Below are 106,409 nucleotides of genomic sequence, written 5' to 3'. Positions count from 1 at the left end.
CACCCGCAAGGATGACGGACACTAAACAGAAGGTGACGCGAGCCTGTGCACATGCCCCTTTCCTCGGGCATCCACGGGTCTGCCTTGCTGAAACGGCAGTGTTGTCCAAGTCAAGTACACTAACCCGCGCGGTCGCAAGACTGCGCAACAAGTTCTCAACCACCGACATGGTTGAGAGCGGGATAGTTTGCTTTTTGGTTCAGAAATAGAGGCGCCGGTTTCTTACCAGCTTCCGGTGCTGCGAGACGTAACACTCTCTCTTTCTGGATCAAATCAAGCGCGAGAAGGGCGTTTGGTGGATGCCTTGGCAGTAAGAGGCGATGAAAGACGTGATACCCTGCGATAAGCTTGGGGGAGCCGGGAATAGGCTTTGATCCCAAGATCTCTGAATGGGGGAACCCACCTGACAGATCGTTATTGTTACCTTTGGTAATCAATAATGGTTTGAACCAGGTACTTAAGGACTGAATACATAGGTCTTTAAGAGCAAACCCGGGGAACTGAAACATCTAAGTACCCGGAGGAAAGGACATCAATAGAGACTCCGTTAGTAGTGGCGAGCGAACGCGGACCAGCCGAGCCTGATGAGTGAGAAGAACATGTTGGGAAACATGGCCATAGCGGGTGACAGCCCCGTATTCTAAGCTCTGAGGGACGTATTAAGTAGGGCGGGACACGTGAAATCCTGTTCGAAGACCGGAGGACCACCTCCGAAGGCTAAGTACTCCTTACTGACCGATAGCGAACCAGTACCGTGAGGGAAAGGTGAAAAGCACCCCGGCGAGGGGAGTGAAACAGTACCTGAAACCGAACGCCTACAATCAGTTGGAGGCCCCTTGAGGGCTGACAGCGTACCTTTTGTATAATGGGTCATCGACTTGGTCTCACGAGCAAGCTTAAACCGCTAGGTGTAGGCGCAGCGAAAGCGAGTCTTAATAGGGCGCATGAGTTCGTGGGATCAGACCCGAAACCGAGTGATCTAGGCATGGCCAGGTTGAAGGTGCGGTAACACGCACTGGAGGACCGAACCCACATCCGTTGAAAAGGATCGGGATGAGCTGTGCCTAGGGGTGAAAGGCCAATCAAACTCGGAGATAGCTGGTTCTCTGCGAAATCTATTTAGGTAGAGCGTCATCCGAATACCCCGGGGGGTAGAGCACTGGATGGGTAATGGGGCCCCACAGGCTTACTGATCCTAACCAAACTCCGAATACCCGGGAGTACTAGATGGCAGACACACGGCGGATGCTAACGTCCGTCGTGGAGAGGGAAACAACCCTGACCTCCGGCTAAGGCCCCCAATTCATGGCTAAGTGGGAAAGCAGGTGAGACGTCCAAAACAACCAGGAGGTTGGCTTAGAAGCAGCCATCCTTTAAAGATAGCGTAACAGCTCACTGGTCTAATCAAGATGTCTTGCGGCGAAGATGTAACGGGGCTCAAGCCATGAGCCGAAGCCGAGGATGCACATAGTGCATGGTAGCAGAGCGTAGTGTGACATAGTCTCATTCCTCCTTAGATCCTTCGGGGTCATTGGAGGAGAGAGGCTTTCGATGAAGCCGGGGCGTGAGCCATCCGGTGGAGAGATCACTAGCGAGAATGATGACATGAGTAGCGACAAAGAGTGTGAGAGACACTCTCGCCGAAAGTCCAAGGGTTCCTGCTTAAAGCTAATCTGAGCAGGGTAAGCCGGCCCCTAAGCCGAGGCCGAAAGGCGTAGGCGATGGGAACTAGGTTAATATTCCTAGGCCAGGAGGATGTGACGGATCATGAAGGTTGTTCGCCCTTATCGGATTGGGCGGGCCGCTGATTGGTCCCTGGAAATAGCCCTCCATCAGACCGTACCCTAAACCGACACAGGTGGACTGGTAGAGAATACCAAGGCGCTTGAGAGAACGATGTTGAAGGAACTCGGCAAAATACCTCCGTAAGTTCGCGAGAAGGAGGCCCGGGTTCAAGGCAACTTGGATCCGGGGGCACAAACCAGGGGGTGGCGACTGTTTATTAAAAACACAGGGCTCTGCGAAGCCGTAAGGCGACGTATAGGGTCTGACGCCTGCCCGGTGCCTGAAGGTTAAAAGGAGGGGTGAGAGCTCCGAATTGAAGCCCAGGTAAACGGCGGCCGTAACTATAACGGTCCTAAGGTAGCGAAATTCCTTGTCGGGTAAGTTCCGACCTGCACGAATGGCGTAACGACTTCCCCGCTGTCTCCAACATCGACTCAGCGAAATTGAATTGCCTGTCAAGATGCAGGCTTCCCGCGGTTAGACGGAAAGACCCCGTGCACCTTTACTACAGCTTCGCACTGGCATCAGGATTGTGATGTGCAGGATAGGTGGTAGGCATCGAAGCCGGGACGCAAGTCCCGGTGGAGCCTCCCTTGAGATACCACCCTTCGCACTCTTGATGTCTAACCGCGGTCCGTTATCCGGATCCGGGACCCTGCGTGGCGGGTAGTTTGACTGGGGCGGTCGCCTCCTAAAGAGTAACGGAGGCGCGCGAAGGTTGGCTCAGAGCGGTCGGAAATCGCTCGTTGAGTGCAATGGCAGAAGCCAGCCTGACTGCAAGACTGACAAGTCGAGCAGAGACGAAAGTCGGCCATAGTGATCCGGTGGTCCCGCGTGGAAGGGCCATCGCTCAACGGATAAAAGGTACGCCGGGGATAACAGGCTGATACTGCCCAAGAGTCCATATCGACGGCAGTGTTTGGCACCTCGATGTCGGCTCATCTCATCCTGGGGCTGGAGCAGGTCCCAAGGGTACGGCTGTTCGCCGTTTAAAGAGGTACGTGAGCTGGGTTTAGAACGTCGTGAGACAGTTCGGTCCCTATCTGCCGTGGGTGTAGGATACTTGAGAGGAGTTGCCCCTAGTACGAGAGGACCGGGGTGAACGATCCACTGGTGGACCAGTTGTTATGCCAATAGCAGTGCTGGGTAGCTATGATCGGACAGGATAACCGCTGAAGGCATCTAAGCGGGAAGCCCCCCTCAAAACAAGGTATCCCTGAGGGCCGTGGAAGACCACCACGCCGATAGGCCGGAGGTGTAAGCGCAGCAATGCGTTCAGCTGACCGGTACTAATCGCCCGATAGGCTTGATTTGATCCAGTAACAGACAGTGTTACACGGAACCAAATAAGCAAACACATCCCAAAACGCAAAACTTGGACTGTTGATTGTAACCGACGCAGGTTGTTGTGCCTGCCGCTACCCGGCGGTGACACAGCAACCGGGCGGCAACGCGCATTTGCTGAAGCAAATACGCTGCCTGCCGCTCGCCAGCCTTGCTCCGCAAGGCCGTCGGAGTTGGATTTTTCTTGGTTTGGTGGCTACAGCACAAGTGAAACACCCGGTCCCATCCCGAACCCGGAAGTTAAGCACTGTCGCGCCGATGGTACTTGGGCTCAAGCCCTGGGAGAGTAGGTCACCGCCAAACCTAGTAAAATCCAAACATCTCTCTAAACGATACAAAAAAACCTGACGCGGGATGGAGCAGCCAGGTAGCTCGTCAGGCTCATAACCTGAAGGTCGCAGGTTCAAATCCTGCTCCCGCAACCAACACAATTTCATCAGACATATCAAAGGCTTCTGGCGCACCGCCCGAAGCCTTCTTTGTGTCCGCGCCTTCCGCACCCGCCGCAAGACGCAGAAGCCCGGCCAGATCCCCCTCCAGCGTCAGATCCAGGCCAGCGCCCGCCGCCGCAGGCGTCAGCACGATCCGCTCCACCAGAGCCCGCAGCGCCTCCTTGGCATCCTCCATGCCCTCGGCGGAACCAAGGCTCCGGATCAGCCGCGACACCCGCTCGCGGTAGGCCTCCGCCATCGACGGGTGAAACGCCACCGTGTCCGGGGCAGGGGTATGCTCCAGCTCCCGTTCCAGCTGCTGACGCCGCGTGTCGAGCTCGATCATCCGGTCCTTCACCTGATCTGCGGGAATGCCTGCGATGATCGCATCCACCAGCTTCTGATGATCCCGTTTGGCGCGGGCGAGCGCCTGTTCCTTTTCCTTGCGGTTCCCGGCGGCTGCGGCCTTCAGCCGGTTGCGCTCGGCAGTGTATTCTTCGCAGAAGGCCTGCACCGCATCCGGATCCATCAGGTGGTTCGCCAGCGCATCCAGCACCCGGGCTTCCAGGTCGGCCTGCTTGATCGTGCGCTTGTTGCTGCAGACCGCGGCCCCCTTGTTGCGGGCCGGGGAGCAGCCGAAGCTGTCCCTGGAGATCTTGGCAAGGCCGCCGCCGCAGCAGCCGCAGGCCATCAGGCCGGAAAACAGCGTCTTCGGACGGCGGCGGTCCCAGACCGGGGTCGATGTGCCTTTTGTCTTCAGCGCGCCCTGGCGGCTGCGGACTGCTTCCCAGAGTTCCGGGTTAATGATGCGCAGCTCTGGGACTTCGGTGATGGTCCATTCGCTTTCCGGGTTCAGGCGGGAAATCCGCCTGTTTGTTTGAGGGACCTTGTCGTAGCACAGCCGGTTCCAGAACTGGCGGCCGTTGTAGAGCTCATTGTTCAGAATGCCGGAGCCCCTTTGGCGGTTGCCATGGATGGTGGAGGCGCCCCAATGGCGGCCGGACGGGGAAGGCACGCCTTCAGTATTGAGCGCCTCTGCAATCTTTTTGGGGGACAGTCCCTTTGCATAATCCTGGAAGATCCTGCGCACGACCGCGGCCTCCTCCGGATTGATCTCGCGCTCCCCGCGGATCAGGTCGCCGCTGGCTGTGAGCTGCGGCTTCAGATCGTAGCCGTAAGCCTTGCCGCCAGCGGATTTGCCCGCCAGCGCACGCCCCTTCAGGCCGCGGTGGGTCTTCTTCATGGCAATGTCCTTGAGCTGAATGGCGTTCATCGTGCCTTTGAGCCCGATATGGATCTCGGAGATCAGCCCGTCCGCCACGGTCTCGATTGGAATGCGGTGGAAACAGAACTGCTGGTAGACCCGGGCAATGTCGGCCTGGTCGCGACTCAAGCGGTCGAGGGCTTCAGAGATAAGCACATCGAAGCGTCCGCATTGCGCATCGCGCAGCAGGCTCTGCATGCCGCTGCGCATAAGGCTGGCGCCGGAGATGGCGCGGTCGGAATAGGTGGCCACGACCTCCAGCCCCTGGGCCTTGGCGTAATCGGTGCAGTCGCGGATCTGGTCCTCGACAGAGGCGTCGCGTTGCAGGTCTGTCGAGTAGCGGGCGTAGATGGCTGCTCTGAGCCTGGGCTGGGACATGGCGGTGTTCTCCGGTGGTTTGATGTTAACCGGGAGAATTGCCGTCCCGGTGGTCGGTGCGGGCTGCCTCGCGGGCGAGGGCGCGCAGGAGTTCGTGAAGTGACGCGCGGGTGCTGGCGTCCTGCCGGCAGGAGCCGTTTTGCGGGCGGCCGGGTGTTTCCGGCGCCTGCTGGCATTCGGCATGTCTCTTCCGGTCCCGTGCCATTGGCCGAGGTCTCCTGTCTCCGGTGGGCGGTGGCCGCCCGCGTGTGCTGATGGAGACAGTTTACTGCGCCGGATTGGGTTGGAGCGACCCGGGTTGTAACCCTGCGGAGACGGAAATTGTGGATAAGGGCCTAGAAATACGGAACTTTCCCTCTGCAGAGGGAGCTGGGCAGGGATGCGGGGCATAGACCGCTCCGGCGGGGCTTTGGGACAAAGTATTTCCGGAAGGGAATAATCCGGATTTTGGGCCAACCGGAGCCTGCACCGCGGAAGTTTGCACATAAGAATTGTGCAAACCTCGCGGCGGTGCGGCTTGGTTGGCGGGCGCATCTACTGGTCCAGGACCGGCTCTGGACCATTTTTGCGCGGCACATCGCGCAGCCAGGACCGGACCGCCTTGGCATCGAACTCTCGTTTCTGCACCAAGTTTGCAGCCATGTCCTGCAGCAGCTGCTGATGGGGGTACAGCAGCGCGCGTGCGTGGTCCTCCGCGTAGTCGAGCTTCTCACGGAGGCGTTTGCGGTCGGGTTCTGCAAGTTGGGCTGGATCCTGCGGTCCAAACCAGCCGTTGCCGAAGGCGCCGAGTCCCAGCTCGTGGTCCACTGCCAACGCAATCCGCGCAGCCTGTGCCAAGTCGGACGTGGCGCTGCCGCCAGCGCCCGCGGACACATTCCCAAAGATGAGCCGCTCCGCCGCCCGCCCCGCGAGGTGGACGTAGAGCTGACGGTCGAAATCTGACGCCAGACCCGGATTCGGGGGAACATCCCGTTCGATTGTTCCGCCTGCGGCAGCAACCCGGACCTGCGTGATCGCCTCTCCGAAGATCCAGGCGGTGATGGCATGGCCGCATTCATGGACGCAAATGCGGTAAAGCAGGCCGTGGTTCTCCTCCAACTCCCTGACACCGAGATGGCGGCGCAGAAGCTGCAGATCGAGCGCGCAGCCGCTGTGACGGGCTTCACTGCGGGCTGAGCGCACCGCGGCGTCAACGTCGGCGGCGGTTTTGCCAATGCTGTCCCGCGCCAGCTCCAACATCGCATCCTCGGGGAATGCGTCCTGCAGCCGCTCAGCAAGGAGGTGCTGCAGCATCGCCATGCTTGGCAGCGGCATCTCGATCTTGATGTCAAACCGCCCGGCTCTCAGCACCGCGGGGTCGATGTGCTGCGGGTGGTTGCAGGCACCGACGACCATGATCCCTTCCTCCAGGCCGATGCGGTCCATCTGCTCCAGGAGACCAGCGATCACCTGCGATCCATATCTGCTGCCGTGGGTGTCGCCGCTGGTGCGCGAGCTGATCGCGTCGATCTCATCGATGAAAAGGATACAGGGCGCATTCTTCCGCGCGTCTTCGAAGCTTCTTCGCATCGCGAGCAGCAGGTTGCCCAAATGACCGGCGCTTTGCCATTCCGCGCAGCTGGTCTCGACGCAATTGACAGCGGCGCTCCGGCCCATCGCGCGGGCGAGATGGCTCTTGCCGGTGCCCGGCAGGCCAAAAAGCAGCAAGGAGTGCGGGATCTCACTCCAGGCCACTTCGCCTTCGGCCCAGAGCCGCAGGTCTGCAACCAGTTGCCGGGCGGTGTCATAGGACCGGCCAATGCCGGTGATCTCTTCCCTCGGCGCGTGGGCTTCGGGCGGTGAAGCGGCAGCGGCTGCAAGCGCCTGGGACAGGCGCTGCGCCATCTTCTTCGCTGTGGGCGCACACAGGGCGAATGAGAGTGCGGGCGTGGAGAGCTCTTGCAGCTGGCCGTTCGGAGGCAGCGCGGCGCGGGCGGCGACTTCATCAATGCGGCCCGTGCGGCTGTGAGGCTCCCCCACTGAAGTGGTCCTCCGCTATGTTTAGTAAAACGGAGGAAACGCATGGCCAACAAGCGACCGACGCCAGAAGAGATTGTCACGAAGTTGCGGCAGGTTGAGATACTGACCGCGCAAGGAATGCCGCGTCTGGATGCGATCCGGCAGATTGGCGTGACTGAACAGACCTATTACCGCTGGAAGATCGGAGCATCGCAGCGCCACTGGTTCGAGCGCGATGCGAAGGGTACGGTGGAATGAATGGGCACTGATCAATTGAGGGAACTGAAGCGGCTTCAGAAAGAGAACGAGCGGCTTCGCAAAGCGGTCTCTGATCTGACGCTGGACAAGCTGATCTTGGCGGAAGCATTGCGCGCCCGCGGCGGCATTCTGGAAAACAAGGAGACCTGAAATGGAACGCAATGTCGTCCTAGGTTCAGGACTCATTGAGTTTCAAAGCCAGTAGATAACGAGGGCTGCGAGCGCGATTGCTGACAGGAAGACTTTTGGGCATCTGTCGTATCGTGTCGGAACCCGCCGCCAGTCCTTCAGCCTGCCGAACATAATTTCAATGCGGTTCCGCCGCTTGCATCGGCGTTTGTCGTATCTGATGGCTTTTTTGCGCTGCTTTCGAGCGGGGATGCAGGCGCGTATCCCTTTGTCTTTCAACGCTTCTCTAAACCAATCGGCATCATACCCGCGATCTCCGAGAAGCCATTGGACGTCAGGTAGACCACTCAGCAGCGCCTTTGCACCGGTGTAATCACTGACCTGTCCGGCGGTCACGAACAGATTCAGTGGACGCCCCTGGCTGTCGCAGATGGCGTGCAGCTTAGTGTTCATGCCGCCCTTAGTGCGCCCGATCAGGCGCCCGCGCCCCTTTTTTAACCCCAAGACTGGAGGCCGTGCGGTGTGCTTTCAGGTAAGTTGCGTCGATCATCACGGTCATTTCCTCACCGTGTTCAGCAGCCAGACCGGTCATCATCCGGGCAAAGATGCCTTTGTCGCTCCACCGCTTCCAACGATTGTACAAGGTCTTGTGCGGGCCGTAATCTTTGGGCGCATCACGCCAGCGCAAGCCATTGCGATTGATGAAGATAATTCCGCTCAGAACACGCCGGTCATCAACACGCGGCTTACCGTGGGGCTTCGCAAAGTAAGGCTCAAGACGGGCCATCTGCGCGTCCGTCAGCCAGAAAAGATCAGACATATCACTGCTCACTTTTCGAACCGTGAATCACGCCATCCACCGGAAATCAATGGCTCCTGACTCTAGCATCACCTGAGCAATCATTTAGCGTAATGTTATAGGCCATATGGCAGGGCGCGTGGTTCAAGGCTTCGATGGCCTGCTGGGTGGTGTCGCAGGTCTGCAGGACATAGCGCAGGATGATCGGGATACCGAAGCCGACGCCGGTGGCCCGACTGCCGCCATACGCGAGGCTGACAGCCAGTCCGAATTCGTTGATCCCATCAAGACACCCCCAAAGGCTGTCTATCGTCGAGATGACGCGCGTATTGCCCCAGTTTGTCAGGGCGACGGTCCCCTCAAAAAGGCGCGGACTGTAGTCATAACTGCGAAAGAGCACGGGCTGTAGCAAAGCCAATGGCTGGACCGTGTAGGGCAAGTTCACTGAAGAGGATCATGTCCGTCCAGGGATGCACGTGAACGATCTTGTTGGCCCGTTGTAGCATCGTAGGGATGTTGTTGCCTGATACGGACACGGGCATCTGCACACCGGCCACTGAGAAATGAGTCATCCATCACACCTTCGAACATAGGTGCAAGGCTATTGAGCGCCTTGGCATGTGAACCACAAGCGCCTGTACTGCGAAGAGGGCCTGTCGATCCGGACCCGCAGCCCGAAGCGGCGCCGGGCCTGCCGGTATCGATCCGGCCGATCCGAGGCTGACGGCATGAATGAGATCTGGGCAATCCCTGCCCGGCAGGCGATGCCGTGCATCGCCGGGAGGGGACTTCATGTCGGACCGGCCGTTCGACGAAAAACCGTTTCGTATTGCGACCATTGCCGACTGCTTTACGAGAGAGGCTCTCGCGACTGCTGCGAGGACAAACTTCCGAGCCTGCCAGGTCAGTGATGAATTGGATCGGTTAGCCCGGATCCGAGGCAAGCCACGAAGCATTCGAGCCGACAAGGGGCCTGAGTTCGCCGGCCGGTTACTTGACCAGCGGGCCTACCTGAACAAGGTCGAGTTGGACTTCTCGAGGCCCGGAAAACCGAAAGATAACGCATACATCGAAGCGTTCAACAGCCGCCTTAGACAGGAATGCTTGAACGCCTCATGGTTCCTGTCGATGGACGACGCCCGAAAGCGGATCAGCGAATGGAGAGCCGATTACAATGAAGCCAGGCCGCATTCCTCGCCGGGGAACTTGACGCCGAGCGAATGTGCGGCCCAACTGAACGAAACCCGAAAGGTCGCATGAAGCCCGGGCCAAAAATGGGGTGAGCTCCAAAAGTAGCTTAAGTTACGCCAGATCCTGTCCAAAGATTGGGGAGCAGCTCAGTTCGGGTCGAACCTGAAGCGGCCGTCGCCACTTAAGTTGGTTGCTGCGTGAGCACAAGGCGGGTCACAGCCATTAGCGGCTTTGAGCTGGAGCAGAATAACCAGAGATCTCGAAAATTGCCCTTCAGAACAATCCACTAAGAAGGACGTACTCGGCAGGCCCAGCCGGCATGCCAAGCAAGTTTGCAAAAAAATCACGTGGTCTCAAAGCTAGCCTCTTGTAATCACGGATCGCATACCCCATCTCGGTTGGGCAAAGCTTCTTCCTACGACCTTCTGTTTCCTAACGGCCCCAGTTGTTCCTATGTTGACACTGGGCCGGGCTATCGCGTGTTGCGGATGGCATTTTTCAAGGAGACGACACGATGGCCAATGGCACCGTGAAATGGTTCAACTCTCAAAAAGGTTTTGGTTTTATCGCTCCCGAGCAGGGATCGAAGGACATCTTTGTCCATATTTCCGCCTTGGAACGCGCTGGCATCCAACAGCTTAACGATGGCCAAGCCGTTACTTTCGACATCGAAAGCGGCCGCGACGGGCGTGAGTCTGCCAGCAATCTCGCACTTGCCTAAGCCTCTGCAGGCTTGAAACATTCAGCGGGAGCATTCTTGCAGTGCTCTCGCTTTCCGCATTTGCTGTGACCAACAATCTGATGCGGCTTTCAACAATCACCGAAAGAACAATCTTGATAGAAATTTCCTGGGGCACCCCCATGACCATTTTTCTGCCCTCCGAGGGGCAGACACGAAAAATCTCGACAATCGAACAAGCCCAAATCTGGCTGCAGAGAGCTTGGCCTGTTTCTGATCACAATAGAGATGTTGCGCTTGAGAAAATCGACGAAGCGATGGACTGTCTCGCGCCTGTTGGGGCCGCCCGCGCAGCATTCCTCTCGGCAGTCGGCTCTGCTGGATTTCACGCGGACTTCCCCGCCGCTGCGTAGAACACTGCAACGAACTGGCGCTGCCCAGTCCTTCTGCCCCATAGCGCACCTGACAGAAGGCCCAAACTGAACTTTCACGCAAAAATAGCCCTGCCCACAATCAGCCTCGTAGGAGTTGGACGATGACCAAGTTTAATATTGAGGAATTGAAACTAGCCGGCCTGTCCCGCAAGGAAACCACGATGGAAAAGACCGCACGGGCCGCGCGGGAAATCCTGGAAGACGAAAATGAAATGCGGCGCAGTAAAAACGAGCGCCTACGGCGCTCCCGGCTACAGTACAAGCGCAGTGGCCAATGAATTGCGGTCCGCCCGGCGCCTGAACCAAACGAACTTCAGTTCATCTGGATGGGCCCTCAGAGGCAATCGCTCTCAGGGTGAGGCGGCTGGCAGAGCGGCTAATAACCGCCTCCTGGTTCAACGCAGACGCAGCGTTCCGTTTCGGGGGGGAGGATTTCCGTGTGCAAGCAAACTGGCAATTCCTCCTGAATCCAACTCAATTCTTTGCTAATCTGTTGCGCCAGATCCGGCTCAGTCCTGCCGGCCTTTGAAGCCCAATAGGCTGCCAAGGAGTAGAAGCCAGCAGGGGTTTAGCGAAGAACAGATCCGGCAAAACGAAAGTTCCTCTGCCCTGAGTGATTCAACGGCGGCCGGGCGAGCCGGATCTTACTGGAACAGCGTTTCGCCAAGCATTTGAAGACTTGCAGCGCCGGCAAACCCGTTCACCGAACCCTGCGCTCCAGAATACAGAATTGCACCGCAAGCAACGGCGCTCTCGCGGCACGTCTCCACGGGCAGGAGCCACAAAGGCATCTTGTTCGTTTCTATCAGTCATCATGTAGTTCCTTGCCGCTCGGTATGTCCGGTGCAGGACTGACAACTTTGCTGGCGCGATTGTCTGCCGGAGGTGCCAACCTTTCGTTCTCTGCAGCTTGGATTGCAAATGCGCTTGAAGGGCCCGCCTGTTCTGCACTCTGGGCAGCCTGCTCGCGATCCTGATCTGAAACGCACTCGCCAAGGTGCAAACGGCGGATTTGGGCTTCAGACACTCCGTCAGCCTGCATGACCAAGCGCACCATTGGGTCGGCAAGCATTTCTTCAAGGAAAAACTGCGACAGCTTCTTTCCGGACAACTTGTCCTTGACCTGGGCGTTCTCGAGATCTGCCAATGAAACGGTCAAGCTGCGAGCCAGCCCAGGATGTGACGCGCGCGGGTGCAAATGAATTATTACAGAAGCTTTCCAAGCCTGGGGTGTCAGGTGGCCGGGAGGTGCGGACAGTTCAGTTTCGATGTCATACTCCCCAGCTGGAAGTGTCTCGTCGAAACCAGGCAAGGTGAAAGGGCGGGAGAATATTGCGACGGCCTTGCTTGTCAGCGGATCCATTTTCCAATTCTCCTTTGCTGCGGTGCTGTTCTTGCCGCTCTGGCAAAGCGGAGTTGCCGCGGATTAACGGCGTCAAGAGTCTTTAAAGGGCAATCGGGGCTGGTCTTGCACATGAAAGCAGAACTGAACCCCGCTCTTTCTTTCTCGCATTCGCACCAGCCGAATTGTTCGAAAAAGCCGCGTCACCGGTGCCCAGACCAATGCCGGCGCTCAGGCCATTGAAAGAGATGTAGCGGTCGAGCGATTGCGAGCCTCAGTTTTCAGCCTCTTTGTGAGGCGAAGAAAGCACCAGCAGTCATATCCGATATAGGTATTCCCGGCTCAAATTACTACGGCACGCCGCAGACTTGAGGCCGCTGGAAGAGGCTTGGAGTTGCACTGCCAAGAGACCGCCGGTCTCACAAGAGTACCGGGTGCCGTCCATTGCGGCTGGCTGCACCACCGTCCGCAGCAGGTCTGCCGTTGCAAAAAACTTTTGCAACATCTGGCGCGGCCATGGCGTGGAAAAGGGCGCTGTAGTTCAAACGCAGTGTTATCTCGCTCCCGATGCGCAGCGGGCAATTGGTCGTTTCGACGACGATATGATCGCTGGTTGCTCCGATGTAGGAAACCGCTGCGGGAAAGGTCAGCCCGGCCGGATCTGTGTCTTGCAACCCAACAGCCAGGATAGACCGTGTTTTCCAATGATTGCCTGGCACCAGGCTTAGCGCTGACAATGCGGGGTCGGACAGCTTCAAAGGTGCCAGCTTTGACTTTGCCTTTGTCTCGATCACCTCGGCCTTCAGGACGAAAGCATCCGTGTGAAGCCCGCCTATCGGGTTTCCGGAAACTGGATCGGTGCCGAGCAGGATGGCCTCCCCCAGGCGCAGACTGTTCACCCTTCCCGCCGGTCCCGTATCAAGTGCCCACCGCAGATTTGCAGAACTGCCTCCGGACACCACGTCAACAAAGGGACCGCATTCCGCTTCCGTGGCGTCCGCGAGTGATGAGAGTGACGCCATATCCTCGGCAGTGGGAGCCGGGCCTGCCAGGCAAGCAAAGTTTGCACCGATACCTCTGAGGAGCACGCCTGGCGTTCTGGTGACCTGAAGCGCGATTTCGGTCAGATCCTCAGGCATTATGCCTTCGCGAAGATCCCCCATTTCCACCATCAGGATGATCTCGTGATTGGTGCCTTGGCGCAGGGCAGCGGCGGCGAGACTGGCGATGATCCCGGTTTCAGTGTTGCAACTTGTTTCACAGGACGAAACGATTTGCTCCACCTGGCTCAGCATGGGGGTTCGGATCATCAGGACCGGACATGTTATCCCTGCCTGGCGCAATCGCTCAACATTTGCCATCCGCGCATCAGCCAGCCCTATTGCACCGCCTGCAAGCATCGCTTTTGCAATATCTGGATGGCCGCACACAGCTTTGGTTACACCCGTTACCGTGATTCCGCGTGGGTTCAGGCGGTCGACAAGAACCTGCGTATTCTGACGGATTTTGCTCAGATCAATTTCCAAGCGCGGGGCAGTCATAACGCGGCCTTCCCCGGCACCGGCCGCAATTGAGGATAGGCAGACAGAACCAGTTCAGCCAGATGTGCGGGAGGGCAGACTAGAGCATCGCTGACCGGCAAGTCCAGTTTCCGCGCATGGTCCCTGATAGCGGCATTGATCCCCGCGTCCGTCAGCCCTTCATGGTTGAGGGTTACGCCGATTACCTTTGTGTCCGAAAACGCTTCGATCAAGGCAATCTCGTCACTGGGGTCCGGCATTGCCATCTCTGGAAAGTCGCAGCGGTGCGCCCGCGCTGGCGCATGCTGAAGGATTACCGCGTCGGGCTGGCTGCCGCGCAGAATGAATGCAGATGTGCAGAACGCTGGATGGCTGAGCGCGCCCTGGCCTTCGATCAGGATGACATCCGGCATTTCGCTCTCGTACGCCGCAAGCACAGCTCCTTCCAGCTCCCCGCAGCAGAATTGCGGCGGCACCGCGTCCATTGCGACGCCATATCTGGCGCCCTGCATCAAACCTGTTTGACCAGTGCCAACCAGAACCGTCTTGATGCCTTGCGCATTCAGTGCCCTGGCGAGCAGGGTTGCCGTGGTTCGTTTTCCAATTGCGCAGTCAGTTCCCAAAATGGCGATGCGGATCGCCTTTACACGCGCAATACTGCCGTCGAACAGGCGCAATTCCTTGCTGAGCCGGGGTTTGCGGATATCCCGGACAGTAACGTTCCAGGATTTTGCAGCAGCAATGATCTCCGGGTCTTCACTGAGGTATTCATGCAGGCCGGCTACGATGTTCATTCCTCGCGAAATTGCCTCCAGAACAACCTTCCGGTCCTCGCAAGAGAGTTTCCCGTTAGACGGTGCCATCCCGTAAATCAGAGTATCGGGAACTGTGCTTTGGTCGGCAACGGCTGCTTCAAGGCTGCCGAAAACCGGAATCCGGTTGAATTTGCCATCCAGAACTTGCCCGCTGTCACACCCGTGGTGCCCGCTGTCGATCACTGAGAGTATCCGGAAGGCCTTTGAGTGGCGCACCAGCCCGTTTGCAGTTTTTCCATCATTTTTGGCGAAGTTTCCTTCACAGTACACTATTGCACTGGGGACAGGGAGGAAGGGCAGTTTGCCAGTGCTCCCCGGTTCCTCAGAGTGGAATGGTGAGTGCATACGCCCACTGCTTGCATTTCGCCGTGCTGAGAGACCGGCTTTGGCTGCGGGGTCCATAATTTCTCCTTTGGATTGAAACAAGCGCTTGGCATTGACGTGCCCGCCGCGAGCTATGACGCCGCCAAGCAAGGCAGCAGGGGATGCAAAGCCTAATTACTCAGAACACAGAGGTCTCTTGTCCGCTGAAAGCTCTTGTTGCACTCCCAGCGGTTGCCTGACCTGTCGAGATGAGCGTTTTCGGGCAGGTCTATGAGAAGGCAGCGGTCGCCAGACACTTCGTAACCGCGCGCGCACTTCCACCCTGTTCTGTAGGGTGCATCGTCAAAGTAGGCATTTTCAGGTACGAACACGGCTGTGCATGTCCCATCCTGTTCAAAGAACCCGCGCTCACATGTCCAAGGCCGCCCGTAGTTTGAGCCGTTCAGGTAGGCGTGTTCCGGCACATTAATGACTAGGCATTTCTCTCCTTTGGCCTCATACCCTCGATTGCAACGCCAGGCTGGCGCGCTGGTGTCGTTTGTCAGATAGGAATTTTCCGGCAGGGCAATTTCCTGGCAGATGTCGTCGATCTTCCGGTATCCGCGCAAGCAGTTCCAACGCTTGCCTGAAGGATCGAGATACCCGCCTTCCGGGACAAGAACTTTATCACAAGATGTGCCTTCGACCTCAACATACCCATGCAGGCACTCCCATCCCGTACCGTAAGGCTTGTTCGTCGGGTACGCGTTTTGAGGCACTTCAATTGCAACACATGTATTGCCGGCGAGACGGTAGGACAGATTGCATTCCCACCCGCCGCCGTAGCTTTTGGCATGGGCGTTTTCAGGTATCGAAGATATGCCTGACTGCGAAAAAGCAGGTGCAGCGACCACCAGAGTTAATCCGAACATAGCTGCAAAATGTCTGACCAGAGTTTTCGGGAAAGCCCAAGAGACGAATTTTTTGTCCGGCAGCACTGTGCTGGATAGAGAAGACACCGGTAGTTCTGCAAAATCACGAGGCATCAAGATCCAGCCCGGCAAGGCATGCCTGTGCAAGATCACGGTTTGGCTGCTCTGAGCCAGGAACCGTTGCCCAGCCTGCCGCCATAACGGCATCCCGGCGCTTGTAGGACATTGCTTCCTGGATCGATGCCAGTTTGGCAGCCCGGTCGGAATCTGTTTGTGCCCGGTCGATGCAAACCGGCACCAAAGCCGCGATCAACTCGGAATGGGATCTGGAATTGGCCATTGCATCTGCCTGGCTTCCAGTCACCCAACCGCCCCAGGAAAATCCTGCGATGGTTATGGCGACCGCGCCAATCAAAGCGCCGTAGACACCGGGCCTGAGCCATTTGGGATAAGTCATGTCTGGTCCTCCTGCGGAAAAAGCGCCGCGTCGCTATGGTTGCTGTTTTCTGTCAAATCCGCTGGCCCGGCTTTGCGCAGTTTCCAAGTCACTCTGGGTGATCATGCGCAGTTCGGTCCGGCCGGCTTGGCCGCCCCTGCCGTGGATCAGCAGATAGATTGCTGCGGTCCGGTAGGCCACGAAGCTGAGCCCCTGAAGAAGCTCCTCTTCCACGATGATTTCATACGCTCCGGCCGGAAGTTTGTCCGGATAACCCGCCAAAGAAAACGGGTGGGAATACGTCACCATCAGTCTGGACGACCGTGTGTCCATCCTGGTTTTCCTTGATTGCCTGTGTGGCAGTTTCTTGCCTCATCCGCAGCGAGACTTTCCGGGACCTTCAGGATGTAGGCCCGGCAACGCTGACTATGTCAAAAACTCTAGGACGGGCGGGGAGAGCACGCACTAATCGATGTTAGCTATCTCGGGTTTTCCTGATCTGCATGCACTAAACGTGAATACAGTCACCCGTGAGACCTGTGCCATTCAGCTGCCGGTTTGCATCAGGCCGCTGCAGTTTCAATGCGCAGGCGGGGATGTTCAAATGGTCCGCTTCTTTTGAAGACCGGTGCAACGGGTCTTTGTAAGGAATCCAAGCTAGGGGACTGCGAGCTAACCTGTGTCAGTACGTGCAGATCCAATCCCGGATAGGAGTACTAAACCGGCGCCACATTTTGCCGGTGTTTGATTGTTTTCGAGTGTCAAAGAAGCGCGGGGTATGTGCTGGTCCAAATCGGTTCTGCACATAGTTCGCGCTTCTTATTTCTCGAAAACCTCTGAAAGGACACAGATATGACCCCCGAGACAAGAAGACTCTCCGTCACATTGGATTCCATAAGGGCGGCCTGCGAACGAGCCCCAGCCGGACCGCAGAAAGAAGCGGCTTGGAAGCATTACAGGCTTGCGGAGAAGGCGCACAGCGATGAAAATCATACCGAAATGTACAGAGAGATCGAGGCTGCAAAACAAGTCCTCGCGTAGCCAGCCAGTTTGGAACCCATTACCTGGCTGTCCGGTTTCTTTCCGAAGGACGTGCGCTTCATTTCAGAAGCGGTCCAACCTGATCCAGATACGCCGGATCGAAATCCGCCAGTTCCATGAGCCGGTAAATATCTCCGAACTTCACGTAGCCCTCCCGGAAGGTGACCAGTTCCCGTTCCCGAAGTTGACGCAAAACACGATTTACATGGACAGCGGTCAATCCCAGAGCGTCGGCAAGATGGTACTGGGTCAAAGGGCAGGCATAGCCCTCCTTGCTTCCTAGTCCGACGAACGCCAGCCTCGCACCCAGTTCCAGCAGAAAATGTGCCATTCGCGCATCTGCATCGCGGCGACCTAGCCCGACAAGATGCTCGACAACCATCGCTTCATCCCGGGACGCGGCCCAAAGTATGGCTGCCGCCAGCCTTGGGGTATCGGCAAATGCTCCCAGCAGGTCGCTTGCATTTACCTCAGCTGCTTCGATCTCCCCAACGGGCTCGATGCTATGGTCCGAAGTGCGCAGCAAAACGCTGCGCAATCCCAGGAAATCACCCGGTATTTGAAAGTCGACAATCTGTCGCGATCCCTCCGGCTGGATTTTGTAAGAGCAGGCCCAGCCTGAAGCCAGAATGTAGGCAGCTTGCCCGGGCTGACCTTGATGCACGAGGTCACAACCTGCCGCAAAGGTTTTCCGCCGCTGATGCAGCTGCGTCAGCACGGCCAGCTCATCTTTTGAAAGAACGGCAAATGCCGATAACTTCCTTGCAAGCGGGCTGTGTTTTATGGAGTTCATTACCCCTCCTGAGCTGGCGCGGCGGCATTGAACACCGCCGGTCCACGGGACTGCTTTGGATCAGTTCGGCCTGTTTCGTTTCCTGCGATGGTACTGAAGATTACCTCTCTGTCAGTTTATCATGGCACGCAATGCAAGAAAGGAAGGCCCAAAATGTCTGAGCGGACCGAATGTGCAGGAATGGCCGCGTTATCGATCTGCGAGGCATTGCTGCTGGCTATGAAAGATCTTCAGGTGCTGCCTGAACATGAAGTCATTGGCGTTCTTCGTGATGCGGCGGCATTTCATGAGAATGCGGATGGAACGGGAACTGATACCGAAAGGCACCACGCTGCTGCCGCTCTGATCCATCGGATCATTGCCAACGGAAACCCTGTTCGGCAGCCTTGATGGAAGCTGACGAGGCCAAATCCAAACTGGGTTCCTTCCTCATCAGGAAGACAGTTCTCAAAACGCATTAGCATCAGAAGCCTAGCTGAGCCAAACACCCTATCCGTGTGACGAAAGCCTAGTCCCGCTCCCTGCTTCTCGGTCCTAGTTGCAGCGAAAGGGCGGTACAAATTCCGCGCCTCAGAGTGGCATTGAATGCCTGGTCTGGTGACATAGTGTTGATTTCCGCTGAGAAGTGACCCGGTATTTTCACCGAGATTTGACCCACCCTCAGTATGGGCTCTGTTGCGCAAATCGGGTGAGGGATTCATCTCATGAATCCAGCGTGATAGCTGGAGGGCATGAGCAGACCAACACCCCCGACCTACAAGATCAAGAACTGGCGGGCCTATAACGAAGCGCTGAAGCGTCGTGGCTCTCTGACGATCTGGTTCGATCCCGAGATGACGTGGGAGGCCCGGCCGACCGGCAAGAGAGGCCGACAGCCCATCTATAGCGACGCCGCGATCAAGACCTGCCTGACGATGAAGGTGCTGTTCCGTATGGCGCTCAGGCAGACGACCGGCTTCGTGGAAAGTCTCCTGCGATTGAGTGGATTGGACTGGTCGGTACCGGATTTTAGCACGCTTTCACGCCGCCAGAAGTCTCTCGCCGTGAACATCCCGTATCGTGGTTCTGAGGGGCCGCTACACCTGCTGATCGACAGCACTGGGATAAAGGTAGAGGGCGAAGGCGAGTGGAATGCGCGCAAGCACGGTGGCTCGAAACGCCGCGTGTGGCGCAAGGTTCACCTCGGTATCGACGAAAAGACACTGGAAATCCGGGCAGTCGAGTTCACCAGTAGCAACATTGGTGATGCGCCCATGCTGCCGGAACTGCTTAATCAGATCCCGCCCGAGCAGGAGATCGGCAGTGTCACGGCAGATGGCGCCTACGATACGCGCAAGTGCCACGATGCCATCGCCAACCGAGGTGCCAATGCCGTCGTCCCGCCCCGCAAGAACGCCAAGCCCTGGAAACCCGACACCGCAGGCGCGATTGCGCGCAACGAAGCGCTGCGGGCGTCGAAATACCTTGGCCGAGCGCTTTGGCGGAAATGGAGTGGATACCACCGCCGAAGTCGTGCCGAAACCAAGATGCACTGCATGAAACTGCTGGGACAAAGACTGATGGCACGGGATCCTGGAAGTCAGGTTGCCGAGCTTCAGCTCCGTGTTGCGGTCATGAACGGATTCACCGCGCTTGGCATACCCGTCACAGAGGCAGTGGGATAAGTCCGTCTGGGGAAAGGGGAACCTTGGCCCTCAACCGATTTGCGCAACAGAGTCAGCTGCGCCGCAAAGTCTCTGGCGTCCTTGTTGAATTTCTCGGCTGGAAGGCATGCGAGCATGCTGCTGTGTTTAGGGCAGCTCCTGATAGACGAGAATTTCCACTGGAGGCGACGCGGCACACGCCAGGACTCTGCTGCTGACGGCATTTCGGTCCGTATGCACTCCGGGCAGACGCGGATGTGCGAGCGCTGAAAGCTCTGAAGAGAGGCAAATTCATCCCGAAGTCGAAAATGGCCCTTACCGAGGTGGCGGATAGAAACCCGCTCCAGTGCGGTCACGTCACACCCTGCCAGCTGAGCCAATTGCTTGATTGCTACCCTCTCTCCACGAAAGAGCGAGTCGATCGGAAAGGCAATGTCGCCGCAAAACCTCTGCATCGAAATGGCGCCGTTCCTGGCCGCAAGCCGCGACAGCAAGGAAGATGCCGGCTCGCACGCGGCATGTGACACCGTCAGCGGCAACTGCGGGAAGTTCGTTCCGGGAATGGCAGGTAAGCTTTTGACCAAGCGAGGCTTCCGAGATCAGACAAAGGCTGGATTGGCCGGATCTTACGTTCACCAACTCAACTGAGCAACGTCGCTATGATTTCAGGAAACTTCGCCGACTGGGTCAGTTATCTGTCGCAAAAGTCGTTTTTGCACGGCAACTGACATTCATGTCGGGCGACACATAGTTTTTCCTTCCAGGCTCCGCTAAGTCACTGATTTCAGGTCGGTGTAAAACTCGTGGTCGCACCAGTCTTTCCTTTTGCGACTCAAAGGTTTTCCTTCGAATCAAAGAGACATCCATGCCACGCGCGGTGGAAACGGGCTTCCTGCCCATACCAGAAGAGATGAAATTTCGCCGCCTTGCATGCAGCGCGCGGGTGCGCTGCACCGCCAAGTTCATTCCGCCGCATTGCACAAGGAAATGCAGCCATTTCTGCAACCAACTTGCCACCGGAGAACTGCGTCCACTATCCCACCAATGTCCTGACCTTCTACATAAATACCCGGTTCGGGTGAAGCTGATGCTTGACGGTAGTATACTGAACGGTCTGGTCCTCGCCCAGCACCTCAAGCACAACCTTTGCCTTATACAGATCTCAAAAATTCCGGCGCTTTGCCAGTAGATTGGTTTTCTGGAGTCACTTCACACGCTTTTCCGAACAACTTTTTCAGCCCAACCTCACGCCCCCAGGAAGTTGGCAAGTGCTATAGAACAAAAAGGGTCGGGGCCACGCCACATGTTCCACTGCTCCACTTCGATGAATGACCGCTGGGAGGCAGCGGTCATTCAAATGGTTTCTCATGCTAGGAAGCTAGAACGAAAGGAAACTCGGTTGACCTCAGAACAGGAAGTCGTCTTCGGACAGTAGCGCGGCATTAACTCCATGCAGAATTACGGTCCCATGATTAGCAACAGTTATTTGCGCATCACCCGAAGCGTCCGAGATGACAACATCGCCAAACGAAACGCCCTCAATATCGAGCTTCAGCCTGTCGGCCCCATCTTCGAAATCAGTGACTTGATCACTACCGAATTGGTTTCCGAACACAAATGTGTCGACCCCCAGTCCTCCGGTAAGCGTGTCATTGCCTGTGCCACCATCGATTTGGTTGTCGGCATTCGACCCAATCAAGGTGTTATTGCCTGAACCGCCAACAAGGTTCTCAATGTTGGTAACCTGTTCGACAAACCCATCTGAGAAGGTTGCCTTGGATTGAGACAAATCGACGGTGAAATGATTGCTGGAGTATGAGAAATCAAGTGTGTCGATACCTTCTCCGCCGTCGAAGAAGTCATCTCCAATGCTGCCGAACAATGTGTCGTTGCCTGCACCGCCTTGGTGATTGTCGTCACCGTCCCCGCCTTCAAGCTGGTCGTTCCCATTTCCGCCGGAGAGGGTGTCGTTTCCTCTTCCGCCATCAAGGAAATTGTCCGCGTCTGAACCGATGAGGGTGTTATGACCGCGGCCGGCAATCACATTCTCTATATTGAGCACTTGCTCGACGAAGCCGTCCGTAAACACGGCTGTCGATTGGCTAAGATCGATAGTGTAGCCATTGCTGGAATAAGTGAAGTCGAGAGTGTCTGCTCCCTCTCCGCCATCAAACAGATCTGCGCCTGTGTTACCAATGAGATAATCGTCACCGGCCCCGCCATTGTGGGTGTCGGCTCCACTTCCGCCATCAATCCGGTCATTCCCAGCGCCGCCATCGAGATTATCGTCGCCCGAGGTGCCGACAATCGTATCGTCTCCACTATTATCTCCAACCTGATCGCTGATGGACTTGGCAGAAATGTCCGTGAGATCCAGCACGGTGCCGTCAGCGAACTCAATCAGTTCCATGTCTTCCTGATCATTTTCAAAATGATCGGTGACGGTGACGGTCTCGCCATTGCTCAGGGTGATGACCAGGTCCTTGCCCGCATTCTGCGAGAAGGTGACGTCCTCCACATTTACATCGGTGAAGACCAGACGGTCGTCCAATTCCTGGCTGCTGCGGTCGGCAATAACGTCATTGCCATCGCCGAGGCTGTAGAGATACGTGTCTGCGCCGCTTCCGCCGTTTAGAGTGTCATTCCCTTCTCCGCCAAAGAAACGGTCATTCCCATAGCTGCCAAGAACCAGATCATCCCCGGCGCCGTTCTGATCGCTGATCGCCTTCTCTGTTATGGCGGCGAGATCCAGCACGGTGCCGTCAGCGAACTCAATCAGTTCCATGTCTTCCTGATCATTTTCAAAATGATCGGTGACGGTGACGGTCTCGCCATTGCTTAGGGTGATCACCAGATCCTTTCCCGCGTTCTGCGAGAAGGTGACATCATCCACATGCACATCGGTGAAAACCAGGCGGTCGTCCAAGTTCTGGCTGCTGCGGTCCGTGATGACGTCATCGCCGTCGCCAAGGCTGTAGAGATACGTATCTGCGCCGTTTCCGCCATTTAGGGTGTCATTCCCTTCTCCGCCGAAGAAACGATCATTCCCATTACTGCCAAGAACCAGATCATCCCCGCTACCGTTCTGATCGCTTATTGTTTTTGCAGTTATGGCAGCGAGATCCAGCACGGTGCCATCAGCAAATTCAATCAGCTCCATGTCTTCCTGATCATTCTCAAAATGATCGGTGACAGTGACGGTCTCTCCATTGCTTAGGGTGATCACCAGATCCTTTCCCGCGTTCTGCGAGAAGGTGACATCATCCACATGCACATCGGTGAAAACCAGGCGGTCGTCCAAGTTCTGGCTGCTGCGGTCCGTGATGACGTCATCGCCGTCGCCAAGGCTGTAGAGATACGTATCTGCGCCGTTTCCGCCATTTAGGGTGTCATTCCCTTCTCCGCCGAAGAAACGATCATTCCCATTACTGCCAAGAACCAGATCATCCCCGCTACCGTTCTGATCGCTTATTGTTTTTGCAGTTATGGCAGCGAGATCCAGCACGGTGCCATCAGCAAATTCAATCAGCTCCATGTCTTCCTGATCATTCTCAAAATGATCGGTGACAGTGACGGTCTCTCCATTGCTTAGGGTGATCACCAGATCCTTTCCCGCGTTCTGCGAGAAGGTGACATCATCCACATGCACATCGGTGAAAACCAGGCGGTCGTCCAAGTTCTGGCTGCTGCGGTCCGTGATGACGTCATCGCCGTCGCCGAAACGATAGATGTAAATGTTCTCGCCGTTTCCGCCATTCAGCATGTCATCACCGCCCCCCCCGTCAAAAATAACGAAGTTATCGGAACCAGATAGCGAATCGTTACCTTCATGTCCGCGGAGATAAGCTGGGCCATCCGACACGGATAAGATGTTTTCTTCATCATCCCCAGCCACAAACTCGTGGGTTCCGTAGGCGAGGCGAACATAAAATTCATCGCTGAAATCGACACCAGACTCAGGACCCGCGGATAAAACGGCTTCTGTAAATTCAGCCTGAGATGGACCGAAATCAAAGCGAAGCAGTTGCCCAATGGACACTGCTTCAGGCACCGTGATTAAATTCGAGGCTACAAGGTCTGACAGTGCCCGCAAAACTGATGGCAAATCAGTGTTCAGGCTTTGATTGGACGAATTGTAGCCGTCTACGAGAGAAGAAAAACCGCTCATCGGGTGTGAAGTAAAACTTTCTACGATTTCGTCGTATTCCGGGATGGTGTATCCGCCATCAATAACATCCAAAACTGTCGACGCCGCTGCAGACTGAGAAATAAAACGTATCGAGAACCAGTCTCTTTGGTCCTCGTAGATTTGTGTTAACTCTGGTCCGGATGCCTCATCAGGATTGTTTGATCGGAAGACCCGGTCAATTGTTAGAGTGTATTCTTGGCCAAACAGTGCCTCAAGAGCCGCTAGCTGCTGGCCGTTGACATATTCTCCGCGCCCATCTGCATCAGCAGTGTCTGCCCCGGTCCAACTCAGGAAGAAATCATCGAATGCCTCATGGTACTCAGAAATGCGGCCCTGCTCCAAGAGCTCAAGGAGATTTCTCGCCTGTTCACGCAGCCCGGAGTCCTCAGTGAGCGCCACTGCGGTATGCGCGACATTGCCTGTACCGAAAAGCTGAGGGATATGCAGAGCCTCTACATGATACTCGAAATTCGGATCAATGCTGGCAACGCTTCTGTATGGGTCAGTCTCAAAAAATACATCTACCAGAGAACGTTCAGATCCGTCAGAAAAAGTAACAGCGGAAGATTTAGTGACAAGATGCCCTTCTACGGTTTGCTGCGAATCGTTGGTATCTAAGCTAATTGATTCAATTTTCAGTTCTTCAAGAGTGAACAATTCTCCATCATCAGACTCCCCGTCTTGATCAAGGTCGCGCCAAACCTTGAGCTCTCCAAACACTCCGTCCGATGCGTCTATTTTTCCGTCTTCATTTTCATCAAGTGAAGCAAGACTGCTGAAGCCGTCTTCATGGCCATCGGTGTCTCCAAAAAGCTCCGAAACATCGACGATGGCACCATCATCATTTATATCACGAACTAGCAATCCATCGTTAGGCGAAACCCAGCCAGTGTTTTCTGCAAATCCATTGCCATCCAAATCGAAATACACATCCGAAGACCCGAGCGAGCTTAGCTCCACACCATCCCCGTCAAGGTCAATTATTAGGGGGTCTCCTCGGCTGTCATCCGGGTCCCCGTTATCTGTAGGACGCTCACCACCGTCGTCGCTCTTCTCGTCGACAGGGGCGCTGTCGCCTGGGTCCGCTTCATCCGTTTCATCATTAGGCGAGGGCCGGTAATCATCGTCCCATAAATTATGATCGTCTAGGTAGTCGCGAATGGCTTCTGCATTTTCTCGGGTAGTTTGATCGGAGCTGTCCAAATCGTCCAAGACATCGTTATGTATGTCTCTAAGAACCGAGTCCGTGAGGGATTCATGTTCGATGCCGAGATCATCGAGCCTTTCCAGCCCATCGAGTCTTCCGTCAACACTTTCTGCAAGATCCGATTGGTTCTCAATGATCTCATCAAAGCGGTTTGTGGGAGTACCCCCATCAAGGGCTCCATCAGCCACGTTTACGATCGTACCAACCGCTGCGTCCACGCTGCGTTGCAAGGGTCCTAACGGACCAGAGGGTAAATCCATTTTTCCACCTGATATTATAAGGTTAGTGATATAGCCGGAGGATGAAGGATGCATTGAGGCCTTGCAACCATAAAGGCATTGGTAAGCCGCCCAACAAGCCTTAAGGCGTAAAATTGAAGCACGCCGCGTCAACTTGAGACAGCTCTGGCCCCATGAAGTAGTTCCAGAAATCTCCTGCCGCGGGGAACTCGCAGATTTCAGCAAGTGCGGAACATGTCGGAGAAGGATCGCGCACCGACCCTTTGAAAATGGTCTTATAACTGGAATACTGCTTTTTTACGTTAGGCCAGGGTCCGGACGGTACCGCCGCAAGAGCAGTAACAGGTACTATTTCGACAACGGTAGCTAAGGCGCGCACTTGGGGCAGCAACGCATTCCGAGCGCTCACAGATGGAGACAGCGCCCGGGTTTTGCAACTGATGAATGCCTGGGACCGGTGCAACGAATTGCGAACGTCGCCGAACGGGTGTTATGTGCACACCTTTACAGTGTGTCTGAAGGCCCCGCTGCATCGTCCGGCCAGGCATCCAGCCCCTGTTTGGAGTTCGTCCCGATTTCCGGACAGTTTGATTATTGACCCTACGCTGCGCTTTTCCAAGCCATGGTTTCGTATGCTTGCGCGGGGGTTTGGTAGCCGATGGCAGAATGACGTCGCTGGCGATTGTAGAAGACCTCAATGTATTCGAAGATCGCCGCCTTTGCCTGGGCGCGCGTTTTGAAGCGCTCCCGGTGAACCAGTTCCTTTTTCAGTGATTCGAAGAAACTTTCCATTGGAGCGTTATCCAGGCATTCGCCGGTTCGGCTCATTGATTGGATGATCTTCGCGGACCCGAGCAGCGCACGGTATTCGCTGCCAGCGTATTGCACGCCGCGATCCGAATGGTGAATGAGCCCAGGCACCGGACCACGCCGCCCCAGGGCCATGTTCAAGGCATCACAGCACAGTTTGGATCGCAGATGACCGTCCATGGCCCAGCCGACGATTTCACGTGTTGCCATGTCTTTGATGGCGGCGACGTAGAGCCATCCTTCGTCCGTATCGACGTAGGTAATGTCGGCCAGCCAAACCCGGTTTGGAACGGAACAATCGAACTGCTGCTCCAGCAAATTCGGCGATGGTTTCAAAGAGTGATTGCTGTCAGTCGTGCGCGGCTTCCGGCGCTTGCGCAGACGCGGTGAGATACTGTTTTCCTTCATTATTCTGGCGACGCGACGCTCCGAGACTGCCTCGCCATCGGCTTTCAGATCCTGGTGGACCCGCTTTGACCCATATCGTTTTTTGCTTTGAGAAAACGCCGCTTTTATCTTTGGCAGCAACTCGGCGTCCCGGTCGGTACGCAGCTTTTGCCGCTGATCTCGGGTTGGTTGCGACTGAGTAAAACCATAAAACCAACTGCGGCCGATCCCCAGAATGCGACAGAGCAGGGAAATGGGATAAAGAGCCTTATGGGCAGCGACAAAGGCATGTTTCGCAGTCATGTCTTCGCTGCCCTTGAGGCGAAAAAAGCGGAAGCTTTCTCAAGGATTTCATTTTCCACCTTCAAACGTTTGTTTTCCTTCCGTAGACGATCCAGTTCCGCCGCATCCGCCTGCTGCCTGCGCAGTGCCGCCATTGATCCCGCCGCTTCGATCTCCAAGCGCCACGTCTTCAATTGCGAGCTCGTCACTCCAAGCTCCTTGGCAACACCACCTTGTGTAGCACCAGGCTTATAAAGCCGACCAACCGCTGCGGCTTTGAATTCATCTGTGAACGTCCGTCTCGTTTGTCCCATTCCATGCTCCTTTCCTGGACAGGGGTAAATTACCCTGGTGTCCGGCAACAGGGACGAAGTTCACCCCCCTGCCCCGGCATTTTCCGTTTGATTGGTCCGCCTGCCATCCGGCCGGCAATCTGAACACGGGTTCTGATGCCGCTGCGCGTCAGCCTCCACGGAGAAATCCGGTTCCTCCCGCGCCAGGCGCGGGTCCCTCCCAATTTCACCGCTCCGGCCCCGTGTGTCAGATCACCGCCCGGCCGCAGTCCGGGCTGCGCCCACCCTGCTTTGCCCTCCGGAAGACACGAGGTCTTCCGAAGTGAAAATCAGGGAAGGCTTCGCCACTGGCGGAACAGGAGGCGCGAGCGGGAATGTTGGAGACACGAAAAAGGAAAGGTTCTGTCGCAAATGGCAAAACTATGTGTCGCCCGACAATTCAGGAAGTGGCGGACCGAGGAGGATTCGAACCCCCGACCCCTTGATTCGTAGTCAAGTACTCTATCCAGCTGAGCTATCGGTCCACTGCGGCGGGGTTTAATCTTACCGCCGTAGGGCCGCAACCCCAAAAAGATGGCGCTTGCAACAAATTTGGCGTTTCTCGGCTCCCTTCACGCCTAACCTGCAAGGGGAAGCCTGAAAGCTAGTAGCCCATAGAGGGTTACTCGGTGATCCTGGAAGAGAAGTCTTTGCAAACATGCCTGCAGTGAACGTCCCAAGCACGGAAGGAATGTGGTATTGTCGGGCGGGGACTCGTCCTCAGGGTGCAAGGGGCCGTTTCGGGATCCGCAAGCAAAGAGGAGGAAAGCAAATGCTGCAGGGGCAGTCCGCAGCTTTTTGGCTCCGGCCGCTTGAGAAAGGCGACTTTGCCACGATGGCCGCCTGGTTTCATAATGTTGCCGATCTGGCCCGCTTTGACCGTTCTGCCCGGGCCCCTTTCAATTCTGAAGGCATGGATGCTTCATGGGGGCAAGCTGCAGAGGCAGCCAAGGACCCCGGCAGATACTGGTTTGCCATCACATCGGAAACCGGCGAGCTTTGCGGAATAACCGGACTGGAAAGCATCTCCTCTGTTAACCGCGATGCTGTCATCGCACTGTTCATAGAGGAAAGCCGCCGGCGGCAAGGTCTCGGTATACGTTCCATGGCGCTGGTTTTGGACTTTGCATTCCGGCAGATCGGGCTAAATCGCGTTACATCCTACTATCGGGCCGACAACCCGAGCAGCCGGCAAATGACATCACGGGCCGGGTTCGCAACTGAAGGCACCATGCGGGAGGCCTGGTATGCGGACGGCCGGTATTATGACATGATCTGCGTGGGGTTACTGCGCGGCGAATGGAACACTTGCCGCACGGCCCTCGCACGGGAGCTCGACGGCTCCTGCACAGCCCGGTTCCGCGGATCAGGAAGCTCCGGCTGGGCTTGGCCGCCAGGCCCGCAGGACCCGCCAGACAGCTAAACAGTTTCGGTCTGCCTGGCATCACACAGCACCGGATCCGGCACACAGCCGGCTTCAGCCAATCTCACGAGGGGAGGACAGCTTGTGAGCGGCCAAGACAAGGAGAACCATGTCCGGCGTCAGCTTGGGGCGGTGCTGTTTGCCGATGTAGTCGGCTATGCCCGGCTGATGGGCAATGACGAGATTGACACTTACAGCGCGCTGAAGTCCTTACTGGAGCAGCTGGAAGCCGCGTGTAAGCTTCATGACGGGCAGGTTGTTGCAGTCCGGGGCGATGGCGTCCTGGCCTTGTTCGAAACCGCTACTGACGCGGTCAAATTCGGGGTGGAGCTGCACCGGATCGCCGACCAGAACAACCGCAGCCGTGCAGAGGATCAGCAGCTGCGGTTCCGGGCAGGAGTCCACATGGGTGAAATCCTGGTCGATGATCGTGGCATTCACGGCGACAACGTCAATATTGCCGCCCGGTTGCAGGAAATAGCCGAACCGGGCCGTGTCTATGTCAGCGCCTCTGTCTATGAGCAAATCCGTAACCGGCTGCGCTTCGGTTTCGAATTCCTGGGTCCGCGGCGGCTCAAGAATATTGCGGAACCGGTCCCGGCTTATTGCGTCCGCAGCGAAATTGAGGGGGCGGCGATGGCAGCCACCTTGCGTCCGGCCAATCAGCCAGTGCCGCCGCTGCAGCCAGACATTCCCTCGGTTGCAGTGCTGCCCTTCACCAGCCTAGGCGGAGACCCCTCTGACAGCTGGTTTGCCGACGGGCTGACCGAAGACATCATCCTGAACCTGTCCAAATTCAAAAACCTTTTTGTCATAGCCCGCAACTCCGCCTTTTTCTTCAAGGCGGGAACGATGCCGCCCCAGGATGCGGCCCGTGAGCTTGGCGTTCGCTATGTCGCGCGGGGCAGCGTACGGCGGGCGGCCTCCCGGATCCGCATCGCGATTGAGCTGATTGACGCGGATTCCGGCCGCACTATCTGGGGGGAGCGTTACGACCGGGATATCGATGATATATTTGCCATACAGGACGAAGTCACCGACGCCGTTGTTGCAGCCACCGCGGTGCTGATCGAAGCACAGGAGCGCAAGCGGATGTCACAAACAGCTCCGGCCGACCTTGCCGCTTATGGTTATGTTCTGCGCGGCCAGCAGTATATTTTCCGCTATACACGGCAGGACAATCACGAAGCGCAAACGCTTTACGAGAGGGCATTGGCACGCGATCAGGACTATGCCCGGGCGTCGGCAGCCATTTCCCGCACAATGAATATCGATTGGCGGTATTCCTGGGCCAAGGATGCAGACCACGCGCTGGACACGGCCCTGAGTTTTGCACAAAGGGCGGTGGAGCTGGATCCGACTGATGCCCGCGGTTTTGGCGAATTGGGCTTTGTGCACCTGTACCGCAAGGAGCATGACGCTGCGATCGGCGCCTACCGGCGCGCGCTCGCGCTGAACCCGAATGACGCCGATCTGCTGTCCGACTACGCGGATGCGCTGGCTCACTCCGGTGACAATGAAGCTGCTATCGGCAACCTGCAGCAGGCGATGCGGCTCAACCCCTACTTCCCGGATCAATACCTGTGGCACCTGGGGGGCGCCTATTACAATCTTAAAGAATATGAAGCGGTTATCGACACGCTGACCAAGATGAACAACCCGACGGAGGGCCAGCGCATGCTGGCCGCAAGCTATGCCCAGCTGGGCAAGATTGAGCTGGCGAAAGACATGGCCGCGAAGCACCGCGAGGCCCATCCGAACTTTTCACTGGACCGCTGGGCGAAGGTGCAGCCAGACCGTCTGGAAGAAGACACCCAGCATTTTGTGGAAGGGTTGAAGAAAGCGGGGTTCTGAAACTGAAATGCGGCGCAGGCTTTTTGAGCCGCGCCGCAGGGTTTCCAACTGTTCGGTCAAGCGGTTCAGTCGCCGGAGCCGCGGGCCTTCGCCCCGCTGACCTTCGCACCGCTCACCTTGGCGCCGCTGACCTTCGCACCGCTGACTTTGGCGCCGCTCACCTTGGCCCCGCTGACCTTCGCACCGCTAATGTCAGGTCCACCACCGAAATAGACATCCAATAGTATCTGCTCCAGCATGCCCGTCATCACATCAAAGCGGATTGAGTAGTCGGCCTTGTCATAGTCCCAGACCATAATGTCGTTTGCGAACTGATACTCGGCTGAGGCAACCCCGGTAACGGAAGGGTTCAGAGGAGCACGAGACACCTGGACTTCGGTTTTATCAGGTAGTTTGCCCGTAGCGCTCTCGCCATCCCCGTGCACAAGGAAAATGGCCGGCTCCGGCAGTTCGAAATACGTGCCTTCGTACGAAAAGCCATAAATGCGCGCGAGCTTGGCATCCGGGCCGAACTGGCCTTTCAAGAAGTTGTTCTTGCCCCGTCCGCGAGGCGGTTTAAACTCCTTGAAGATTTGCTTGTTGGGTTCTTTTCTCTGAATCCAAGTTGTTCCCCCGAGCTCCTCTCCTTCCGAAACGGAAACACTTTTTCCTTTTTCAATTGTTTGACGGCTTCCGAGCTGGAAGCCCTGTCCTTGGGCCGCGGCAGCCTGATAGATTCCGTTTTCCTTTGAGCCGTTTAGGCGCACCAAAACCTTGTCGTTCAAAGCAAGATCGACCCCGTCCACTTCGCTGACGTTTTTGGTCAGGTCCAGGCTTGCGTCAGTAGCCAGGCGAACATTTTCTTCATCGTCCGCGTCCGCGGCCTTTATCTGCAGATCACTCAGGGGACGTCCAAACAGCAGCACTTCGGAAAAACTCAGCAGAGACTCGGCCACAACACATACTCCCGTGGCTATGGAAACAACATCAGAAGACCTTTCTGCAACGGGCCGGTAGCGAAACTCGCTGTACCAGCTCCCGCGACACTCTCCCTCAGGGTGAAAGTATCACAAAAAGGATAGAAATTATAGGTGATAAGCGTTCAAGGCCGAAAACCTCTAATCCTGTGCCGCTTGCTGGCGAACTGTGAAAAGGGGCAGGATTTGAACGCTGGGCCTAGCGGCGCTAGTTTCAAGCGGCCAACCGGCAGAGTTCGAGCGCAGGCTGATACAGTGGAACTTTTCTCCGACTGTCCTACCCGGGGGAACGGGGAAACGCCCTAGCCAAGGGCGCAGACGGTACATAGACTGGTTGCAACAAAGACTGTTGGAGTTCCCGCTAATATGACACCTTTCGCTATTGCTGGTGTTCAGATGCATGTCTCTGCGCTTCACTCGAATGTCGAAGCCATGCGTCACCGAATTGAGATCTTGATGGCCCGGTTTCCCTGGACGCAGATGGTTCTGTTTTCCGAACTTGCGCCCTACGGGCCGTTGGATCAATTCGCGCAACCCTTTCCCAACGATGCATTGCAGCAGTTTCAGGAAGACGCGCGCCGCTTTGGCATCTGGCTGATCCCGGGCTCCATGTTCGAAAAAACCGAAGACGGCCGGATCCTGAACACATCTGTCGTTATCAATCCGGAAGGTGAGATTGTCGCCAAGTACTCCAAGATGTTTCCGTTCCGACCGTATGAGGCCGGAATATCTGCGGGCACTGAGTTTTGCGTATTCGACGTGCCAGGGGTGGGCCGGTTCGGACTGTCGATTTGCTATGACATCTGGTTTCCGGAAACCACGCGTCAGCTGACCAGCCAGGGGGTGGAAGTGCTGCTGCACCCGGTACTGACCGGTACAACTGACCGGGAGGCGGAGATCGCCATCGCGCGAGCCACCGCAGCGCAGTTCCAATGTTATGTATTTGATGTGAACGGGCTGAGCGCCGGCGGTGTTGGGCGTTCGCTTGTGGTGGACCCGTCGGCCACCGTGCTGCACCAGTCTGCGGGGCAGGAGGATATGTTCCCGATCGAGATAGATCTGGATCAGGTTCGGCGCCAGCGCGAAACCGGGCTCAAAGGGCTGGGGCAGGTATTGAAGAGCTTCCGCGACCGGGATGCGGAGTTCACTGTTTACGACCGGACCAGCGGGGCAGATGCCTACCTGAAAACGCTGGGGCCGCTTGAGACGCCAGGTCAGGGATCGCAGCGCGGGCTGCAGGCGTCCGACCCGCGCAGCTCGATTGAGAATTTTGAGCAGACGTTACATTCGCCGCATCAATTTTCCGTTTTTCCTGGAAAAACGGGTTCTGATTAACCGGACTGGAAGGCGGCGCAGGTCCTGACGCGACAGAAAGGAGGCAGGTTTTGAACTTGCAGCCGCAAAGGAAGGCTTTGCCGTCGATCCGGGATTATTACAGTGCAACCCAGCTGCGGGCGGACAGATGGAGCTCGCTGCGTGAGACTGCCGAAGGGCTGGCCCGGAAGCGTCAGGAAGGGCGCCAGAGCGAGAAGCTGATGGCCGCGGCAGAGCATCTGTTCGATGTGCTGGCTCCGATTGAACGCTATTGGGCGTTTCCAGGCATTCATGCATTCGAGCATTTGCGCAGGCTGCTGCAGCACGGCAATTTGGAAGATCTGGCGGTTTCGGTGCGCCGTATCGCACGGGCGCTGACATCTGGCGCTTACCGGCGGCGGTCTATTCCGCTCTCTTCGGATGAGATCGACAACGAAGACTACGAGGATGAAGCGTCGCTCGCGCCTGAAGCGCGGGCGCTGGGGCGACCCTATTTCGAAGTGCTTATTGTCGACGACGTGTCGGAATCGCAGGAGCGGTTCCTGCGGCAGAACCTGCTGCGGATGCGGCGGATTGAAGACCCGTTCATTTATGAGCCGGTGATTGTGCCGTCGCTGGAGGATGCGCTGATTGGCATCCTGTTCAATCACAATGTGCAAGCCGTGGTGGTGCGCCCCGGGCTGTCTCTGAAGTCCAAGATAGAGCTGCCGATACTTAACCAGTATCTGACTCGCGTCAGCGAGGAGGAGTCTGTCGACTCGATTGACCCGCACCAATACGGTCCGGAGGCCTGCCGTCTGATCGAGAAGATCCGGCCTGAACTGGATGCCTATCTGGTCACCGACCGTTCCGCAGAGGACATCGCCGGGCTGGACCTAGGCCGCTGCCGCCGGGTGTTCTACAATCAGGAGGACTTCCAAGAGCTGCATCTGAACATCCTCCGCGGGGTGGACCGCCGCTATAAATCGCCGTTCTTCACCGCGCTCAAGGAATACTCGAAACAGCCCACTGGCGTGTTTCACGCGATGCCGATCAGCCGGGGCAAGTCGATCAGCCGCTCGCACTGGATTCAGGACATGGGCGCGTTTTACGGTTCCAACATCTTCCTGGCGGAAACATCGGCGACCTCCGGCGGGCTCGACAGCCTGCTGGAGCCGCGCGGCCCGATTAAGGAAGCCCAGGACATGGCGGCACGGGCCTTTGGCGCAAAACATACGTTCTTTGCCACCAACGGCACCTCGACCTGCAACAAGATCGTGGTGCAGTCGGTGGTCCGTCCTGGCGACATCGTGCTCGTTGATCGCGACTGCCACAAATCGCACCATTACGGGATGGTGCTGGCGGGTGCCAGCGTGGCCTATATGGACAGCTATCCTCTGCATGAGCATTCGATGTACGGTGCGGTGCCCCTGCGCGAAATCAAGCACACGCTTTTGCGGCTGAAGGCGGCGGGCAAGCTGGATCGGGTCCGGATGGTGCTGCTGACCAACTGCACTTTCGACGGCATCGTCTACAATGTGCGGCGGGTGATGGAGGAATGCCTGGCCATCAAAAAAGATCTGATTTTCCTGTGGGACGAGGCATGGTTTGCCTTTGCCCGCTTTGACCCGACCTATCGTCAGCGTACCGCCATGGGGGTCGCCAACACGCTGCGGGAGACACTGCGCACCCCGGATACAGCGCAGGCCTGGGCCGCACAGCAGGAAATGATGAAGGACGTGGATGAGGAGACATGGCTGAACACCCGGCTAGTGCCGCCGCCTGATGCGCGGGTGCGGGTCTATGCTACCCAGTCCACCCACAAGACCCTGACCTCGCTGCGGCAGGGGTCGATGATCCATGTGAATGATCAGGACTTCAAGGGCGAGGTGGAGCAGGCATTCCACGAAGCCTATATGACCCATACTTCAACCTCGCCGAACTACCAGATTATTGCCTCACTCGATGTCGGGCGGCGGCAGGTGGAGCTGGAGGGGTTCGAATTTGTCCAAAAGCAGATTGAAAGCGCGATGTCGATCCGCCGGGCGGTCTCTGAACACCCGCTGCTGAACAAGTATTTCAAGGTGCTGACTGCGGGCGACATGATCCCGGAGCAGTTCCGTGAAAGCGGGGTGGAGGCCTATTACGATCCAGATCACGGCTGGGTCGACAAGTGGTCGATGTGGAGCCAGGACGAGTTTGTGCTCGACCCGACCCGCGTTACCTTGGCAGTGGGGGGCACTGGCTGGGATGGCGACACCTTCAAAACCAAGATCCTGATGGACAAATACGGGATCCAGATCAACAAGACCTCGCGCAATACCGTGCTGTTTATGACCAATATCGGCACCACCCGGTCTTCGGTCGCCTATCTGATCGAGGTGCTGGTGGAGATCGCCAACGATCTGGACGAGCTTTTGGACGATGCCTCTAAGATGGAGCGTAGGTCCTTTGACAACCGGGTGTCTGCGCTGGTGGAGCATGTGCCGCCGCTGCCGGATTTCAGCCGGTTCCACGATGCTTTCCGGGCTGGCAAGGACACGCCGGAGGGCGATATCCGCACCGCCTTCTTTCTCGCCTACAACGAGGACAATTGCGATTACATCCCGACGGATGACAGCTTGATGAAGCGGCTGGAGGCAGGGGAGGAACTGGTCTCCTCCAGCTTCGTCATTCCTTACCCGCCCGGTTTTCCGATTCTGGTGCCAGGCCAAGTCATCAGTCCAGAGATCCTGTCCTTCATGCGTGCACTTGATGTGAGTGAAATCCACGGGTTCCGCGCCGACCTGGGCCTGCGCGTTTTCACCAAGGAGGCTCTGAAGTCCGTCAAGAAATAGACGACCTCCAAGATACAGAAATCCAACGATAAATTGAATTCACTGGGAGACGATACATGCCGAAGAAAGTTCTGAACAACATTTCGGAGATCCGCCGTTATTTCCATACCAATACGGACCCGGTCTATTTTGTGTCAGCGACCAACTTCAATCTTCTCGGGCTCGACGAGTGGGTAAAGAATTTCAAATACATCTGTTACATGGATTGTTTCGACGGCCGCCACCCGAACGTGCTGGTGCCGTCTGAGCTGCCGCACGACGAATTCCAGTCCATCGAGGACATCAACAATTATCTTCTGCAGCACAAGGAAGTCATTGATTACGTCAAGGCGCGCGGCGGCAAGCCAAAATTCGTCTTTTTGATGTTTGATGAAAAGACCGAAAAACTGGCCAAGGAGCTGGGCGGCGAAGTGTGGTTTCCCAAGGCGAAGCTGCGCACCAAGATGGATAACAAGATCGAGACCGTGCGCGTTGGCAATAAGGCCGGCGTGCCCTCTGTTCCGAATACGCTGTCCAAGGTCGACAGTTATGATCACCTGAAGAAGATCTGCAAGAAGGCGGATCTTGGCAATGATCTGGTGCTGCAAAGCGCATTTGGAGATTCCGGCCATACCACGTTCTTCATCAAGACGGAGGCGGATTTTCGCAAGCATGAGCATGAGATCGTCGGCCAGGGTGAAATCAAGATCATGAAACGGATCGATTGCCGTGGCTCGGCGATCGAGGCCTGCTGCACCTCTGAAGGCACAATTGTTGGCCCGCTAATGACTGAACTTGTCGGTTTTAACGAATTGACGCCCTACCGCGGCGGCTGGTGCGGCAACGAGATATTCTCTACCGCTTTCCCGCCCAAGACCCGCGAAAAGGCGCGCGAGCTGACCTTCAAGTTCGGAGAACAACTCCGCAAGGAAGGTTACCGCGGCTATTTTGAGCTGGATTTCCTGATCGACAAGAAAACCGGTGATATCTGGTTGGGTGAGTTGAACCCGCGGATCACCGGGGCTTCCTCGATGACCAACCACGCAGCTTTTGCTCATGCTGATGCGCCGCTGTTCCTGTTCCACTTGCTGGAGTTCTCAAAGAAACCTTTCAAGCTGGATGTGGCGGAGCTGAACGCCCGCTGGGCTGACCCGGACATGATTGATTCCTGGTCGCAGATGGTGATCAAGCACACCGAGGACACCGTGGATATCGTGACCCACGCGCCGGAATCCGGAATATACAAGATGCTGCCTGACGGAACAGTGATGTTCGACCGCTTCGACTATCACCGGCGTGCAGTCGAAAGCGAGGATGAGGCATTCTTTCTGCGGATCTCCAATGCTGGCGATTACCGCTATGAAGGCGCCGATCTGGGCATTCTCGTCACCCGGGGCCGGTCTATGACCAAGGGCTTCCAGCTGACGGAGAAGTCGAAACGCTGGATAGACGGCATCAAAAACGCTTATTCTGCGCGGCCGCTGCCGTCGGCGCAGGCCTTTGAGGATCCGGCGTTCAAGATTATGTAGGCTGAATGAGACTGACATTCCGCGCCATGCAGGAGACGGAGCCGGGGCAAGTGCTGGCTGGGCTCTTCTCCGAATACCGCACAGCCTACCTGAATTGGTGGGCAAGCGAAGGCCTCTCTGGTCGTCCGACTTATGCGGAATGCCGCCGGGCTCTGCAAACGCATATGCCCGAGATAACGGGGCTCTATGATCAGCTATGCGCGTCCGTTGGCGGTGGTGATCTGGAATCCCGGTTCCTCAGTTTCTATTGCCCGCCGCGATATCTGGCCGGCTGCAGCCAGGCGATTTGGCAGGGCAGAGAACCGCTGCTGGTGCGCAATTATGATTATAACCCTTCGGCCTTTGACGCGGTGTATCTGAAGACCGGATGGAACGCGCGGCAGGTTATGGGGACGTCGGACGGATTGTTCGGCTTGTTGGATGGGATGAACGATGCCGGGCTCAGCGTCTCGCTGACTTTCGGCGGGCGCCGGGCTGTGGGCGAAGGTTTTGGTGTGCCGCTCATCCTCAGGTACTTATTGCAGATATGCTCAACAATTGAGGAGGCTAAGGATGTGCTGCGGCGCGTTCCGTGCCACATGAGCTATAATGTGACAGTACTGGACCGCGACAGGAACTACTTCACCGCGTTTCTTGCGCCCGACCGTCCGACCCTGATCACCCATGCGGCGGTTGCAACCAATCACCAGGAACGCGTTGAATGGACCAGCCATGCACGTCTAACGGCTTCTGTCGAAAGGGAGCGGTTTTTGCTGCACCGGCTCACGCTGCATCCGGAAACGAAGGAGAAATTTGTCGGAACTTTCCTTAAGCCGCCGCTGTATTCCCTGGCTTTCGACAAGGGTTTCGGCACGCTGTACACAGCGGCCTACCACCCTGCAGATCTGTCAGTGGAGCTGCTCTGGCTTGGCCGCACCTGGCGAAAGACATTGGATCTTTTTGAGCCCGGCCAATTGGGAATTGTTTATCCTGACCATCGCACTCAGCAAGTGTTGTAAGGGCGCTTGCTCTTTGTAGAGCGCTGGTGCCAGAATCTGCGAAGGTGCAGGCCCGGTTGAACAGCTCTCATCCAGATGTAAACGTCACGACTTTTTCCGGGACCCGGTCTGCCGTTAGCGGAATCCTTGCGGAGACTCCAGGATCGGGACGAAATGTCTGTTTGCGGTCCTGAACGGGCGTGACGCCATAGAACTTGCGGTAATGCAGCGTCAGGGTAGAAGAACTGGCATAGCCTACAGAATGAGCGATGTCCGAGATGCTGTCCCACGAAAAGCGCACCATCTGCCGGGCGGTTTTGAGGCGCTGGCGGCGGTAGTATTCGCCAGGGCTAAGACCTGTGGCGGTGCGGAAACTGCGCTCCAACTGGCGCGGGGAAATTCCGGTCCGGCGGGCGACCTCGCGGATGCCGACAGGGGATTCGACATTCTCTGAAAAGATGGACATGGCCTGCTTGACCGCTGGCGGCATTTGGTCGACCGTGCGGGCACTTTGCAGAACAGGGACTTTTTGCCGGGCGCTGCCGCTGCGCAGCACGGGATGCTGAAACATGCAGGCGACCTCATTCATTGCAGCCTCGCCAAGTGCATTACCGATCAGCTCCAATGCCAGGTCAAACATCGCCGCGGCTCCGGAAATTGTATGAACCGGCCCATCGCGCACGGCGAGCCGGTCAATGGCGGTGCACTCCGGAAAAGCGGTTTCAAAGGCGCTGAGGTAGCTCCAATGGACGGCACAGCGCCGCCCTGACAGGACACCGCTGCGGGCTAGCGGGAAAACACCGCCGGCAGCCGCGCCCAGAAGGATACCGTGGCGGGCCAGGTAACGCAGCCGGCCATTTCCGGGGACCGGGTCACCAAATTCGGCTTCCGGCCCGGAAAGAAGGAACAGACAGTCGACTGCGTCTGCTTCCGCAAGGCTGCAGTCTGCCTCAAAAGGCACACCTGCGGACGCTGTTGCCCGTGCGCCGGTCTCGGTCACGAGCGACCAGCGGAAAACCTGCTGCCCAGCCAGCTCATTTGCGGTGTGCAGTGTGTCGACGGCGGCGGTCAGGCAAGCCATCGGAAAGCCGGGAAACAGCAAGAAGCCGATGTGGCGGATCGGGGCGGGGCCGAAGTCGCTGGAATGCAGTGTCATGGTTTTACTCCAGCCCCAGCGCTTCTTTCTTGGATCGCGCCCAGGTGGTCACCAGGTGGTCCACCATCAGCCCCATGAAGGCGACGGCAAGACCCAGCACCAGCCCTTTGCCTACATCAGTGGAGGACAGCGCCCGCTGCATCTCCTGGCCGAGGTCCTGGGTGCCGATGAAGGCCGCGATGATCACCATGAACAGCGAGAACATCACCGACTGGTTGACCCCGACCATGATGGTCGGCAGGGCCATCGGCAGCCGCACCTTCCACAGGGTCTGCATCCTTGTGGCGCCGGACATATCGGCAGCCTCGATCAGGGTCTCCGGCACCTGGCGCAGCCCTTCGATGGTGTAGCGCACCAGCGGTACCGCAGCGAACAGTACAACCGCGCCGACCACGGCAACGTCGTTGACGCCAAACAGCATCACGACCGGGATCAAGTAGATGAAGCTAGGGAAGGTCTGGAGCGTGTCGCAGATCAGCAGCGCAAGGCCGGCGCGCTTTTCGTTGAAGGAACCCCAGATCCCTAGCGGGAAGCCAATTACTGCGGCGATCGAGACCGCCACCACAACGGTGTATACGGTGATCATGGCGCGGTCCCACCAGCCGGACATTGCGATGAGGCCAAAGAAGCCCAGGCATACCAACGCCGAGCGCAGGCCGCCAATGGCCCAGCCAGCCGCTGCCAGTAGCGCCAGGACGGCAGCATAAGGCATCCACAGGAAGGCATCGCGGATCGGAATCAGCACCCAGGTGATCAGGAACCAGCGCAGCCATTGCGTGACCGGGTCGATCAATACAATGAACCAGTCCGCAACCGCATCAATCGGTTTAGAGATGGTGAAAGCATCGCGGCGGCCGATCTGGTCCATCAGCGGGATGAACTGCGCCAGTAGCAGGCAAGCCAGTGACAGGCCAAGGCCCAGCAGAAGGAACTTGTTGCGCACTGCGAAGGACGTGCCCTTTTCGAAATGCTCGGGCTGTTTAGTGGCCCAGGCCTTGGTACAGCGGTCCAGCATGACCGCTAGCAGTACGATGGTGATGCCGATCTCGACCGAGCGGCCAATTTTCAGCGCTTGCAGAAGCTGCAGCAGTTTCTGGCCGAGGCCCGGCATGCCGATGAAGCTGGCTAGAACCACCATTGCCAAGCATTGCATGATCACTTGGTTCACACCGACCAGAATCTCAGTTCGGGCTGTTGGGATACGCACATACCGCAGCAGCTGCCAGCGGGTGGAGCCGCACATGTGGCCGCTTTCGATCACTTCATGCGGGACCTTGCGCAGGCCCAAGAGCGACATGCGGATCATCGGTGGCACCGAGAAGATGATGGTGACGATAGCACCAGCCTTGGGACCGACGCCGATAAAGACGACGACAGGGATCATATAGGCGAAATGCGGCAGGCTCTGCGCAATGTTAAGGACCGGGTTCAGGATCCTTTCAAAGGTTTTGGAACGCCAGGCGAGAACACCCATCACAAGTCCGAACAGGATCGAGAAGGGCGCGGCAACGACGATTACCGAAAGGGTCTCCATCGCCCATTTCCATTGGCCCATGACGGCAATCCATACAAAAGTGCCGCCGGTCAGGAGCGACAGTCGCCAGCCCTGCAGGGCATAGCCTATGACAAAGCCGATACTGGCGATCACGGTCCATGGAATGGGGCCGATCTGGGGCCAGCGGTTCTTGCCGTATAGCAAGTTGGCGGTGACATCGAGAAGCCATTCGACGCCATCGGCAAAAGCGCGGGTCAAGTAGAGAAGGCCGAGATCGTCGCGGACAAACACGAAGAACGCATTGATCCAGTCAGCGAAGGGAAGGATCAGCCACTCCGGCGGCCGAACCAGCCCGGCAGGAAGAACAGAGTTGCCCAAAGCCAGAACGCAAGCCGCGGCGAAGATTACCCAGCCGGTCTTGGCTCGTGTCCAGTTTTGAGATCTTCCAGAAAATGTCATGGTCTGGTCGGTCATGACGCCTCTCCCAGAAGCACGTCGAGCGCCTCCTGTCGGCTCATGGCGCCAATCAGGCTGCCAGCGGTGTTGGCCACAGGCAGGAAGTCGCGGCTGTCATTAACCAGCAGCCGGGCGAGTTCGGCAATGGTCTGCTTGTCGCCGACAGGAGCGCCTGTCAGGCTGTGGCCGTTGACCTCACGCGCCAGCACGCCGGCGTGGACGACGCGGGATTTTTCGATTTCCTCAGTGAATTTGGCGACATATTCGGTGGCCGGGTTCAGCACGATCTGGTCCGGGGTGTCGCATTGCTCGACCACGCCGTCCTTCATGATGGCGATGCGGTCGGCGAGGCGCAGCGCTTCGTCGAAATCGTGCGTGATGAAGACAATGGTTTTACCCAGCATCTCCTGCAGGCGCAAAAATTCGTCCTGCATCTCGCGGCGGATCAGCGGGTCAAGCGCCGAAAACGGCTCATCCAGAAACCAGATATCAGGCTCGATTGCCAGGCTGCGTGCAATTCCGACCCGCTGCTGCTGGCCGCCGGAAAGCTCGCGCGGGAAATAGTCCTCACGTCCGGAAAGACCGACCAGCTCAATCACCTCCAGCGCCCTGGCACGGCGGTCGTGGCGGTCCTGTCCGCGCATTTCCAGCGGGAAGGCGACATTGTCCAGAACTGTGCGGTGCGGCAGCAGGCCAAAGCTCTGAAAGACCATGCCCATCTTGTTGCGGCGCAGATCTATCAGGTCTTTCTCGGACATATCGCCGATGTTCTGGCCTTCGACCCGGACCTCACCGCCGGTAATGTCGATCAGCCGAGAAAGACAGCGCACGAAAGTAGACTTGCCAGAGCCGGACAGGCCCATGATCACAAGCATTTCCCCCTTGGCGATGTCCAGCGACACATCCCGAACGGCGGCGATATAACCCGCCTGACGGATCTCATCAAATCCCGGATTGCCTGTCAGAGACTTCAGATACTGTTCCGGATTGGCGCCAAACAGCTTCCAGACGTTTTTGCAGGAAATGACAGGGGTGGCGGCGGTCATGGCTTAACTTTCTATAGCAAGGAAGCCGGGGCAGCAGACCGCCCCGGCTGATTGACGTTCGTGCTGGAAATCAGGAGCCGGTCCAGGGTTTCCAGAGGTCCTCATTGGCCTCCAGCCATTCGGCGGCAGCGTCCTCCGGCTCCATCTCATCGATGTCGACCAACTTGGCCATTTCGGCGATTTGCGGATTGGTAAAGCTGATCTGAGTCAGCGTTTCATAGGCTGCCGGCCATTTCTCCTTCATGCCGTCCCATGCGGCCTTTTTGAGGTAGCCGTTCGCCGGATTGCCGCAGTCGTAGGTGGCATCCGGGTTCGGCCCGACCGCAGGATCCTTGTCGCACCCCTTTTCCCAGGCCGGAAATTCAACAAATTCGCCCGGCCAGACGGCCTCGGCAAAGTTCGGTGTCCAGTTGAAGATCACCACCGGCTTCTTGGTTTTTTCTGCTGCAGCCACTTCCGCCCACAGAGCCGAAGCAGACCCTGCGTTCACCACGGTAAAGTTCATGTTCAGTGCTTCAACGCGCTCAGCATCATGCTTGAGCCAGTCGACTGGTCCGCCCAGGAAGCGGCCCTTGTCGCCGGTTTCAGGGGTTGCAAAGGCAGCGGCACAATCATTCAACGCTTCCCAGCTCGGCAAGCCGGGGCAGGCTTCCTTTGTCCAGGCCGGATACCACCAGTCTTCGCGGGTCACGGCGTTGTGGTCGCCGGCATCATGCAGGCCGCCCTTGGCCAGTGCCTCATTAAAGGACTTGCCAAAGGCGCCTTCCCAAACTTCCAGCTCGAGCGTGACGTCGCCCAAGCGGACCGATTCATAAACGGCCTGGCTATCGGTGGAAACGTATTCGACGCTGTTTCCCATGGATTCGAAAATCTGCCCGACAACGTGGCTCATGACGATCTGGCTGGACCAGTTATGAATCGGAATGATGATGGGGTCAGAGGAATCTTCTGCCATTGCCATCGGAGCTGTCATAGCCATTGCCGCGGCGCCGGCCATTAGGTGTTTCCGGACTTTCATATGTGTCTCCCTGTTGTCGCGGCCCGGGTCCTGATTGCCTGAGCCTTCTTGCTGCGTGAAAGCCATGCTTTCGGAGACGGAGGCTAGGCAGCAGATGTGAACAGGTCAGCCCGGGCAGATGAACAGGCTGGTCAGGTTTGTTAAAATTTGTTAACTGAAGGGAAAGTCGGGGGTGCTGGGTCTGTATGGCGCATATTCTGATCATTGAAGACGAACCGGTCACCCGGAGCACTCTTGCCAGCTATCTGGATGCGCAAGGCTATACCGTTTCGCAGGCCGAAACCGCCGAAGAGGCGGAACGGGTTCTGCAGACAAGCGATGTCGATCTGCTCCTGGTCGACATCAACCTGCCCGGCAAGGACGGGTTGCAGATCACCCGGGAACAAAGAGCTAAATCCGATATGGGAATCATTCTAGTGACTGGCCGGGATGATGAGGTCGACAGGATTGTCGGGCTGGAGCTTGGCGCGGATGACTATGTCTGCAAGCCATTCAACCGGCGCGAACTTCTGGCTAGGCTGAAGAACCTTTTGCGCCGCACACAAGAAGTGCGGCGCCTCGCGCGCCGGGTCTATTCGTTTGGCAATTTCCGGTTCGACGTTGCTGCACGGCATCTGCAAACCCTTGAAGGCGCCAGCATTCCGCTGACCCGGGCTGAGTTTGAAGTGCTGGATATGCTGATTAGCCGGGCGGGTGAGGTCGCGACGCGTGACGCGTTGATGAGCCGGGTCACTCACCGGCAATACGGGGCAAACCCGCGGACTGTCGATGTGCTGATCCGGCGCCTGCGCAGCAAGCTGGAAGAAGAACCTGCAAATCCCCGGATCATCACCACCGTGCACGGTGAAGGCTACGTGTTCACGGCTCCCTTGGATTGATTGCCATAGTCGCGCAGCACTCTGGACAGAGCCTCCAAAACTTGCGGCGCTAGTGTGCTCAACTCGCGCATATGCTCAGCGGCTGCGGCCCGGCTGCCGTTGGCGGCTGCTTCCTCCAGTTTTGCCAGTAGACTGGCCAAGTCCTGCTGCCCGAAACTGCTGGCGGCGCCCTTCGCTCGATGGGCTTCCTGCGCCAGCCGTGCGAGGTCGTGCGCTGATTGGCTAGCGCCCATCTTCTCAACGCTTTTAGGAAGTTCCTGCTGGAACAGCGCGGCAATTTCAATGGCCCGCTCCTCGCCCAGATCCTGAATATTCTCCTGCATCTGCCGCAGCAGGCTGGATCTCCTGTCCTGCCCGGGAGAGGCTTGGCGGGCTGACAAGTAAACCGCGCCTTCGTGGCCCTGTGTGACACCTTGCAGAGCCTTGGCAAGGCGTTCCGGTGAGACAGGCTTGGCCACGAAACCATTCATTCCGGCTTGCAAATGGGTTTCTATCTGCTCTTCCTGAACATGCGCGGAGATGCCGATGACCGGCAGTTTTGACAGCCACGGGTCTGTCATCGCGCGCAAGCGGCGGGTAGCCTCAGTGCCGCTGATCCCAGGCAGGTTCACATCCATCAGTACCAAGTCGAACCGGGCCTCCGGAAGGAGGGCCAGCGCCTCCTCTGCGCTTGCTACGCATTGGCAGCTGTGGCCCATGCGTTCCAGATAGCCCTGTGCAACCATTTGATTGATCTCATTGTCTTCCACCACGAGAACCGACAGCGGGGCTTCAGACAGTTTGACCGGAGCCGGCGGGTCTTCCGGTTTCAAACCTGCAGGATCGCCGGGTGCAAGCTCTACCGCCAGGGTGAACACAGAGCCGACGTCCTTGGTGCTTTCCAGGGACAAGCGGGCATCGATCGCTTGGGCAAAATGCCTGCTGATCGCCAGACCCAGCCCTGTACCGCCGAACTTGCGGGCGGTTTCTGTGTCTTCTTGCTCGAAAGCTTCGAAAATCCGCGCCTTGGCCTCTTGTGAGATCCCCTTGCCGGTATCGCTGACCTCGAATGCAATCCGGTGCTGCCCGGCAGTGCCGCCATTATTGCGAACCCGCAGGATGACTTCGCCTTTTTCGGTGAATTTAAGCGCGTTCGATAGCAGATTGAAAAGGATCTGCCTCAGCTTGGCTGCGTCTCCCTCAACCACGCCGGGGAGGTCTGGTGGCGCATCCAGCCAGAGTTGAACCCCTTTGCTGTCGGCACTGGGACGCAGCAGGACAATGATGTCGTCAACAAGAGCGCGCAGTGAGAACGTGACGTCTTCCCTTACCAGAGCACCGTTTTCGATTTTGGAGTAGTCTAGGATATCGTTCAGGATTTTCAGCAGATTCTGGCCTGACACCAGCGCCGCGCGCAGGCGTTCCATTTGCCTAGGCGGCAGGCCTTCGTCAGAGAGGCTGCGCAGCATGCCCAGCACGCCGTTCATCGGGGTGCGGATTTCGTGGCTCATCATTGCCAGGAATTCAGATTTCGCCTGATCGGCAGCTTCGGCCTTCTGACGGGCGTCGTCGTGCGCCTCCACTTCTTCCCGCAGCAGTTCCGTTTGTTCGTCGACAAGAGATTGCAAGTTGTTGCGATGTTCCCTGAGTTCCTGTTCGTTGCGGTCACGGACCTTTTCCAGCTCCTGTTTGTCGAGAGCTTGCTGGCGGAAAACTTCTACGGCCGCTTCCATACGGGCAATTTCATCTTGCCCGCGGGGTTGGACCGGGTGATCCAGCTCGCCGCGCATAAGCGCGGCCATGGTGGCTGCCAGCTGGTTGAGGCGGCGGGTGATGCTGCCGCGCACATAAAACCAAAGGACAGCCAGCGACAGCATGAAACCGGTGACAGCAGCAAACCCGTTGCGCAACTGTGCACGCTGAATGTCAGCTGCGGCGGCATGCCCCGAGCTGATCGCCCGCGCCTGTGCTTGATCGGCGACGGCAGAAGCTTCATCGCCGAGCCGCAGCGCTGTGTTTTGCAGTTCAAGCTTCAGTGTGTTTATCCGGGATTCGGTGGTCAGGATGCGGGTGCGCAGGCCGAACAGGCCGGCGTTGTCTTCCGTCACGGTTTGCAGTTGCGCGGCATAGCCTTCCGCCTGCTGGCGGCGGCCCGGATCGCGAATTGCCGTGATCCGGCGGGAAACAATGTCCAGGCGTCTGGTCAGTGCGCTCTCGATCTCCCGCAGTTCGGTCTCGTTGCCTGCCTCCTCGATCCGGTTGATCAGCAACCCGATCTCTGCTGTTTGCGACCTCAGTTCGAACATCAGGCCAAGCTGAAAAAGGTCAACCTCGATCAGTTTGTCCAGTAAATCGGTGCGCGCCTGCTCTTCCACTGGAGAACTGCTAGGTCCGTACAGGCTCGATATGACGGCTGATGTTCCCATCTCGGCATTGGCAACCAGAGTGTCGGCCATGCTCAGCAGGTTGTTGGCGGCGGTCAGGTTGCGGCTGGTCAGCTGTTTGAGCCTGCTGTGCAAAGCGATTCGGGTTTCCACCAGTTCATCAAGCAGAGCAAGCACCTGCGCTGCATCTGTCACCGTGTCCCGCAGACGGCTGGAGCCGCCAATACCGGAGTGTTCCAGCGCGTCCAGGCGGCCGGTCAGCGCTTCAACTTGACCAGACAGAAACTGGGCCCGGTTCATGCGTTCTGCCTGGGTTGTTACCGCGGCCAGCTCTGGGGCAATTGCAATGATCCGGGTGCTTTCCTCTGCCATGCCGCGAACCTCGGCAATGGCAGGAATTGTCTGGCTAATCACTTCTGCTTGGCGGCGTGCAAGCACACGCAATTCGACCAGTCCCAGAATGCCGGCAAGGGTCGGCAATCCCGCGATGACGATAAATGCGAGACTTAGTTTTCCGCCAAGGCCGAGCTTTCCTAACATTCAGGAACTTTCGCCTGCATTTGCTGATTTCGCAAATTTGAATTTCCCTTTCTGGCCGTGCTGCCTATCCTCCATCCCCGGAGAAGGAGATCTGATGCGCTCTGTGTGGCTATTGCTTATTATGTGTTTCAGCACAGCGGCGGCTGCAAACAACTGGCGGCTGCAGGTGCCGCGGACTGCGTTTGACTACGGCAGCGGCCTGGAGGCGGTGGACTATGCACCGCTCGAACAGGCGGCGCAGGACTGGCGCCTATGCATTGCCTATCCGCACTTGAAAGATGCCTATTGGCTAAGTGTTAACTACGGGATGGTGGCAGAAGCAACCCGGCTGGGGGTGTCTTTCAAGCTGGTCGAAGCAGGCGGTTACCCCAACCTGAGGCGGCAAATGGAGCAAGTAGAGGCTTGTGTTGCCAACGGTGCCGATGCGCTGATCCTTGGCACGGTATCTTTCGAAGGCCTTACCAGTACAGTAGAGAGGATTTCGGCTTCTGTTCCGGTGATTGCCGCTGTGAATGATATTGCCGATGCCGGGATCACGGCGAAGGTCGGGGTGTCTTGGACGGAAATGGGCGCCGAGGCTGGCAGGCTCATTGCGGCGCACCATCCTAAGGGGGGACCTGAAGTCAAGGTTGCCTGGTTTCCAGGGCCGGTGAAGGCGGGTTGGGTGGCTTTTGTCGAGGAGGGGTTTCGCGCCGCTCTTGCTGGCAGCTCAGCCAGGATCGCGGTTACAAAGTATGGCGATACCGGACGCGAAATCCAGGTTCGCTTGGTCGAGGAGGCGATCGATGCTGTTCCGGACCTAGACTACATTGCCGGTTCCGCGCCTGCTGCAGAAGCCGCAGTGTCGGTGCTGCGCGCTCGCGGCATGCAGGGGCAGGTTCAGGTTGTTTCAGACTACATGACCCATGCGGTCTACCGCGGGGTTCTTCGTGACCGCATCGTTGCTGCGCCAACGGATTTTCCTGTGCTTCAAGGACGGCTTGCGGTCGAAATGGCGGTGCGTGCTATCGAAGGCAGTTTGCGTTTCAAACACGCCGGGCCCGCCATTAGGATTTTCGACCGCAGTACTGCGTCAGAGGACTTGCTGGACCAGACGTTGGCCCCCGCAAGTTTCGTGCCTGTTTTCGATTTTCAGCCGCATCGTTAGGGGCAGGGGCCTCAGGGTTTTTCACACATGACTGCCCTGTTGTTGACCGCCAGCCTGCGGCGGGCCATCCTTTGCCTATAGCTGCCAGCCGCCGTTTTAGACAGCGGCAGGCTTTTCGCGGCTGTCAGGACAGCGAGGCCAGCCAAATGCCCAAGGCGCAGCAAAAAGGCTATCTGCACGACACCCATCGGCTGTGTGATCCTGCGCAGACATTGGAAAAGGTGCGTCCGCATCTGGCGGACATGGGGATTACCCGGATTGCCAATCTGACGGGGCTGGACAGGGTGGGATTGCCGACAGTCATGGTCACGCGGCCGAACTCCCGGTCAGTTGCTGTTTCGCTGGGCAAGGGGCTGACACTGGAGGCGGCGAAGGCCTCCGGCGTCATGGAGGCTATTGAGGCCTGGCATGCAGAACGGATTACCCTGCCGCTGCGGTCCGCCAGCTTTCATGACTTGCAGAAGGAGGCTCTGGTTGCGGATGTGGAACGGCTGCCGCGCGTAACAGGCGCGGGCTTTGACCCGCAAATGCGGATGTTGTGGATAGAAGGATCCGACCTGGCAACCGGAACCCGGTATTGGCTGCCCTATGAAATGGTGGATACTGATTATACTGCGCCTCCAACCGGCGGGCAGGGGGCGTTTCCGCGGACCACAAACGGGCTGGCGTCGGGCAACAGCCATGCGGAAGCTTCCTGCCATGCGATTTGCGAACTGGTTGAACGGGATGCGATCACCCTGTGGCACCAGGCAGCACCGGGTCCGCGTATTGATCCGGCCACGATAGATGACGCACGCTGCCAAGAGGCGCTGGACCGGTTTGCCTCGGCAGGGCTGGACGCAGGTATATGGGACATCACTTCTGACATCGGGATCCCGGCGTTTCACTGCATGATTTGCGAGGCAGGCGGCCGCGCAGGCCATATCGGCATTGGCAGCGGCTGTCATCCGGACCGGGCCATTGCTGCGCTGAGAGCGCTGACGGAAGCAGCCCAGACCCGGCTGACGTATATTTCCGGAGCGCGCGACGATCTCGATCCGGAGGAATTCAAGCCTGCGGCTGCCATTGAGCGCGCTCAGTACGTTCACCGTCTGCTTTTGCAGTGCCAGGCCGCTGCCCGGTTTCAGGATTGCCCGGTTTTTTACTCTCTATCTTTCGAAGAGGATCAGTGCTGGCTGCTGAACAAACTGCAAACGGCAGGAATGAGGCAGGTGCTGACCGTAGACCTGTCACGTTCCGGGATGGGAGTGCACGTGGTGCGTGCTGTGATCCCAGGGCTGGAAGCGCCGCACGATGATCCTGATTTCGTCGCAGGCGCGCGGGCACTGCGGGCAGCGGAGGTAGGCCAGTGACTGCTGTGGTGTTCGCCGGACCGACCATAGGGGAGGAGGAGGTGCAAGCTCTGTTGCCCGGTGCCATCGTTTTGCCTCCTGCCGGACAGGGAGATATCTACAAAGCAGCGCGTCAGAGTGCCGAAGCGATCGGACTGATCGACGGCTATTTTGAAGGGGTTCCCTCAGTCTGGCACAAGGAGATCCTGTGGGCGATGGAGCAGGGCATTGCCGTGTTCGGCAGCGCCAGCATGGGGGCCTTGCGGGCGGCAGAGCTGTCGCCATTTGGTATGATTGGCGTTGGCAGGATCTATCAGGACTATGCTTCGGGAGCGATCAATGACGATGACGAAGTTGCCGTCCTTCACAGTCCTGCTAAGCTGGGTTATGCGCCGCTGAGCGAACCAATGGTCTCGATCCGGGCGACAGTGGAGCACGCGGAGGTTAGCTCGGTTCTGGACACGGAACAGGCGGCAGCAGTCTTGCAGGCTGCCAAAACGCGTTTTTATCAGCAGCGGACTTGGAAGCAGATCCTGACGGATATTCCACCGTCGGACTGGCGGGACCGTTTCGCGTCCTGGCTGAAGACGGGCGCGGTGGATGCAAAACGCAATGACGCGCAAGAGATGCTTGCGCGAATGGCAGAGTTTCTTAAATCAGGGCAGCCGGCGGCAGGCCAAATGCGTGAACAGATGGAGCGAACCCTTGCTTGGCAAGAACTGGTTCGCCGGACGGAGGTTCAGGTATCAATTCTGAAGGACGCGGACCGCAGGGTGCTGGACGAATTGCGGTTGCAGCCGGAGCGTTACGCAGCGTTCCGGAACCAGGCAGCACTGCGCTTCCTGGCGTTGCAAGAGGCGCTCCGGTCTGGAAATCAGCCGGGACGGGAAGCTTTACTGGCGCAGCTGAACCGCCATAGACAAAAGCACAGCCTTTACCGCAGCAGGGACCTGCAAACGTGGCTTCAGGCGAACGGGCTGACAGCTGCAGAATACGAGGCGGAATTGGGCTGGGCGGCCCAAACCGCTTCTGCGACTGTCGCGGTGCAGCGTGGTTTGGAACCCAGCTTGCTTTCAGAGCTTCGATTGGCAGGCGCCTACGCCGAATTGAAGTTGCAGGCAGATGCAAAGGATAAGCAGTTCGCGGAGCCGTTGCAGCCGGATGCTCCCATGCAGCGTGCAGAACGGTTGCAGGCCGCGGCCTGGTATTTCGAAAGCTGTCTCCAGCAGGATGTCCCGGAGGATTTGGAGGCGTACGCGGCGGGCATAGGAATGGGGGTGGAAGAATTCTTTGAGCTGATCCGGCGTGAATTCATGTATCATAACCGGGGCAAAAGATGGGCTGTGCCAGACCGCAGTGACGAGGCGGCCCAGGACCAGTGAAACCTCCGCAGGATGGGAGGCGCAATGGACGACACCTTTGAGGCGGCGCAGGAGGCGCCGGGAACACGGTTCCTGCTGTTTCCGCAATCGCCGTTCCGAACGGACAACCCGGTGCTGGAGCTTGTCGAGATTTCCGCGCCGCCTGGCACCATCGGCCCTGGACCGTCAGGGCCCAGGATGTACACGGTCAGCGCGCTGGGCAAGACAATTCCTTACGGCGCTATTGTGCAGGGGCCTGAAGGGCCGGGCATGTACCTGCCGCCGTGGCATGGGGATTTGCACGCGCCGCCGCTACCGGATGAGGACGGGCATTTCCTGCACATTCCGCCGTCGGATCCTGGGTTCGAGGCGGCGCATCTGTTTGCTGCGGCGCATTTCACCTTGGATGTATGGGAGGAGTACTTCGGTCATGAGATTCCCTGGCACTTTGCCCGTGACTACGACCGGCTGGAACTGTCGCTGCTGCCGCGCCTGGATAATGCCCACATCGGTTGGGGGTTTCTGGAAACCGGCGGCACCAGGGAACACGGCGGCGAGTACCGCGCTTACAGCCTGAATTTTGACGTGGTTGCCCATGAGATCGGCCACGCCATTATTTATAGCATCACCGGGATGCCAGTCTCTGAAGATGTTCCCGGTGAATATTACGGATTTCATGAATCCGCGGCGGATATGGTTGCGCTGATTGCTTCCCTGCATTTCGGATCAGTGGTCGAAGACCTGTTAGAGAACACCAAGGGCAATCTGTACACATTCAACCAGCTGAACCGGTTTGCAGAGCTTGCTGGGAATGCGCAAATCCGGATGGCAGCGAATACCCGTTTGCTCGACGATTTCGTTTGCGGATGGAGCAGTGAGCACGCGCTGTCAGAACCCCTGACCGGAGCAATGTTCGATATCCTGGTGGATATCTTCCATGAACGGCTTCTGGTGCATGGCTTGATCACCCCGGAAATGGAGGACCTCTCCGACCAGCTTGAGAACAGCCCCCATTATGGAGAAGTCATGCAGGCGCTGTTTGATGCCCGCTATGCCGATGATCCTGAGGGGTTCCGTGTTGCGTTGCTGGAGGTCCGGGACATTCTGGGCTCCTATCTGGCAGCGGCATGGAGCATGCTGGATGCGGAGACCCTGACCTATGCAGCGGTGGAGCAGGCGCTTTTGCTGGTTGACAGAAACTCAACCGGCGGCGCGTTCCATTCGATCATCGAGGGCAATTTCCGCATGCGGGGGATCGGTTTGGTTCATGCCGGGCCGCGCCTGGAGGAGCCAGGCGAAGACAGCCATGCGCATTCCGTGCGGACGCAGGTGCCGGATTAACCTGGTCCCGAACCTCGGGAGCGGCTCCGGAGTGGGTCAAAACATATTTATTTCAAGAGGTTGGCTTGATTCAGTGTTCGAGAGTTGAGCGGCAATATGCCGGAGTTTCTCAAGCCGATGGATGCCGGGAAGGCTCGTCCTGGAGTGGATTCCGAAGTCTCTTGGCTGATCGCTTGCCGATGAGAGGCCCAATCTCAGCGGTAGACCTCCGCCAATCGCAATGACTTGTTCTGGAGTGAAGCGCCCATTCATCGAAACGCATCTGATTTGCCGGCGTTCTATTTAGTCACCAGTCAGCACAGTTCGCCCGGTTTGCGCCATAGCTACACTCAGCTCGTCACTCAGGGCATCCCATAGCTGCTCCAACCCAGACTCTCCAGAAGCCGCGATCGCAAACTGAAGAATTCGTCCAGCAAATACGAAGTCTGCCCCTAGTGAAAGAGCTTTGAGAATATCCTCGCCTGACCGGATGCCGCTGTCATAGAAAACAGGGAAGTCCGGCCCAAGAGCAGAGCGGATTTGCGTAAGCATTTCGATAGGAGCAGGTGCTGCCTCAAGCTGCCGTGCACCATGGCTTGAGACTTGAATGGCATCGACGCCCGCGGACACCAGCGCGCGGGCGTCTTCAACGTCCAGCACGCCCTTTATCACCAGTTTGCCGGGCCAGAGGTCGCGCAGCCGTGCCAGCGTGTCCCAGGTGGCGCGCGCCCGGCTTTCGGTGCGGTCGAAGTCATAGCCTTCCATCAGGAAATTCGCCATCACCGGCTTGCCCTTCAGCAGCGCCGTCAGCGACCAGCGCGGGTGCAGGGCAAAATCGAGGAACTGCCGCGGGCCGATGCGGAACGGCATTTTGAAGCCATGGCGCAACTCGCGCGGGCGGCGGCCCACTTCGGGCACATCCACCGTCAGCACCAGCGTCTGGTACCCGGCTGCGCGGGCGCGCTCCGCCAGTTTGAAGGTGCCGCTGCCGTCACCGCTGAAATAGAGCTGGAACCAGGCGTAGCCCTCTGCCGTTTCCAAGATGGTTTCCAAAGGTGTCGAGGCAACGGTGGAAACGCCATGCGGTACCCGGTAGCGCGCCGCCAGCCGGGCCAGCATCAGGTCGGCGCCGGGGGCTGCGAGGTTGCACATGCCCATCGGGGCAATCCCGAAAGGCCGGTCTGCCTCGGCACCGAAGATGCGTGTAGCGAGCGAGCGCTGGCTGACATCGCGCAGGATGCGGGGGCGCAGGGTGATGGCGTCCAGGGCAGCGCGGTTGCGCGCTGCCCCGGTTTCCTGCCCGGCGGCCCCGTCGATATAGTCAAACACCATCCAGGGCAGCCGCCGCCGGGCCAGACGGCGGGCATCCTCGGCCGAATGGATGGCGCCTGCGTCCATCAGCCGGCCACAGCCTTCATGAAGCGGTCGCGGATCACCACCGGGTCCATGGTGATCACCGGCATCCTGGCGTTGCCGCTGTCGCATTTTACGACCAGCACCGTGGCCTCGCCGCTGGCCAGCGCCTCCTCCAGCGCCGGGCCGGTGTCCTTGTCCTGCACTTCCACCACCTGGGCGCAGCCGGCGGCGCGGGCCATGCCCGCCAGATCGGTGCGCTGGCTGGTATAGGTCGGCTGATCACCGGTGGAGCCATAAGATCCGTTGTCGATGATCATCAGGATGTAGTTCCCGGGCGCGTTGTTGCCGATGGTGGGCAGGGTGCCGAGGTTGGTGAGGATCGAGCCGTCACCATCGATCACGATCACCGGTTTCGGCTGCGCCAGCGCCAGCCCCAGCCCGATGGAGGACGCCAGCCCCATGGTGCCCAGCATGTAGAAATTGCTGGGCTGGTCGTCGATGGCGTGCAGTTCTTGCGACGGAATGCCGATGTTGCAGACCACCAGTTCGTTGCGCAGGATCGGCGCGATCTCTTTCAGGATTTCGGAACGGATCATTGGTCGCCGTAGCCTCCCCAGAAATTGGCGTCGGTCAGGATGGCAACGGGCTTGTTGCACATGAAGGTGTATTTCAGGATGTTGTCCAGCTCCTCGACATCTTTCTGCCAGTGGAAGTGGTATGTCGGGATGTTGAGCTGGGCCAGCAACGCCTTGGTATGCACGGCCATTTCCACCTGGCAAGCCACCGGCTCGCGCAGCTCGCCGCGGTAGGAGATCAGCATCGGCAACGGCATCCGGTAGTATTGGATCAGCGTCGCCAGCGTGTTGATGGTGACCCCGATGGCGGTATTCTGCATGATGATCGCCGGGCGCTTGCCGCCCATCCAGGCGCCGGCGCAGAGCCCCATGCCCTCGTCCTCCTTGTTGGAGGGGATGTGGAAGATATCGTCCCGCTGGTCGATCTCATCGATCACCCCGGCCAGCTGCTTGCAGGGCACGGTCGTGACGAAGGAGACGCCGTTGGCGGCCAGATCGTCAGCGATCCTCTTGTCTATGTTCATGGTCGGTAGCCTTTGCTTCGGGTGTCGTGTTTCGGAGTCAGGAGGTGCGGCAGACATGCACCGCGCAAGGAGCGTGGCGGACAACGCGGGCGGCTGTAGAGCCGAGGAAAAAGTCGCTAAGCCCCGGTTTGTGGGAGCCGACGACGATGCAGTCCACGCCGTGCTGCTCCGCGTAATCGATGATGGCGCGGTAAGAGCGGCCCTTGACGATTTCCGCTGTCACATTGTCCAGGCCTGCGGTCTTTGCCGCGAGCAGCTGGCGGGCCTTGTCGAAGCCTTCTCGCACGGTGTCTTCGTCCAGGTAGGCGGTGACCGAACTGTGCACCGCCTCATAAACATGCAGCGCGGTGATCTGCCCTCCCGGATTGCACAGGGTGGCGGCGGCCTTCAGCGTGGTCTCAGATACGCCGTGATCCAGGGCCATGGGAACCAGGATTTTGTCATACATGGTTGCTCTCCGTTTACTCCGTGCGCGGGCTCATGCCCAGGGGTCGAGGATGATCTTGGGTGCCGCCACCGCGCCGGACCGCAGGTCGCGGAAAGCCGCCGCGCCGTCTGACAGCGGCCGCAGCTCGGGCCAGTCGAGCGGGCCGAGGCGCCCGTCAAAGATTGCCTGTGCCGTGTCGCGGAAATCCTGCGCGGTATAGGTGTAGGTGCCGATGAAGGTGATCTCCTGCAGCGTCATGCGGCGGATATTCATGCCGCCGGTGTCTTCACCCAGTCCGACATGGGCAATCACTCCGCCCGGTGCGGCAATTGCAGAGGCTGCGGCCCGTGTAGCGGCATAGCCCACGGCGTCCACCACCAGCGGCACCATACCCTGGAACTCTGCCACCGCCTTTTGACCGCAGCGGTCCGTCAGGAAGGCCCGGCGCGCTTCGTTGGGCTCCTGGATGGTCACCTCCGCCACCCCCATCGCCCTGAGCGCCAATGCCGCAGCGAGGCCGATGGCACCGCCGCCGATCACCAGCGCGCGGCGCTCTGTGCTTGGATGCAGCGCCTCCAGCGCCAGCCGGGCGGCGTGCCAGCTGACCGCCAGCGGTTCGGCAAGAGCTGCCTTTTCCAGAGGCACCGCCTCCGGCACGGTCACAAGGTTGCGCTCCGGCATCGCCACGAACTGGGCAAAGGCGCCCTCGCGCGGGGGCATGGAGATGATCTGGCGGCTGGCGCAGAGGTTTTCGCGCCCCGACGCGCAGGCAGTGCAGCTGCCGCAAGTCACCAGCGGATTGATCGTCACCCGGCGGCCCGCATGAGGGCCGTCCTCGATCATGCCGGCGGCCTCGTGCCCCAGGATCAGCGGCGCAGGCCTGCGGTTGTCGTGGCCCAGATAGGCGTGCATGTCTGAGCCGCAGATGCCGGAGGCGCGGATGCGGATCAGCTGCTCGCCCGGCTGGCTCGCGGCCATCGGCACATCACGGACCACAAGCGTCTCAACCCCTTCATAAACCAAGGCTTTCATTTCGCCGTGAACCCCCCGTCAACCATCAGGATTTGCCCGGTGACATAGGCCGACGCGTCCGAGCACAGGAACAGCAGCGGCCCGTCGATATCCTCCAGCCGCCCGTTGCGGCCGATGCAGGTCTGAGCCGCATTGCGGGCAGCGCGTGCGTTATCTTCGAAGACAGCCTGAGTCAGCTCGGTCGGGAAGAAGCCCGGGCCGATCGCGTTTGCGGTGATGCCATGAGGCGACCAGGCCTCTGCCATGGCGCGGGTCAGCTGGCCGATCCCGCCCTTGCTGGCGCCATAGGCGATGCCGCCGGGAAAGGCGCGGGTTGTCTGGAGCGAGGCGAAATTAACGATCCGCCCCCAGCCCCGCGCCTTCATCGCAGGCACCAGCACCTGGCTGAAGAAAAAGGGCGCCGAGAGGTTCAGCGCCAGGGTCTGATCCCAGCCCTCCGCTGTCACCTCATCTGCGGTCTGCCGCGTGTTGACGCCCGCCGCATGCACCAGGATGTCCGGCGCCCCGAAGGGGGCGGAGACCGCCTGCCGCAGCGCTTCCAGCCCGCTGCTGTCCGCCACATCCGCCGCCGCATACGCGGCAGCCGGGCCGATCTCCGCGCAGAGGCTTTCCAAAGCCTCCGCTCGCCGCGCCACCGCCACCACCTGCGCTCCGGCAGCCGCCAGGGCGATAGCTGCCTGCCGGCCCAGACCAGAGCTGGCGCCGGTGATGCAGGCGGTCCGGCCTGACAGGTCGAACAGGGCACGCGGGTCAGCCATTGGCGGTCAGGTCAAAGGTTTCATCAGGGAAATACTTGGCCAGCCGCACATCAGCCGCGCGGGCATGGCCCTCCATCCCCTCCAGCCGTGCAATCCTGGCTGTGGCCTCTGCCACAGGCTTGGAACCCTCGCGGGTGGCGCGCTGCCAGGTGACGATTTTCATGTATTTGTGGACACTGAGGCCGCCCGTGTAGCTGGCCGCGCGCGAGGTCGGCAGCACGTGGTTGGTGCCCGCGGCCTTGTCGCCGTAGGAAACCGTGGTCTCCTCGCCCAGAAACAGCGAGCCGTAACAGGTCAGTTGCTCCAGCCACCAGTCCAGGTCCTCTGCTTGCACCGTCAGGTGCTCGGGCGCGTATTCATCGGAGCACGCGGCCATTTCCTCGCGGTCCGTACACAGGATCACCTCGGCATAGTCGCGCCAGGCCGCGGTCGCATTCTCGCGGTTCACTTCTGGCAGATCGTCGATGTAGCCAGGCACCAGCCGCATCACTTCTTCCGCCAGGGCGCGGTCGTCCGTCACCAGCCAGACCGGAGAGTTGTAGCCATGCTCTGCCTGGCTCACCAGATCGGTGGCGACGATATGCGCATCCGCGGTGCGATCGGCCAGGATCAGGCTGTCGGTCGGGCCAGCAATCATGTCGATGCCGACGCGGCCGAACAGGATCCGCTTGGCCTCCGCCACGAACTGATTGCCGGGGCCGACCAGAATGTTGGCCTTGGGCAGGCCGAAGAGGCCAAAGGTCATCGCCGCAACCCCCTGCACGCCGCCCATCGCCATGATCTTGTCGGCGCCGCAGATATGGGCGGCATAGACGATGGCAGGGGCCACGCCCACACCTGGGCGCGGCGGCGAGCAGGCCGTTATGTGCTTGCAGCCCGCGACCTTGGCGGTGGTCACGGTCATGATGGCGCTGGCAATATGGCTGTAGCGGCCGCCGGGCACATAGCAGCCCGCCGCATCCACCGGGATCACCTTTTGCCCGGTGACGAAGCCGGGGGAGATTTCGGTCTCCACATTCTGCATCGTGCTTTTCTGCAGCTCTGCAAAGCGGCGCACATTGTCGTGAGAAAACTGAATGTCAGCTTTCAGCTTTTCGGGCACCAGGGCGCAGGCGGCCTCGATCTCCTCTGCTGTCAGCAGCACATTGCCTTCGTAACGGTCAAACTTGGCAGCATATTCCAGCGCCTTGGCATCGCCGCCTGCCTCAATATCATCCAGGATGCCTTGCACGATCTTATGGGTTTCGGAGGCATCCGACTTGGGGGTCAAGGCAGCCTTTTTCAGGTATTCACGGGTCATTTCCAGGGGGTCCTACTTGTAGATATCAGGAAGCAGCGTGGTCGAGATCGGCGGGATGTAGGCGATCAGCAGCACCACGATCAGCATGGTCAGAACAAAGGGGATGGCACGGGCGGCGATCTTGAGGATGGACTCGCCGGTGATGCCGGAGACGACGAACAGGTTCAGGCCCAGGGGCGGGGTGATGAAGCCGACCCCCAGCGCGGTGATCATCATGATGCAGAACTGGATTTCGTTCATGCCGATGTTGTCGGCGAGCGGCTTCAGGATCGGCGCCAGGATCACGATATTGGGGGTCGTTTCCATCACGCAGCCGGCGGCGATCAGGATGCAGATCATCAGCAGGATCAGCAGCGAGGGATCATCGGTCAGCCCGGTCACTGCGGCCACAAACCCCTGCGGCACGCCCATGATCGCCAGCGCCTCGGCCAGCGGGGCGGAGAAGGCGATGATCGGCAGGATCACCCCGTTCACCTTGGCAGAGCTGACCAGCATCGCCGGGAAATCCGAGAGCTTGAGGGTGCCCAGGATGAAGCCCATCAGGATGGTGACGACCACCGCCGTGGCGCCGGCCTCGGTCGGGGTCAGGCGGCCGGAGAAGATGCCGTAGAAGATGATCCCAGGCACGATGAAGGCATACCAGCCGGATTTCAGCGCATGGCCCAGGTTGCCCAGCCATTCACCGAACCCCATGTTGCCGCCGGTCTCATAGGTATACAGCCGGTTCATGATGATGTTGGTCACCAGGATCGACACCAGAATGGCAATCCCCGGGATCAGCGCTGCCAGGAACAGGGTGGAGGCGGAAATACCCAGTACCAGGCCGATGATGATATATGCGATGGAGGGCGGGATCAGGATGCCGGTGCAGGCGCCCGCAGCCACCAGCGCGCAGGCATAGGGGCGGGGATAGCCGCTTTCGACCAGCCGCGCGATGGTCATCCGCCCGACGGCAGCAGCGCCGGCGGCGTCAGAGCCGGAGATCGCCGCGAACATGCCGCAGACCAGCACCGTCGCAGAGCCGAAGCCGCCCCGCGTCCAGCAGGTCAGCGCCTCGGCGACATCGAGGAATTTCTTGCTGAGGCCGGTGCGCACCAGCACGTCGCCGGTCAGGATGAACAAGGGCACCGCGGTCAGCGCAAAGGCATCGATGCCGGTGAACAGGCTTTCGCCGATGGCGCTCAGCGGCAGGTCGCCGGACATCACCAGCATGGTGATCGCCGCTGCGCCGATGGCGGCCCAGACCGGCACCGCCAGCGCGATCAGCGCCACGAACATGATCACCGGCAGATAGAAGTCCCAGCCCAGTTCAACCGTTTGATTGAGTGAATTCCACAGCATCGCTTAAGGCTCCTCAATCAAACAGCTTGTCGCCCTCAAAGACGGGCGTGCCGTCGCGAAGGCTGCGCCAGTCGCGCAGGAAGGATTGCAGCAGGCGCCAGATCATCAGGGCAAAGCCCGCGGGCACCGCCATCAGGAACCAGACCATCGACACCCGCAGCCCGTGGCTGACCGATCCGAACTTGGCCGATACCAGCACCGTCTCGAACGACCAGTAAAGCGCCACCAAGGCCACGATGAACATCACCAGATCGCCGAAGATATAGATCAGCGCCTTGGGCCGGGGCCCCAGGTAATGCAGGATCACGTCGATACGGATATGGGCGCGCTCCTTGACCGCAGCCGCGGCGCCGATCCAGGCCAGATAGATAAAGGAATAGCGGACGATCTCCTCGCCCCAGATCGAGGAAAAGGCAAACAGCTCGCGCCGGATCACCTCGATCGCCATGGTGATGACCAGCATCACATAGAACACCAGGAGCAGCCAGCGTTCTGCGTTCTTGTCGATGTTTCGCAGGATGTGCATTGCTATTCCCGGGGTTCAGGCACCCCCCCGCAACCAGCCCGGCGGGCTGTTGCAAAGGCGGCTGTTGAAAATGCGGGGACCGGATGAAGGCCCCCCGCCCTCTGAGGCTCAGGCGTCGTGGACGTAGTATTTGCCCTGGGTGCCGGCGGCCTCTTCCAGCTTGGCGAAGCTCTCCATCGAGCCTGCCAGCTCAGTCTTGAAGGTGTCCCATTCGCTGCGCTGATAGCCGCCGGCCTCTTGCCACTCGCCCAGCTGATCGTTGCTCAGTGTGTGAAACTCGACACCGGCCTTGGTCAGTTCCGCCATCGCATAGGCGCGGGCGGAGGGCACTTTGGACAGGTTCTGATGCGCGGTCATTTCCGACCCCCACATCACGCCGTCCTGCACGTCGGCGGGCAGTGAATTGAACCATTCCAGATTGCAGGAATAGACTTGGCTGTCCGGCACCGCCTGGGTAAAGGTCACATGGCTCAGGATGTCCTTGAAGCCAAAGACATACAGTGCCCCGACCGACGGATCGAGCGCATCCGCCACCCCCTGCTTGATTGCAGAGGGCGTCTCGCCCCAGGCCACTGGCGTCGGGTTGGCACCGACCATCCGGTAATACTGCTGCAGCATCTTGGATCCCGGCACCCGGAATTTCACACCAGCCATGTCGCCCGGCGACATCACCGCGTTGCCGCCCTTGCGCACCGCCACCACGCGGGGGTCGATATTGACATAGAACAGCGCCTTGAAGCCGGCGGCCTCCACCTTGGGGTGCACTTCCGCGTTCCAGAAATCGGAGGTCACCAGATTGGTGAACCGCTGATTGGAGCCGCAGAGATACGGCATGTTGATCAGGTCAACGGTAGAGGCGAAGGGTGCAAAATTCGACAGCGAATGCTGCGCCGCTTGAATGGTGCCGCCCTGCACCTTCTGCACCAGCGCACCACCCGCACCCAGCTGTCCGCCGGGGGCAAGCTTGACATAGATCTTGCCGTTGGTGGCGTTCTGGATGTTCTCCTTGAGATCCAGCTGCATGATCGGATAGCTGCGCGACGCGCCCAGCACATAGGCCGTGGCAACGGTCATGATATGCTCGGCCGCGCGCTCACGCTCCTTCTCTTCTTTGGCGGTTTGCGCGGCGGCTTCGGACGACCAAAGCACCCCGCCTGCACCAGCCACCAGCGCCGCAGTAAATGAGCCGGTCGAGGCCAGTTTCAGAAAATTGCGGCGCTCAGCAGATTTGAGGCCATCCTTGCCATTCGTCATTGTCTTCCTCCCTTAAAATCCGTCAGCTGCCGTTTTTGTTCTTGTGGTCAGCTTCGCGTTTGAGAATTGCCGCCACGAACAGGATCGAGGCAGCGAAGAGAACCAGCATCTCTCCGACATCGCCCAGAAAGCCACCGCCGCCAAAGGCGCCCGTAGCGACATTGGCAAAGAACACGGCAAATACGGCAGCGGAGGCCCAGAGAAACATCGCAAGTTCCCAGCTTATTATCTCAACCCTATTTGTAAGCGCTTACATTGATAATGCAAGCGCTTACATAGATGGCTGGAAAGCGCTGTGTTTTGTGGTATGACGAAAGGTAAAGGAAATGGCAGGCGTCACATGGGAAAAACCCGCTCAGCACCAACACTTAACGATGTTGCAAAGGCCGCTGGCGTTTCGACCGCCACGGTGTCGCGCTGCCTGAATTCTCCCGATCGGGTGATTGAGGCGACCCGCCAGAGGGTGATGCAGGCGGTCGAATCACTGGGCTATACACCGAATTTCGCGGCGCGCGTGATGGCGGCCAAACGCAGCTTCACCATCGGCGCCATCATTCCGACCATGGACAATGCCATTTTTGCCCGCGGCCTGCAGGCCTTTCAGGATCAGCTGCATAAGAACGGCTATACGCTCCTGGTGTCCAGTTCGGCCTACGACCCTGAGGCGGAACGCGAGCAGATCCGCACCCTGGTGGCCCGCGGCGCCGACGGGCTGCTGCTTATCGGGCACGCGCGCGACGCAGAAATCTACGAGTATCTGGAGCGCCATCAGGTCCCGTCACTGGTCGCCTGGTCCTACGATCCCGAGGCGCAGCGGCCTTCTGTCGGTTTCAGCAACGCAGACGCCATGTGTGAACTGGCACGGAGCGTGATTGCTGCTGGCCACCGGCGGATTGCTATGATCTCCGGAAACACACAGGGAAATGACCGGGCAAAAGGCCGGGTGGAGGGTGTCAGGCGGGCGATGGCTGACAGCGGCCTGGACGCAAATACCTTAGCGATGATTGAAACGGATTATGAGATTGAAAAAGGGGCAGAGGCCTTTCGCCAGCTGATGGCAATCGTCCCCAGGCCAACGGTGGTTATGTGCGGCAACGATGTGCTGGCTGCCGGCGCACTGCGGGAAGCCGGAAGACTCGGGATCAATGTGCCTGAGCAGGTCTCTGTGACAGGGTTTGATGACATCGAACTGGCTGAGATTGTCAGCCCCTCATTGACCACTGTGCATGTGCCCCACCGGGAAATGGGTCGCAAGGCAGCGTGTGAGCTGACTGCCATGGTTGAAGGTACTTCGGAAGGCCGGTCAATCTGTATCGGCACAAAGGTTGTGAACCGTTGTTCCTTGGCAGAACTGGCTGGCTAGTTATAGCGAAAGGCTGCTTGGAAAGTTTCAGGTTGCGGCCTGCTCCTCACGGTCTTTCAGTTTTTTGCCCGCTTAAGGTCTGGCTGGGAACAAATAGACTGTTTGCCGAAGTCCGCACCGCGCCGCTGGCAACGCGCGATCAGGCTGTAAAGCTCAGGCAGTTGGGTGTTACCGGAGACAATCAGCCCTTCGGCGCAGATATCGAATAGGACCAGAACACATTGGCGCTACGCCTGCCTTAGAACCATTGCCCGGGTTCCATAAGGCCGAGGTCCAGAAGCTGGCGCGAATGCCACTCAAACGGCGCGGAATTGTGCCAGCGAAAGGTTTTGATATCGAAAGTGGAGCCTGGATTCCGCTTTAGCGCCTTGGCGGTGCGGAAGGAGCAGACCGCAGCTGTGAGGTTGTGGTGCCAGGGGCACGCGTATGTGTTGTATTCCTGCTCGCTGAAGGTGTGATCCTGTTGCAGTTTTAGACCCGGCCTGGCACGGAACAATGAAATCCGGTCGATTTTGCGGCTGGCTGCGGGAATGTGTTCTTCGAAGCGCCAGCGAACACCGCCGAAGAAATCCAGCTGCCGCTCGCGCGGGTGCCCGGTTTCCGGATCCTTCCGCGACTGCGCATAGTAACCGGATTTGTCGAGATACGCGTCTTCTAGCGACACCGCGCCGGGGCAGGTATTGAGATCGCCGGCGTAGAGGTCAATCACATAAGTGAGCATCGCATCCCGGCGTTCCTCGGTGTGGAAAGTGAGCATCTCTCCGATCCCGCGCGTTTCACAGAACGGAAAAAACAGGTATTCTGCGTTATAGCAGTAGTAGAGCCAGCAGCCTGGTTCAGCCGCAGCGATAACCTCGTTGATGGCTCCCGTGACGGCGCCGTCCGACCCGCAGTCATACGGCACCCGATGCACCAATGCGCGCACATCTTGGGGCAGGTCAAAGGCATCCGGCATCAAGGCCGCCACCGCCTTGAAACCGCATTGAAGATGGTGGCGCAGGGTGGTGGCTATCTCCGTTTCATCTTCAATAAAGACCAGAGCCACGGGTCCCTGGGACAGCAGTGGTTTGCCCTGTTTCAGGAAATCCTTCAGCGAGGAGTACATCATGCTGGTCTGCCCTGCCTTTCTGGCCTTTGCAGTCAAAATCGGGTAAATGCGGCTCCATTGCAAGCCGCGGCATTTGCCTGTAATGCAAGCCGCTGTTTACCCACCCTGGCTGGAAGGCTGACCTGCATGAGCGCCCCGAAAAAGCTGTTTATCAAGACCTATGGCTGTCAGATGAATGTCTATGACAGCGAACGGATGGCCGAGGCGCTGGGCGGCGAAGGATATATTGAGACGAAATCGGCAGATGACGCTGATATGATCCTTCTTAATACCTGTCATATCCGGGAAAAGGCCGCCGAAAAGGTATACTCCGAACTGGGCCGTTTCAAAGGGCTTAAGGCAGAAAAGCCGGATCTCAAGATTGGTGTCGCCGGATGCGTCGCACAGGCCGAAGGCGAGGAGATCATGCGCCGCCAGCCGCTGGTCGATCTGGTTGTCGGACCCCAAAGCTACCACCGGCTGCCAGAGATGGAGGCCAAGGCACGGGCAGGGGAGAAGGTGCTGGACACTGATTTTCCCGAGGAAGACAAGTTCGAGAAACTGAAAAACCGCCCCAAGGCAAAGCGCGGCCCGGCTGCGTTTCTGACGGTGCAGGAAGGGTGCGACAAGTTCTGCGCCTTCTGTGTCGTGCCGTATACCCGAGGTGCCGAGGTTTCGCGCCGGGCAGACCGTATCCTGCGCGAGGCGCAGGACCTGGTGGAGCGCGGCGTGCGCGAAATCACCCTGCTCGGCCAGAACGTGAACGCCTATCACGGCGCAGGCCCCAACGGTGATCTGACCTTGGCGCAGCTCATCTGGGAACTGGACAAGATCGACGGTCTGGAGCGTATCCGCTTCACCACATCGCACCCCAACGACATGCAGGACGACCTGATCGAGGCACACGGCACCTGCGCTAAGCTGATGCCCTATCTGCATCTTCCGGTGCAGGCGGGGTCTGACAAGATCCTCAAGCGGATGAACCGCTCCCACACTGCCGAAAGCTACATCCGCCTGATCGAGCGCATCCGCGCCGCGCGGCCTGACATTCTGATCTCCGGCGATTTCATTGTCGGCTTTCCGGAGGAGACCGAGGAGGACTTCCAGGCCACCATGGATCTGGTGGAGGAAGTGAAATACGGTACCGCCTATTCCTTCAAATACTCGACCCGTCCCGGCACCCCCGCGGCGGAACGCGCGCAGGTGGATCCTGCCGCGGCAGACGACCGGCTGCAGCGATTGCAAGCCTTGCTGACCCGGCAGCAGCGCGAAGTGCAGGACAGCATGGTTGGCCGTGAAGTTGGGGTGCTGTTTGAAAAGGCCGGGCGCTTGCCCGGGCAGATGGTGGGTAAATCCGACTACCTGCATGCAGTGCATGTCGCTGATTGCAGCCGCGGTATTGGCGAACTTGCCCGGGTTCGTATTGTGTCTTCTGGAGCGAACTCCCTGGCTGGCGAACTGATCGGCTGAGACCTTGATTTGATCGGCGAATCGCCCCGGCAGCCCGCCGGGGCAGCCCCAAGTCCGGGGGATTTCTGCAGCGTCTGCCGACACGATTGCTTCGCAGCTGGCAACAATGTCTCAATGTTGGGCTGAGTGTCCTTTGGGGGCGTTCAATCAGCTTGTGCATTTGTCCGATTTTCGGAATGTTTTAACTTAAAAATCAGATAGGTTTACTCTTATGGCCTGAGCGATGGCCAGGTTTGAGACAGCTCCCTGGGGGGGGGCTAAGGTGAAGGAATTTCGGTTGTGTTGACATTCAAACTGCACAAGGCGATTGCGCTGGCCGCTGCTGCCGCGGCTGCGCTCAGCATCGCCGCTGCGCCTGCGAGCGCCCAATCACAGCAGCGAACCATCAAAGGCGAACGTTATGTGCCGACCATTTGGGTCGATCCGGACGGATGCGAGCACTGGGTGATGGATGATGGCGCTGAAGGCTATATGACACCGCATGTCAAACCGGATGGCAAGCCGGTTTGCCGCCGTGGCAATATCTGCGGCGTGATGCCGACAGACCAGTTCTTTGCTACGGACAAACACTTTATCAATTCAGCAGGCAAGCAGCGTTTGCGCCAGTTCTTCCAGCAGGCGCGGGGCAACGGTGCACGGTCTTTCGTTGTTGCGGGCCATACCGACAGCAGAGCGTCGGATGAATATAACATCCGCCTGTCCGAACGCCGTGCAAACGCCGTGGCTGCAGTTGGCCGTTCGGCCGGTGCGCGTATTGCAGGCGTGCGGGCCTACGGCGAGCGCGATCCGCGGGTGCCCAACACCAGCGCTGCCAACATGGCGCAGAACCGCCGTGTCGAAATTTATTGCCTGCGCTGAGGGGGGAAATCATGATGATGAAAAGAACGCTTGGTCTTGTTGCGGTGATTTCCCTGCTTGGTGCCTGCAGTGAAGCATTCGATAAAACCCGCGATGCTCACGTTGGCGATGGCAGCAACAGCCATTTGTCGAACCTGACCGCCGGCATCTGGGTTGACCCGAACGGTTGTGAACATTGGATCATCGATGATGGTCTTGAGGGCTACGCTGACCTGCGCCGAACGCCCGACGGGAAACCGGTCTGCAACAGCGACATTCCGCCAACTCTGGCAACGGGCCCGTTCAAGGACGGTTCGACCTTTGGCGATCCGATCTGACGCTTGCCTGCTGCCTGATTTGCAGCCGCCCTCTGGGGCGGCTGTTATTGTTTCAAAAATGTGATTTTGCGCAGCGCCTGCTTGCGCAAACGCTGCCGCAGAGGCAGACTGAAGGGGCAACGCCAGATTGAGGAGATCAGCTTGGCCATCAGCGCCCTGAATGACCCGCAGACCCAGACCGCAACCCACGAAGTGCTGCTGGAATTTCCTGACAACCGATTGCTGATCGACCTGTGCGGCGAATATGACCGCAACCTGGCTGACATTGAACAAAAACTGGGGGTTCAGATCGTTCGCCGCGGCAATCAACTGTCGGTGATGGGCGAGGATTCAGCGCGTGAACAGGCCGCCGGGGTCCTGACTGCCCTTTATGACCGGCTGGAAACCGGCCGCAGTGTCGAAAGCGGCGACATCGACCGCGAGTTGCGCATGGGACCTGAGAGCGATGATGCTGAGCCCGACGGTCAGCTGCAGATGTTCCGCGGCGGCCGGGTGGAGATCAAGACCCGTAAGAAGCTGGTGGAGCCGCGCACCGAGGCGCAGAAGGCCTATGTTCAATCCCTTTTTGAACACGAACTGGCATTCGGCATCGGCCCCGCTGGTACCGGCAAGACCTACCTGGCCGTCGCTGTAGGTGTTTCGATGTTCATCACCGGCCATGTTGACCGCATCATCCTGTCGCGCCCGGCGGTAGAAGCGGGGGAGAAGCTCGGTTACCTGCCCGGCGACATGAAGGACAAGGTCGACCCATACATGCAGCCGCTTTACGACGCGCTGAACGATTTCCTGCCGGGCAAGCAACTGGCCAAGCTGATCGAGGACAAGCGGATCGAGATTGCGCCGCTGGCCTTCATGCGCGGCCGCACGCTGTCCAACGCCTTTGTGGTTCTGGACGAGGCGCAAAATGCCACGACCATGCAGATGAAGATGTTCCTTACCCGCCTGGGTGAAGGGTCGCGCATGGTGATCACTGGCGACCGGTCACAGGTCGATCTGCCGCGCGGGGTGCAGTCGGGCCTGGCCGATGCCGAACGGCTGCTGAAAACCATCCCCAAGATCAGCTTCAACTACTTTACTGCCCGTGATGTGGTGCGCCACCCGCTTGTGGCCGCGATCATTGAGGCCTATGACGCGGATTCGACACCGGCCTGACGCACGCACTCAATCGGGCTTCATCTTTGTGAAAATACTCCGGGGGTGCGGGGGCTGGCCCCCGCTTATGCAACCGTACCATGATGCTCGACATTTCCATCGAAGACAGCCGTTGGCAGGAGGCCGGCCTTGAGCCGCTGGCGGAAGACGCCACCGTTGCTGTGTTGGCACATTTCGGCTTAGATCCGGAAGTCTGCGAAATCTCGCTCTTGGCCTGCGACGATGCCCGGATCGCTGAGTTGAACGCTGAATTCCGGAAAAAGGACAAGCCTACCAATGTTCTCAGCTGGCCGGCAGAGGAGCTGGGGGCCGAGGAGGATGGCGGAACGCCTTTGCTGCCAGAGGTTGATTTTACAGGGGAAATCCCGCTGGGTGACATCGCCATTTCTTATGATACCTGCGCCCGGGAAGCTGCCGAAGCGGGAAAAAACCTGGCCGATCATACCCGTCACCTGCTCATTCACGGACTGTTGCATCTTTTGGGCTATGATCACATTCGTGACCGCGATGCCGCATTGATGGAAGGGATTGAGGTCCTGCTACTTGGCAAACTGGGTATCGCGAACCCATATTATCGTGAGGACGCCCCGTGACCGGGGTTTTTGGAATGGAAAGATGGGCGACATAGAAGGCAGTTCTAACGCGGCGCAGGGCGCGCCGCAGGAAATCAATGGCACGGCGGCGGATGCGCCGGCCTCTGAAAATACCGGATTGTGGACGCGGCTGCGCAATGTGTTCAGCGCCGATCCGCAGGACGGTCCGGACACCGGCGGCGAACAGCCAGCGCCGGGAACAGGCCCGCACGGTATGATCAACCTGCGCCGGATGCGGGTCGAAGACGTCGCCATTCCCTCTGCTGAAATTGCTGCTGTGCCAGTCACTGTCGCCAAGGATGATCTGGTGGGCATTTTCCGGCAAAGCGGCTTTACCCGCATTCCCGTTTACGAGGGCACACTGGACACGCCGCTGGGCTTTGTCCACCTCAAGGATTTTTCGCTGACGCATGGATTCAACGGCGGCACCTCGGAGTTCGATCTCTCCAAGATGCTGCGTCCGCTGCTGTTCGTGCCGCCGTCGATGCCAATCGGCGTGCTGCTGACCAAGATGCAGGCTGAACGCCGCCACATGGCTCTGGTGATCGACGAATACGGCGGTGTTGACGGACTTGTCACCATCGAAGACCTGATCGAACAGGTGGTGGGTGAAATCGAGGATGAGCATGACGCCGACGAACTTCAGACTTGGTTCGAGGAGAAGCCCGGCTGCTACATCGCGCTGGCCCGCACCTCGCTGCCGGAGTTCGAGGCGGAGACGGGCCATTCGCTGACCAGCCACGATGACGTGGATGAGGAGGAGATCGACACGCTTGGCGGGCTGGTCTTCATGCTGTCTGGCCGGGTGCCTGCCCGCGGCGAGGTGATCGAACACCCCGAAGGTGCCGAGTTCGAAGTCATGGACGCTGATCCGCGCCGGATAAAGCGGCTGCGGGTACGGTTGCCGGACGCCGCTGCATGATGGCACTTGGGCTGCGGCAGGCCGCGCGCCAGCTGTGTCTGGCCCGGGCGGCTTTGGCCTTTGGCAGCGGCGCGCTGCTTTCGCTGACGCTGGCGCCCTGGCACATGCTGGCGGGACTGCCGGTTGCGCTGGCTGCGGCTGGCTGGCTTGCGCTGGATGCTCGCTCCGCCCGCGCCGCTGGTCTGGCGGGTTGGCTGTTCGGACTGGGCTATTTCACGTTCGGCCTCTCCTGGATCATTGAGCCGTTTCAGGTTGACCCCGAGCGCCACGCTTGGATGGCCCCCTTTGCGCTGGTTTTCCTTGCCGCTGGCCTGGCCCTCTTTTGGGGAGCGGCTTTTGGCATCTCCGCCCGTCTCAGCCGTGGAGTGGTGCGTCTTCCGATGCTGGTGGCGGTATGGTCGCTGGCAGAATTTGCCCGCGCCTATCTGCTGACCGGATTTCCCTGGGCGGCATTTGGCCAGTTCTGGATTGATACGCCTGCCGCCGAACTGCTGCCGTGGATCGGGCCTCAGGGGCTGGCGCTGCTGACGCTTGCCGCATTCCTGCCGCTCGCCTTGTTGCGGGCGCAACCTGCCGCCGCGCTTCTGCCTCTGGGTTTGGCCGCCGCCGCCGTTGCTGGCGCACCGCATCCCGGAGAAACGGTGCTGACAGACGACACAGTGCGTATCGTTCAGCCCAATGCGCCGCAGAACCAGAAGTGGCACCCCGAACACAAGTGGGAATTCGTCCGTCGCGCGCTGGCATTTTCAGCCGAGGAGCCGCGGCCCGACATGATCGTCTGGCCGGAAACCGCGGTGCCGCAGCTGCTGAATTATGCCGGTGACACGCTGCAGGCCATTTCCGAACGGGGCGGTGGTGTCCCGGTCTTGCTGGGTATCCAGCGCGAGGAGGACGGCGCCTACTACAACTCTGCGGTGCTTCTGGATTCAGACGGGATGCCAGCCGCTGCATATGACAAGGCGCATCTGGTGCCGTTCGGGGAGTATGTGCCCTTTGGCGACTTTATGGCCCGCTTCGGGATCCACGGTTTCGCCTCTCAGGCAGGTGCCGGTTATGCCGCCGGCCCGGGAGCCCGGGTGATGGATCTGCCCATCGGCAATGCCTTGCCGCTGATCTGCTACGAAGCTGTTTTTCCCCAGGATGTGAACGCCGCCGAAACCCGTCCTGAGATGCTGGTGCAGATCACCAACGATGCCTGGTTCGGCACCCGCTCAGGCCCCTATCAGCACCTGGCACAGGCGCGGATGCGGGCGCTGGAACAAGGCCTGCCGATGATCCGGGCGGCCAACACCGGTGTCTCAGCCATGATTGCGCCGGACGGGTCGCTGCTGGATCAGCTGCCGCTGGGAGAGGCTGGCAGAATTGATGCAGCCCTGCCAGCACCGCTGCCGCCGACGTTTTACAGCCGGACCGGGGATTGGCCGGTTTTGCTGCTGTGTTTCCTTGTTGCGGGTGCGGCAATCTTTCTCCCCCGCGCTCTTGCGCCGCGGTCATAGCAGCTTAACTCTATTGGAATATAGATTGACCCGCGCGGATGGGCCGCGTACTGCGGCTTGATACCTGCCACAACGGCTTCCTGGCGTGGCAAGGATTAACCAATGGAGCACTTTTCATGACCCGTACGAACTACACCTTCACTTCGGAATCGGTTTCCGAAGGCCACCCGGACAAGGTCTGCGACCGCATTTCCGACGCGGTTCTCGACGCTTTCCTGGCGGAAGAGCCCGAAGCACGCGTGGCAGCTGAGACCTTCGCCACCACGAACCGTGTTGTCATCGGGGGGGAGGTCGGACTGTCCGATCAGGACAAGCTGCACGATTACATGGGCCGGATTGAGGATATCGCCCGCGCCTGCATCAAGGATATCGGTTACGAGCAGGATAAGTTCCACCACGAAACCGTGGAAGTGACAAACCTGCTGCACGAACAGTCCGCCCATATCGCGCAGGGCGTCAATGCCTCGAGCGAAAAGGACGAAGGGGCCGGCGACCAGGGCATTATGTTCGGCTTTGCCACCAACGAGACCGACGCGCTGATGCCGGCGCCGATTCAGTTCAGCCATGCGATCCTGCGCCGCCTGGCCGAAGTGCGCAAGAACGGTACCGAGCCGGTGCTTGGCCCGGATGCGAAATCCCAGCTGTCAGTGATCTATGAAAACGGCAAGCCGGTTGGCGTCAGCTCGCTGGTGCTGTCGACCCAGCATCTGGACGAAAGCCTGACCTCTGCGGACATCCGCGCCATTGTCGAGCCTTACATCCGCGAAACCCTGCCCGAAGGCTGGCTGACAGAAGCCACCCAGTGGCACGTGAACCCGACAGGTAAGTTCGTGATTGGCGGCCCGGATGGCGACGCAGGGCTGACCGGCCGCAAGATCATCGTCGACACCTATGGCGGCGCGGCACCGCACGGCGGCGGCGCCTTCTCCGGCAAGGACCCGACCAAGGTGGACCGTTCGGCGGCCTACGCCGCGCGTTACCTGGCCAAGAACGTGGTCGCCGCGGGTATGGCTGAGAAGTGCACGATTCAGCTGTCTTATGCCATCGGCGTCTCCAAGCCGCTGTCGATCTATGCCGAAACCCATGGCACAGGCGAGGTTGACCCGGCCGCGATTGAACGGGCCATTGATCAGGTCATGGATCTTACCCCGCGTGGCATCCGCTCGCATCTTGGCCTGAACAAGCCGATCTATCAGCGCACCGCGGCCTATGGGCATTTCGGACGCGATCCGGAAGCGGACGGCGGCTTCAGCTGGGAACGCACAGATCTCGTTGAGGCTCTGAGAAAAGCGGTCTGAGACCGGCACCAGTGAAATCGGGGAGCGGGCCGTATGGCCCGCTCCTTTCGTTTTTGCGTGTGCGGGCGGTGGCGCGAAATCTTCCGGCAGAATGTCTGAAGTGTTGGGGGTGGAGTGACACGGAAGCCTGAGCCATAGTGCCATGCAGGATTCAATCAGCCGGAGACGTGATGCTGCGCGTGATTTCTTTGCTTTGCTGCCTGCTTACGGCGTCTGCTGCCGGGGCCAAGGAGGCCTTGCCGCAAAAGTTCAGCCTGCTGGGCAAGACGCTTGTCTATGACACAGAAACAGATGTGACAGGCGATTTGGCCGAAATTACAGAGGAGGATGCTTCCAACCTGCGGGACATCCTGAAGAAGAGCCCGGACATCACGGAATTGCAGCTCAACAGCGTCGGCGGCAGTGTCTATGCAGGTGAGGAAATTGCAGGGCTGGTGCTGGAGTACGAGTTGGACACTCTGGTTGACGGCACCTGCATCAGCGCCTGTGTCGATGTGTTTCTGGCGGGCGGACGCAGGCGGATGACAATTGGTTCCAGCATCGGTTTCCACCAGCGCAACTGGCCGGCAGAGGCTGTGCACAAATACTACCGCAGTGAACGCAAGCGCCGCCGCTGGTCGACGCCGTTTGAATTCGGTTCGTGGATCTACCAGGACACCCAGGGAGAGGTGTACGAGCACCTCAGCTATATGGTGGAGCGTGGCGTCGATCCCGGTTTCGCCATCGAGACGCTGCGCACGGACCCGGACGGTGAGTGGTATCCCAGCCGTTTGCGGCTGATCGCGGCGGGGGTGCTGCGCGAGATGCGGCCAGGGCAAACCCCGTAGATGGCTTGACCCGCGGGCTTGCTTGCGGCACAGGGGCGGCCAGCCTTTCAAAAGACGCCTCGAACAGGAGCCCAGACGCATGTCCGGCGACCAGAAGCCCCGCGACGACCAGTCCAAGGATGCCCGGCCCGCAGCAGAAAATGCGGCCGATAAACACGCCAGCGGTGCACCCTGGCGCAACTTCTATGGCCGCTTCAAGGGCAAGACCCTGAAAGACAGCCAGAAGCGTTATCTGGACGAAGACCTTGCAAGCCTCAGCCCCGGTGCGGTCGGCTGGGAGGAAAACCCGGACCGTAATCCGCTCAATCTGAACGCGCTGTTTGGCGGTAAGGATGTCTGGCTGGAGGTCGGCTTTGGCGGCGGTGAACATCTGGTGCATCAGGCGGTCAGCAACCCTGATGTCGGTATCATTGGCGCCGAGCCTTTCATAAACGGCGTTGCGATGCTGCTGGGCAAGATCCGCAATTCGGGCGCGGACAACATCGCCGTGCATCCCGGCGATGCGCGCGACCTGATGGATGTGCTGACAGACGCCTCCATCTCCCGCGCCTTCCTTCTTTATCCTGACCCGTGGCCCAAGGCGCGCCACCATCGCCGCCGTTTTGTGACGCAGGAGCACTTGGAACCATTGGCCCGCTGTCTGAAGCCCGGCGCGATCTTCCGTGTTGCGACCGATATCCCAGACTATGTGCGCCAGACTCTGGAGGAGGTGCCGAAGGCCGGTTTCGAATGGCTGGCCGAAGGCCCAGCCGACTGGCGCCAGCCTTGGGGAGACTGGATCTCCACCCGCTATGAGCAGAAGGCCCTGCGAGAGGGGCGAACCCCGCATTACCTGACTTTCCGCCGCTTGGGCTGAGGCCAATTACGCTGGACCGGCCAGACCCAATCCGTTACCGATAGCGCAAACGAACAGACGAACGACCGACAGACGAAGGAAGCCCCATGTCCGGACACGGCACGCCCATCCCGATGACCTCCCACCGTGCTGACCCGCTCAAGGGCGTGGCAGAGGTGCCCGGCGACAAGTCGATCTCGCACCGCTCGCTGATCCTGGGCGCGCTGTCGGTGGGGGAGACGAAAATCTCCGGCCTGCTGGAGGGCGAGGATGTGCTGGACACCGCCAAGGCGATGCAGGCGTTCGGGGCTGAAGTGGTGAACCATGGCGGCGGCAACTGGTCTGTGTTCGGTGTTGGCGTCGGTGGATTTGCCGAGCCGGACAATGTGATTGACTGCGGCAACTCCGGCACCGGGGTGCGGCTGATCATGGGGGTGATGGCAACCTCTCCGATCACCGCGACCTTCACCGGCGATGCCTCGCTGAACAAGCGCCCGATGGCACGCGTGACCGACCCGCTGGCGCTGTTCGGCACCCAGTCCGTCGGCCGTTCCGGCGGCCGCCTGCCGATGACGATCGTGGGCGCCGCGGATCCGGTTCCGGTCCGCTATGAGGTGCCAGTGCCGTCGGCGCAGGTGAAGTCCGCGGTGCTGTTCGCAGGCCTCAATGCCCCGGGCAAGACCGTTGTGATCGAGAAAGAAGCCACCCGCGACCATACCGAGCGGATGCTGGCAGGCTTCGGTGCAGAGATCACCACCGAGGAAACCGAAGAAGGCCGCGTCATCACTTTGACCGGCCGCCCGGAACTGAAGCCGCAAGTCATCGCCGTGCCGCGCGATCCGTCCTCCGCCGCCTTCCCGGTCTGTGCGGCGCTGATCACTCCCGGCTCCGACGTGCTGGTGCCCAACATCGGCCTGAACCCGACCCGCGCGGGCCTTTACTACACCCTGCAGGACATGGGTGCGGACCTGGCATTCGAGAACATGCGCGAAGAAGGCGGGGAACCAGTTGCCGATCTGCGCGCCAAGTTCTCGCCCAATATGAAGGGCATCGAAGTGCCGCCGGAGCGCGCGGCCTCGATGATCGACGAATATCCCGTGCTGTCGGTGGTGGCGTCCTTCGCCGAAGGCAAAACCATGATGGCGGGCGTCAAGGAACTGCGCGTCAAGGAAAGCGACCGCATCGACGCGATGGCCAAGGGCCTGCGCGCCAATGGTGTCACTGTCGACGAAGGCGAGGACTGGTGGGAAGTCACCGGCCTTGGCATTGACGGCGTGCCGGGCGGCGGCACTTGCGAGAGTTTTCTGGACCACCGCATTGCCATGTCCTTCATGGTGATGGGCATGGGCGCGCAGACCCCGGTTTCTGTCGACGACGGCAGCCCGATCGCGACTTCGTTTCCGATCTTCGAAAGCCTTATGGGGGACCTCGGCGCCAAGCTGGAGCGCACATGAGCGAGAGCTTCACCATAGCCGTCGACGGCCCCGCTGCCGCGGGCAAGGGCACATTGTCCAAGGCGCTCGCGGCGCACTATGGTTTCGGCCATCTGGATACCGGCCTCCTGTACCGTGCCGTCGGAGCAAAAATGCTGGACGGCGCGGCGCCGGTTGAGGCCGCGCAAAACCTGACGCCTGAAGATCTGGCACGCGACGACCTGCGCGGGCCGGAAGTGGCGCAGGCCGCGTCCAAGGTGGCGGTGATAGCCGGTGTGCGCGCGGCGCTGGTCGATTTCCAGCGCGCCTTCGCCCGCCGTGCAGGCGGCGCGGTGCTGGACGGGCGCGACATCGGCACTGTGATCTGCCCCTACGCCCAAGTGAAATTCTTTGTCACCGCCAGCGCAGAAGTGCGCGCCCGCCGCCGTTTCCTGGAACTGGCCGCTGCGGGCAAGGTGACGACCCTCGAGGAAGTGCTGGGCGACGTCAAGGCCCGCGACGACCGCGACATGAACCGTGCCGAGGCCCCGCTGCGCCCGGCGGCGGATGCGATCCTGATCGACACCAGCGATCTGAGCATCGAGGACGCCCTGGCCAAGGCGATGGCAGTGATTGAGGCCCGCCGAGAGGCAGGCGAGAAGCTGCCCTGAGCACTACATGATCAGTAAAACCCGCAGCTGACGCACCAGCTGCGGGGCAAAGACGGACAGAATGAGAACGACATTTGCCCGCCTTCTTTGAGGCCGGATTAGAGCGCGCCGACGGCGGTGTGCTTGATCTCGGCCCACTGGCTGTCCGCAGTCTTGGCGGTTCCGGCCACGTCTTCCAGAAAGGCAGCGCGGGTGGCGGCGTTCAGGAACAGGAACAGCTTGCCGTCATGCACCAGGTACTGGTCCGGGTCGCCGTCAAACTTCTTGCCCACTGACACGCCATAGGAGCAGAAGCCGCCGTGCTGGGGCAGGTACTGCGACGGATTGGCTTCAAACACCGTCTTGTTTTCCTCAGACGCGAAGTAATAGGAGGCGCCGTCGACGGTTACGGAATGGGTGGCGACGCCCTCAACCGGGTTGCGGCTGTCCAGCAGCGCCACCAGATCGACGCCATGAGCCGCCAGCGGTGCGCCGCCAGCCGAAATGCCATTGGTAACATTGACCTCATCGGCGGCAAAGGCCGGGGCGGCAAATGCTGCGGACAGCGAAATCAGGGCGGTTGTCAGAAGTGTCTTCATGATTTTCCTCATCAGGTTCAGGTGTGCAATCAGGCTCTGCAGCCCGGTGATCTGAAGCTAGATCCAAAGGGCGGGACGATTAATCTCTGAACGTTCGGTTGATTGTGCAGATCGTTCCAAACTGCCTATTGAATCATTAGATCCCGGTTCACTCATCTGTGCATGGCGGCTTGAGCATGAGCGCATTAGCCTGAGATGGAATGCTGAAAAGGGGTGTTTCCATGGCTTGGCTGAGGACAATTTTCGTGGCGTGTGTTCTGGCGGCGCCTGCGCTGGCGCAGCAAAAACCCGAGCCGCCGATGAGCTATGAGCGGCTGGGCCGGATCCTCTTTGCTCTTGATGACGCAGCGCAGCCGGTCGGGCGCGGTTTCCAGCTCACAATCTCAGGTGTTCCGATGCTGGTTGTCACGGATCCGGCGGCAGACAGGATGCGGGCAATGGTGCCGCTGCGTCCGGCGGAAGGGCTGACGGCAGAGGAACTGATGCGGATGATGCAGGCGAATTTCGACACCGCCCTGGATGCGCGCTACGCGGTAGCCAAGGGGCAGCTGTGGGCGGTGTTCATCCACCCGCTGTCGCCGCTGAAGAAAGATCAGCTGATTTCCTCGTTAGGCCAAACAGTGAATATTGCCCGGACCTATGGCACGCTCTACACCGGCGGAGCCATGCAGTTTGGCGGTGGCGACAGTCCGGGGATCCAGCGGCAGCTGATCGAGGAACTGTTGGAAAAGGGCGAGGAAATCTGACAGCGGTTGCCAGCAGGTGTGGTACGATTTTCAACGCAAAATAATGGGATGATGATGAAAATCGTCTCCCGCTGCCCCGAATTCTATGCGCCCAGTCACGATTTGCAGCTTAAAGTCGCTGCAAACGGCTGGGAGAGCGCGTATGACAACATTTCAGGACCGCCTGACTGCACTGCGCCGGGATTTCCACCGCCACCCTGAGCTCGGCTTTCAAGAGGAGCGCACCAGGGCGAAGGTTGCGGAGCATCTGCGCAACTTGGGGGTGGAAGTGCATGAAGGCGCCGGCGTCATAGGGCTGCTGCGCGCGGGCAGCGGAAACCGTGCCATTGGCCTGCGGGCGGACATGGATGCCCTTCCGATCACTGAAATCTCCACCCACGGCTACGTCTCGGAAACGCCGGGCAAGATGCACGCCTGCGGCCATGACGGTCATATGGCCATGCTCTTGGGCGCTGCTGAACGGCTGGTGCAGGAGCAGGGGTTTGACGGCACCGTCGTATTCATCTTCCAGCCCAACGAGGAGCATGGGCTGGGTGCCCAGGCGATGATTGCCGAGGGCGTTCTGGAGCGCTTCCCGATCGAAGAGGTCTATGCCATCCACAATCTGCCTGGTGCGCCGGTGGGACAGATTTCAACCCGTCCCGGCCAGATTTGCAGCAGCGAGAGCCTGTTTGAAATTTCGATCCGGGGGCAGGGCGGTCATGCCTCGATGCCGCAGGCGGGGGTGGATGCCATCACCGTGGGGGCGGAACTGGTGCTGGCGCTGCAGACCATCGTGTCGCGCAAGCTGGCGCCGGGCTCCGGCGCCGTGGTCTCGGTCACGGAATTCCTGACCGACGGCCAGCGCAACGTGCTGCCGGGCCACGCGGTGCTGAAAGGCGACGTGCGCGCCCGGGTGCCTGAAGACCGCGAGGCGGTTGAGCGCTTCATGCGCCAGATCGCTGCCGGTGTTGCCGCTGCACATTCGGTCGAGGCCAAGGTGAGCTTCAACACCGAGTTCGTCGAGACCATCAACGCCGATGGCCCGGTTGAGGCCGTCTACCGCGCCGGCGAGGTTGCAGGCCGCGAAGTGGTCCGTAACCGCCCGCCAATGAGCTTCTCCGAGGATTTTGCCCATTTCGCCGCCGCAGTGCCGGGCTGCTTTCTGCTGTTGGGCAATGGCGAGGAAGGCCCCAGCGGCCAGCCGCTGCACTCGGCGGATTATGATTTCAACGACGCTCTGCTGCCGATTGGCGCAGAGTTCTGGGTGCAGCTGGTGCGTGACCGGCTGCCCGTGGGAAAGGACTGACCATGCTTGATAGTTTTGACGCACCCATCCGCCATACCGCGGGAAATCCGAAAACCGGCGAGGCGGCCTATTCGGTACTGTCCGATCGGGACTTCTCCAATGCGCAGTCGGAAATCACGGTCTGGGAAGGCTATGAAGCAACACCGCTGGTATCTCTGGCGGGTCTGGCCGGCCAGGTTGGCGTCGGGCGGATCGACTACAAGCACGAAGGCCCGCGGTTCGGGCTGGGCAGCTTCAAGGCGCTGGGCGGGTCTTATGCGGCGCTGCGGGTGCTGCAGCGGGAGTTGGCCAAACAGCTGGGCCGGGACGTCAGCCTGGAGGAAATCCGCAACGGTGCCCACAGGGACGCCTGCGCCGGGATCACCCTGGTCTCTGCCACCGACGGCAACCATGGCCGCTCTCTGGCATGGGGCTGTCAGCGGTTCGGCGCGCCTTGCCGGATCTATATCCATGCCGAGGTCAGCGAGGGCCGCGCCGTTGCGATGCGCGAACTGGGCGCCGAAGTGATCCGCATTGCAGGCGATTATGACGACTCCGTCCTTCTGGCCAAGAAGGAGGCGGAGGAAAACGGCTGGTTCGTGGTCTCGGACACCTCCTGGGAAGGCTATACCAAGCCGCCGCGCGACGTGATGGCAGGCTACAGCGTGATGACCCGGGAGGCCTGTGAGGCGCTGGAGCAGGCACCGACCCATGTGTTCCTGCAGGGCGGCGTCGGCGGGCTGGCGGCCTCGGTCGCGGCGGCGCTGCGGCAGTACTATGGCGAGGCTTCGCCGCGGGTGGTGATTGTCGAGCCGGAACTGGCAGCCTGCCTGTTCGACAGCGCCAAAGCCGGCAAGGCGACCAATTTCGCCATTCAGGAAGAAACCATCATGGCGGGCCTCTCCTGTGGCGAACCGTCGGAAATGGCCTGGGAAATCCTGGCGGAGGAGGCCTCGGATTTTGTGACCATCCCCGACAGCATCGTGGCCCCTGCAGTGCGGCTGCTGGCCAATGGTGAAACCGGGGATCCGGTGGTAGAGGCAGGCGAAAGCGCCGTGGCTGGCCTGTCTGCCCTGATCGCGGCCTGCCAGTCGCCGGAGATGAAAGCCACTCTCGGGCTGGATGAAGCCTCCCGTGTGCTGCTGATCGGCTCCGAAGGTGTCACCGACCCGGCGATCTTTGCCGCGATCATGGAAGGCAAGGACAATGTCTGAAGCTCCCGCTCGCGGTTTCCCAGAGGCGGAATTCGCGGCCCGCACCGAGAAGGCTCAGGCGCTGATGGCGGCGCAGGGGCTTGACGGCCTGCTGCTGCTGACAGAGCCGGAGGTGCGCTACTTCAGCGGGTTTCACACGCTGTTCTGGCAAAGCCCGACCCGGCCCTGGTTCCTGTTCGTGCCGCTTGCGGGAAAGCCGATTGCCATCATCCCGGAGATCGGCGCCGACCTGATGCGCCGGACCTGGATCGAGGACATCCGCACCTGGAGCGCGCCGGCGCCGCAGGACGACGGCATTAGTCTGCTGACAGAACTGCTGTCGCCGATTGCCGGGCGCGGCGGCTCCATCGGATTGATGAAGGGGCACGAAACCTCGCTCAGAATGCCGCTGGGCGACTACGAACGCCTGATGGCGGGATTGCCGGGGCTGAAGGTGGCGGATGCCACGCCGCTGGTGCGCGGCCTGCGGATGGTGAAATCTGCCGCGGAGATCGAAAAGCTGGCGCATATCTGCAGCATTGGCTCGCGCGCATTTGCGCAAGTGCCGCAGATCGCCCGTGCAGGGCAGCCCTTTGAGGATCTGTTCCGCGCCTTCCGGCGCGAGGCGCTGGCACAGGGCGCCGACGATGTGCCCTATCTGGTTGGCGGTGCTGATCAGGGCGGCTACAGCGACGTGATCTCGCCGCCGACCACGCGGCCGCTGCAGGCCGGTGACATCATGATGCTGGATACAGGCGCCACATGGGACGGGTATTTCTGCGACTTCGACCGGAATTTTGCCATTGGCCGCGCAGACGATCTGTCGCGCCGCGCCTATGATGTGCTGTGGCGCGCCACAGAGGCAGGCATTGCTGCATCCAAACCCGGCGCCACCTGCCGCGATCTGTTCCAGGCGATGCAGTCCGTGATCGCCGAAATGGATGATCAGGGCGGTGATGTTGGGCGGCTCGGACATGGGCTGGGGATGCAACTGACCGAATGGCCCTCGCATGCCGCCTTTGATGAAACAGTGATCGAAGAGAACATGGTGCTGACGCTGGAACCTTCACTGGGCTATGGCGATGGCCGTATCATGGTGCATGAAGAAAACATCGTGGTGCGTGCGGATGGTGCAGAACTGCTGACCGTTCGTGCAGCCCCGGAACTGCCGGTGATCTGAAGGAGGCCCCGGGACATGAAGCTCCCCTATGACACGGACGCAGGTATCGGCACCCGCGCCACCCTGGGTGTGATCGTGCTGGAAACCGACGAAACGCTGGAGCCGGAATTCTCCCGGATGATGGCGCAAGAGGGCGTGGCGCTCTATCACAGCCGCATCCCGATGGTGCCGGAAGTGCGCCCTGAGACGCTGGCGCAGATGCAAGCGGATCTGCCTGCCTCGGCAAAGCTCTTTCCGTCAGCGGCAGACTTCGACGTGATCGGTTATGGCTGCACCTCGGCCTCCACCGTGATCGGCTCCGCCAAGGTGGCTGAGGCCGTTCAGACCGTTCTGCCGGACGCCAAGGTGACTGATCCGCTGGCCGCCATCATTGCGGCAGGCAAGGCGCTGGGCGCTGCCAGGTTTGGGTTTGTGACGCCATACCTGCCGGAGGTTTCAGCGCAGATGCGCGCCAAGCTGGAAGCAGCAGGGTTTGCGATTGCAGGTTTCGGATCGTTTGAACAGATGGACGACCGGGTGGTGGCCCGGATAACCGAGGCAGCCATTGCAGAAGCTGCCAAAAAGGCGGTCACTCAGGGAGACTGCGATGCGATCGTGATCTCCTGCACCAACCTGCGCTGCCTGCGGATCATTCCGGAGATTGAGGCGCAAACCGGGGTGCCGGTCATATCCAGCAACCAGGCGCTTGGCTGGCATATGCTGCGGCTTGCCGGCGTGACAGATCCGCAACCGCAGTTCGGTAAGCTGTTCACTCTGCCGCTGGCGGACTGACCGCTAAAATTGTCCGGGAATTGCCAGCTGGCAACCTGCGGCAGGCTGCCCCACGGGAGCGGCACAGTCTGCGCTTGTAATCCGCGTGCAGGCTGCCACAGATTGTCTCCGGAAACCTGAATTGCTCCAGCGAGGAAGCCCGGATGCCTGCCGCACGCCCCGAAAACCGGAATGTTCTGTTCATCATCATTGACCAGTTGCGCGCAGACTGCCTGTCGGGCGCGCTGGCGGAGCATGTGGACCTGCCGAACATCCGCGACTTCATGCAGGAGGCGGTATCGTTCAACCGGCATTTTTCTGTGACCAACCCCTGCGGACCATCGCGCGCGTCGATCCTGACCGGGCAGTACGCGATGAACCACCGCTCGGTCCGCAATGGCACGCCCTTGCGCCATGACACGCCGAACATCGCCACCGAGATGCGCAAGGCAGGCTATCTGCCGATGCTGTTCGGCTATACCGACACCTCTCAGGACCCGCGCGCTTTTGACGCCAACGATCCCGCGCTTCGGACTTATGAATACCCGATGAACGGCTTCCATGAAGTAACCGAGATGCGGCTGGAAATGTCCTATCCCTGGCAATCGCATCTGATGAGCCGCGGCTATGAGTTCGAAAACTACTGGGACGTCTACAAACCGGTCTCACCGGAGGGCGGCGCGCCCAGGCTGAACGGTCCGGCGCTGTACGCGGCGGAGGACAGCGATACCGCCTTCCTCACAAACTCATTCCTCAACACGATGCCGGCCCACGGCAAGGACAGCTGGTTTGCGCATCTGACCTACATCCGCCCGCACCCGCCGCTGGTGGCGCCGGCGCCCTATAACAGCATGTATGACCCGGCCAGCCTGCCGCTGCCGCAGCGGCTGGCAAATGCGGAACAGGAAGTCGGCCAGCACCCGTTCTTTGGCCCGCTGCTGCGCAAGAGCACCGCCGCCAGCTTTGTTGAGGGCTTCCCGGATCTGGAGTCATCGGATGAGAACATCCAGACCCTTCGCGCGGTTTATCTGGGTCTGGCGACGGAAGTGGATCATCATGTCGGGCGTGTGATCCGGTTCCTGAAGGACAGCGGGCAGTACGGCAACACCATGGTGGTGATCACCGCAGACCATGGCGAGATGCTGGGCGACCGCCACTCCTGGGGCAAGATGACAGTCTATGACGCCGCCTATCACACGCCGCTGATAATCCGGGTGCCGGGTAACGAGGAGCACGCGGGCGCCAGTCTAAATCACATCACCGAGTCAGTCGACGTGACACCGACCATCCTGGAATGGGTGGGGCAGGAGGTGCCGAATTCCATGGACGGGCGCTCGCTGCTGCCGCTCCTGCGCGGACAATCACCGCAGGACTGGCGGCAGTATTCCTTCTCGGAGCTGGATTTCTCGGAGCCGCTTGAGCCGACGCTGTGGCAGCAGGAGCTTGGCACCACCGCCAGCGATTCCTGCCTTGGTATCCTGCGGGATGAGCGGTTCACGCTGGTCGAGTTCGCCGCCGATCTGCCGCCGATGCTGTTTGACAGCCAAGGACGGGGGGAACTGGAGAACGTGGCCGGGCAGGCGGCGTTTGCCGATGACCTTAACCGGCTGACCCGGATGATGCTGCGGCACCGGATGAAGAACATGGACCACACGCTGTCGCTGACGGCGATCACTGGTGAGGGTCCGCGCAGCAAGCCTCGCTACCCGCAGTAGCCGGGTCGGCGGAAGCTGCCGCTGTTGCAAATCATTCGCAATTTCATTGACAGTTGCGAATGATTTGCAATAACAGTGTGTAACTCGTGCCTTCAAAGGGAGAATCGGATGTTTCCGAAGTTGCTCAAGACTGTATCCGCAGCTGCCATCATGGGCGTTGCCGCCAGCGCTGCCATGGCAGAAGACAAGATGAAGGTTGTCACCACCTTCACCGTTCTGGCTGATATGGCGGCCAATGTGGCGGGTGACGCGGCTGAGGTTGTCTCGGTCACCAAACCCGGCGCCGAGATCCACGGTTATGAGCCTACTCCGCGCGACATCGTCCGGGCGTCCGATGCCGACCTGATCCTGTGGAACGGCATGAACCTGGAACTGTGGTTCGAGCAGTTCCTGTCGAACCTCGATGATGTGCCTTCCGTTACATTGACCGACGGCATCGACCCGATTCCGATCGCGGCCGGCTCTTACGAGGGAAAGCCCAATCCGCACGCCTGGATGGGGCTGGATAACGCGCTGATCTATATCGACAACATCGTCGAAGCCTTTGCCGAGCACGACCCGGAAAACGCCGCGGTCTATGTCAAGAACGCAGGTGAGTACAAAGACCGCTTGCGCGCCACCATCGAACCGCTGCGCCGTTCCATCGCGGAAATCCCCGAGGACAAGCGCTGGCTGGTAACCTGCGAAGGCGCCTTCAGCTACCTGGCCCGCGATTTCGGCATGAAGGAGCTGTATCTGTGGCCGATGAACGCCGACCAGGTCGGCACCCCCCAGCAGGTGCGTGCGGTGATCGATGGCGTGCGTGCAAATGACATCCCGGTGGTGTTCTGCGAAAGCACTGTGAACACCGCCCCGGCTGAGCAAGTCGCCCGCGAAACCGGCGTGGCTTATGGCGGTGAGCTTTATGTCGACTCGCTCAGCGAGGCGGACGGCCCGGTGCCGACCTATTTGGACTTGCTCAAGGTCACATCGGAAACCGTTGCCCGCGGTTTGACTGAGGTTACCAACTAAGCCTGTTTTTATAACCAAGTGCCCCGCAACACAGTTTGCGGGGCGTTTCATTTCACAAAGCACGATTTCTGTGTGTAACTCAGCAGGACAGCCCATGCTTGATGCCAGCGAGACCCGCACCATGAACACCAGCGCCGCGCTTCTGGACGGCGGCATTGCCGCCAGTAACGTCACGGTTACCTACAGGAACGGCCACACCGCACTGTGGAATGCCAGCTTTGCCATTCCCCGCGGCACCGTGACGGCGCTGGTCGGGGTGAACGGGGCAGGCAAATCGACCCTGTTCAAGGCGATCATGGGGTTTGTCCCTGCGGCACAGGGCGAGATCCGCATCCTTGGCATGACGGTCAAGGACGCGCTGCGCAAGAATCTCGTGGCCTATGTTCCGCAGTCGGAGGAGGTCGACTGGGCCTTCCCGGTGCTGGTCGAGGACGTGGTGATGATGGGCCGCTATGGCCATATGGGTTTCCTGCGCCGGCCCAAGGCTGCGGATCACGAGGCAGTCGATCAGGCGCTGCGCCGGGTCAATATGCAAGACTTCCGCCACCGCCAGATCGGCGAGCTGTCCGGCGGCCAGCGCAAGCGGGTGTTCCTGGCCCGCGCCCTGGCCCAGGACGGGCAGGTGATCCTGCTGGACGAACCCTTCACCGGTGTGGACGTGAAGACCGAGGAGCAGATCATCGCCCTCTTGCGCGAGCTGCGCGACGAGGGCCGGGTGATGCTGGTCTCCACCCACAACCTCGGCAGCGTGCCGGAGTTCTGCGACCGAACTGTGCTGGTGAAAGGCACTGTGCTTGGGTATGGCCCGACCGAAACCACCTTTACCCGCGAAAACCTGGAACACGCCTTCGGCGGTGTGCTGCGCCACTTCACCCTGGGCGGCGATGCGCTGCATGATGACGGCGACACCCGCGAAGTTACCATCCTGACCGACGACGAGCGCCCCTTTGTCCAATACGGCGAAAAGACTCAGACGAGCGACAGCAAGGGCGAGGGCGGGGGCCAGCAATGATGGAATACCTGCTGGAACCGTTCACTTACGGCTACATGACAAACGCGATGTGGGTCTCGGCGCTGGTGGGCGGCGTCTGCGCCTTCCTGTCGGCCTACCTGATGCTCAAGGGCTGGTCGCTGATTGGCGATGCGCTCTCCCATTCGGTTGTGCCCGGTGTGGCCGGCGCCTACATCCTGGGCCTGCCCTTTGCGCTGGGCGCCTTCATCGCGGGCGCGCTGGCGGCGGGGGCAATGCTGTTCCTGTCAGAACGCTCCGGGTTGAAGGTCGATGTGATCATCGGTCTGATCTTCACCTCCTTCTTCGGGCTGGGCCTTTTCATCGTCTCAATCAGCCCGATGTCAGTCTCGGTGCAGACCATAACCATGGGCAATATCCTGGCAATCACGCCGGAGGACACGCTGCAGCTGGCCGTCATCGGTTTTGTCTCGCTGGCGGTGCTGCTGGCGAAATGGAAAGACCTGATGGTCACCTTTTTTGATGAAAACCATGCCCGCACCATCGGGCTGCGGCCCGGCCTGCTCAAGGCCGTGTTCTTCGTGCTGCTGTCGGCGTCAGTTGTGGCAGCTATGCAGACCGTCGGTGCCTTTCTGGTGATTGCCATGGTGGTGACACCGGGGGCGACGGCCTATCTGCTCTGCGACCGTTTCCCGCGGCTGATCCTGGTGTCGGTGCTGATTGGCGCCCTCACCAGTTTCTTTGGCGCCTATGCCAGCTATTTTCTGGACGGAGCTACCGGCGGCATCATTGTGACGCTGCAAACCGTGATCTTCCTTGTGGTCTTTGTCTTTGCTCCGAAACACGGGCTGCTGGCCGCCAAGCGCAAGGCGCGCGAGGCGCTCAAGCGCGGCCCGGCCGCCCAAAGGGGGGCTGCGTGATGGACCTGGATACGCTTCTGATGCCGTTCCAGTTCGCGTTCATGCAGAACGCCTTTCTGATCTCGCTGATCGTCTCTATTCCGACCGCGCTCCTGTCCTGTTTTCTGGTGATGAAGGGGTGGGCGCTGATGGGCGATGCGGTCAGCCACGCGGTGCTGCCAGGTATTGTGCTGGCCTACATTGTTGGCTTGCCGCTGATTGTCGGCGCCTTTGCCGCCGGTATGCTCTGCGCTGTCGCCACCGGGTTTCTGTCCGGCAACAGCCGGGTCAAGCAGGACACCGTGATGGGGGTGGTGTTCTCCGGCATGTTCGGGCTTGGCATCGTGCTCTATGTCTCCGTGGAGACCAATGCGCACCTGGATCATATCCTGTTCGGCAATATGCTGGGGGTGGAACCGGATGAGCTGTGGACCGCGGGCATTATTTCTCTGGTGGTTGGTGCCGCACTGGTCCTGAAGTGGAAAGACCTGCTGCTGCACAGCTTCGACCCGGCGCAGGCGCAGGCCTCCGGCCTGCAGGTCACGGTGCTCCATTACGGGCTGCTGGCAGCCTTGTCGCTGACCATCGTGGCGACCCTGTCGGCGGCGGGGCTGATCCTGGCGATCGGGCTGCTGATTGCACCAGGGGCAATTGCCTTCCTGGTGGTGCGCAAGTTCAGCACCATGCTGTGGGTGTCGGTTCTGGTCTGCATGGCATCGATGCTGGCAGGCACCTATGCCAGCTTCTTCCTCGACAGCGCGCCGGCGCCGACCATCGTGCTGATCCTGAGTGCGCTGTTTGTGCTGGCCTTTGTGCGGCGTCTGTATCTGACACGGAAAACCTCGATGCAGCGGGCCATGGAAAAAAAAACAGGGGCTGCGTGACTCACGCGGTCCCCGGCCGGGCCATCTCCAGCAGCCATTGCCGTACCAATTCGGCGTTGGGGACCAGGTCCTGTGTCTTGGACCACACCAGATAGAACCCCGATCCGGTGGTCCAGGCCCAGTCCTTGCGCGCCGCCAGCAGCCCCTGTTTGATCAGCGGCGCGGTCACATGCTGCCAGCCGAATGCAAAACCTTCGCCGGCAATCGCCGCCTGCAGCACCAGCGCATAATCGTTGAGGCGCATGCCCGCGGCGGGCGGGCGGCCGGTGACGCCAAAGTGCTCGAACCACTGCTGCCACCTGGGGCGCTCCCGGATCGGTTCCTCCAGATGGATCAGCCGCTCGTGCAGCAGGTTCGGCACCGTCGCCAGATTGACCGCCGAGGCCATCACCCGCGGACTGGCGACGGGAAAGATCACCTCTGGCGCGATCAGGGCAGAGTGGCAATCCGGCCAGTTGCCGTCACCGCGCCGCACCGCCAGCGAGATGCCTTCGGTATTGATATCCGGCTCCCGGTCTGAGCTTTGCAGGCGCAGGTCAATATCAGGGTGCGCCTCATGCAGCTGGGCCAGTTTTGGCATCACCCAGTAGTATGCAAAAGCAGAGGAGCAATTGAGCGTCACATGGTCATTGCGCCCAAATTGCCGCACCGCTTTGGCTGAGGACAGGATGTCCTCAAGCGCCTTGGAGACATCTGCGTAAAGCCGTGTCCCGGCGCCTGTCAGTTCCACCTTGCGGTGGCCGCGGCGGAATAAAATAACGCCCAAAGACGCCTCCAGCTGCTTGATCGCAGCACTGACGGCGGGCTGCTGCACGTTCAGTTCCTCTGATGCACGGGTGAAAGAGCCGTGCCGGGCGGCGGCCTCAAAAACGATCAGGTGGCGGGGGCTGGTGAGGAGTTTCCAGAGTTCTTGCATAACTGTGTGTTATCCAGATCATCAGAATTTTCAACCGTCACAACGCCTGCGCCGGGTCATATTGTTCCGCAACGCCTGAAGATGGAGAGCCCTATGGCCCGACGCGCCCGCGCATCCCGCGACAGAAACACTGCCCCTGCCGGCGCTCCGGCTTCGCCCTGGATCCGGCGTTCGCTGCCGTTCTTTGACGCGCTGGACGAGGAGAAGCTGGTCAAGCTGGAAGCCCAGGTCGACTGGATCTTCGAAGAGGTCGGCATTGCCTTCCGCGACGACCCGGAGGCGCTGCGGATCTGGAAAGAGGCCGGAGCAAAGATCGACGGCGATACGATCCGCGCCGATGCGCAGTGGATCCGCGCCCTGTGCGCCACGGCACCGCGCGAGTTCACCCAGCTGGCCCGCAACCCGGTGCGGTCTGTCACCATTGGCGGTAACAATCAGGTCTTCGCGCCGATCTACGGCGCGCCGTTTGTGCGCGACCTGGAGGGCGGGCGGCGTTATGGCGACATGGCCGCGTTCGAGAAACTGGTGAAGCTCACCTACATGCATCCGAACCTGCATCACGGCGGGTTTGTGATCTGCGAGCCCTGCGACGTGCCGGTCTCCAAGCGCCACTTCGACATGCTGTTTGCCCATATGACGCTGAGCGACAAACCGCACTTGGGTGCCATCACCGAAATGTCCCGCGCGCAGGACAGTGTCGACATGGCCGAGATCGTCTTTGGCAGGGACGTCATGGACGAAAACTGCGTCATCATGGGCAATGTGAACACCAACTCGCCGCTGCTGGTGGACAAGGTGGTGACCGAGGCAATCAGAGTCTATTGCGGGCGCGGACAGGGGATTGTGGTTGTTCCCTTTATCCTCTCGGGTGCCATGGGGCCGGTGTCCACCGCTGCTTCTGTTGCGCAGGCGATGGCCGAGGCGATGATGTGCTGCGCCTTTGCCCAGATAGTCCGTCCCGGTGCGCCCTTTGTGCTGGGCAACTTCCTGTCATCGATGTCGCTGAAGTCCGGCGCGCCGACATTCGGGATGCCGGAGCCGGTGATTTCCAACTACGCCATCGGCCAGCTGGCCCGCCGCGCCGGGCTGCCCTTGCGCTGCGGCGGCTCATTGACCGCGTCCAAGATCGAGGATGCGCAGGCGGCCTATGAGAGTGCCGATTCAATGCATTCCACCATGCTGGCCGGCGCCAATTTTGTGCTGCATTCGGCGGGCTGGCTGGAAGGCGGGCTGTGCACCGGGTTCGAGAAGCTGATCATGGATGCGGACCGGCTGGGGTCCTACCAGAAGGTGCTGAGCCAGGGGCTGGATACCAGCGACGAGGCGATGGCGCGCGATGCTTATGGCGAGGTAGCGCCGGGTGGGCATTTCCTGGGGTCAGACCACACCATGCGCAACTATCAGACCGCGTTTTATGAGCCGAAGCTGAGCGACAGCGAGAATGTCGAGAGCTGGGAAGAGGGCGGGTCCAAGGACATGCGCCAGCGCGCCTATGAGCGCTGGAACCAGATGCTGAACGAGTATCAGGCGCCGCCGATGGATGCGGCGGTCAAGGAAGAACTGGCCGCCTATGTTGCCCGCCGCAAGGAGGAGATCCCGGATGCGTGGTACTGAGTTAAGAATCTCTTCACCCATTTCTCCAGCTTATGCAGGATCTGCCGGTTTGCCCCGGCACCCCCTGTGCACCCCCCGTACACCCCTTGTGCACCCCCAAGGTGCCGTTTGCCGCAATTCCCGCCTTTTGCCCCAGATCTGAGGACAAACCCATGTCAGACAATTTTGCCCAATCGACGCTCAACATCCACAAGGAGGAGAGCACCGGCGACAAGAAGCTGCCGAGCCACGCCAAGGCGGTGATCATCGGCGGCGGTGTGGTTGGCTGCTCGATCCTGTTCCACCTGGCCAAGTTCGGCTGGAAGGATGTTGTGCTGCTGGAACGGGATGAACTGACCTCCGGCTCTTCTTGGCACGCGGCGGGGCAGATCCACACCATTTCCTCGGACCCGAACATCTCGCGCCTGCAGAGCTATACCATCGACCTCTATAAGGAGATCGAGGAGACCTCTGGCCATTCGGTTGGCCTGCACATCACCGGCGGTTTTTACCTGGCGTCCAACAAGACCTGGTACGACTACCTCAAGCGGGAGCGGTCCAAGGCGCGCTACATGGGGTTGAACCAGGAATTCATCAGCCCCAAGGAAGTGGCCGAGCGCCATCCACTGATCGACCCCAAGCATTACCATGCGGCGCTGTGGGATGATCAGGACGGCGATCTGGACCCGTCGGGCGCGACCTATGCCTTCGCCAAATCGGCCAAGGTGCACGGGGCGCAGTATTTCACCCACACGCCGGTGACCGCGACCACCCAGCGCCCGGACGGCAGCTGGGATGTGACCACCCCGCGCGGCGTGATCAATGCCGAGCATATCGTGAACTGCGGCGGTCTGTGGGCGCGTGAAGTCGGCCATATGCAGGGCATCAACCTGCCGGTGCAGCCGATGGAGCACCATTACCTGATCACCGACAAGATCGACGCGGTGGCGAACCACCCGACCCGCCTGCCGGCCGGCATCGATTATGAGGCCAACATCTACTTCCGCCAGGAACGCCAGGGGATGCTGCTGGGCACCTATGAGCCGAAGGGGACGCCGTGGAAGGTGGGGGGCACACCCTGGGATTTCGGCCATGAGCTGCTGCAGCCCGATCTGGACCGGATTGCCGACCGTCTGGAGATGTCGTTTGAGCGTATCCCTGCGATCGGCGAGGCGGGCATCAAGGACATGATCAACGGGCCCTTCACATTCGGCCCCGATGGCAACCCGATGATCGGCCCGGTGCCGGGCATGAAGAACTACTGGTGTGCGGTGGGCGTGATGGCTGGCTTCTGCCAGGGCGGCGGTGTGGGCCTGACCATGGCGGAGTGGATGATCGACGGCGAGCCGTCCATCGACGTCTGGGCGATGGATGTGGCGCGGTTCGGCGAGTTTGCGACCCCCGACTGGGGCACCGTGAAATCAACCGAGAACTATGAGCGCCGGTTTGTGATGACCTTCCCGAATGAGACGCTGCCGAAGGGGCGGATGCAGAAGACCACTGCTCTGTATGACCGGCTGGTCGCCAAGGGGGCGCGGATGGGGCAGGGCTTTGGCCTGGAGAATGCGCTATGGTTTGCCGACGGGCCGGAGGATGCCCATGAGGAACCGACGTTTGAGCGCAACCGTTCGCACGACTACGTCGCGCGCGAGGTCAAGGCGGTGCGCGAGGCGGTGGGCGGCATTGAAGTTGCCAACTTTGCCAAGCATGAGTTCAAAGGGCCGGGCGCGCGGGCCTATCTGGACCACGTGCTGGCGGGCTATGTGCCGAAACCGGGCCGCCTGACGCTGACGCCGATGCTGACGCCGAAGGGCAAGCTTTATGGCGATCTGACCGTGGCCTGCCTGGGCGAGGAGCATTTCATGCTGTTCGGCTCCGGCGCCATGCAGGAGGCGCACCGCCGCTGGTTCGAGAAGGACCTGCCCGCGGATGTGTCGTACCAGAACGTTTCCGACGACTGGCACGGCATCGCGCTGTCGGGTCCGAAATCGCGGCAGCTGCTGCAGCGGATCACCCGCGAGGATGTCTCGGGCGAGGCGTTCAAGTTCCGCGACCTGCGCCAGACTTTCGTGGGCGGCGTGCCAGTGATCCTGAACCGGATCAGCTTCTCGGGCGAGCTGGGCTATGAGATCTACTGCAAGCCGCAGTATCTGCTGCGGCTGGCGGAGGCGATCGAGGAGGCGGGCGCCGATCTGGGCTACCGCTGGTATGGCGCGCGGGCGCTGATGTCGATGCGCCTGGAGAAGGGCTGGGGTGTGTGGACGCTGGACTTCCGCCCCGATTTCGACGCGGCGGAAAGCGGCATGGATGTCTTCATCAACTGGAAGAAGGATTTCGTGGGCAAGGAGGCCGCGCTGGCGGCCCGCGAGGCTGGTCCGAACCGCAAGCTGGTGACCATGACCATCGAGGTGGACGGCATAGATGTGTCGAACGACGAGGCGATCCTGAAGGACGGCGAGGCGGTCGGCTATATTTCCTCCGGCGGCTATGCGCATCACGCAAAGATCTCGATGGCGATGGGCTATGTCGCGGCAGAGCACGCCGCGGCGGGCACCCGGCTGCAGGTCGAGATTCTGGGCGAGATGTATGACGCCGAGGTGCTTGGCGCGCCCATCTATGACGCCAACGGCGCCAACATGTGCGCCTGATCAAGCAGGGGGGCGAAAACCATGACCCAATACATGCGGACGCTCCCCCAAGCGGCTGAGGCCGTGGCGGCCTGCCGCTGCATCTTCCTGCTGCTGCCGACCTTCTCCCCTTTGGATCTGTCCAGTGCGGTGGCGGCGCTGGAGGCGGTGAACACATTCGGCGGGACTGCGCGCTATGACTGGCGCGTGGTCAGCGAGGACGGGCTGCCGGAACTGGCCCGCGGCAGCATGGTGTTCATTTGCGGCGGCCAGGGCGTGGAGCCTGGCATCTCGCTGAAGGTGCTGGGGTGGCTCAGGAAAGCGCAGCGCATGGGGCTGGTGATGGCGGCGCTGGGCGGCGGGATCATGGCGCTGGCACGGGCGGGCCTCTTGTCCGGGCGTCAGGCCTCTGCCCATTGGGCGCAGCGCGCGACGCTGGCAGAGATGCACCCGGATGTGGAGGTGAAAAGCTCGCTGTTCACCGTGGACGGCACGCTGATCACCTGCGCCGGCGGCACCGCAACGGTCGACATGATGCTGAACCTGATTTCGGATCACCACGGCTCGGACGTGGCAACGGCGGCGGCGGATCTGATGGTCTGTTCCTCGGCCCGCAGGGGCAGCCAGGACCAGACGGTGTCCGAATACGGGCGTGCCGGCGTGCGGCACGAAAAACTGGCTGCGGCGCTGGGTCTGATGCGCAGCAACCTGGAGGAGCCGCTGACCCCAGGCGGCATCGCCGATCTGGTTGGCCTGTCGGTGCGTCAGCTGGAGCGGCTGTTTGCCAAGTATCTGCAGGCCACGCCCAAGGTCTATTACACCAGGCTGCGGCTGGACCATGCGCGCAGCCTGCTGTTGCAGACAAACATGCGGATAATCGATGTCGCGCTGGCGGCAGGCTTCAACAGCCAGACCCATTTCGCCAAGGTCTACCGGCGCTATTTCGGCAAGTCCCCGCATCAGGAGCGGCCGTTCTGAGGGTGGTCCGTCGGCGCTGCGGGCGTGCCCCTTGAAGCATCTGAAAAACCGCGGAGCGGCAAGCAAAACACATCCGCATCAGCGCAAAACTGTGCTGCCGGGCATTCTGGTATTTCGGGAAGGGTGGTAGCGGAGGAGGGACTTGAACCCCCGACACGCGGATTATGATTCCGCTGCTCTAACCAACTGAGCTACTCCGCCGCTCTGTGTGGAGGCGATTTACGGAATGCCGGCAGCCGGGTCAAGCAGAAAAGCGGAAGAATCCCCGATTCTTCCGAGATTTTTCGCAGCAGTGAAATTCTCATATGTATTTCAGCGGGTTGGGTTCGCCTGAAGGCTGGCAGAATCCTTTCCTGCAGCACTTGCAGTGTGGTCGGAGAGGTGGCGGCGGTGCTTATTCGGACAGGCTGTCGAGGGCCGCAAGATCCGGGCGCGGCAGCTGGTCCAGCAGAGTGAACACCAGGGCGCGGCAGGTTTCGCCGGTCCAGTCCGCCGGGTGGAAACCGGACGGCAGATCCGGATGGCGCAGGACCACACGGCGCCAGCGGTGCACGATCAGGGTCCGCAAGGTGCCGGTCTGCTCCGGCGTCAGGACGGCGGGAGGTGCAGAGATTTGCTGCAAGTCCCGCTGGAGGGCGGCACAGGCCTCGCACAGGTGGTCCGGGAACAGGCGGGATTTCAGCCAATCCGGCACTGCAATGGAATTGACTCCTGCTGCTAGAAGATCATCCAGGCTTTGCGGCACAGGACCGCGGCCGAGAGCGGTGGTGCGGTTCACCGCCACATAGCTGGGCAGCATCAGCACGTCATCCAGGGTCGCCTGGCCGGCGCCGTCCTCGGCGATCAGAAGATGCCATTCGCCTGGGACTGCCGCGCGGCGTTCATAGATCCGCGGCGTGACCGCGGCGGATTGCTTGCGGCCGTATTCAGTCAGGTAGTGGACCGAGGCGCGGCCTGCGCGCGCGCTTTCGATCCAGCCGTCTTTGCGCAGCCGGTGCAGGGCCACGCGGATGGCCTCAGGCTTGATCCCCATCGGGGTGATGATGCGGGTGAGCGCCCCGCCGCTGATCTGGGCGCCCTTGTCCTGCGCCAGATCGCCGAACAGCGATACAATCACCGACCAGACCCGCTGGTTCTGCGGGTCGTTCAGCTGTTGGACAGTGGCGTCAAACCAGGGGTTATGCTGTTCGTTCATGGGGATAAACATAGTGCGCCCGGACTGGATAGACCAGTCCGGACGCACGGCTGCATTGCCGCTGCCTACCACTTTTGCACAAGGTCAAAAGGCGTTCATCGTCAGCAGTTCATACTCTGCCGCGATCTCGTCGTCCTGGTTGGTCAGGGTGACATGCCAGCGCACCTCGCCGTATTCCTCATTGCGGGGGGTCTTCTTCTTGACCGTGAGGCGGACCTTGATGCTTTCGCCCGCCGAAATCGGCTTCATGAAGCGCAGATTATCAAGGCCGGTGTTGGCCAGAACCGGGCCCTCGTCCGGCTGCACGAACATGCCCGCAGCGAAGGACAACAGCAGGTAGCCATGCGCGACGCGGCCCGGGAAGAACGGGTTCCGCTTGGCGGCTGCGTCGTCCATGTGGGCATAGAAGGTGTCGCCGGTGAAATGGGCGAAGGTCTCGATATCCTCCAGCGTGACGGTGCGCGGGGCGGTGTGCAGGGTCTCGCCAATCGCCAGCTCGCCGAACTTGCGGGTGAAGGGGTGCGCCGGGCCTTCGATCTCGGTGCCGCCGGGGACCCATTTCTCGCCGATTGCCGACAGGATGTCGGGCGAGCCCTGGATGGCGGTGCGCTGCATGTAGTGTTTGACGCCGCGCACGCCGCCCATCTCCTCGCCGCCGCCGGCACGGCCCGGGCCGCCATGCACCATGTGGGGCAAGGGCGAGCCGTGGCCGGTGCTTTCCTTCATCGAGTCGCGGTTGTTGAAATAGAGGCGGCCGTGGTAGGCGCCGGCGCCGATGGCGACCTCGCGGGCGGTGGCGGGGTCATGGGTGATGACCGAGGCCACCAGCGAGCCCTGGCCGCGGTTGGCCAGATCAATCGCGTGGTCGAGGTCACGGTAGCCCATGATTGTGGAGACGGGGCCGAAGGCCTCTGTGTCGTGGACCCGCTGTGCCTTGTCCGGGTCGGCGCAGTGGAACAGCATCGGCGGCACAAAGGCGCCTTTTCCGGCGTCAGCGCCGTCAACGGAGAAGTTGTCCGGGTCGCCAAAGACGCGCTCTGCTTCCTGGCCGATGATCGCGGCCTTTTCCAGAACGTCGCGTTTCTGGCTGTTTGAGACCAGCGCGCCCATGCGGGTGGTTTCCAGGCGCGGGTCGCCGATTTGGGTTTTCGCCAGGCGGGCAGAGAGTGCCTCGATCACTGCATCCACCTGCGCCTGCGGCGCAATGATGCGGCGGATGGCGGTGCATTTCTGGCCCGCCTTGGTGGTCATCTCGCGGCTGACTTCCTTGACGAAGAGGTCAAACTCCGGCGTGCCGGGCTGTGCGTCGGGGCCGAGGATAGAGGCGTTGAGGCTGTCCTGTTCGGCCACAAAACGGACAGAGTTTTCCAGGATCACCGGGTTCGCGCGCAGCTTGAGCGCGGTGCTGGCGGAGCCGGTGAAGCTGACCACGTCCTGCATGGTCAGATGGTCCAGCATGCCTCCGAGGCCGCCGGAGACCAGCTGCAGCGCGCCTTCGGGCAGGATGCCTGACTCCAGCAACAGTTTCACTGCCAGCTCGGTCACATAGCAGCTGTTGGTGGCGGGTTTCACGATGGCCGGGACGCCTGCCAGCAGGGTGGGGGCGAGTTTTTCCAGCATCCCCCAGACCGGAAAGTTGAAGGCGTTGATATGCACCGCGACGCCGCGCAGCGGGGTGCAGATGTGCTGGCCCAGGAAGGTGCCGTTGCGGGAGAGCTGCTCGACCTCGCCGTCGAGGTAGACATGGGCGTCCGGCATTTCGCGGCGGCCCTTGGAGGCAAAGACGAACATGGTGCCGATGCCGCCATCAATGTCGATCATGTGGTCGGACTGGGTGGCGCCGGTGTTGAACGACAGATCGTAAAGCGCCTGCTTGTGCTGGTTCAGGTGGCCTGCCAGGGCCTTCAGCATCCGGGCGCGGTCGTGGAAGGTCAGCTTGCGCAGGGCGGGGCCGCCCACCGTGCGGGCGTAGTCGAGCATTGCCTGCACGTCGAGCGCGTCATTGCCGGCGCTGGCGATCACCTCGCCGGTGATGGCGCTGGCGATGTTGCGGGCGCCTGCGCCCGGTGCGACCCATTGACCCGCTGCAAAGCTGGAAATCTCTAGAAGGCTCATGATGGTGTCCTTTTCGTCAGGCCGGCAGGGGGCCGGCTGGCTGGAATCCGATGCTGAGATATATTGACCGTCCGGTCGGTTTATGCAAGAAATTTGTCAGATGCGCCGCTGACGAGGGTGAGGGAGCGATGAGCGATACGATTCTGGTTGAGGACCACGGCACCTGGGTGGAGATCACCCTGAACCGCCCGGACCGGCTGAACAGTTTCAATGAGGAGATGCACAACGCCTTGCGCGCCGCGCTGGAGGCCGCGCGCGACGGCGGCTCCCGCGCGGTGCTGCTGACCGGGGCGGGCCGCGGGTTTTGCGCGGGCCAGGATCTGGGCGACCGCGACCCGCGCAAGATGGACGGGCCACCGGACCTGAGCCAGACCGTGCGCAAATTCTATGCGCCGCTGGTGCGGCTGATCCGTGAATTGAACTTCCCGGTGATCTGCGCGGTGAATGGCGTGGCGGCCGGGGCAGGAGCCAATCTGGCGCTGGCCTGCGACATGGTGCTGGCAGCGGAGAGCGCCAAGTTCATCCAGTCGTTTTCCAAGGTCGGCCTGATCCCGGACACCGGCGGCAGCTGGCATCTGCCGCGGCTGCTGGGCGAGGCCCGCGCCAAGGGGCTGGCGCTGACCGCTGAGCCGCTGCCGGCGAAGAAGGCCGAGGACTGGGGTCTGATCTGGAAGGCGCTGCCGGATGAGGAACTGATGGCAGAGGCCCGCGCGATGGCCGAGAAATTCGCCAACGGGCCGACTCTGGGTCTGGGGCTGACCAAACAGTGCATCCAGGCCGCGGCGGTCAACACGCTGTCCGACCAGCTGGAGATCGAGGCGGACGCCATGAAAACCTGCGGCGAAAGCGCGGACTACGCCGAGGGCGTGGCCAGCTTCCTGGAAAAGCGCGCACCTGTGTTCAAGGGCAAGTGACGATGACTCCGAAGGAACGTGCCGAGAAATCTGCCGCCGCGATGTGGGCCGAGGACCAGGCGTCCAAATGGGCAGGGATGGAGATCACCCATGTGGACGAGGGCGAGGCGACCTTGGAGCTGACCATCGCCCGGCATCACTGCAACGGCCACGGCATCTGCCACGGCGGCGTGACCTTCATGCTGGCTGACAGCGCCTTTGCCTTTGCCTGCAACAGCCGCAACCAGTCGACGGTGGCGCAGCACAACGTGATCAGCTTCACCGCGCCGGGACGGCTGGGCGACACGCTGATCGCCAAGGCGCGCGAGATTTCCCTGACCGGGCGCAGCGGCATCTACGACGTGACAGTGACCAACCAGGACGGCCAGCAGATCGCCGAATTCCGGGGCTTTTCCCGGGCGGTCAAAGGCCAGTTGTTTGACGAATAAGGTGTGGAGGACGCCATGGAAGACCTGAGCCCCAAGAAGGGTGAACTGGACCCGATCGAGATCGCCTCGATCGACGAAATCCGCAGCCTGCAGCTGGAGCGGCTGAAATGGTCGCTGCGCCATGCCTATGACAACGTGGAGATGTACAAGCAGCGGTTTGACGAGGCAGGCGTGCATCCGGACGACCTGCAGGAACTGTCCGACCTGGCCAAGTTCCCTTTCACCTATAAGAACGACCTGCGGGACAACTACCCCTTTGGCCTGTTTGCGGTGCCGCGCAGTGAAATCATCCGCCTGCACGCGTCCTCCGGCACCACCGGCAAGCCGACGGTTGTGGGTTACACTGCCAATGACATTTCGAACTGGGCCGATCTGGTGGCGCGGTCCCTGCGGGCCTCGGGCCTGCGCAAGGGCGACATGGTGCATAACGCCTATGGTTATGGGCTGTTCACCGGCGGCCTGGGTGCGCACTACGGGATTGAGCGCCTGGGCGCTACTGTCGTTCCGATGTCGGGCGGCCAGACCGAAAAGCAGGTTGGCCTGATCACTGATTTCAAACCCGACGGCATCATGGTGACGCCGTCCTACATGCTCAACATCCTGGAGCAGTACCACAAGGTCGGCATGGACCCGCGCGAGTGCTCGCTGAAGGTGGGCGTGTTCGGCGCTGAACCCTGGACCGATGCGATGCGCAAGGAGGTCGAGGAGGCCTTTGACATGCATGCGGTCGATATCTACGGCCTGTCTGAGATCATGGGACCGGGCGTCGCCAATGAATGTGTTGAGACCAAGGATGGCCCGGTGATCTGGGAGGACCACTTCCTGCCGGAGATCATTGACCCGCAGACCGGCGAGGTGCTGCCGGATGGCGAGCTGGGTGAGCTGGTGTTCACCACGCTGACCAAGGAAGGCCTGCCGATGGTGCGCTATCGAACCCGCGACCTGACCCGCCTGCTGCCGGGCACCGCGCGCACGATGCGGCGCATGGAGAAGATCACCGGCCGCAGCGACGACATGATCATCCTGCGCGGTGTCAACGTCTTCCCCAGCCAGGTGGAGGAGCAGCTGCTGGCGACCGGCGGCCTCGCGCCCTACTACCAGATCGAGCTCTACAAATCCGGCCGCATGGACGCGATGCGGGTGTTCGTGGAGGCCAATCCGGATGCTACGGATGAGCTGAGCAAGACCGCGGCGGCGCGGATGCTGACCAAGCGGATCAAGGATATGGTTGGCGTTTCGACCGAGATCATTGTAGGCGACCCGGGGTCTGTCGAGCGCAGCCAGGGCAAGGCCAAGCGCGTTGTCGACAACCGCAGCAAGTCCTGACCCGGGAGAGTGAGCCTTGGCCCGAACGATCGCAAAAGACCACGATGAGAAACGCGCGCAGATCCTGAAATCGGCAGCCAAGGTGTTTGCCGACTCCGGCTACGACCGTGCGTCGATGACCCAGCTGGCGCGGGAGTGCGGGATCTCCAAGGCGAACATCTACCATTATTATGACAGCAAGGATGCCGTGCTTTACGGCCTCCTTGATACCTACCTTTGCGAGCTGCGCGACAGGGTCTGCGGAGTGGATCTGGCGGGCCTGAACGCAGAGGACCGCCTGCGCCGCATCGTGTCGGAGATCATGCTGGCCTATCAGGGGGCCGACCATGAGCATCAGGTGCAGCTGGGCGCAATGGGGGCGTTGCCGGAGGAGCAGCAGAAGCATCTGCGCGGCTACCAGCGCGAGATGGTTCAGTTCATGAGCGATGCGCTGAAGGACGTGGCGCCGGAGATTTTCAACGGTGACGCGGCCAAGCTGCGTGGCGCCACCATGTCTGTTTTTGGCATGCTGAACTGGTATTACATGTGGAATTCCGGTGCCGGATCAAAGGCGCGCGAGGATTATGCCGGATTGGTGGCTGATCTGACGCTGAGCGGGGTCAAGGGGCTCTGACTGCGGCGCGGTTTTGCGTTTCCGCGTTTCTGCGCTAGCCTGTCCGGATACCGGAGGGTGCCATGCAGAAACCTGAGAACTTCGAGAATTTCTATTACAAGAAGGTTGGACTGGGCGAGGCCTGCGGCTGCGCCGAGCGGGCCATCGACATGTATGAGTTCGACCGCACGGCAGGGAAGCCGAAGGCGGTCAACGGCAGGCGCCGGTTCAGCTGGAAAGGATTTGCGCTGAAATACGGGCTGATTTCGCGCAGGAAGACGCCCGCAGACTAGCAGCGAAACACCCGGCGGATGTGGCCCGCCGGGTGCTGTTTTGTTGAGGCCTGTCAGCCCGGAGTGTCCAGCAGCCGGGTGATGCGGCGTACGGCAACGCGGCGGTTGGCGCGTTCGGCTGCCAGGGTGCTGACGGCCAGGTCGCTTTCGCCGTAGCCCTGCACCACCATGTTTTCCGGTGCCACGCCGAAATACTCCGTCAGCGCCAGCGCCACGGTTTCCGCGCGGCGGTCCGACAGGGCCAGATTGTAGGTTGCGGCGCCCACGGCGTCAGTGTGGCCCTCGATCAGGAACACCTCACCCGGATTGCGGTCAATCAGCTCGCGCAGCGCGTTGCCCAGGGTTGCCAGTTCCTCCGCCTCCTGCGGGCGGATCACTGAGGAGCCGGTGTCAAAGTTCACCGAATCCACGTTTATTACCTGCGTCAGGCGGCGCACCGCGTCGATGTTTCGGATCTGCGCCAGCGAGAAGCGGCGGTCAACGGTCTTGGCGTCCTGTGCGGCCAGTGCTGCGGCCAGATCCTCAGCCGAGACCGCACCGGTGCTGGAGAAGGCGCGGCGGTTGTCCTGCGCCTGCGGCAGCTCATTGACCACCACGCGCTCGGCCTTCCGGGTGTCGTCGAACAGCACAACACTGCGGCCGTCCGGCAGCAGCTTGGTGCGGCGCAGCACCCGGCCTTCGGCGGAGCGGATGGTTTCCACCTCGACCCCGTTCTCGCGCACCACCACGGTGCGGGTTGAGCCGTCCTGGAACCGGTAGGTGGTCACGTTGGAGCCCGGCTGGCGCAGCAGTGCATCATCATCTTTCAGGACGCGGTACTGGCCGTCCTGCTCGACGATGGCGCGGTCGCCGGAGTTCGAGACCACCTTGCCGCCATTGTTCAGTAGCGTGCCGATCGCCAGCGCGCCAAGGCCGAGCAGGGCGTTGCGCTCGCGAGTGGAGAGGCCGCTGTCATCCTCAGTGGCGGCATTGGTCTGCGGGGCAGGTGCCTGGGCTTGTGCCTGGGCGGTTTCATTTACCCCGGTCTCGAACTCCTCGTCAGAGCTGCGCGCGGTTTCCTCGGTGACCACTTCTTCGGTCACTTCCGCCTCGCCTTCGGCAACAGCGCCGTCCGCGGCCGCCGCGGCGGCTGCAGGCTCACCGGTTTCTTCGGCCAAAGCATCAGCCTGGGCCTGGCTGTCCTGTTCCACCAGCTCGGGATTGTCCGTTCCTTCAGCCGTCCCACCTTGAGACAGTGCAAGGTCCGCTGCGATTTCCTCGGCGCTGGCGCCGGCGGATGCCTCGCCGCTGCCATCAGCCTGAGGGTGGGTTTGCACCTCAGCCTCTGCCTGGGCCTGTTCCTCGGCTGCAGCCTGAGCCGCCGCTTCTGCTTCCGCTTGAGCCTGTTCTGTTGCAGCTTGTTCTGCAGCTGTGGCCTGTTCTTCTGCCGCAGCCTGCGCAGCTGCTTCCGCCTGAGCCTGTTTAGCTGCGGCTTGAGCTTCGGCCTCGGCTTGCGTTTGTTGCTCAGCTGCAGCCTGCGCTTCAGCTTCTTCTTGCGCCAAGGCCTCTGCCAGTGCCTGCGCTTCAGCTTCAGCCTGAGCTTCGGCCTCTACTTGCGCTTCGGCCTCTGCAGGCTGTTCCTGCGCGTCCTGCTGTCCTGTGGCTTCCGCCGCAGCTTCAGCCTGGGACTGATCTTCGCTGACGGTTTCGGTCTGGGCTTCTGCTGCGGCCTCTGCCTGCGCTTCGACGGCCTGATCCGCGGTTGCCGTTACCTCTGCCTCCGCAGCGCCGATGCCTGCCAGGACACTGGCGGACTGGAGGTCTGCGGGCAGGGCGGGGTCAAATGCGCCTTCGCCATAGGCCTGGCAGAATCTGGCGATCTTGCCGGTCTTTTCCTCGACGTCCTGGCCGGCCTCCAGTTTCTTCTGCCGCCGTTCCGCACGCTTGCGGCAGCGGTCGACCAGTTCGCCGATTTCTGCGGTGGACATCTGGCTGAGGTCAATCTGCTTGCCGCTCTGGTTCTGCGACAGGGCGGGCAGCGGGGCCGCCAGCGAGATCATCACTGCCAGCGCCGTGGATGATTTGAAAATTCCCGGTTTCATTTCGGTTCCTTTCTTGTTCCGGCACATGGCCGCACAAGGATAACGGATAAACACCGGGTTAGTTGCGCATCGCAGAGCAAAAAGAAAAGCCGCCCCGGGCCGGGGCGGCTTGGATCAGGCTGTTTTCCGCTGGCGGATGCCGTGGCGGGCGTCAGACCGCCGGCGGCGGCACCATGCCGATGATGTCATAGGTCTGGCGCAGAATCGGTGCGGTGATTGCGCGGGCGCGTTCGGCGCCGCGGGCCAGGATCTTGTCGATCTCGTCCTGATGCTGCATCAGCCGCGCCATCTCGGTGGAGATCGGCGCCAGCTTGGAAACTGCCAGATCCGCCAGCATCGGTTTGAATTCGGAGAACTGGCGGCCGCCCACATCAGCCAGCACCTGTTCGACGGTCTGCTCGTTCAGGGCGGCGTAGATGTTCACGAGGTTGCGCGCTTCCGGGCGCTCCTCCAGGCCCTTCACTTCGGAGGGCAGCGCCTCGGGGTCGGTCTTGGCCTTGCGGATTTTCTTGGCGATGGCGTCGGCGTCATCGGTCAGGTTGATGCGGCTGGCGTCTGAGGGATCAGACTTCGACATTTTCTTGGAGCCGTCGCGCAGGGACATCACCCGGGTGGCTGCGCCTTCGATCACCGGCTCGGTCTCCGGGAAGAAGTTGACGCCGTAGTCGTGGTTGAACTTGATCGCGATGTCGCGGGTCAGCTCCAGGTGCTGCTTCTGGTCCTCGCCCACCGGCACATGGGTGGCGTGATAGACCAGAATGTCGGCCGCCATCAGCGCCGGATAGGCAAACAGGCCCAGCGAGGCATTCTGCTGGTTCTTGCCCGCCTTGTCTTTCCACTGGGTCATCCGCTGCATCCAGCCCATGCGGGCGACGCAGTTGAACACCCAGGCCAGCTGTGCGTGCTCAGGCACCTGGGACTGGTTGATCAGGATCGAATCCTCAGGGTCGATACCGGCGGCGATGAAGCCGGCGCAGAGCTCGCGGGTGGATTTCGTGAGGTCCGCGGGGTCCTGCCAGACGGTGATCGCATGCAGGTCAACCATGCAGTAGATTGTCTCAACGTCCTTGGCCTGCCAGTCGACGAAGCGCTTCAGCGCACCAAGGTAATTCCCCAAGTGCAGGTTGCCCGAAGGTTGGATCCCCGAAAACACGCGCGGGGTGAAGCTGGTTTCGCTCATCGCGGAAACTCCCGTCTGGAATTATGCACCATCGTCGCTTACCCATGGGGCCAGGATAGGTCAACAGGCGCGGGGCATTCCGTGCCGCAAGGAGTCCGGATGAGCAGTCAGCCCCATAACGCCCCCGTCAACCCGCTGCCCGCCGCCGTGGTGGCACTGGTGCTGATCATCATCGGCATCGAGGCGGTGTTCTCGCTGGGCGCCCGCGGCATCGTCGGCGGGCCCGAGGCGATCGGATGGCGGCTGGAGGCGATCCAGTCCTATGCGTTTTCCGGCGACATCTTCTGGTGGATGCAGGAAAGCGGCCGCTGGCTGCCGGAGCATCTGAAGCGGTTTGCGACCTACACCTTCGTGCATGGTGCCTTTACCCACGCGCTGTTTGTCTGCGTCTTTGTGCTGGCGATGGGCAAGATGGTGGGCGAAGTGATGGGTGATCTGGCGATGGTGATCATCTTTCTGCTGTCCGGTGCCGGCGGCGCGCTGGGGTATGCGCTGCTGGTCAGCTCACCGGCGCCGCTGGTGGGCGGTTTCCCGGCCGTATACGGGCTGATCGGGGCATTCACCTTCCTGCTGTGGCGCTCGCTGGCTCTGGTTGGGGCGCAGCAGAGCCGGGCGTTCACGCTGATCGCCTTCCTGATGGGGGTGCAGCTGCTGTTCGGGCTGCTGTTTGGCGGCCAGAAGGACTGGGTGGCGGATCTGGCAGGTTTCGCCACCGGCTTTGGCCTGTCGTTCTTCCTGGCGCCGGGCGGCTGGGCGCGGATCAGGAACCGCATCCGCCACGATTGAAGCCGGGCTCTCCCGCCCGCCGCCGAAGCCCCGGGCGGGGCATCTGCGGCCGTTGGGCCGGGCCGCGCTGACGCGCGGCGGCCAAGGGTCCCCTGACCCGGGATTTGCCGTGAGGGTCAGCCCTGTTTCTTCAGCGGGCAGGTGCTGAGGCCAAGGATCTGGTAAAGCGGGCAGTAGCCCATCAGGCCGGTCAGCAGCGGAACCAGGCCAATGAGGCCCCACAGGGTTTGCGGGCCAATGAAGACCAGCGACAGCAGGATCAGGCCGAGGATGATGCGCAGGGCGCGGTCGAGGGTGCCTTCGTTGCGGGGCATGGATCTGTCCTTTCGAACTCACTAGCAGAATTGCGAGTCCTTTTTAGGCCAGGCGTGGCGCGCCGTCGGTGACAGTGTCACCAAAGCTCAAGCTCAATCGCCGGCAATCTGCTCCAGCCTGCGGCGGTCAAGGATGCGCAGCTGGCCGCGGCCGGTTTCCACCAGCCCCATCCGGGCGAATTCCCGCAGGCGGCGGGTTACGAAAGCGCGGCCTGAAGCTGTCTCGGCCGCCAGCGCGTCATGGGTAACACGGATCTCATCGCTGTCCTGCGCCAGCCGCAGCAATACCCGGGCCAAACGGGCGTCAAAGCCGATCAAGGCGACGTCCTCGACCAATTGCTCGTAGTCGGCAAAGCGGCGGGCCACGGCGGTCAGGACCTCACTGCGGAACGCCTCGTCTTCCGACATTGACTGCTGGAAGGCAGCATGCGGGAGGATCTCGCCCTCCAGCGCGGTCTCTGCCACGCCTTCCGCGGCGTAGCTGCGGCCGTCGGTGAGGCAGGCAAAGGTCTGCAGGCAGACGTCGCCCGGGCCGACGCGGTACAGCACGACTTCGCGGCCGTTGGCGGCGGTCAGGGTGACCTTAATGCGGCCGGCGGTGAGCCGGACAAAGCCGGGGCACTCCTGCCCGGGGCGGAACAGCACGGTGCCAGCAGGGCAGGACAGGCGGCTCATGCCCGGTTCCGGCGGCTCAGGGCGGTGCGGAACTCCGACAGGCGGAAAGCGCCGAAGGCCTGGCCCGAGGCGAAGTAGACCGCGCCGCCCAGCAGCACCAGCCCCAGCAGGGACAGGTACCGCCAGTAGTCCAGCGTGAACAGCCAGCCCGCGGTGTGCGCCACCGCGTAGAGCACCGCGCCCATCACGGCAGAGGCTGCGAGGATGCGCCAGGCGCGGCGGCGGAAGCGGGTGTCGAACCGGGCTTCCTCGCCCATGCCGCGGGCACCGAGCGCCAGCAGCGCCACCATCGCCCAGCCAGCTGCTGAGGCGGCGATGGCGGGAGCAATCCAGCCCAGCACCGGTTTCAGCCCGAAGGCCAGTCCAGCGTTCACCACCATGGCAACCAGCGCATAGCGGAACGGGGTCCTTGTGTCCTCGCGCGCGAAATACAGCGGCTGCAGCACCTTTTGCAGCATGAAGGCAGGCAGGCCTGCGCCGTAGATGGCGACGGCAACGGCAATTGCGGCGACGTCTTCGGGGCCGGTGGCGCCGCGCTCGTAAAGCACGGAGACCAGTGGCACGGGCACAGTGATGAAGGCCACGGCGGAAGGGACGGCCAGCAGCAGCGAGAACTCCCCGGCGCGCGACAGGGCGTCCTGCGAGCCTGCGCCGTCGCCGACCCGCAGGCGGCGCGACAGGGCGGGCAGCAGAACGATACCGACGGCAATGCCAACAACCCCCAAGGGCAGCTGGTACAGGCGGTCGGCGATGAACAGCCAGCTGGCAGCCCTTTCGATATCGGAGGCCACATACTGGCCGACCACCAGGTTGATCTGTGTGACGCCCATGGCAAGCGCCGCTGGCACCGCCACCCGCACCAGATCGCGCATTTCTGTATTCCAGCGCGGCAGGCCGGGCCGCAGCGGGATGCCTGCCCGTTCCGCCGCTGCCCAGACCAGGGCCAGCTGTGCAACACCGGCCACCGGGATGGTCCAGACCAGCCAGACGACAACGTCGCCGCCCAGAACAGCCCCGGCTGTCATTGCAGCGCAGGCAAAGATGTTGAGAAGTACTGGAGCCGCGGCGGCGGCTGCAAAACGCCCGGTGGCATTCAGCACGCCGGAAAACAGCGCCGCCAGCGACATGAACAGGATGTAGGGAAACACGATGTAGCCGTATCCCACAGCCAGATCGAACCTCGCGTCCCCGACAAAGCCGCCGGCGGTCAGCCAGACCAGCCCGGGCATGAACACCATGCCAAGGCCAACCAGCGCCAGCACGGCTGCAGCCAGCAAGTTGAAAGCCTGCTGGGCATAACTCCTGGCGTCCTCACCGGCCTCAAAACGCTTGGAAAAGGCCGGGACAAAGGCTGCGTTGAACGCGCCTTCGGCAAAGAAACGGCGGAACATGTTGGGCAGGCGGAAGGCCACGATGAAGGCGTCCAGAACTGGTCCCGGACCGATAAAGGCGGCAATCAGAATCTCGCGGGCAAAGCCCAGCACACGGCTGGCCAGCGTCCAGAAGCCGACGGTCAGGAAGCCCGACAGCAATTTGATCGGTTTCATGTATCCGCCCGTTTTGCGCCTTCGGCAATTGCCTCGCGCAGTTTTTTTTCCAGCGTCCGCTGCTTGGATTCCGCGTAGTATTTCAAGCCGAACATGTCCTTGACATAGAAGGCATCCACCACCTGCTCGCCATAGGTCGCGATCACCGCATTGGCAATGTAGACGTTGGCAGAAGCCAGGGTCCTGGCCAGATCGTACAGCAGGCCGGGCCGGTCGCGGGTGTCGACCTCGATGATGGTGTAGATTTCCGATCCCTCGTTGTCGAAGGTGATATGGGTCGGCACCTTGAAGGCTTTTTCGCGTTTCTTGATCTTGTCGCGGGATTTCAGCGCGTCGCGGGTG

Annotated in this window: 92 protein-coding genes, 3 tRNA genes, 2 rRNA genes, 2 pseudogenes and 1 riboswitch (1 of these 100 running past the window's edge); of the genes and pseudogenes, 54 read left to right on the top strand and 45 right to left on the bottom strand. The window is 60.4% G+C overall.

Features of this window, described 5'->3' with window-relative positions; genetic code table 11:
* The first annotated feature begins 271 nt into the window (after positions 1-271).
* From K3725_RS17445 to K3725_RS17435, 3 genes are all read left to right on the top strand, one after another.
* Positions 272-3,099, top strand: a 23S ribosomal RNA gene (locus K3725_RS17445).
* A gap of 218 nt (positions 3,100-3,317) precedes the next feature.
* Positions 3,318-3,432, top strand: a 5S ribosomal RNA gene (gene rrf, locus K3725_RS17440).
* Between the two features lie 45 nt (positions 3,433-3,477).
* Positions 3,478-3,554 (top strand) — tRNA-Met (locus tag K3725_RS17435).
* Here K3725_RS17435 and K3725_RS17430 read toward each other — a convergent pair.
* Positions 3,511-5,202 carry a recombinase family protein gene (locus K3725_RS17430; RefSeq protein ID WP_260018632.1) on the bottom strand — a complete coding sequence of 564 codons (1,692 nt, stop codon included), beginning with the start codon at positions 5,200-5,202 and terminating at the stop codon, positions 3,511-3,513. The two genes, K3725_RS17435 and K3725_RS17430, sit on opposite strands and share 44 nt — an antisense overlap.
* A gap of 534 nt (positions 5,203-5,736) precedes the next feature.
* The gene (locus K3725_RS17425) at positions 5,737-7,221 is read right to left on the bottom strand and encodes an AAA family ATPase (protein WP_260016524.1); all 1,485 of its coding nucleotides are present in this window, start codon (positions 7,219-7,221) and stop codon (positions 5,737-5,739) included.
* Between the two features lie 42 nt (positions 7,222-7,263).
* Between K3725_RS17425 and K3725_RS17420 the strand changes: the two are divergent.
* Positions 7,264-7,572, top strand: a pseudogene (locus K3725_RS17420) (hypothetical protein); the annotation flags it as partial.
* Between the two features lie 78 nt (positions 7,573-7,650).
* Here the strand turns inward: K3725_RS17420 and K3725_RS17415 are convergent.
* Together K3725_RS17415 and K3725_RS17410 are read right to left on the bottom strand one after the other, a co-directional pair.
* A protein-coding gene (locus K3725_RS17415) for an IS5 family transposase (RefSeq protein ID WP_260016523.1) occupies positions 7,651-8,407 on the bottom strand; the annotation gives its coding sequence in 2 pieces (ribosomal slippage) (positions 7,651-8,077 and positions 8,076-8,407; 759 coding nt in all).
* A 46-nt stretch (positions 8,408-8,453) separates the two neighbouring features.
* Positions 8,454-8,825 carry a carcinine hydrolase/isopenicillin-N N-acyltransferase family protein gene (locus tag K3725_RS17410; RefSeq protein ID WP_260016522.1) on the bottom strand — a complete coding sequence of 124 codons (372 nt, stop codon included), beginning with the start codon at positions 8,823-8,825 and terminating at the stop codon, positions 8,454-8,456.
* Positions 8,826-9,000: 175 nt separating this feature from the next.
* On the opposite strand from K3725_RS17410, the pseudogene K3725_RS17405 reads away from it, so the two are divergent.
* The 4 genes and pseudogenes from K3725_RS17405 to K3725_RS17390 all read left to right on the top strand — a co-directional run.
* Positions 9,001-9,646, top strand: a pseudogene (locus tag K3725_RS17405) (integrase core domain-containing protein); the annotation flags it as partial.
* A gap of 445 nt (positions 9,647-10,091) precedes the next feature.
* On the top strand, positions 10,092-10,298 hold the full coding sequence (locus K3725_RS17400; protein WP_222482531.1) for a cold-shock protein: 207 nt from the start codon (positions 10,092-10,094) through the stop codon (positions 10,296-10,298).
* Positions 10,299-10,363: 65 nt separating this feature from the next.
* Complete coding sequence (locus K3725_RS17395; RefSeq protein WP_260016521.1) at positions 10,364-10,669, top strand: DUF982 domain-containing protein; 306 nt, start codon at positions 10,364-10,366, stop codon at positions 10,667-10,669.
* A 122-nt stretch (positions 10,670-10,791) separates the two neighbouring features.
* Positions 10,792-10,968 carry a hypothetical protein gene (locus tag K3725_RS17390; RefSeq protein ID WP_222509820.1) on the top strand — a complete coding sequence of 59 codons (177 nt, stop codon included), beginning with the start codon at positions 10,792-10,794 and terminating at the stop codon, positions 10,966-10,968.
* Between the two features lie 527 nt (positions 10,969-11,495).
* On the opposite strand, the gene K3725_RS17385 is transcribed toward K3725_RS17390, so the two are convergent.
* The 7 genes from K3725_RS17385 to K3725_RS17355 form a co-directional block, all read right to left on the bottom strand.
* On the bottom strand, positions 11,496-12,053 hold the full coding sequence (locus K3725_RS17385) for a hypothetical protein (RefSeq protein WP_260016520.1): 558 nt from the start codon (positions 12,051-12,053) through the stop codon (positions 11,496-11,498).
* Between the two features lie 398 nt (positions 12,054-12,451).
* Positions 12,452-13,573, bottom strand: a complete 1,122-nt coding sequence (locus tag K3725_RS17380; protein ID WP_260016519.1) for an alanine/ornithine racemase family PLP-dependent enzyme — start codon at positions 13,571-13,573, stop codon at positions 12,452-12,454.
* Complete coding sequence (locus tag K3725_RS17375) at positions 13,570-14,550, bottom strand: DUF1611 domain-containing protein (RefSeq protein WP_260016518.1); 981 nt, start codon at positions 14,548-14,550, stop codon at positions 13,570-13,572. The genes K3725_RS17380 and K3725_RS17375 overlap by 4 nt, the downstream gene beginning before the upstream one ends.
* A gap of 311 nt (positions 14,551-14,861) precedes the next feature.
* The gene (locus K3725_RS17370; protein ID WP_260016517.1) at positions 14,862-15,668 is read right to left on the bottom strand and encodes a hypothetical protein; all 807 of its coding nucleotides are present in this window, start codon (positions 15,666-15,668) and stop codon (positions 14,862-14,864) included.
* 37 nt (positions 15,669-15,705) lie between these two features.
* Positions 15,706-16,059 carry a hypothetical protein gene (locus tag K3725_RS17365; RefSeq protein ID WP_260016516.1) on the bottom strand — a complete coding sequence of 118 codons (354 nt, stop codon included), beginning with the start codon at positions 16,057-16,059 and terminating at the stop codon, positions 15,706-15,708.
* Between the two features lie 33 nt (positions 16,060-16,092).
* A complete protein-coding gene (locus K3725_RS17360) occupies positions 16,093-16,371 on the bottom strand; it encodes a hypothetical protein (RefSeq protein ID WP_260016515.1) in 279 nt (92 codons plus the stop codon).
* A 766-nt stretch (positions 16,372-17,137) separates the two neighbouring features.
* Positions 17,138-17,872: a Crp/Fnr family transcriptional regulator gene (locus K3725_RS17355; protein ID WP_260016514.1), complete on the bottom strand. Its 735-nt coding sequence runs from the start codon at positions 17,870-17,872 to the stop codon at positions 17,138-17,140.
* 153 nt (positions 17,873-18,025) lie between these two features.
* Here K3725_RS17355 and K3725_RS17350 point away from each other — a divergent pair, with 153 nt between their 5' ends.
* Both K3725_RS17350 and K3725_RS17345 read left to right on the top strand, forming a co-directional pair.
* Positions 18,026-18,262, top strand: coding sequence for a hypothetical protein (locus K3725_RS17350; RefSeq protein ID WP_260016513.1), 237 nt, complete (start codon positions 18,026-18,028; stop codon positions 18,260-18,262).
* Between the two features lie 341 nt (positions 18,263-18,603).
* Positions 18,604-19,536, top strand: coding sequence for an IS5 family transposase (locus tag K3725_RS17345; protein WP_260016512.1), 933 nt, complete (start codon positions 18,604-18,606; stop codon positions 19,534-19,536).
* Here K3725_RS17345 and K3725_RS17340 read toward each other — a convergent pair.
* A complete protein-coding gene (locus tag K3725_RS17340; RefSeq protein ID WP_260018631.1) occupies positions 19,467-20,009 on the bottom strand; it encodes a TniQ family protein in 543 nt (180 codons plus the stop codon). The genes K3725_RS17345 and K3725_RS17340 overlap by 70 nt on opposite strands.
* Here K3725_RS17340 and K3725_RS17335 point away from each other — a divergent pair.
* Positions 19,900-20,163 (top strand): hypothetical protein, encoded by a 264-nt coding sequence (locus K3725_RS17335; protein WP_260018653.1) that lies wholly within the window; start codon positions 19,900-19,902, stop codon positions 20,161-20,163. The genes K3725_RS17340 and K3725_RS17335 overlap by 110 nt on opposite strands.
* A 757-nt stretch (positions 20,164-20,920) precedes the next feature.
* On the opposite strand, the gene K3725_RS17330 is transcribed toward K3725_RS17335, so the two are convergent.
* From K3725_RS17330 to K3725_RS17315, 4 genes are all read right to left on the bottom strand, one after another.
* Positions 20,921-25,099 (bottom strand): calcium-binding protein, encoded by a 4,179-nt coding sequence (locus K3725_RS17330; RefSeq protein ID WP_260016511.1) that lies wholly within the window; start codon positions 25,097-25,099, stop codon positions 20,921-20,923.
* Between the two features lie 651 nt (positions 25,100-25,750).
* Positions 25,751-26,650, bottom strand: coding sequence for an IS3 family transposase (locus K3725_RS17325; RefSeq protein ID WP_260016510.1), 900 nt, complete (start codon positions 26,648-26,650; stop codon positions 25,751-25,753).
* Positions 26,647-26,943 (bottom strand): transposase, encoded by a 297-nt coding sequence (locus tag K3725_RS17320; protein ID WP_260016509.1) that lies wholly within the window; start codon positions 26,941-26,943, stop codon positions 26,647-26,649. The genes K3725_RS17325 and K3725_RS17320 overlap by 4 nt, the downstream gene beginning before the upstream one ends.
* A 426-nt stretch (positions 26,944-27,369) precedes the next feature.
* A tRNA-Arg gene (locus K3725_RS17315) sits at positions 27,370-27,446 on the bottom strand.
* Between the two features lie 287 nt (positions 27,447-27,733).
* On the opposite strand from K3725_RS17315, the gene K3725_RS17310 reads away from it, so the two are divergent.
* Both K3725_RS17310 and K3725_RS17305 read left to right on the top strand, forming a co-directional pair.
* A complete protein-coding gene (locus tag K3725_RS17310; protein ID WP_260016508.1) occupies positions 27,734-28,384 on the top strand; it encodes a GNAT family N-acetyltransferase in 651 nt (216 codons plus the stop codon).
* A gap of 84 nt (positions 28,385-28,468) precedes the next feature.
* Positions 28,469-30,238, top strand: a complete 1,770-nt coding sequence (locus K3725_RS17305; protein WP_260016507.1) for an adenylate/guanylate cyclase domain-containing protein — start codon at positions 28,469-28,471, stop codon at positions 30,236-30,238.
* Positions 30,239-30,303: 65 nt separating this feature from the next.
* Here the strand turns inward: K3725_RS17305 and K3725_RS17300 are convergent, their stop codons facing one another.
* Entirely contained in the window at positions 30,304-31,173 is an 870-nt protein-coding gene (locus tag K3725_RS17300; RefSeq protein WP_260016506.1) for a hypothetical protein, read from the bottom strand.
* A 387-nt stretch (positions 31,174-31,560) separates the two neighbouring features.
* Between K3725_RS17300 and K3725_RS17295 the strand changes: the two genes are divergently transcribed.
* The 4 genes from K3725_RS17295 to K3725_RS17280 are packed head-to-tail and all read left to right on the top strand — an operon-like array spanning position 31,561 to position 37,830.
* Entirely contained in the window at positions 31,561-32,529 is a 969-nt protein-coding gene (locus tag K3725_RS17295; protein ID WP_260016505.1) for a carbon-nitrogen hydrolase family protein, read from the top strand.
* A gap of 50 nt (positions 32,530-32,579) precedes the next feature.
* Complete coding sequence (locus K3725_RS17290; protein WP_260016504.1) at positions 32,580-35,324, top strand: aminotransferase class I/II-fold pyridoxal phosphate-dependent enzyme; 2,745 nt, start codon at positions 32,580-32,582, stop codon at positions 35,322-35,324.
* A 56-nt stretch (positions 35,325-35,380) separates the two neighbouring features.
* Positions 35,381-36,832 (top strand): biotin carboxylase, encoded by a 1,452-nt coding sequence (locus K3725_RS17285; protein ID WP_260016503.1) that lies wholly within the window; start codon positions 35,381-35,383, stop codon positions 36,830-36,832.
* Between the two features lie 5 nt (positions 36,833-36,837).
* On the top strand, positions 36,838-37,830 hold the full coding sequence (locus tag K3725_RS17280; RefSeq protein ID WP_260016502.1) for a C45 family autoproteolytic acyltransferase/hydolase: 993 nt from the start codon (positions 36,838-36,840) through the stop codon (positions 37,828-37,830).
* Positions 37,831-37,897: 67 nt separating this feature from the next.
* Here K3725_RS17280 and K3725_RS17275 read toward each other — a convergent pair whose 3' ends face one another.
* The 4 genes from K3725_RS17275 to K3725_RS17260 all read right to left on the bottom strand — a co-directional run bounded on the left by K3725_RS17275 (position 37,898) and on the right by K3725_RS17260 (position 42,941).
* Positions 37,898-38,965 carry a GlxA family transcriptional regulator gene (locus tag K3725_RS17275; RefSeq protein ID WP_260016501.1) on the bottom strand — a complete coding sequence of 356 codons (1,068 nt, stop codon included), beginning with the start codon at positions 38,963-38,965 and terminating at the stop codon, positions 37,898-37,900.
* 4 nt (positions 38,966-38,969) lie between these two features.
* Positions 38,970-40,934 (bottom strand): proline/glycine betaine ABC transporter permease, encoded by a 1,965-nt coding sequence (locus K3725_RS17270; RefSeq protein ID WP_260016500.1) that lies wholly within the window; start codon positions 40,932-40,934, stop codon positions 38,970-38,972.
* Entirely contained in the window at positions 40,931-41,962 is a 1,032-nt protein-coding gene (locus K3725_RS17265) for a glycine betaine/L-proline ABC transporter ATP-binding protein (protein WP_260016499.1), read from the bottom strand. The genes K3725_RS17270 and K3725_RS17265 overlap by 4 nt, the downstream gene beginning before the upstream one ends.
* Positions 41,963-42,032: 70 nt before the next feature.
* A complete protein-coding gene (locus tag K3725_RS17260) occupies positions 42,033-42,941 on the bottom strand; it encodes an ABC transporter substrate-binding protein (RefSeq protein WP_260016498.1) in 909 nt (302 codons plus the stop codon).
* A 224-nt stretch (positions 42,942-43,165) separates the two neighbouring features.
* Here K3725_RS17260 and K3725_RS17255 point away from each other — a divergent pair, with 224 nt between their 5' ends.
* Entirely contained in the window at positions 43,166-43,858 is a 693-nt protein-coding gene (locus tag K3725_RS17255; RefSeq protein WP_260016497.1) for a response regulator, read from the top strand.
* Here K3725_RS17255 and torS read toward each other — a convergent pair.
* Positions 43,831-46,761, bottom strand: coding sequence for a TMAO reductase system sensor histidine kinase/response regulator TorS (torS, locus tag K3725_RS17250; RefSeq protein WP_260016496.1), 2,931 nt, complete (start codon positions 46,759-46,761; stop codon positions 43,831-43,833). The genes K3725_RS17255 and torS overlap by 28 nt on opposite strands.
* A 94-nt stretch (positions 46,762-46,855) precedes the next feature.
* On the opposite strand from torS, the gene torT reads away from it, so the two are divergent.
* From torT to K3725_RS17230, 4 genes are all read left to right on the top strand, one after another.
* Positions 46,856-47,908 carry a TMAO reductase system periplasmic protein TorT gene (torT, locus tag K3725_RS17245; protein ID WP_260016495.1) on the top strand — a complete coding sequence of 351 codons (1,053 nt, stop codon included), beginning with the start codon at positions 46,856-46,858 and terminating at the stop codon, positions 47,906-47,908.
* A gap of 146 nt (positions 47,909-48,054) precedes the next feature.
* Positions 48,055-49,260: a YcaO-like family protein gene (locus K3725_RS17240; RefSeq protein ID WP_260016494.1), complete on the top strand. Its 1,206-nt coding sequence runs from the start codon at positions 48,055-48,057 to the stop codon at positions 49,258-49,260.
* On the top strand, positions 49,257-50,621 hold the full coding sequence (locus K3725_RS17235; protein ID WP_260016493.1) for a TfuA-like protein: 1,365 nt from the start codon (positions 49,257-49,259) through the stop codon (positions 50,619-50,621). Before K3725_RS17240 ends, K3725_RS17235 begins: the two co-directional genes overlap by 4 nt.
* Positions 50,622-50,645: 24 nt before the next feature.
* On the top strand, positions 50,646-51,941 hold the full coding sequence (locus K3725_RS17230) for a hypothetical protein (RefSeq protein ID WP_260016492.1): 1,296 nt from the start codon (positions 50,646-50,648) through the stop codon (positions 51,939-51,941).
* A 282-nt stretch (positions 51,942-52,223) separates the two neighbouring features.
* Here K3725_RS17230 and K3725_RS17225 read toward each other — a convergent pair whose 3' ends face one another.
* From K3725_RS17225 to K3725_RS17175, 11 genes are all read right to left on the bottom strand, one after another.
* Positions 52,224-53,318: an alpha-hydroxy acid oxidase gene (locus K3725_RS17225; RefSeq protein ID WP_260016491.1), complete on the bottom strand. Its 1,095-nt coding sequence runs from the start codon at positions 53,316-53,318 to the stop codon at positions 52,224-52,226.
* A complete protein-coding gene (gene comE / locus K3725_RS17220; RefSeq protein WP_260016490.1) occupies positions 53,318-53,872 on the bottom strand; it encodes a sulfopyruvate decarboxylase subunit beta in 555 nt (184 codons plus the stop codon). The genes K3725_RS17225 and comE overlap by 1 nt, the downstream gene beginning before the upstream one ends.
* Positions 53,869-54,375: a sulfopyruvate decarboxylase subunit alpha gene (comD, locus tag K3725_RS17215; RefSeq protein WP_260016489.1), complete on the bottom strand. Its 507-nt coding sequence runs from the start codon at positions 54,373-54,375 to the stop codon at positions 53,869-53,871. Before comD ends, comE begins: the two co-directional genes overlap by 4 nt.
* A gap of 37 nt (positions 54,376-54,412) precedes the next feature.
* The gene (locus K3725_RS17210; RefSeq protein WP_260016488.1) at positions 54,413-54,823 is read right to left on the bottom strand and encodes a universal stress protein; all 411 of its coding nucleotides are present in this window, start codon (positions 54,821-54,823) and stop codon (positions 54,413-54,415) included.
* Between the two features lie 30 nt (positions 54,824-54,853).
* Positions 54,854-55,834 (bottom strand): alcohol dehydrogenase catalytic domain-containing protein, encoded by a 981-nt coding sequence (locus K3725_RS17205; protein WP_260016487.1) that lies wholly within the window; start codon positions 55,832-55,834, stop codon positions 54,854-54,856.
* Entirely contained in the window at positions 55,831-56,592 is a 762-nt protein-coding gene (locus tag K3725_RS17200; RefSeq protein ID WP_260016486.1) for an SDR family NAD(P)-dependent oxidoreductase, read from the bottom strand. The genes K3725_RS17205 and K3725_RS17200 overlap by 4 nt, the downstream gene beginning before the upstream one ends.
* The gene (hisD, locus tag K3725_RS17195; protein WP_260016485.1) at positions 56,585-57,892 is read right to left on the bottom strand and encodes a histidinol dehydrogenase; all 1,308 of its coding nucleotides are present in this window, start codon (positions 57,890-57,892) and stop codon (positions 56,585-56,587) included. The genes K3725_RS17200 and hisD overlap by 8 nt, the downstream gene beginning before the upstream one ends.
* 12 nt (positions 57,893-57,904) lie before the next feature.
* Positions 57,905-59,233, bottom strand: a complete 1,329-nt coding sequence (locus K3725_RS17190; protein ID WP_260016484.1) for a TRAP transporter large permease — start codon at positions 59,231-59,233, stop codon at positions 57,905-57,907.
* Between the two features lie 13 nt (positions 59,234-59,246).
* On the bottom strand, positions 59,247-59,759 hold the full coding sequence (locus tag K3725_RS17185; protein WP_260016483.1) for a TRAP transporter small permease: 513 nt from the start codon (positions 59,757-59,759) through the stop codon (positions 59,247-59,249).
* Between the two features lie 108 nt (positions 59,760-59,867).
* The gene (locus tag K3725_RS17180; protein WP_260016482.1) at positions 59,868-61,013 is read right to left on the bottom strand and encodes a TRAP transporter substrate-binding protein; all 1,146 of its coding nucleotides are present in this window, start codon (positions 61,011-61,013) and stop codon (positions 59,868-59,870) included.
* 22 nt (positions 61,014-61,035) lie between these two features.
* On the bottom strand, positions 61,036-61,221 hold the full coding sequence (locus K3725_RS17175; protein ID WP_260016481.1) for a hypothetical protein: 186 nt from the start codon (positions 61,219-61,221) through the stop codon (positions 61,036-61,038).
* Between the two features lie 132 nt (positions 61,222-61,353).
* On the opposite strand from K3725_RS17175, the gene K3725_RS17170 reads away from it, so the two are divergent.
* Entirely contained in the window at positions 61,354-62,376 is a 1,023-nt protein-coding gene (locus K3725_RS17170; protein WP_260016480.1) for a LacI family DNA-binding transcriptional regulator, read from the top strand.
* Between the two features lie 238 nt (positions 62,377-62,614).
* Here the strand turns inward: K3725_RS17170 and K3725_RS17165 are convergent, their stop codons facing one another.
* Positions 62,615-63,484 carry a glycosyltransferase family 2 protein gene (locus K3725_RS17165; RefSeq protein WP_260016479.1) on the bottom strand — a complete coding sequence of 290 codons (870 nt, stop codon included), beginning with the start codon at positions 63,482-63,484 and terminating at the stop codon, positions 62,615-62,617.
* A gap of 126 nt (positions 63,485-63,610) precedes the next feature.
* Here K3725_RS17165 and miaB point away from each other — a divergent pair, with 126 nt between their 5' ends.
* The 12 genes from miaB (at position 63,611) to K3725_RS17105 (ending at position 75,314) form a co-directional block, all read left to right on the top strand.
* Positions 63,611-64,933, top strand: coding sequence for a tRNA (N6-isopentenyl adenosine(37)-C2)-methylthiotransferase MiaB (miaB, locus tag K3725_RS17160; protein WP_260016478.1), 1,323 nt, complete (start codon positions 63,611-63,613; stop codon positions 64,931-64,933).
* A 279-nt stretch (positions 64,934-65,212) separates the two neighbouring features.
* Entirely contained in the window at positions 65,213-65,791 is a 579-nt protein-coding gene (locus K3725_RS17155) for an OmpA family protein (RefSeq protein ID WP_260016477.1), read from the top strand.
* Between the two features lie 11 nt (positions 65,792-65,802).
* Positions 65,803-66,108 carry a hypothetical protein gene (locus tag K3725_RS17150; RefSeq protein ID WP_260016476.1) on the top strand — a complete coding sequence of 102 codons (306 nt, stop codon included), beginning with the start codon at positions 65,803-65,805 and terminating at the stop codon, positions 66,106-66,108.
* A 141-nt stretch (positions 66,109-66,249) separates the two neighbouring features.
* Complete coding sequence (locus tag K3725_RS17145) at positions 66,250-67,260, top strand: PhoH family protein (RefSeq protein ID WP_260016475.1); 1,011 nt, start codon at positions 66,250-66,252, stop codon at positions 67,258-67,260.
* Between the two features lie 80 nt (positions 67,261-67,340).
* Complete coding sequence (ybeY, locus tag K3725_RS17140; RefSeq protein WP_260016474.1) at positions 67,341-67,853, top strand: rRNA maturation RNase YbeY; 513 nt, start codon at positions 67,341-67,343, stop codon at positions 67,851-67,853.
* A gap of 22 nt (positions 67,854-67,875) precedes the next feature.
* A complete protein-coding gene (locus K3725_RS17135) occupies positions 67,876-68,775 on the top strand; it encodes a hemolysin family protein (protein ID WP_260016473.1) in 900 nt (299 codons plus the stop codon).
* On the top strand, positions 68,772-70,271 hold the full coding sequence (lnt, locus tag K3725_RS17130) for an apolipoprotein N-acyltransferase (RefSeq protein WP_260016472.1): 1,500 nt from the start codon (positions 68,772-68,774) through the stop codon (positions 70,269-70,271). The genes K3725_RS17135 and lnt overlap by 4 nt, the downstream gene beginning before the upstream one ends.
* 61 nt (positions 70,272-70,332) lie before the next feature.
* Positions 70,333-70,381: riboswitch (SAM-SAH riboswitch) on the top strand.
* 6 nt (positions 70,382-70,387) lie between these two features.
* Positions 70,388-71,569, top strand: a complete 1,182-nt coding sequence (gene metK / locus K3725_RS17125; protein WP_260016471.1) for a methionine adenosyltransferase — start codon at positions 70,388-70,390, stop codon at positions 71,567-71,569.
* 170 nt (positions 71,570-71,739) lie between these two features.
* Positions 71,740-72,396 carry a hypothetical protein gene (locus K3725_RS17120; protein ID WP_260016470.1) on the top strand — a complete coding sequence of 219 codons (657 nt, stop codon included), beginning with the start codon at positions 71,740-71,742 and terminating at the stop codon, positions 72,394-72,396.
* 79 nt (positions 72,397-72,475) lie between these two features.
* Complete coding sequence (locus K3725_RS17115; protein WP_260016469.1) at positions 72,476-73,252, top strand: tRNA (guanosine(46)-N(7))-methyltransferase TrmB; 777 nt, start codon at positions 72,476-72,478, stop codon at positions 73,250-73,252.
* An 86-nt stretch (positions 73,253-73,338) separates the two neighbouring features.
* Entirely contained in the window at positions 73,339-74,685 is a 1,347-nt protein-coding gene (gene aroA / locus K3725_RS17110; RefSeq protein WP_260016468.1) for a 3-phosphoshikimate 1-carboxyvinyltransferase, read from the top strand.
* On the top strand, positions 74,682-75,314 hold the full coding sequence (locus K3725_RS17105) for a d(CMP) kinase (RefSeq protein ID WP_260016467.1): 633 nt from the start codon (positions 74,682-74,684) through the stop codon (positions 75,312-75,314). The genes aroA and K3725_RS17105 overlap by 4 nt, the downstream gene beginning before the upstream one ends.
* 98 nt (positions 75,315-75,412) lie before the next feature.
* On the opposite strand, the gene K3725_RS17100 is transcribed toward K3725_RS17105, so the two are convergent.
* The gene (locus tag K3725_RS17100) at positions 75,413-75,892 is read right to left on the bottom strand and encodes a YHS domain-containing (seleno)protein (RefSeq protein WP_260016466.1); all 480 of its coding nucleotides are present in this window, start codon (positions 75,890-75,892) and stop codon (positions 75,413-75,415) included.
* A gap of 221 nt (positions 75,893-76,113) precedes the next feature.
* Here K3725_RS17100 and K3725_RS17095 point away from each other — a divergent pair, with 221 nt between their 5' ends.
* From K3725_RS17095 to K3725_RS17050, 10 genes are all read left to right on the top strand, one after another.
* Positions 76,114-76,638 (top strand): hypothetical protein, encoded by a 525-nt coding sequence (locus tag K3725_RS17095; RefSeq protein WP_260016465.1) that lies wholly within the window; start codon positions 76,114-76,116, stop codon positions 76,636-76,638.
* A 142-nt stretch (positions 76,639-76,780) separates the two neighbouring features.
* Positions 76,781-77,926 (top strand): amidohydrolase, encoded by a 1,146-nt coding sequence (locus K3725_RS17090; RefSeq protein WP_260016464.1) that lies wholly within the window; start codon positions 76,781-76,783, stop codon positions 77,924-77,926.
* 2 nt (positions 77,927-77,928) lie between these two features.
* Positions 77,929-79,119 carry a diaminopropionate ammonia-lyase gene (locus tag K3725_RS17085; protein ID WP_260016463.1) on the top strand — a complete coding sequence of 397 codons (1,191 nt, stop codon included), beginning with the start codon at positions 77,929-77,931 and terminating at the stop codon, positions 79,117-79,119.
* Positions 79,112-80,278, top strand: coding sequence for a Xaa-Pro peptidase family protein (locus K3725_RS17080; protein ID WP_260016462.1), 1,167 nt, complete (start codon positions 79,112-79,114; stop codon positions 80,276-80,278). Before K3725_RS17085 ends, K3725_RS17080 begins: the two co-directional genes overlap by 8 nt.
* Positions 80,279-80,293: 15 nt before the next feature.
* A complete protein-coding gene (locus K3725_RS17075) occupies positions 80,294-81,049 on the top strand; it encodes an aspartate/glutamate racemase family protein (RefSeq protein WP_260016461.1) in 756 nt (251 codons plus the stop codon).
* A gap of 143 nt (positions 81,050-81,192) precedes the next feature.
* On the top strand, positions 81,193-82,743 hold the full coding sequence (locus K3725_RS17070; protein WP_260016460.1) for a sulfatase-like hydrolase/transferase: 1,551 nt from the start codon (positions 81,193-81,195) through the stop codon (positions 82,741-82,743).
* Positions 82,744-82,851: 108 nt separating this feature from the next.
* A complete protein-coding gene (locus K3725_RS17065) occupies positions 82,852-83,754 on the top strand; it encodes a metal ABC transporter substrate-binding protein (protein WP_311202206.1) in 903 nt (300 codons plus the stop codon).
* A 94-nt stretch (positions 83,755-83,848) separates the two neighbouring features.
* Complete coding sequence (locus tag K3725_RS17060) at positions 83,849-84,766, top strand: manganese/iron ABC transporter ATP-binding protein (RefSeq protein WP_311202205.1); 918 nt, start codon at positions 83,849-83,851, stop codon at positions 84,764-84,766.
* The gene (locus K3725_RS17055; RefSeq protein WP_260018628.1) at positions 84,766-85,644 is read left to right on the top strand and encodes a metal ABC transporter permease; all 879 of its coding nucleotides are present in this window, start codon (positions 84,766-84,768) and stop codon (positions 85,642-85,644) included. The genes K3725_RS17060 and K3725_RS17055 overlap by 1 nt, the downstream gene beginning before the upstream one ends.
* Positions 85,644-86,507, top strand: a complete 864-nt coding sequence (locus tag K3725_RS17050) for a metal ABC transporter permease (RefSeq protein WP_260016459.1) — start codon at positions 85,644-85,646, stop codon at positions 86,505-86,507. Before K3725_RS17055 ends, K3725_RS17050 begins: the two co-directional genes overlap by 1 nt.
* 1 nt (position 86,508) lies before the next feature.
* Here K3725_RS17050 and K3725_RS17045 read toward each other — a convergent pair whose 3' ends face one another.
* Entirely contained in the window at positions 86,509-87,423 is a 915-nt protein-coding gene (locus K3725_RS17045; protein ID WP_260016458.1) for a LysR substrate-binding domain-containing protein, read from the bottom strand.
* Between the two features lie 93 nt (positions 87,424-87,516).
* Between K3725_RS17045 and K3725_RS17040 the strand changes: the two genes are divergently transcribed.
* The 3 genes from K3725_RS17040 to K3725_RS17030 all read left to right on the top strand — a co-directional run bounded on the left by K3725_RS17040 (position 87,517) and on the right by K3725_RS17030 (position 92,621).
* The gene (locus tag K3725_RS17040; RefSeq protein ID WP_260016457.1) at positions 87,517-89,037 is read left to right on the top strand and encodes a trimethylamine methyltransferase family protein; all 1,521 of its coding nucleotides are present in this window, start codon (positions 87,517-87,519) and stop codon (positions 89,035-89,037) included.
* 152 nt (positions 89,038-89,189) lie between these two features.
* Entirely contained in the window at positions 89,190-91,664 is a 2,475-nt protein-coding gene (locus K3725_RS17035) for an FAD-dependent oxidoreductase (protein ID WP_260016456.1), read from the top strand.
* A 21-nt stretch (positions 91,665-91,685) separates the two neighbouring features.
* Positions 91,686-92,621, top strand: a complete 936-nt coding sequence (locus tag K3725_RS17030; protein WP_260016455.1) for a GlxA family transcriptional regulator — start codon at positions 91,686-91,688, stop codon at positions 92,619-92,621.
* 124 nt (positions 92,622-92,745) lie between these two features.
* On the opposite strand, the gene K3725_RS17025 is transcribed toward K3725_RS17030, so the two are convergent.
* The 3 genes from K3725_RS17025 to paaZ all read right to left on the bottom strand — a co-directional run bounded on the left by K3725_RS17025 (position 92,746) and on the right by paaZ (position 95,931).
* A tRNA-Met gene (locus K3725_RS17025) sits at positions 92,746-92,822 on the bottom strand.
* A 193-nt stretch (positions 92,823-93,015) separates the two neighbouring features.
* Positions 93,016-93,816 carry a PaaX family transcriptional regulator C-terminal domain-containing protein gene (locus tag K3725_RS17020; RefSeq protein WP_260016454.1) on the bottom strand — a complete coding sequence of 267 codons (801 nt, stop codon included), beginning with the start codon at positions 93,814-93,816 and terminating at the stop codon, positions 93,016-93,018.
* Between the two features lie 84 nt (positions 93,817-93,900).
* Complete coding sequence (gene paaZ, locus K3725_RS17015; RefSeq protein ID WP_260016453.1) at positions 93,901-95,931, bottom strand: phenylacetic acid degradation bifunctional protein PaaZ; 2,031 nt, start codon at positions 95,929-95,931, stop codon at positions 93,901-93,903.
* A 128-nt stretch (positions 95,932-96,059) separates the two neighbouring features.
* Between paaZ and paaG the strand changes: the two genes are divergently transcribed.
* The 5 genes from paaG (at position 96,060) to K3725_RS16990 (ending at position 99,484) form a co-directional block, all read left to right on the top strand.
* Positions 96,060-96,845, top strand: a complete 786-nt coding sequence (gene paaG, locus K3725_RS17010) for a 2-(1,2-epoxy-1,2-dihydrophenyl)acetyl-CoA isomerase PaaG (RefSeq protein WP_260016452.1) — start codon at positions 96,060-96,062, stop codon at positions 96,843-96,845.
* Positions 96,846-96,847: 2 nt separating this feature from the next.
* Complete coding sequence (gene paaI, locus K3725_RS17005; protein ID WP_260016451.1) at positions 96,848-97,273, top strand: hydroxyphenylacetyl-CoA thioesterase PaaI; 426 nt, start codon at positions 96,848-96,850, stop codon at positions 97,271-97,273.
* A 15-nt stretch (positions 97,274-97,288) separates the two neighbouring features.
* Positions 97,289-98,599, top strand: a complete 1,311-nt coding sequence (paaK, locus tag K3725_RS17000; RefSeq protein ID WP_260016450.1) for a phenylacetate--CoA ligase PaaK — start codon at positions 97,289-97,291, stop codon at positions 98,597-98,599.
* Positions 98,600-98,615: 16 nt separating this feature from the next.
* Positions 98,616-99,212: a TetR/AcrR family transcriptional regulator gene (locus K3725_RS16995; protein WP_260016449.1), complete on the top strand. Its 597-nt coding sequence runs from the start codon at positions 98,616-98,618 to the stop codon at positions 99,210-99,212.
* A 62-nt stretch (positions 99,213-99,274) separates the two neighbouring features.
* Complete coding sequence (locus K3725_RS16990; protein WP_260016448.1) at positions 99,275-99,484, top strand: hypothetical protein; 210 nt, start codon at positions 99,275-99,277, stop codon at positions 99,482-99,484.
* Positions 99,485-99,537: 53 nt separating this feature from the next.
* Here K3725_RS16990 and K3725_RS16985 read toward each other — a convergent pair whose 3' ends face one another.
* Together K3725_RS16985 and trpS are read right to left on the bottom strand one after the other, a co-directional pair.
* Positions 99,538-101,565, bottom strand: coding sequence for an OmpA family protein (locus K3725_RS16985; protein WP_260016447.1), 2,028 nt, complete (start codon positions 101,563-101,565; stop codon positions 99,538-99,540).
* Positions 101,566-101,716: 151 nt separating this feature from the next.
* Positions 101,717-102,745, bottom strand: coding sequence for a tryptophan--tRNA ligase (gene trpS, locus K3725_RS16980; RefSeq protein ID WP_260016446.1), 1,029 nt, complete (start codon positions 102,743-102,745; stop codon positions 101,717-101,719).
* Between the two features lie 99 nt (positions 102,746-102,844).
* On the opposite strand from trpS, the gene K3725_RS16975 reads away from it, so the two are divergent.
* The gene (locus K3725_RS16975; protein WP_260016445.1) at positions 102,845-103,531 is read left to right on the top strand and encodes a rhomboid family intramembrane serine protease; all 687 of its coding nucleotides are present in this window, start codon (positions 102,845-102,847) and stop codon (positions 103,529-103,531) included.
* A 116-nt stretch (positions 103,532-103,647) separates the two neighbouring features.
* On the opposite strand, the gene K3725_RS16970 is transcribed toward K3725_RS16975, so the two are convergent.
* The 4 genes from K3725_RS16970 to K3725_RS16955 form a co-directional block, all read right to left on the bottom strand.
* Complete coding sequence (locus tag K3725_RS16970; RefSeq protein ID WP_260016444.1) at positions 103,648-103,845, bottom strand: DUF2892 domain-containing protein; 198 nt, start codon at positions 103,843-103,845, stop codon at positions 103,648-103,650.
* A gap of 93 nt (positions 103,846-103,938) precedes the next feature.
* Positions 103,939-104,520 carry a Crp/Fnr family transcriptional regulator gene (locus K3725_RS16965; RefSeq protein ID WP_260016443.1) on the bottom strand — a complete coding sequence of 194 codons (582 nt, stop codon included), beginning with the start codon at positions 104,518-104,520 and terminating at the stop codon, positions 103,939-103,941.
* On the bottom strand, positions 104,517-106,067 hold the full coding sequence (gene murJ, locus K3725_RS16960; RefSeq protein ID WP_260016442.1) for a murein biosynthesis integral membrane protein MurJ: 1,551 nt from the start codon (positions 106,065-106,067) through the stop codon (positions 104,517-104,519). The genes K3725_RS16965 and murJ overlap by 4 nt, the downstream gene beginning before the upstream one ends.
* On the bottom strand, positions 106,064-106,409 hold the 3' end of the coding sequence (locus tag K3725_RS16955; RefSeq protein WP_260016441.1) for a [protein-PII] uridylyltransferase. 2,492 nt of this gene lie beyond the right edge of the window; 346 of the gene's 2,838 nt are visible here — the last part of the coding sequence; the start codon falls outside the window, past its right edge; the stop codon is at positions 106,064-106,066. The genes murJ and K3725_RS16955 overlap by 4 nt, the downstream gene beginning before the upstream one ends.

This window comes from Leisingera sp. S132 (assembly GCF_025144465.1).
Lineage (GTDB): Bacteria > Pseudomonadota > Alphaproteobacteria > Rhodobacterales > Rhodobacteraceae > Leisingera.
The sequence above is the reverse complement of the archived record's forward strand: the minus strand, read 5'-3'. Positions and strand labels throughout refer to the sequence as shown.

What these genes read in the sequence shown, in the direction of transcription:
- K3725_RS17170 (WP_260016480.1), top strand. Translation starts at nt 61,354, where the DNA reads ATGGGAAAAACCCGCTCAGCACCAACACTTAACGATGTTGCAAAGGCC.
- K3725_RS17020 (WP_260016454.1), bottom strand. Translation starts at nt 93,816, where the DNA reads ATGAACGAACAGCATAACCCCTGGTTTGACGCCACTGTCCAACAGCTG.
- K3725_RS17045 (WP_260016458.1), bottom strand. Translation starts at nt 87,423, where the DNA reads ATGCAAGAACTCTGGAAACTCCTCACCAGCCCCCGCCACCTGATCGTT.
- K3725_RS17275 (WP_260016501.1), bottom strand. Translation starts at nt 38,965, where the DNA reads ATGACACTGCATTCCAGCGACTTCGGCCCCGCCCCGATCCGCCACATC.
- K3725_RS17105 (WP_260016467.1), top strand. Translation starts at nt 74,682, where the DNA reads ATGAGCGAGAGCTTCACCATAGCCGTCGACGGCCCCGCTGCCGCGGGC.
- K3725_RS17200 (WP_260016486.1), bottom strand. Translation starts at nt 56,592, where the DNA reads ATGGCTGACCCGCGTGCCCTGTTCGACCTGTCAGGCCGGACCGCCTGC.
- ybeY (WP_260016474.1), top strand. Translation starts at nt 67,341, where the DNA reads ATGATGCTCGACATTTCCATCGAAGACAGCCGTTGGCAGGAGGCCGGC.
- K3725_RS17350 (WP_260016513.1), top strand. Translation starts at nt 18,026, where the DNA reads ATGTCTGAGCGGACCGAATGTGCAGGAATGGCCGCGTTATCGATCTGC.
- K3725_RS17360 (WP_260016515.1), bottom strand. Translation starts at nt 16,371, where the DNA reads ATGGACACACGGTCGTCCAGACTGATGGTGACGTATTCCCACCCGTTT.
- K3725_RS17080 (WP_260016462.1), top strand. Translation starts at nt 79,112, where the DNA reads ATGTCTGAAGCTCCCGCTCGCGGTTTCCCAGAGGCGGAATTCGCGGCC.
- K3725_RS17035 (WP_260016456.1), top strand. Translation starts at nt 89,190, where the DNA reads ATGTCAGACAATTTTGCCCAATCGACGCTCAACATCCACAAGGAGGAG.
- paaZ (WP_260016453.1), bottom strand. Translation starts at nt 95,931, where the DNA reads ATGAGCCTTCTAGAGATTTCCAGCTTTGCAGCGGGTCAATGGGTCGCA.
- K3725_RS17390 (WP_222509820.1), top strand. Translation starts at nt 10,792, where the DNA reads ATGACCAAGTTTAATATTGAGGAATTGAAACTAGCCGGCCTGTCCCGC.
- paaK (WP_260016450.1), top strand. Translation starts at nt 97,289, where the DNA reads ATGGAAGACCTGAGCCCCAAGAAGGGTGAACTGGACCCGATCGAGATC.
- K3725_RS17400 (WP_222482531.1), top strand. Translation starts at nt 10,092, where the DNA reads ATGGCCAATGGCACCGTGAAATGGTTCAACTCTCAAAAAGGTTTTGGT.
- K3725_RS17310 (WP_260016508.1), top strand. Translation starts at nt 27,734, where the DNA reads ATGCTGCAGGGGCAGTCCGCAGCTTTTTGGCTCCGGCCGCTTGAGAAA.
- K3725_RS16990 (WP_260016448.1), top strand. Translation starts at nt 99,275, where the DNA reads ATGCAGAAACCTGAGAACTTCGAGAATTTCTATTACAAGAAGGTTGGA.
- K3725_RS17320 (WP_260016509.1), bottom strand. Translation starts at nt 26,943, where the DNA reads ATGGGACAAACGAGACGGACGTTCACAGATGAATTCAAAGCCGCAGCG.
- K3725_RS17150 (WP_260016476.1), top strand. Translation starts at nt 65,803, where the DNA reads ATGATGATGAAAAGAACGCTTGGTCTTGTTGCGGTGATTTCCCTGCTT.
- comE (WP_260016490.1), bottom strand. Translation starts at nt 53,872, where the DNA reads ATGATCCGTTCCGAAATCCTGAAAGAGATCGCGCCGATCCTGCGCAAC.
- K3725_RS17190 (WP_260016484.1), bottom strand. Translation starts at nt 59,233, where the DNA reads ATGCTGTGGAATTCACTCAATCAAACGGTTGAACTGGGCTGGGACTTC.
- K3725_RS17040 (WP_260016457.1), top strand. Translation starts at nt 87,517, where the DNA reads ATGGCCCGACGCGCCCGCGCATCCCGCGACAGAAACACTGCCCCTGCC.
- K3725_RS17030 (WP_260016455.1), top strand. Translation starts at nt 91,686, where the DNA reads ATGACCCAATACATGCGGACGCTCCCCCAAGCGGCTGAGGCCGTGGCG.
- K3725_RS16970 (WP_260016444.1), bottom strand. Translation starts at nt 103,845, where the DNA reads ATGCCCCGCAACGAAGGCACCCTCGACCGCGCCCTGCGCATCATCCTC.
- K3725_RS17270 (WP_260016500.1), bottom strand. Translation starts at nt 40,934, where the DNA reads ATGACCGACCAGACCATGACATTTTCTGGAAGATCTCAAAACTGGACA.
- K3725_RS17180 (WP_260016482.1), bottom strand. Translation starts at nt 61,013, where the DNA reads ATGACGAATGGCAAGGATGGCCTCAAATCTGCTGAGCGCCGCAATTTT.
- K3725_RS17265 (WP_260016499.1), bottom strand. Translation starts at nt 41,962, where the DNA reads ATGACCGCCGCCACCCCTGTCATTTCCTGCAAAAACGTCTGGAAGCTG.
- K3725_RS17365 (WP_260016516.1), bottom strand. Translation starts at nt 16,059, where the DNA reads ATGACTTATCCCAAATGGCTCAGGCCCGGTGTCTACGGCGCTTTGATT.
- hisD (WP_260016485.1), bottom strand. Translation starts at nt 57,892, where the DNA reads ATGACCCGTGAATACCTGAAAAAGGCTGCCTTGACCCCCAAGTCGGAT.
- K3725_RS17230 (WP_260016492.1), top strand. Translation starts at nt 50,646, where the DNA reads ATGGACGACACCTTTGAGGCGGCGCAGGAGGCGCCGGGAACACGGTTC.
- K3725_RS17295 (WP_260016505.1), top strand. Translation starts at nt 31,561, where the DNA reads ATGACACCTTTCGCTATTGCTGGTGTTCAGATGCATGTCTCTGCGCTT.
- K3725_RS17260 (WP_260016498.1), bottom strand. Translation starts at nt 42,941, where the DNA reads ATGGCTATGACAGCTCCGATGGCAATGGCAGAAGATTCCTCTGACCCC.
- K3725_RS17225 (WP_260016491.1), bottom strand. Translation starts at nt 53,318, where the DNA reads ATGGACGCAGGCGCCATCCATTCGGCCGAGGATGCCCGCCGTCTGGCC.
- metK (WP_260016471.1), top strand. Translation starts at nt 70,388, where the DNA reads ATGACCCGTACGAACTACACCTTCACTTCGGAATCGGTTTCCGAAGGC.
- miaB (WP_260016478.1), top strand. Translation starts at nt 63,611, where the DNA reads ATGAGCGCCCCGAAAAAGCTGTTTATCAAGACCTATGGCTGTCAGATG.
- lnt (WP_260016472.1), top strand. Translation starts at nt 68,772, where the DNA reads ATGATGGCACTTGGGCTGCGGCAGGCCGCGCGCCAGCTGTGTCTGGCC.
- K3725_RS17185 (WP_260016483.1), bottom strand. Translation starts at nt 59,759, where the DNA reads ATGCACATCCTGCGAAACATCGACAAGAACGCAGAACGCTGGCTGCTC.
- K3725_RS17060 (WP_311202205.1), top strand. Translation starts at nt 83,849, where the DNA reads ATGCTTGATGCCAGCGAGACCCGCACCATGAACACCAGCGCCGCGCTT.
- K3725_RS17165 (WP_260016479.1), bottom strand. Translation starts at nt 63,484, where the DNA reads ATGATGTACTCCTCGCTGAAGGATTTCCTGAAACAGGGCAAACCACTG.
- K3725_RS17065 (WP_311202206.1), top strand. Translation starts at nt 82,852, where the DNA reads ATGTTTCCGAAGTTGCTCAAGACTGTATCCGCAGCTGCCATCATGGGC.
- K3725_RS17135 (WP_260016473.1), top strand. Translation starts at nt 67,876, where the DNA reads ATGGGCGACATAGAAGGCAGTTCTAACGCGGCGCAGGGCGCGCCGCAG.
- K3725_RS16985 (WP_260016447.1), bottom strand. Translation starts at nt 101,565, where the DNA reads ATGAAACCGGGAATTTTCAAATCATCCACGGCGCTGGCAGTGATGATC.
- K3725_RS17355 (WP_260016514.1), bottom strand. Translation starts at nt 17,872, where the DNA reads ATGAACTCCATAAAACACAGCCCGCTTGCAAGGAAGTTATCGGCATTT.
- K3725_RS17050 (WP_260016459.1), top strand. Translation starts at nt 85,644, where the DNA reads ATGGACCTGGATACGCTTCTGATGCCGTTCCAGTTCGCGTTCATGCAG.
- K3725_RS17120 (WP_260016470.1), top strand. Translation starts at nt 71,740, where the DNA reads ATGCTGCGCGTGATTTCTTTGCTTTGCTGCCTGCTTACGGCGTCTGCT.
- aroA (WP_260016468.1), top strand. Translation starts at nt 73,339, where the DNA reads ATGTCCGGACACGGCACGCCCATCCCGATGACCTCCCACCGTGCTGAC.
- K3725_RS17175 (WP_260016481.1), bottom strand. Translation starts at nt 61,221, where the DNA reads ATGTTTCTCTGGGCCTCCGCTGCCGTATTTGCCGTGTTCTTTGCCAAT.
- K3725_RS17345 (WP_260016512.1), top strand. Translation starts at nt 18,604, where the DNA reads ATGAGCAGACCAACACCCCCGACCTACAAGATCAAGAACTGGCGGGCC.
- K3725_RS17115 (WP_260016469.1), top strand. Translation starts at nt 72,476, where the DNA reads ATGTCCGGCGACCAGAAGCCCCGCGACGACCAGTCCAAGGATGCCCGG.
- K3725_RS17055 (WP_260018628.1), top strand. Translation starts at nt 84,766, where the DNA reads ATGGAATACCTGCTGGAACCGTTCACTTACGGCTACATGACAAACGCG.
- paaG (WP_260016452.1), top strand. Translation starts at nt 96,060, where the DNA reads ATGAGCGATACGATTCTGGTTGAGGACCACGGCACCTGGGTGGAGATC.
- K3725_RS17385 (WP_260016520.1), bottom strand. Translation starts at nt 12,053, where the DNA reads ATGGATCCGCTGACAAGCAAGGCCGTCGCAATATTCTCCCGCCCTTTC.
- torS (WP_260016496.1), bottom strand. Translation starts at nt 46,761, where the DNA reads ATGTTAGGAAAGCTCGGCCTTGGCGGAAAACTAAGTCTCGCATTTATC.
- K3725_RS16975 (WP_260016445.1), top strand. Translation starts at nt 102,845, where the DNA reads ATGAGCAGTCAGCCCCATAACGCCCCCGTCAACCCGCTGCCCGCCGCC.
- K3725_RS17285 (WP_260016503.1), top strand. Translation starts at nt 35,381, where the DNA reads ATGCCGAAGAAAGTTCTGAACAACATTTCGGAGATCCGCCGTTATTTC.
- comD (WP_260016489.1), bottom strand. Translation starts at nt 54,375, where the DNA reads ATGAACATAGACAAGAGGATCGCTGACGATCTGGCCGCCAACGGCGTC.
- K3725_RS17075 (WP_260016461.1), top strand. Translation starts at nt 80,294, where the DNA reads ATGAAGCTCCCCTATGACACGGACGCAGGTATCGGCACCCGCGCCACC.
- K3725_RS17085 (WP_260016463.1), top strand. Translation starts at nt 77,929, where the DNA reads ATGCTTGATAGTTTTGACGCACCCATCCGCCATACCGCGGGAAATCCG.
- K3725_RS17280 (WP_260016502.1), top strand. Translation starts at nt 36,838, where the DNA reads ATGAGACTGACATTCCGCGCCATGCAGGAGACGGAGCCGGGGCAAGTG.
- torT (WP_260016495.1), top strand. Translation starts at nt 46,856, where the DNA reads ATGCGCTCTGTGTGGCTATTGCTTATTATGTGTTTCAGCACAGCGGCG.
- trpS (WP_260016446.1), bottom strand. Translation starts at nt 102,745, where the DNA reads ATGAGCGAAACCAGCTTCACCCCGCGCGTGTTTTCGGGGATCCAACCT.
- K3725_RS17380 (WP_260016519.1), bottom strand. Translation starts at nt 13,573, where the DNA reads ATGACTGCCCCGCGCTTGGAAATTGATCTGAGCAAAATCCGTCAGAAT.
- K3725_RS17240 (WP_260016494.1), top strand. Translation starts at nt 48,055, where the DNA reads ATGCCCAAGGCGCAGCAAAAAGGCTATCTGCACGACACCCATCGGCTG.
- paaI (WP_260016451.1), top strand. Translation starts at nt 96,848, where the DNA reads ATGACTCCGAAGGAACGTGCCGAGAAATCTGCCGCCGCGATGTGGGCC.
- K3725_RS17205 (WP_260016487.1), bottom strand. Translation starts at nt 55,834, where the DNA reads ATGAAAGCCTTGGTTTATGAAGGGGTTGAGACGCTTGTGGTCCGTGAT.
- K3725_RS17430 (WP_260018632.1), bottom strand. Translation starts at nt 5,202, where the DNA reads ATGTCCCAGCCCAGGCTCAGAGCAGCCATCTACGCCCGCTACTCGACA.
- K3725_RS17070 (WP_260016460.1), top strand. Translation starts at nt 81,193, where the DNA reads ATGCCTGCCGCACGCCCCGAAAACCGGAATGTTCTGTTCATCATCATT.
- K3725_RS17210 (WP_260016488.1), bottom strand. Translation starts at nt 54,823, where the DNA reads ATGTATGACAAAATCCTGGTTCCCATGGCCCTGGATCACGGCGTATCT.
- K3725_RS17100 (WP_260016466.1), bottom strand. Translation starts at nt 75,892, where the DNA reads ATGAAGACACTTCTGACAACCGCCCTGATTTCGCTGTCCGCAGCATTT.
- K3725_RS17325 (WP_260016510.1), bottom strand. Translation starts at nt 26,650, where the DNA reads ATGACTGCGAAACATGCCTTTGTCGCTGCCCATAAGGCTCTTTATCCC.
- K3725_RS16965 (WP_260016443.1), bottom strand. Translation starts at nt 104,520, where the DNA reads ATGAGCCGCCTGTCCTGCCCTGCTGGCACCGTGCTGTTCCGCCCCGGG.
- murJ (WP_260016442.1), bottom strand. Translation starts at nt 106,067, where the DNA reads ATGAAACCGATCAAATTGCTGTCGGGCTTCCTGACCGTCGGCTTCTGG.
- K3725_RS17090 (WP_260016464.1), top strand. Translation starts at nt 76,781, where the DNA reads ATGACAACATTTCAGGACCGCCTGACTGCACTGCGCCGGGATTTCCAC.
- K3725_RS17255 (WP_260016497.1), top strand. Translation starts at nt 43,166, where the DNA reads ATGGCGCATATTCTGATCATTGAAGACGAACCGGTCACCCGGAGCACT.
- K3725_RS17095 (WP_260016465.1), top strand. Translation starts at nt 76,114, where the DNA reads ATGGCTTGGCTGAGGACAATTTTCGTGGCGTGTGTTCTGGCGGCGCCT.